Genomic DNA, 115,343 nt, shown 5'->3' with positions numbered 1-115,343 from the left:
GCAACCCGCTCGGCGCGTCCGGCGGCACCGGCGGCGCCGGTACCGCCCACGCCGCCCGCACCACCTTCGAACACGGCCGTGCCGAACGCCGCTACGACATCCGCGGCGACGGCCAGGTCTTCGAGGACAACACCTTCATCAACCAGTTCTGGGTCGACTCCGGGCCGCCCGCCGTCCAGGGCGCCGTGCCGGGCGAGACCCTGGAGCGGCTCGCCGACGTCTACTGCGAGACCACCGGCTACCAGCGCATGAAGCACCTCCTGCGCTCCTGCGGGCTGCTCGTCCTCACCGGCGAACCCGGCAGCGGTCGCACCGCCACCGCGCTCGCCCTCCTCTCCGAACTCACCGACGACCACGTCACCCGCCTCGACCCCGCCACCGCCGTCCACACGATCGGCGACGACGCCCTCCAGCCCGGCCACGGCTACCTCCTGGAATTCCCGCCCGAGGACGGCACCGGCGCCGACCCCGAGCCCGGCGACGGCGACCGCACCCCCCGCCCCCGCCGCCTCACCGAACTCCACCTCGACCGCCTCAGCGGCCAGCTCCGCGCCAAGGGGTCGTACGGCGTGATCCTCGTCGAGAGCGGCGACCTCGCCGACCGGCTCCTCCAGGGCCGGTACGGCGCGTACTGCCCGCCCCCGCCGCCCGCCGAGGTCCTCCACCGCCACCTGCGCACCCTGCTGCGCGGCGAACCCGACGGCGCCCTCGACGAGGCCCGCGCCCTCGCCGCCCACGAGGACGTCACCCGGGCCCTCGGCCTCGACGAACTGCGCCCCCGCGAGGCCGCCCGGCTCGCCCACCACCTCGCCCGGCACCAGAAGGGCGAACTCACCCGCACCCAGCTCCTCGACGACTGCGGCGCCTTCGTCCGCGCCCAGGCCCGCGCCTGGTTCGCCGGCGCCGACCGGCCCGGCACGCTCCCCGAAGCGCTGCCCGCGCTGAACGCCGCCGCGTTCCGCGTCGCCGTCGCCGTCTTCAACGGCTCCGCGTACAGCCTCACCGCCGAGGCCGCCGAGCTGCTCGCCTGGGAACTGGCCGTCACCCTCGACCCCGGGCACCCCGCCGGGCGCCGCCTGTTCGGCACCCACGCCGACAACCGGCCCGTCGTCGCCCGCTCCGTCGTCGAGGACGGCGAACTCGACCTCGGCGCCGCCCGCGTCCCCGCCCGCGTCATCCGCTTCCAGGGCGACGCCCTCGCCACCGCCGTCCTCCGCGAGGTGTGGAACGGCCACCACAACGTCCGCGGTCCCGTCGCCCGCTGGCTGCGCGGCCTGTGCGACGACCCCCGCCCCGAGGTGTGGGTCCGCGCGTCCGTCGCCGCCGGCGTCCTGTGCTCCTGGGACTGGGTGTACGGCTTCGGCGAACTCGTCCGCCCCCTCGCCGCCCTCGACGGCCGCGTCCCCCGCATGGCCGCCGCCACCGCCCTCGCCGAGGCCGCCCGCGACCCGCGCGTCCAGCCGGCCGTCGCCGCCGTCCTGCGCGAATGGGCCAGGAGCGGCGACTCCGCGCTCGTCGACACCGCCGTCCTCGCCCACGGCTACGCCCTGCCCACCGGTTCCGTCCGCTCCGCCCTCGACGCGCTCGGCGCCGTCGTGCGCTCCGAGGGCGGCGACGACGCCGACGTCCTGGGCACCGCCTCCTTCAGCGTCATGCGCCTCCTCGCCTCCACCGATCCCGAGGCCGTCGTCCACCGCCTCGGCCACTGGCTCGGCGACGGCCGGCGCTCCCTCGCCGACCTCGTGCTGCTCACCGCGATCGGCACGCTCACCATGCGCACCACCCACCTCTGGGGCCTCACCGAGGTCCCGCACCTCGAACCGTACGGCGCCCGGCCCCTGCTGCTCGCGCTGCTCGCCACCCGCCCCGGCCTCACGCCGCCGCTGGCCGCGCTCGTCCGGGCGGCCCTGGGCACCCCGCGCTCCGGGGAGCCCGCCCTGGACGGCCTCGCCTCCCTGCTGCGGCGCGCCGCCCGGGACCCCGAGACCCTGCGGCTGGTCTGCGGCCTGCTGCCGCTGCTCGCCACCACCCCCCGGGACCGCGACCGGTTGCGCGGCCTGCTCACGGGGCTCGTACGCGACCGGGACAAGCCCCTGGACAAGACCGCGGCCGGCCGCATGTGGGACGCCGTGGCGGAAGGAGCGGAGCGATGACTCCCGGGCCCACCCCGCACGACCCCCGGAACGACACGGGGTCCCGCGCCCGCGGGCCCCTCCTGCGCGAGTGCCCGCCGCCCTACCGGCGCACCAGCGGCCGCCTCGCCGCCGTCCTCCTCTACCGCAACGGCGGCCACCGCGTGATGTGGCCCGACCGCAAGGAGGACCACGGCACGCCCCTCTTCGGCGGCCCCTACACCGTCTTCGAGGTGCTCCTGGGCCTCAACGTCACCGAGTTCGACCTCGAACTGCCCGCCGCGGGCGACGGGGTGTCCTTCCGCGCCAAGGCGAGCGTCCAGTGGGAGGTCGACGACCCGCACCTCGTCGTCACCCGCCAGGTGTGGGACGTCGCGGAACTCCTCCGCGACGACCTCCTCGACGGACTGCGCGCCGTCTCCCGCCGCTTCGGGATCACCGAGGCCCAGCGCGCCGACGAGGCCGTACGGGACGAACTGGCCGCCGGGCGGCTCCAACTCGGCCGCGACCTCGGACTGCGCACCCGCGTCCTCGTCTTCTTCGACCTCGACAGCGACGTGAAGGGGCAGCTCGCCGAGGCGGACCGCACCCTCGTCGGCATGGGCGTCGACCGGCGCGTCGCCGAACGGGAGCGGCGCAAGGACGCCTACGACCGGCGGCTCCTCGCCGAGCGGGCGCGGGAGATCCAGGCCATGCTCCAGCAGGGCGAGTTCGCGCAGATCGCCCACCACATGGCGGCCAACCCCGACAAGCAGTGGGAGATCCGCCGGCAACTGCTCGCCGAGGAGCGGGAGGGCAAGGCCGACTTCCTCGCCGTCCTCCACCGGCTCATCGACACGGGCGTCATCGAGCGCCACGACCTGGACCAGATGACCTACCAGGTCCTGGAGCACCTGCGCAGCAGCAGCGGCGGCGTCCTCGGCGGCGTCGCGGACCACGTGCTGGACCTGCGCCCCCGCCCCCGCGCCCTCCCCGAGGGCGGCCCGTCCGCCGAACCGGTCCGCCCGCCCTGGGACGACGAGCCCGCCGACCGCCGTCCCGCGGGCCCGGACGACGGCGATCCGCACCGCGTCCACGAACCGACCAGCGTCCAGTCCGCCCGCGAACGCGACCGCGCACGCGACCGCGAACGACCCCGCGACCGCGGCCCCGACGCGTCCGACTGGCGGGACACCCCCCGCCGCGCCGACGACCGGTACGGCGACGGGCGGTACGGCGACGGGCGGTACGGTGACGACCGGTACGCCGACGACCCGCCGTACGCCCCGCCCGCACGCCCCAGCGCCGACTTCGACGACTGGGACGACGAATGACCGGTACGAACGGCGCCCCGGCCCCCTCCGACGAGGTCCGCGCCCTCGCGGAGAGCCTGCTGAGCACCGTCCGCGAGGACATAGGCCGCGCCGACACCAAGGCGGCGATCCTCCTGTCCGGCGCGCTCGCCTTCCTCGCCGTCGTCTTCGCCCGCGACCCCGGGCAGCTCGCGGCACACGGCGCCGCCGCCGTCCTCGTCGCCCTCGCCGGCACCCTGTGGGGCGCCGGGATGCTCATGCTCGTCGCGGTCGTCCTGCCCCGCACCCGCGTCGGCGCCGACCGCACCCTCCTGCGCGACCTCGCCGCCGGCGCCCCCGCCGCCGCGCTGCTCGACCGGCTCGCCGAGGCCGGCGCCGACACGACCTCCTGGCTCCTGGACCAGGCCAGCGTCCACGGACAGGTCCTGGCCGCCAAGTACCGCTGGCTGCGCGCGGGCGTCCTCTGCCTGGCCCTCGGCGCGGCGCTGGCCCTCCTGAGTGAACTGTGGTGACAGAGACATGCGACTGACCAGCACCGGACGGGCCGCGAGAGCCGCCGCCCTGACCCTGGCCCTGGGCCTCGCGGCCCTGACCCCCGCCCCGCCGCCGGCGCCCGCCGCGGCGGTGGGCGCCGCCCTGCGGAGCGCCACCGCCGAGGGCGCCGACCCGGTCGACTTCGCCATCGTCGTCGACCAGTCCGACAGCCTGTCCGACGAGGACCTCGGCCGCGAGGTCGAGGCCGCGGCGCTCCTCGCCCAGGGGGAGATCTCCGAACGCTCCCGCGCCACCGTCATCGGCTTCGGCAGCTCCGAGAAGCCCGGCCAGTCCCCCGTACGGGAGGTGTGCCCGCTCACCGTCGCCGACTCCGCCGGACGGCAGCGCCTCAGCGACTGCGTGCAGCGGCTGGCGCACCGCGACCCGGCCCGCGTCGGCCCCGGCACGGACTTCCCGGCCGCCATCCGCCAGGCCGTCGACCGCCTCACGGAGAAGGGCACGCCCACCACCCCCAAGGTCGTCTTCCTCCTCACCGACGGTCGCCTCGACGTGGACGACAGCCCCGAGTACGGCGCCGACCGGGACAGCCGGAAGGCCAACGGCCTGAAGCGGCTCGCCGACGAACTGGCCCGCGCCCGCCGCGAGAAGGTCCAGATCTGGCCGCTCGGCTTCGGCCGGGCCATCGACCGGGCCACGCTCACCGACATGGCCGAGGGCGGCTACCGGGGCGGCTGCGCCGACCTGCCCTCCGCCACCCCCCGCATGCGGGTCGTCGCCGACTCGACCGGCATCGACAAGGCGTTCCAGGAGGTCTTCGCCGCCGCCCGCTGCGCCGGCGTCATCCCCGGCGACTCCAAGCGCCCGCCCGCCGACCTGTACGTGACCATCCCGCCGATCGCCACCGACGGCTCCATCACCGTCAGCAAGCACGACCCGAAGGTCACCGTCACCTACTACGACCCGCGCGGCCGCAAGGTGCCCACGAGCGGCCGCTTCGACGGCTCCACCTTCGAACTCAGCGGCCAGGACGGCCCGGTGGAGGCGCTGCGCGTCAACGACCCGCTGCCCGGCCGCTGGCGCGCCCGCGTCGAGGCCCCCGAGGGCCACCGGGACCGCGAGGTCGCCGTCCGCGCCATCTGGCAGGGCAGACTCCGCTCCGCCGTCACCCTCGACCCCGCGGCGCCCCGCCCCGGCGAGAAGGCCGTCGTCGAGGTCCGCATGCAGACCCGCCGCGGCGTCGTCATCACCGACCCCGCGCAGCTCACCGGCATCAAGGTCACCGCCCAGCTCGCCGGGGACGGCTTCGCGCCCGTCGACGTCGCCCTCGCCGACGACGGCCGCGCCCCGGACCGCACGGCCTCCGACGTGCGGTTCACCGGCACCGTCACCGTTCCGGCGGGCGCCACCGGGGCGCTGCGGCTCACCACCCGCATGGCCGCGCCCGGCGTCACCTCCGACCTGCGCCCGCTGCACACCCAGCGCGGCGAGGACACCCCTGCCGTCGTGGCCGGGCTCACCGTCGACCGGACGACCGTCCACCCCGGCGGCACCGTCCGCGGCACCCTGTCCGTCACCAACAACGACAGCGCGCCCCACACCCTGCGGCTCGCCCTCGCCGACCAGGCGGCCGGCACCGAACTCCGCGTCGACCCGGCCACCGTCACCGTCGCGCCGGGCAGCCGCCGCGACACGCCCTTCACCCTCGAAGTCGGCCCCGGCACCCCGCTCGGCGACATCGGCGGGCAGATCACCGCCGTCGACACCGCCGACCGCGACCGGCTCCTCGACAGCACGTTCCTCGACGTCCGCGTCGAGGCCCCGCCGACCTGGACGGAACGCTGGTGGCCGCTCCTCGCCGGCGGCGCCGCCGCCGTGCTGCTCCTCGGGACGTTCCTCGCCGTCCGGTTCACCGCCCGCCGCCGCAGGCGCGACCTGACCGGCACCGTACTGGAACTCCTCCGCGACGGCCGCACCCTGGACCGGCTCACCGTACGGGCCGGACAGGGCCAGAACGGCACGTTCCCCTTCACGGTCGAGCAGCCCCGCGGTGCCGCCCCCACCCTCCAGCGCGCCCGCCCCGGCGCCGCCGGCACCCACCAGTTGCACCGCACCGGCGGCGGCGAACTGCGGCTGCGCCCGTACGGCGGCCGTGAGCAGCCCGTACGGCCCGGCCACGCCACCGGCCTCGACGACGGCCTCGACCTGGCCGTCCACAGCCCCTCCGGGACCCGCCCGGACACCCCCACCGCCCCCCGCCGCCCCACCGGCGACGGCGCCCCGACCGGCGGCACCTGGCGCGACCGGCTGCCCTTCGGGCGCCGCCCCGCACCCGCCCGCCGCGACGGCGGCACCGATGACGCACCCGCCTGGACGCGCCCGGACGGCGGGGACGGCGGCCGCGACGACCGCAGGGCCGACGCCGGCACCTGGAACGAGCACTTCTGACGCAGGACCGCACGACGGGGCGCCCGCGTCCCGAGGGGAGACGTAATGAAGATCTACCAGCCCATGCTCTTCGTCGGCCTGGGCGGCACCGGCGGACGGATCGGCTCCGAACTCGAACGGAGCCTGCGCCGCGAACTGTGCGGTCCCGACGGCACCCGACTCGTCGACGGCGGCCGCCGCGCCCCGTACCAACTGCCCGACTGCCTGCAGTTCGTGTACGCCGACTTCAGCGAGGGGGAACTGCAGCGGCAGCAGCAGTTCAGCGCGAAGGGCACCGAGGCCGCCGCCTACGCGCGCACCTCCCGCGTCGTCCGCGACCTGCTGCCCGGCGAGTTCGAGAGCTCACCCGACGTGACCCGGATGCTCCGCGTCGCCCTGCACGAGGAGACCCGCGACTGGCTGCCCCCCGACGTCCGCCAGCCCCGCGTCGCCCCCCTCCACAGCGGGGCCGGGCAACTGCCCACCGTCGGCCGCGCCGCCCTGTTCGCCACCCTCCGCAGCGGCCTCGAACCCGTCCTGCGCCCGCTGCGCGCCGCGATCGGGGCCATCGGCACCAGCGCGGGCGACCTCCAGCGGCTCGGCGGCGGTCGCATCCGCGGCTGTGACGTCTTCGTCGCGTTCTCCGTCGCGGGCGGCACCGGGGCCGGCATCTACTACGACTTCCTCCACCTCGTCGGGCACGAGTTCCGCAACGCCAAGGTGCCCGGCGTGAAGATCTACCCGCTCGTCGTCATGCCGTCCGCGTTCCCGCCCGAGGGGGGCGGCGGTCGCGAGGCCGAACTCAACGGCGCCCGCGCCCTCGTCGACCTCTCCCGGCTCGTCGACGACCAGAACATGCCCAACGCCGACGCCGACGTGGGGGACGTCGAGCACCGCTCCCGGATCAGCATCCGCTACCCCGGCGACACGACCGTACGGCTGCGCGCCTCCACCGTGCAGACCGCGTTCCTGTTCAGCAAGCCCGCCGTCATCCGCAACGAGGACCTGCGCCGCTCCGTCACCGCCCTCGTGATGTCCCTCATCGGCACGGAACTGCCCGACCAGACCGGCGGGGGCCGCGCCCAGGACGACTACCAGTCGTTCGCCGAGAGCTTCATCAACAAGGCCGTCGAGCGGTCCAAGACGGCCCGTTCCGGCATCGGCTACCGGGGCATGTCCACCACGCTCGCCGCGTCCCTCACCGTCCCCGTCGACGACCTCGCCGAGATCGTCGCCGCCCGCCTCCTCGCCCAGGCCGTGCGGGGGATGGAGGAACGCGCCAAGCAGCCCGTCAAGGACGGCACCGCGCGGGTCCGGGAGATGTTCGAGCACTCCCGCATCGACGACCTGTGGACCCGGCGGGCGCCCGACATCCCGGAGCCCGAGCTGCCGCCCCGCGGCAGCCGCGCCGTGACGCTGGCCCTCCACCACCGCCGCGGCGACATGGAGGACGCCCTCGTGCGCCTCGAACGCGACCTCGCCCGCGACATGCCCCGGCTCGTCGAGGACTTCCGGCCCGGCAGCGCCGTCCGCGCCCTCCTCGGCACGTACGGGCCCTTCGGGGTCAGGGCCGTCGCCGAAGGGCTGCGCGGCCACCCCGAGCGGGTCGCGGAGGTCGGCTTCACCGGCATGCTCGACAACCGCCGCAGCGAACCCCACCGCCCCGCCCACGTCCAGCAGGCCGCGCCGCAGGTCCCGAGGATCAAGGGCGGCGCCGCCGGCCTGGTACCGGCCCGCTGGAGCGATCCCGACGTCCGGGAGGCCCTCACCGAACAGGACGACTGGTACCGCTGGCGCGCCCACGCCCTGTGGCACCGCGCCTGGCAGGAGAGCGAGTCGCAGTGGCGTCCGGTGCTCAACCGCGCCGTCAAGGAGCTCGACGAACTCGTCCGGGCCCTGCGCGGGCACGCGGAGGGCGAGGGCAAGCTGTTCTCCGACCGCCGCCGCGAGCTCTACCGGGACGACCGCAAGGGCGTCTCCTACCTGCTGCCCCCGCAGAACAGCCTCCGCGTGTTCTACGACGACGTCGTCCAGCGCCTCGGCCGCAGCCTCCGCCTCCCCGACGAGAACACCGACGCCGCCGGGATCCTCGCCGCCCTCGTGGAGCCCGCGGACTGGCTGCGCGCCCTGGAGGCCGTGCGCCGCTCCCACGGCGCCGCCGTCAAGGAGGTCAAGCAGGTCCTGGAACGCCGCGTCAAGCAGCTCTTCGGCGAGAACGGGGAGACGCTCAACGAGCGTCCCCTCCTGCCGTCGATGGCGCTGCTCCTGCGGGCGGCGGCCGGCGACGAGGCGGCGGAGGCCGCCGTCGACAGCCGCTGGCTGGAGCAGTTCCGCGCCCAGGTCGCCGGACTCCTGCCCGTCGGGTTCACCCCCGACGGCAGCGGCCCCCTCAAGGTGCTCATCACCTACCCGAAGAGCGAGTGGGACAGCCGCACCGCCGACTACCTGAGGAAGGCGCTCTACCTGCCCCCGCACGCCGACGTCGAACCCCACGCCGTCGACTCCGAGTCCATCACCGTCGTGCTGTTCCGCAGCGGGATGAGCCTCACCGACATCTCCGAGGTCCGGGAGCTCCTCAAGCTCTGGTCGGAGGCGCGGGAGGCCGGCCGCGCCGACGACTTCCTGGCCTGGCGGCAGCGGCTCGGCTACCGGGACGACTGGCTCGTCAGCACCGAGGAGGACCGGCAGCGCATCCTGCACCGCATCCTGTGCGCCATGTGGAACGGCCTCGTCCGCTGCGAGGGCGACGACGCCTCGCCGGACCTCGTGCGCATCCACCTCCAGCGCGGCGAGTCCGCGACGATGGCGCTCCGCGTGGAGCCGTTCGACGGTCAACTGTCCAGTTGGGCGGGGCTGCTGCGGGCGTACGAACGCACCGCGCTCCTGGAGGAGGAGTCGATCATCGGGGTGTTCTGCGACCGGCTCATGGACATGCAGCCGGCCGGCCTCACCACCACGCCGGTGGAGCCGTCACCGCTGTTCCTGGCCCTCGTCGAGGAGATCGCGCCGCGCGAGCTGGCCCGGATCGACGCCCTCACCGCCCGCTGGGGCGACGAGGAGTGGCTGGCGCCCCTGCGGCACTTCTGGTCCGAGACCCTGCCCGGCGCCCTCGACCTGGCCTTCGAGACCCAGGGCCACCCCACCCGCTCCTCGCTGCGCGACCTGCACGAGCGGTACCGCCGCGACCGGGACGAAGGACCGCCCCCCACCGCGCCCGAACCCCCGGCGCCACCCGGCCACGACGGTCAGGGCGCCCACGGCGGCCACGGTGGCCACGGTGACCAGGGCGGCTACGGTGACCAGGGCGGTCACGGCGGCTACGGCAGCCACGGTGATCGGGGCGGTCAGGGCGGCTACGGTGACCACGGCGGCCAGGGCGGCTACGGCGGTCACGGCGGCCAGGGCGGCTACGGTGACCAGGGCAGCCACGGTGATCGGGGCGGTCAGGGCGGCTACGGAGACCACGGCGGTCAGGGGGACTACGGCGGCCAGAGCGGCTACGGTGACCACGGCGGTCAGGGCGGTCAGGGCGGCTACGGCGGTCACGGCGGCCAGGGCGGCTACGGTGACCAGGGCGGTCACGGTGATCGGGGCGGTCAGGGCGGCTACGGAGACCACGGCGGTCAGGGGAGGGGCCCCCGTCATGGGGCCGCCTCCGGACCGCGCCGCGCGCCGCGGCCCGGAACCGGCCCGGAACCCGACACCGCCCCCGCGGACCCGCCTCCCGGCCCCCGCTCCGCGTCGGCGTACCCGTGGGACCTGGACGGTGACGGCGAGTGAACCTCCGCGAGACCCCCGGCACCTCCCCGGCCCACCGGCCGCCCGGCCACGCGGTCCCCCTCGACCTGCGCGGCGCGACCGGCGGGACCGGCGCGGACGCCGTGCGCGCCGCGCTCGACACCCCGCAGCCCGGCGGCGACGAGCGGCGGTTCCTCGTCGTCGACGACGCCGCCCGGCTCGTCGCCCACCAGTTCCTGTACGAGCGGCTCTACTCGTACGGCCCCGCCCGGGTCGTCTGCCTCGCCGTCGGCGCCCCCGAGGAGGGGAACCCCCCTGCCCGGGCGGGGGCGGGGGCGGGGGCCGGGGGGAGCGCCCTGCGCCGCCCCCTGACCCTGCGGCCGCCCACCGCGGGCGTCCTGTGGGTGCTCGACCCACACACCGCCGACGACCCGGACGGCCTGCGCCCGCTCGTCGAACTCCTCCTCCAGCCGGAGGTGTTCGACGCCGTCCTGCACGCCCTCGCCGGGGTCGTCCACGGCGTCGCCGTCCCGTCCGTGCGCGTCGTGGAGCACGACCTGAGCGACGAGGCCCGCACGCGCGTGTGGAAGGAGGCCCTCGGCGCCCTCACCGGGCAGGAGGCGTCCGGCGGCGGACCCGGCGACGCCGTACCGGCCGAACTCGCCGTCCTCCTCGACGACTCCCTCCCCGAGGCCGTCGCCGGCCACCGGTGGCTGGAGCCCTCGCGCCCCGCCGCCGCCCGCCGCCGCGCCTGCGACGACGCGCTGGAGGAGGCCCGCGCCGGGCACCGGCTCGCGCGCGGCCCCGCCGGGCTGTTCGGGGCCGGCGCGCGCCGCGCCGACCTGCCCGGCCGGCTCGTCGGCCTCGGCCGCGCCCTGGAGGCGTACCGGGACACGGTGGCCGGAGCGTTCACCGACGCGGACGGCGTGCGGCTCACCCAGGAGCAGCGGGCCCGGCTCCTGGAGCGCGGCATCGTCCTGCCCGACCTGCCCGCCGCGTCCCGCACCCGGGTCGTGCCCGCCCTGCGGGACCTCACCGAGCACCTGCTGGACCAGCCCCTGCCGCTGCGGTCCGCCGCCGCGCGGCTCGCCGCCCTCTCCGACCGCTCCGCCCCGGCGGGCAGCGCGGCGCGGCTGGCCCGCCTCGACGAGCTGTGCGACCCGGCGTACCTGCGCCACCTCGCCGGCCCGCCGCCGTTCCGGGCGGGCGGCACCTCCGCGGCGGCGGCGCTGCTCGCGCTCGTACCGGCGTTCGTGGCCGGGCTGTGGCCGGGGCCGGGCTGGTTCCTCGGCCCCGCGACCGGGGCCGCGGCGGCGGCGCTGGCCGCCCTGATGTGGCGTCACCGGCCGAACCGCTCCCCGGACGGCCGGTACGACGGCGGGGGCACCACCCGGATCGCCGCCCGGCTCCTCGGCGGCCTCGCCGGCGGCACCGCGGGGGCCGTGGCGGGTTCGCTCTCGGCCCTGCCCGCCTGGGCGGGGGCCGCCGCGGCGGCCCTGGCCCTCGTCGGGGCCGTGGTCCTCGCCGTGCGGGACTGGAAGCGTTCCGTCGACGCGTGGTGGCGCGGCACCGACGCCGAGTACGCCGCGCGGGTCGTCACGGGCGTCGACCGGCTCCTCGCCGAGACCGCCGTGCACGACTGGCTGCTCGCCGACGCGCGACGCCACTGCGCGGACGGCGCCCGCGCGACCGCCCTGCTGCTGCGCGCCCTCGCCACGACCGCCGACGCGTACGGGGGCGGGGGCGGGGGCGATGGGGCCGCCTCCGTCCCCGGCCCGCGCGGCGCCCGGCCGGAGCCCGCGCCCCGGCAGGCGCCCCCGGCCGACGCGAACGGCGGCGGCGAGCTGTGGACGTGGGACGCCTGGAGCGACAGCGCCGCCGACGACGGCTGGTACGACGCGGCCCCGGCAACCCCGTTCGGGCCTCCGGATCCCGCGCCCGCGGGCTCCGACGCGTACGCCGGCGACCCGGCCGGCCCGTACGGCGACCGGGACGGCGGCTCCGGGGACCGGTACGGCGAGTACGGCGACCCGGACGGCGGCTTCGGCGGCCCGTACGAGACGGACGGCGGCCCGTACGACACGGCCGCCCCCGACACCCCGTACGACGTCCCGGCCGGTCCGGCCCACCCGTACGACTTCGCGGGCCCCGCCCGCCCCTACGACCGGTCCGGCCCGCCGCGGCACATCGGACCCGCCTACGAGGCCGTCCCCGACCCCTCGCACGACCCGCTCGACGGGTTCGACGACGACTGGTCGCCGTTCGGACCCGCCGAGGACCCGCCGTGGCTGGAGCGGGAGCGCGGCGACGGCGGGCCGGACCTGGTCGACACGCTCGTCGCCGACCTCGCCTCCGGCACCCGCCGCATCCTCGCCCCCTGCTGGGCGCGGATCGAACGCGACCCCGCCCGTGCCGGGCGCACCCCGCTCGACGGGCCCATGCGCGACCTGCTCGACGAGGTCCACGGCCGCCTCCTGCGCGACGCGGCGACCTCCCCGCCCCCGCACGACCCGAACCCCGGGCGGCGCCCCGACGCCACCCGGATGACCGGGGTCGCCTCCGACCGGGTCACCGAACTCCTCGCCCCCGGCGGCGGCGACGCCGAACCGGCCGTCCCGCTGTGCGGACCGCAGCACCGGCGGCTGCTGTCGGCCGACCCGCTGACCGTGCACCAGGTCCGCTTCGCCCCCGAGGCGTTCCGGCGCGGCGCGGCGGAACCGGACGGCGGGCCCTGGCAGGACCGGCCGCACGCCGTGCGCGCCGAGTACGCCGACGACGTCGTGTGGACGCCCACGGGCCGCCACGCCGGCGTGCTGGGCCTCGTACCGCTGCGCGCCGACACCGTCCGCACGGTCCGCGAGGAGACCCCCGAAGAGGAGGACGACCCGTCGTGACCCACCCCCACCACCCCGGCGACGCGCTGTCGTTCCTCACCCACAAGGGCAACCCGGTGCGCTTCGCGGCCCGCTTCGGCCCCGACCACGAGCCGCCCGGCCGCCCCGGACGACTGGCCCGCAGGGTCACCCTCGGCGTCGACTGGACCGTCCTGCAGTACCGCATCGCCCCCGGCGACCCGCACGCGCACGGCGCCCTCGAACGGGAGGCCGCCGCGGCCGTCGCCCTGGAACGCCGGTACGGACACGAGCGGTTCGGGGAGGTCTTCACCCGCGTCGTCGGCTACGACCTCGACGCGCCCGAGCCGTTCATCCTGTACCGGATCGCGGACGGCGAGCCGCTCGCCTCGTACGGCGGCGCCCTCGGCGTCGGGGAGCAGCAGCAGGTCACCGCCCAGTTGACCCTCGCCGTACGCCTGCTGGAGGCGGCCGGCCTGGTGCACCGCGCGATCGACCCGAACACCGTCCGCTGGGACGGGCAGCACGTGCGGCTGGCGGAGCCGTACGCCGCCCTGCGGGCCGGGGAGCCGCGCGAGGCGTTCGGCGCGGCCCCCTGGGCGTCGCCCGAGCAGCGGCGGGGCACCGGGGCCGCCGACCCGCGCGACGACCTGTGGTCCGTCGCGCAGCTCGCGTACTTCCTCGTCGCCGGGCGCCCCGACCGGGGCGCGGGCCCACCCGCCGACCTGGCCGGTTTCCGGGGGCTCACCGCGCTGGACCGGGGCGGCGCCTTCGCCCCGCTGGCCGCCGGGCGCCCCGCCCCGGCCGAGCTGATGCGGCTGCTGAACGTCCCCGACCCGCTCGCCCTGTCCGCCGGCGGCCCCGACCCGCTGAGCCGCGGCCGCGCCGAGTACGACGCCCAGATCGCCCGCAAACGCGCCGACCTGGGCCTCGACCGGCCCCCGCCGCCGGAGGAGCCGGAGGAGCCGGAGCCGCAGGGCCCCCGGCGCTGGTGGCCCAGGCGGACCCCCGCCCGGCGGCCCGTGGCGGCCGGGACGGCCCCGGTGGCGCTGTCGCCGCCCGCCGCGGACACCACGTCGGTGGAGCGGCTGTGCCCGCACTGCCTGCTGCCCGTCGCCTACGACGAGTCGCGCCTCGTCACCATCGACCCGAAGGGCGACCGCATCCCCCTCGACCTGAGCGGCGACCTGCCGCCCGCCCACCGCGAGGACCTGCTCAGGACGGCGTACCAGCTGTGCCCGTACGCCGACGAGGACACCCTGCACGAGCTGCCCGTGCCGTACCTGACCAACGGGCGGCCCCTGACCATCGCCCTCGTCGGCAGCTCCGGCGTCGGCAAGACCCACCTCCTCGCCGCGATGCTCGGCGAGGTCGAGCAGGGCGGCCTCGAACCGTACGGCCTCAAGTGCCTGCCGCTGAACCCGGACACGCACCGCACGTTCCTGCGGGAGCGGGTGCAGAGCCTCCTGCAGGGCAGGGAGCTGGGCCGCACCGGGCAGCAGACGTTCGCCCGGTTCGCGGACGGGCTGCTGGTCACCGGGCGCGGCCCGACCCGGCCCGTCGTCTTCTTCGACCTCGCGGGCGAGGACCTCGCGCAGGACGGCGAGGTGGCGCGGTTCCTGACGGGCGTCGACGCGTTCGTCTTCGTCCTCGACCCGCTGCGGGCCCTGCGCCTGACCTCCCTGGACCCGGTGCGGGCGCTGAACGGGCTGCGGCGGCGGGACCTGGGCGACGAGGCGTTCACCGCCGTCCTCAACCGCGTCCCGCGCACTTGGGGGCCCTACATCGCCGCGCCCGCGGCGATCGCCGTCAACAAGAGCGACCTCGTCCGCGTCGAACCGGCCGTCGACCAGTGGCTCGGCCGCGCCCTGCCGCCGGTGTACCGGGCGGACGAGGTGCGCGCCGAGAGCCGCGACGTCCACGCGTTCGTCGCCCGGCACGCGACCCCCGCGTGGCTGCGGCCGTTCGACGACTGCGCCCGCTGCACGCTGCACTTCGTGGCGGCGACCGGCGGGCAGGCGCGCGACGACCGCTTCCCGCACGGCGTCCGGCCCCGCCGGGTCCTGGCGCCCCTGTTGTCGATCTTCGCCATGTGCGGGCTCCTGCCGGGAGTGGACCACGGAGAGGCAGGGATCTGATGTCCCCCCACGACAGGCTGGTCGACCAGATCGTCTTCCGCTGGGACACCGACAACCTCTCGGGCACGACCGGGTTCGGCCCGGTCGCCTGGTCGTGCGCGCCCGAGCTGGCCGACGCGGTGTTCCGGATGACCGCGCCGCTGCTGCGGGCCACCGGGGAGGCGACGGCGCCCGCGCTGCTGCGCCTGGAGAGCGGCGACCAGGTCCTGCTGGTGCACCGGGCGCCGTGGCGGGACGCGGGCGGTCGCGCCAGCACCGTGTGCCACGCCCTGATGGGCCCGGCCCCCGTCCTCGACCCCGCGACCTGCCTGGGCCTGCACCCCTGGTCGTGGGAGGGCGGCGACCTGCCGCTGGCCGAGGTGCGGGGCGCGCTGCCGCCGGTCCCGGAGGGCGCGCTGCTGCCCGCCGCCGACGCCGGGCAGCGGCTCCTCGCCGGCGGCCTCGCCCGGGTGCGGCGCGAACTGGTCGGCGCCGTCGCCGAGTTCCTGCGCCACCCGAACGCCGGGTTCACCCTCCTCGACCCGTCCGGCGGGGCGGCGCACCGGGTGCTGTGGGGGCTGTACGGCATCTTCGGCGGCCAGATCACGCGGCGGTGGACGTTCGCCACGCACGACACCGCCGAGTCGGACGGGCTGCGGTTCGTGTTCGTCAGCCGCTGGACCGGCGAGGCGTCCGGCAGCACCGCCCGGCGGCGCACCGACCCCGCCGAGCGGTGCGGCGACCGCGCCGAGGCCGTCGCGGAGCGGCTGGTCCGCCACCAGTTGCGCGAGGAGTACGCGGTGGGGGCGGCCCTGCAGCGGGCGGCGGACCACCACCGGGCGACCCGCGGTGGCCCCACGACGCTGCTGGCCCTCGCCGAGGCGGCGCTGTCGGGCCTGCCGCCCCTGGACCCGCCCCCGCGCCGCCCCGCCGCCCCGCCGCCGCGCAAGGCCCCGGCGGCCGGGCCCCGGCCGAGCCCGCCGGTCCCGGTCGTGGCGCCCGAGTGGCCGGTGCCGTCCGAGGACCGGCCGCGGGTGCGCAGGTGGCTGGGCGGTTCGCCGCACCGGCGCGGACCCGCCGACGACGAACTGCTCGGCGCCCTGCGGACGGGCACCGGGTACGAGACGCTGACGGCCCTGGTGACGGAGGCGGCCGACCGGTGGCCGTCCTGGAACCGGGAGCAGCGGGCGGCCCTGTGCGCCGTGCTCCTGGACCGGGAGCTGTTCGTCACGGACCGGGCGGGCACGGCCCGGCCGGCCGACGACGTGCGGGCGGCGAACGCCGCGTCGCTCTACCGCTGGGCGGTGCGCCCGCTGCTGGACGACCCGGACCTGTCGGCCCGCGTCACGGACCTCCTCCCGCGCCTGAGCACGGGCCCGCACCGCGCGGCGCGCGCGGCGGTCCAGCAGATCACCCAGGGCCCGGCCCCCGGCCTCCCGGAACCCGCCTGGCAGGCGCTGCTGCGGGCCGCCACCACCCCCCTGCCCCGCCCGGTGGCGGACGGACCCTCCGACTCGACCGGGGAGCGACGCGAGGCCGTGGCCGCGAACCGGCCGGCGACCGGGGCCGACCGGTGGGAGGACGACGGTGCGACGGAGGCCCGCCCGGGAAGGCGGCCGGGGGCCGACGGTCCCCGTGGGACCGCCGAACGCTCCTGGGACGGTCCGGTGGACCGTTCCGGTGGGCGGGTGGGTGAGGGGGGTTCGCCGGGTCCGGGTGCGCGTGGGGGTGCTGTCCGGCCCGGGGGCGGTGACCGCGGGTGGGAGGGTGCTGCCTCTCCGTGTGGCGGTGCCGAACGCTCCTGGGACGGTCCGGTGGATCGTTCCGGAGGGTGGGCGGACGGCGGACGTCCACCCGGCTCCGCCCCGCGCGGGGACGCCGCCCCGCTTCCGCGGCCGGACGGGGCGGACCGGCCCGTGACGCGGGGGGCCGCCGAAGAGGCCTTCGGCGCGGACCTGCGCGGGGAGGCCACCCGGGCCCGGGAGGGCCGTCCACCGGGCGGCGGCCCCGGACGCGCGCCGGACCCGTCCGGGCGCGGGGCCGTCGGCGGCTCCCCGCAGGACCGCGGCACGGGGCCGGCCGACGGGTGGCGCTCCTGGGACGCGGACCCGCGCGGGGAGACCGGCCGGACGGCACACGCGGACGGCGGCGGCCGTGCACCGGACGCGTACCCCTACGAGGACGCCCCCCGCCCCGCGCGGGAGGACCGCTCCCGGGACGACCGCTCTTGGGAGGACCGTTCCCGGGACGACCGCTCCTGGGGGGACCGTTCCCGGGACGACCGCTCCTGGGAGGACCGCTCCCGGGAGGGTGGCGGCCCGGGGAGTCCCGCCGGGGCCGACCGCCGGGGCGCCGGCGGCACGGCGGCGCGTGCCGGGTCGGCGGGCGGCGAGCGCGACGCCGGACGCGCCGCTCCCGACCGGTCCGCGGGGGAGGGCGACCCCCCCGACGGCGGGGAACCACCGGAGCGGCGGCCCGTGGTGGGCGGACGCGGCGCAGGGGAGGCCCCGCGCGGGCACCGGGCGGAGCCGATCGCACCCCCCGCCGCCCCGCCACCGCCCGCACGCCCGCCCCGCCCGGTGGAGGAGGGGCGTTCGCGGGGCGGCGGCGACGCGCGACCCCCGGGGGACCGGCGCCCGCCGACCGCGGGGCCGGCCGCACGCGGGGGCACCGACCCGCCGGACGGCGCGGACAGGCGGCCGTTCGTCGTGGTCGGTGTCGGTACCGGGGTGATCCTCGCCCTCCTCGGCACCCTCATCGCCCTGACCCTGCGCGCCTGCGCGTGACCATGACGGTGTGTCGAGCGCCCGGCTCGGTCAGGATGGGGGAATGGGATTCCACGTCGATTCCGAGACCGGGCGCCTGCGGCGCGTCATCCTGCACCGCCCGGACCTGGAGCTGAAGCGCCTCACCCCCAGCAACAAGGACGCCCTCCTCTTCGACGACGTGCTGTGGGTGCGCCGCGCGCGTCACGAGCACGACGGGTTCGCCGACGTCCTGGCGGACCGCGGCGTGGAGGTGCACCTCTTCGGCGACCTCCTCCGCGAGACCCTCGAACTGCCCGCCGCCCGCCAGCTCGTCCTCGACCGGGTCTTCGACGAGAAGGAGTACGGCCCCCTCGCGACCGATCGCCTCCGCTCCGCCTTCGACGCGATGGAGACGCCGCAGCTCGTCGAGGCCCTGGTCGGCGGGATGACGAAACGCGAGTACCTGGCCGGGCACGCCGAGCCGACGTCCGTCCGCCTCCACGTCATGGACCTGGACGACTTCCTCCTCCCGCCCCTCCCCAACCACCTCTTCACCCGCGACACGTCGACGTGGATCTACGACGGCGTGTCCATCAACCCGATGCGCTGGCCGGCCCGGCAGCGGGAGACGGTCCACTTCGAGGCGATCTACCGGCACCACCCCCTCTTCACGGGGCCGGAGGCGGGCCCGTTCCACCACTGGTCGGAGGGGCAGGACGACTACCCGTCCACCATCGAGGGCGGCGACGTGCTGGTCCTCGGCAACGGCGCCGTCCTCATCGGCATGAGCGAACGCACGACCCCGCAGGCCGTCGAGATGCTCGCGCGCGGGCTGTTCGCCGCCGGTTCGGCACACACGATCGTGGCGCTGGACATGCCCAAGAGCAGGGCGTTCATGCACCTGGACACGGTCATGACGATGGTCGCGCCCGACACGTTCACCAAGTACGCGGGTCTCGGCATGCTCCGCTCGTACACGATCGAGCCGGGCGAGGGCGGGCAGGTCCTCAAGGTCACCGACCACCCGCCCGAGCACATGCACCGCGCCATAGCGGAAGCGATCGGCCTGCCGTCGATCCGCGTCCTGACGGCCACGCAGGACGTGCACGCGGCGGAGCGGGAACAGTGGGACGACGGCTGCAACGTCCTCGCCGTCGAGCCGGGCGTCGTCGTCGCGTACGAGCGGAACGTCACCACCAACACCCACCTGCGCCGGGAGGGCATCGAGGTGATCGAGATCCCCGGCAGCGAACTCGGCCGGGGCCGCGGCGGCCCGCGCTGCATGAGCTGCCCCATCGAACGCGACGCCGCCTGACCCCTTCCTCCCCGCCCACCCCGCCCGTCTCCGTGTCCCGCCCGGCCCCGCCCGGCCCCGCGCTCGTCCGGCCCCCGCCCGTCTCCGTGTCCCGCCCGGCCCCCGTCCGGCTGCCCCGTGCCGCCGGCGACGCCCGCAGCGCGGCAGGCCCCTCACCCCGCCTGAATAAGAATGCCAGCTATCGTATAGACTTCCATCTTCATTCGTCCTACACCTGCCCGCAGATCCAGGAGCGTCCATGGCCCCCGACCTCACCGGCCGCCACTTCCTCAAGGAGCTGGACTTCACCGCCGAGGAATTCCGCGGTCTCGTCGACCTGGCCGCCCGCCTCAAGGCGGCCAAGAAGGCCGGCACCGAGGTCCAGACGCTGCGCGGCAGGAACATCGCGCTGGTCTTCGAGAAGACCTCCACCCGCACCCGCTGCGCCTTCGAGATCGCCGCCGCCGACCAGGGCGCCTCCACCACGTACCTCGACCCGTCGGGCTCGCAGATCGGTCACAAGGAGTCCGTGAAGGACACCGCGCGCGTACTGGGCCGGATGTTCGACGCCATCCAGTACCGCGGCGACAGTCAGGAGACCGTCGAGGAACTGGCGCGGTACGCGGGCGTCCCCGTCTACAACGGGCTCACCGACGACTGGCACCCCACCCAGATGCTCGCCGACGTGCTCACCGTCACCGAGCACACCGACAAGCCCCTGGACCGGGTCGCCTTCGCCTACCTCGGTGACGCCCGCTACAACATGGGCAACTCCTACCTCGTCACCGGCGCCCTCCTCGGCATGGACGTCCGCGTCGCCGCCCCCCGCGCGTACTGGCCGACGGAGGACGTCGTCGCCCACGCCCACAAGCTCGCGGGGGAGAGCGGCGCCCGCGTCACGCTCACCGAGGACGTCGCGGAGGGCGTCGCGGGCGCGGACTTCGTCGCCACCGACGTGTGGGTGTCCATGGGCGAGCCCAAGGGCGTCTGGGACGAGCGGATCGCCGCCCTCCGCCCGTACGCCGTGACGATGGACGTCCTGCGCGCCACCGGCAACCCGGGGGTGAAGTTCCTGCACTGCCTGCCCGCCTTCCACGACCTGGGCACCGCGGTCGGCCGCGAGATCCACGAACGGCACGGCCTGACGGAGCTGGAAGTCACCGACGAGGTCTTCGAGTCGGCCCACTCGGTCGTCTTCGACGAGGCGGAGAACCGCCTCCACACCATCAAGGCCCTCATGGTCGCCACCCTCGCCGGCCCGGACCTCCCGAAGCCCTGACCCCGGGCGCGCCCGCGCTCCCCGCGCCTGCCCGGGCCGTTCGCGACAGCGGCGACCGGTTCAACGCCCTCCACTGCGCTGCCCGGGCCGTTCGGGCCCGCCCGTGCTGACCGCACCTCGACGGTCTGGCCCCCCGTACCCCAGTGGTCTGGACGGCCGCGCCCCGGCGGTCGGGATGTCCGGGCTCCGGCGGTCCGGCCTCCCGCGCTTCGACGCTCTGGACGGCCGTGGTCCCGGTCTAGGGCCCCGTACGGTCCGGCCGGGCCGCCACCGCGCCACGGCTTCGGGGGCCCTGCCCGGGCGGGCGGAGGGCGACCTCCGGAACCGAGCGGGATACCGTGATGCGGACTTTGCATTCCGCATGACGGATTGACCGTAGGAGGCATGGTGCAAGAGCGAGACATCCTGATCCCCGTGGCCGAGTCGACCCGCCGCTTCGTCGCCACCGTCAGGTCCCTGAACGACCGGCAGGTGGCCGGGGAGACGCTGGTGCCCCCGTGGACGCGCGGCCACGTCATCACCCATGTCGCACGTGCCACCGACAGCCTGTGCCGGTTGCTGACCTGGTCCCGCACGGGTGTGGAGACGCCGCAGTACGCGAGCATGGCGGCGAGGGCGGCGGAGATCGAGGCGGGAGCCGGCCGGCCGGTCGACGAACTCGTCGCCGACGTCCTCGACAGCGCCGCCCGCTTCGAGCGGGAGGTACGGTCCCTCCCGGCGGCGGCCTGGCACGCCGAGGTCCGCATGCGCACCGGTGAGCTCCGCACACCGGCCACCCTGATCCCCACGCGCCTGCGCGAGCTGGAGGTCCACCACGCCGACCTGGCCGCCGGCTACGCCTTCGCCGACATCCCGCCCGACACCGCGCGCTGGATCATCGACGACCTCGTCGAGGCACTGCGCCGCCGCCCCGACACCCCGGCCCTGCGCGTCGAGGCCACCGACACGGACCTCGCCCACAGCCTGGGTTCCGGCACCGGCCCCACGGTCACCGGCCGGCAGTCCGACCTGCTCGCCTGGCTGACGGGCCGCTCCCCGGGCACCGGCCTCTCGGCCTCCGGCACCGAGGGGGTGCCGGCCGCCCCCTTCTGGATCTGACGGCGGCGGCACCCGCGCACCCGCGCACCTGTGATCCCGCGCCCCCGGGTACCCGTGGACGGCTTCCTCCCCGTCGGGGAGCTACTGACGCGCGTCCCCGCGTCCCCAGGGTCTCGCGGTCCCGCGTTCCCGCGCACCCGCACCCGCGCGGGGCGACAGGTCCGCGGCTGCGGCTTCCAGGTCGACGACCACCGGCGCGTACCCGCCCCGCGCCCGCACACCTCCGCACCCGCGCATCCCCGCATCCGCACCCGCGATCTCCGCGCCCGCGCACCTCTGCACCCGTTCCCGCGATCCCCGCCCCCGCGATCCCCGCCCTCGCCCCGCGATCTCCGCACCCGCCCCCGCGATCCCCACCCCGCGCCCCGCCCCCCGCGTGGCGAGCCGGTGCCGGGAGGGCCGCCTCACCCGCCCGGCGCACTCCACATGGTGGGTGTCCGGCCCCGTACCGGAGAGTCGGAACCACACACGGAGCGGCGCGGCTTCGCGCGCCACCGGGCGGAGAGGAGGCGCGTGAGGGCACGGCCGCCGGACAGCGCACCGGGCGCCCCGCCGCCGGCCCCACCGGAATCCGGCGGGGGAGACCGCCCGGCGCACCGGAGTCCCCCCTCCCCGCACCACACGGCCGTGCCGTGCCGCGGCCTTCGTACCCCGACCCCTCCGAGGTGCCATGGGTGTCATCAAGGACCATCCCGAGCTGGCGCTCTTCCTCTGCCTGGCCGCCGGCTACCTCCTCGGCAAGGTGCGCGTCGGCCCGATCGCGCTGGGAGGGATCGCCGGCACGCTGATCGTCGCGCTGCTGCTGGGCGCGTGGACGGGGGCCGAGGTCGCCGACGACGTGAAGACGGTCTTCTTCGCCGTCTTCATCTTCTCCCTCGGCTACATGGCCGGGCCGCAGTTCTTCGCCAACCTCAACCGCAAGGGCCTGCGGTTCGGCGTGCTGTGCCTGATCGAGCTGGTCTGCGTGGTCTCGATCGCGTACGGGCTGGCGAAGGCGTTCGACCTGGACGTCGGCACCGCCTCCGGCATCCTGGCCGGCGCCGCCACCGAGTCCGCGGTGGTCGGCACGGCGACCGAGTCGATCGGCAAGCTCACCGGCCCGACGGCCGAGCAGATCGCCCACTACCAGGGCAACGTGGCCACCGCCTACACGGTCTGCTACCTCTTCGGCCTGATCACGATCGTGCTGTACAGCAGCCAGATCATGCCGATGATGATGCGCATCGACCTCCAGGAGGCGTCCCGGGAGCTGTGGCGGAGGATGCGCGGCGGCAGGGAGACGCTGGAGAGCGACGAGTTGCCCGGCCTGCCCGGCATGGTCGGCCGCACCTACCTGGTGACCGCGGGCGACGGCATGACGGTGGGCGAGCTCGGGTCCCGGGACGGCGGCCTCGTCACGGTCGAGGCGGTCAAACGGGGCAGCAGGACGCTCACCGTCGAGCCGGACCTGCGGCTGTCCCTCTCCGACCTGGTCCTCGTCGTCGGCCGCCGCGCCGCCGTGATCGACGCGGGCAGGCGCATCGGCCCCGAGACGCCGGGGATCCCCGGCCTGGAGACCCCGCTGGCCACCAAGCAGGTGGCCGTCACGGAGAAGGCCACGGCGGGCCTGACCATCGACGAGGTGCGCGCGCGGCACCCGGAGTTCGGCGACTCGGGGGTCTACGTCACCGAGGTCGTCCGCAACGAGCAGCACATGCCGGCCTCGGGGGAGACGGTGCTGCAACGCGGTGACGTGCTCACGCTGGTGGGCGCCCGGTCGGCCCTGGACCGGCTGGTGAAGAGGATCGGCGCGGTGGTCAAGAACGACGCCGCCGACTTCATCTACATCGGATTCGGCATCGTCGCCGGTTCGCTGCTCGGCCAGATCGTCGTCCGCGCCGGGGACGTGCCGCTGTCCCTCGGCACCGGTGGCGGTTGCCTGATCTCCGGTCTGGTCTTCGGGTGGTTCCGCTCCCTGAAGCAGACCTTCGGGGCCTTCCCCGTCCAGGCCGCGACGACGCTGAAGGACATGGGCCTGGCGGTCTTCATCGCCTGCACCGGCCTGACTTCCGGCCCGCAGGCGTGGCCGCTGCTGAAGCAGTACGGCGTGCTGCTGCCGTTCGCCGGCGTCGCCATGGTGCTGATCCCGGCGACCCTCTCCCTGGTCGTCGGCCTGAAACTCCTGAAGATCGAGAAACCGCTGCTGATCGGTGCGATCGCGGGCCAGCAGTGTTCGACCCCGGCGATCACGGCGATCAGCCAGGTCGCCCGGTCGACGGTGCCCCTGCTCGGCTACACGATCACCTACACCCTCTCCAACTTCCTCCTGCCGCTGACCGGCCCGGTCCTCGTCGGCATCCTCGGCCACTGAGAGGAGCCGCCCCGAATGATCGACTTCCTCGGCCGCAACGTCTTCCACCCCCACCCCGAGCTGCTGGTCTTCCTCACCGTCGCGCTCGGCTTCCTCGTCGGCAGGCTGCGCTACCGGGCGATCGCCCTCGGCTCGGTGACGGGCTGCCTGATCGTGGGCCTCTTCCTCGGCGCCCGGTTCGAGGTGGAGATCGCCGACACGGTCAAGAGCCTGTTCTTCATCGTGTTCCTGTTCGCCCTCGGCTACCGGGTCGGCCCGCAGTTCTTCCACGGGCTGAGGAAGGACGGCCTGCCGCAGGTCCTCAACGCCGTGGTGGTGTGCGTGACCGGCCTGCTCGTCTCCTGGGCCTTCGCCGCGATGCTCGGGTACGGCCCCGGCCTCTCCGCCGGCCTGCTCGGCGGCGCGCTGACCCGGTCCGCGGTCATCGTCATCCTCCAGCACTGAAGGAGCAAGGAGCCCCCATGCCGAAGACCACGTTCTCCCGCGAGGAGATCCGGGCGCTCGCCCGGCTCTCCCCGTTCGAGCTGAAGGACACCTTCATCCGGATCGCCGGGGAGTTCCAGGCGCACCAACCGGGCCAGAAGGACAAGTCGAGCGTGCAGATGCTCAACGCGGGCCGGGGCAACCCCAACTGGGTGGCGACCGGGCCCCGCGAGGCGTTCCACGCGCTCGGTTACTTCGCCCTGTCGGAGTCGCGCAGGGTCTGGACGGCCGACAACCTCGGTGGCATGCCCGAGCGGAAGGGCGCGGGCGACCGCTTCGACGCCTTCGTGCGGCAGCACCCCGAGCTGCCCGGCATCGACCTGCTGGACAGGTGCGTCTCCTACGCCCTGGACCGCTTCGGCTTCGACGAGGACGCCTTCGTCCACGAGCTCGCGGACTCCGTCACCGCCGACAACTACCCCGTCCCCGACCGCATCCTGCCGCACACGGAGGAGGTCGTCCGCGCCTACCTCGCGGACGAGGTGTTCGCCGGGCGCCCGCCGGAGGGCAACCGCCTGAGCCTGTTCGCCACCGAGGGCGGCACGGCGGCGATGTGCTACGTCTTCGACTCCCTCGTGCAGAACGGGCTGTTGCGGCGGGGCGACCGGATCGCGCTGATGGTCCCGGTCTTCACGCCGTACATCGAGATCCCCCGGCTCGACGCGTACGCGTTCGACGTGGTCCTGGTCAACGCGAGCAGCATGGCCGGGACCGGGGTGCGGGAGTGGCGCTACCCGGCCGAGGAGGTCGCCAAGCTGGAGGACCCGAGCATCAAGCTGGTCTGCCTCGTCAACCCCTCCAACCCGCCCTCCCTGGCCCTGAGCGAACGCGTCACGAACCAGCTCAAGGAGATCGTCGCGACGAAGAACCCCCACCTGCTCGTCGTCACCGACGACGTCTACGGCACCTTCGTCGAGGGGTTCCGCTCGATCGCCGCCGACCTGCCGCGCAACACGCTGCTCGTGTACTCGTACTCCAAGCACTACGGCGCCACGGGCTGGCGGCTCGGCGTGATCGGCCTGCACGACGACAACGTCGTCGACGAGATGATCGCGGCCCTCCCGCAGTCCGAGAAGGACCGCCTGAACGAGCGGTACGGCTCCCTCAGCCTGGAACCCGAGAAGATCGGGTTCATCGACCGGCTCGTCGCCGACTCCCGCCAGGTCGCCCTCAACCACACCGCGGGCCTGTCGCTCCCGCAGCAGGTGATGATGGTGCTGTTCTCCCTCTTCGGCCTGCTGGACGAGGGGCAGGCGTACAAGCGCAAGGTCCGCTCCATCGTCCGCCAGCGCCTCGACCTGCTCCTCGAAGGCGCCCACATGAAGATCGCCGACGACCCCCGGCGGGCCGGCTACTACATCGAACTCGACCTCCTCGCCGAGGCCGAGCGCGTCCACGGCGAGGAGTTCGCCGCCTACCTGCGGGAGAACCACGAGCCGATCGACCCGCTGTTCCGGCTGGCCGGGCAGACCGGGGTCGTCCTCCTCAACGGCGGGGGCTTCGACGGCCCCGAGTGGTCGGTGCGCGTCTCCCTCGCCAACCTCGACGACCTCGACTACCTGAAGATCGGCCACCACCTGCGCGACATCTTCGCCGACTACGCGGCCGAGTGGCGGGCGTCCACGTCCTGATCCGCTCCCGCCGTGCGCCGCGCGACCCCCGCACGGTCCGGTACCGGCCGGCAGGGCCGCCCCGGGCCGCCCCGGGCGGCGGGGCGGCCCGGGGCGCGTGCCCGTGGTTCGCCCCGTGCGGCGCGGAACCGCGCACCGGCCGTGTGCGGCCACCCCGGCGGGTGAACCGCGCGGCCTCCCGATCGGCGCGGTGACCGGGCACGACCAGCCGTCCCCGGAGCCGTCGGAAGAAGCGGGGAAAGAGGGGCTCCTGGTGATCAACCGGCGTGGTATACACGGCGGACCAATGTCCTGTCCGCCAGCAGGAAGGTCGTCCGATGTCCTCAACACCCGCGACACGGCGCCACTTACTCACCCGTGCCGGGGCGCTCGGAGCCGGCATCGCCCTCTCCGGAGCCGTCTCCGAACTGTTCGCCGCGGCGCCCGCCGCCGCGCTCCCCCCGACCGACGCGGGGTACGGGCCCCTGGTGCCCGACCCGGACGGGCTGCTCGACCTGCCGGAAGGCTTCTCCTACCGGGTGCTCTCCCGGGAGGGCCGACCACTGCGCTCCGGCGAGGGCCCGGTCCCGTCCCACCACGACGGCATGGCCGCGCTGGCCGGCCGGCGCGGGCGCGTCCACCTCGCCCGCAACCACGAGAACGGCACCGTCGCCTCCCACGGCGTGCCCAAGGTGGAGGGACTCACCTACGACCCGGCGGCCGAGGGCGGCTGCACCGTGCTGACCCTCGACGGGCCGGACGGCGAAGTCCTCTCCGAGCGCGTCGGGATCGCCGGTACCGCGGCCAACTGCTCCGGCGGGCCCACCCCGTGGGGCACCTGGCTGACCTGCGAGGAGAACGAGTCCAAGGCGGGAACGGCCGGTTACGCCAAGGACCACGGCTTCGTCTTCGAGGTCGACCCGGAGAACCCGCGCCGCAGCGGCGCCGAACCGCTGACCGCGATGGGCCGCTTCCAGCACGAGGCGGTCGCCGTCGACCCCGTGCGCGGCGTCGTCTACGAGACCGAGGACGCCTTCGTTGCCCCGTTCGGCCTCTTCTACCGCTTCCTGCCGGCCAGGCCGAGGGGCGGCCCCGGGTCGCTGCGGGCGGGCGGGCGGCTGCAGGCCATGCGTGTGCCGGGCCTCCCCGACCTGTCCACGGTGCGGGAGCCCGGCGCCTCGTTCGGCGGCGTCGAGTGGGTGGACGTACCCGATCCGCTCGCCGTCGCCACGCCGACCCGGATGCAGGACTACGGCCCGCGCGGCATCACCCGGGGCCAGAAGCTGGAGGGCTGCTACTGGGGCGGCCGGTCCGTCTGCTTCGTGTCCTCCTACGCCCGCACCCGGGAGGGTTCGGGCGCCGACCACCACGGCCAGGTCTGGCGCTACGACCCGGCCGCCCGCCGCCTCACCCTGGTGATCGTCTTCGGCCCGGACTCGGACGTGCGACTGCCCGGCGAGTCCCCCGACAACATCTGCCTCGCGCCCGGCGGCTCGATCATGGTCTGCGAGGACGGCCGCGGCGCGCAGCACGTCTACGGGGTGACCCGGCGCGGCGAGGTCTACGCGCTGGCCCGCGGGCGGCAGAACATCGGCACGCCCGAGGCGCCGGAGTGGGGCGAGTTCGCCGGCGTCTCCTTCTCCCCCGACGGCGGCACCCTGTACGTCAACTGCTACGAGCCGGGCACCACCTTCGCGGTGACCGGTCCCTGGCGCAGGTAGCCGGGGCGCGGCCCGGGCCGGGGGCGAGGGCCACCAACGCCCCGCCCCCGCCCGCGTACGGCCCCGGACCGGGGGACCGGGCGCACCGCGCACGGACGCCGCCGACGACGCGCGCGGGCCCCGGACACGGCGGGGACCTCCGGGCGGCGGGCCGGGACCGCGCCCCGTTCACCGGCCCCCGGGGGAGGGGACATCGCGCGTGGTAGGGTCCTCCGCCGGGCGACGGCAGTGACACGGCGGAGACCTGGAAGGATTCCGGCATGCCCGCATCCCCGAGCACCGCACGAGCCATCAACGACCGGCTCGCCCTGCGGCTGCTCCAGCGTGAGGGCCCGCTCACGGCGAGCCAGCTGAAGGCGTTGACCGGCCTCTCCCGGCCGACCGTGGCCGACCTGGTGGAGCGGCTGCAGGAGTCCGGTCTCGTCCGCGTCGTCGGCGAGGCGGGCGAGCAGCGCCGCGGCCCGAACGCGCGGCTGTACGGGATCGCCGCCGACCGCGCTCACCTCGCGGCCCTCGACGTGCGCACCAAGGGCATATCCGTCGTCGTCGCCGACCTGCTGGGTGCCACGCTCGCCGAGGCCGCCCTTCCCATCGGGAGCGACACCGGCACCGAACCGGCCGTCGAACAGGCCGTGGCCCTGCTGGAGCGCACGGCGCGCGGAGCCGGCGTGGACCGGTTGCACAGCGTCGGCGTCGGGGCGCCGGGGCTGATCGACCCCGGCACGGGCGAGCTGCGGGACTCCGTGAAGCTGCCCGCCTGGCACCGCAGGCTCGTCGTGGCCCTCCAGGAACGCCTTTCGGCGGCCGTGCTCGTGGAGAACGAGACGAACCTGGCCGCCGTCGCCGAGCAGCGCCTCGGCGCCGCGCGCGACCTGGACGACTTCGTCCTGCTGTGGCTCGGACAGGGCGTGGGCGCCGCGGTCGTCCTGGGCGGCGCGCTGCGCCGAGGCGCGTCGGGCGGCGCGGGCGAGATCGGCTTCCTGCCGGTTCCCGGCACCGGCGGTCTGCCGTCGGCCACCGGCTGCGGCGCCGGCTTCCACACGCTCGCCGGCGCGGCCGCGATCCGCGAACTCGCCCGGGTCCACGGCATCGACGGCGACGCCGAGCAGGCGGTGCGCGCCGCGGCCTCGGACGAGTGCGACGGCGGACCCGCGGACGCCTTCCTGGACGCGCTCGCCGAGCGGCTGGCCGTGGGGGTCGCGGCCGTGGCCGCCGTGCTCGACCCCGGATGCGTGGTCCTCGGCGGCGAGGTCGGCCACGCGGGCGGTACGCGCCTGGCCTCCCGCGTCGAGGCGCGTCTGGGCGCGCTCTCTCCGGTGCGCACGCGGGTCCGCCCGGCGGAGCTGGGCGGCCAGGCGGTCCTGCGGGGCGCCGTCCTCACCGCCCGGGACGCGGCTCAGGCCGAGCTCTTCGCCCCGGCCCCCTGAGAGCCGCGCGCCCGGAGAAGCACGTCGGCCGCGTGCGCTCCCCGAGGAGCGCACGCGGCCGTGGAACAACCCGGCGGGTCGGCTACTTGAGGTAGACGAGGCCGTCGGTGGTGACGGTCGGCCGGCCGGAGGTGCCGACGACGACGATCTTGACGGTGTGCTTGCCGCTGGTGGCCCAGGTCTTGGTCCAGATGGCGTCGCGGTACTTGGTGGTGGCGGACTTCAGGTCGACGGTCGCCGCCTTGACGCCGTCGACGTACACGTACGCCTGGCCGGAGGTGGCGGCGCGGGAGACGACCCAAGCGGCCGAGCGGCCGGTGAAGGTCCAGGTCAGGCTGGCGTTCTTGGTGGAGCTGGAGAAGGACTTGCCGCCCAGGTAGCTGCTGGAGGACTTGGCCGCCCACGTGCCGTACTTGGCGGCGGAGGTCTCCTGGAGGATCACCGGGGTGCCGGCGACGGAGGCGGTGGAGGTGTTGCCCGCCCGGTCGTGGGCGGTCATGCTCCAGGTGGTGGCGGCGCCGGACTTGGCCGTGTGGGCGGCGGAGTACACCGTCGGGCCGTACGTCTTCGCCACGGGACTGGTCAGGCGCACTTCCTTCAGGGAGGTGCTGTCGGTCGCCTTCCAGCTCAGCGTGAGGGGCACGGCGGCGGTGTTGACGGTGCCGGTGCGCAGGGCGAGCGCGGGCTTGGTGGTGAAGGTGGGGGCGGTGGTCTCGGCGACGACGGTCACGGCGGCGGTCGTGGCGGTCTTGCCCGACTGGTGGACGGCGCGGACCTGGACCTTGTGGGTGCCGGGGGTCAGCGTCACCTTGCCGGAGGTCGCGGTGGCGGCGGCGGTGGCGGCCACCTTGCCGTCGACGAGCAGGTCGTACTGCTTGACCAGGGCGGCCGGGGTGGTCGCCGCCCAGTTCACGGTGACGGACGACTTCGTGTAGTACGTCGTGCCCGACGCGCCCGCGCCGGTGACCGACTTGACCGCCAGCCCGGCCACCGGCCCGGCGGCCCAGGAGCGCAAGGTGGGCAGCGAGCCGTAGAAGGCGTCACCGGGGCACTGGGTGTTGTAGCCGTCGCGGTGGCCGTGGATCGTGGGGAAGGAGAGCTGAGCGCCCTTCGCCCACGTCTTTCCGGAGTAGCTGCGCCCGGCGTCACCGGCGGTCAGGGTGGTGGTGCCGGCCGGGTCGACGCCGTACTGGCCCAGCTTCCACGCGGCGATGCGGGCGACGGAGGTCAGCGCCGCCTGCGAGGGCGCGGCGTCGGTGTAGGTGCCCAGGACGGAGATGCCGGTCGTCTCGGAGTTGAAGCCGTAGGCGTGCGCGCCCATCACGGGCAGGTCCACCCCGCCCTTGCGGCCCTCGTAGACGGTGCCGCACTTGTCGACGAGGAAGTTGTACCCGATGTCCTTCCAGCCCAGTTGCTTCACGTGGTACGCGTAGATGCCGCGCACCACCGCGGGCGCCTCGGCGCACGTGTACGCGTTGGACTCGGCGGTGTGGTGGACCACCACCGCCTTGACCTTGCCGTCCGGCAGGTACCCGGGGGCCTCGGGGCTGATCGACTCGTCCGCGCCCCAGCCCGCCCGGGAGGTGATCGGCGGACGCGGCACGGTCGACGGCGGCGGGGACGGCGCGGTCGCCGTGGGGCTGGGGCTCGCCGGAGGCGTGGACGGCACGGACGGCGCGGAGGACGTCGGCGTCGGCGCGGCGCTCGTGGTGGGCTGCTCGGTCGGCGGCTCGCTCACCGGCGGGGTCGTGACCGGCTCCTGCGGGGACGTCACCGTCGGGACCGGGACCGGGTCCGGCGCGGGCTCCACCGGCCCGGGCGTCGTCCCGGTCGGGGTGGGCGTCGCGGTCTCCTCCAGGGCGAACGCCGCCGGCGCCATCCCCGACACGGTGCCCGTCTTGGGGTCCACCATGTCCAGCCGCAGCCCGGCGGGCAGCGCCTTGGACGTCGTCCCGCCCGCCCGCAGGCGCACCTCGACCCCGTCCGACGGGCCGACCCACGCCGGTTCCGTGCCCCCGCGGGCGGCGCCGCTCTCGCCCTGGCCGCTGTCCCCGTCCAGCCGCAGCCACGACGACCACTGCCCCGACCCGACGGCGCGGGTGCGGACCTCGACCGTCCCGGTGACCCGCGCGGCGGGCTCGGTCCACGTCACGCCGAGCATGCTGAAGGGCTTGGTCCCCTCCTCCTTCAAGACCGCCGAACGGCCGTCGGGGCTCGCCGCGATCGGCTTCGTCCGCGCCTCGGCCGCGACGGGGCGGGGCTTGCCGTCCCCCGGCCCCGCGGCCGGTTCGGTGCCCGTGGCACCCTGCAGGACGACCACACCGGTGACACCCGCCACGGCGACAGCCGCCGCCATCACTATTCGACGCCGCTTCACGCAGCCCCCACCCCTAGATCCTGATGCGCGAGGAACCCCGTACGACCCATACGCCTCGCGTCCCTGTGCGTACGCAGGCTACACACACGTGAGTGGCACCCCCACTCCCGCCTCTATTGACATGCGCATGGAACGGGGCAGTCCGGGTATATGCCCGCGGACGTGTGCCCGGAAGGGGTTCGAAGCACCGCTCAGCCTCCGGGGCCCCGTCGGACGTGCAGCGACATGCCGCGATGATCCGCTTTCCCGCTCGGTGTCTTCCCCCGCGCGTTCACGCGTGCGACGTGCAACGTCACAGAGGGCCAGGACGGCACGGCGCCCCCGCCCACGCGAACTCCCGGAGGGCCCCGGACGCCGCCCCACCCGCCGGCGCCCCCGTCCCGGCGGACCGGCCGGGACACGGCGGCGCCCTTCCGCTCGGGTGCCGCGGAAACGGCCGGAGGGTCCCCCTCGTCCCGGCGGTGACGCCGGGCGTGACGGAGGGGGAGTGCGCGGTGCCGGTGGGCGGGCCGGCGCCGCCGGTGCGCCGGTCCCGTGCGGCCACGGCCCGTCCCGTGCGGCCACGGCCGGGGCCCGCGGGCCACCCGGACCGCGTCGTCAACACTGCAATTGGCACATGTTCTTGGCGCATACCCCCCAAGCGATTGGCATTACCGTGATCCTCTGGGCGGCTATAAAGTTGAGACCACAACGCGCTCTGCGTGTTTGCGCGGACCTGTGCAGAGCGTTCAGTGAACCTCCGGCCGGCTGATGTATCGCCTTCGCGGGAGGCTCGCACGAGACCCTACGAGAGGAGCAAGGCAGCAATGCCCGTTTCCACCCCCGAGGGCCTGCACGACATGCAGAAGCTGCTTGTCGACTGGGTGCGCGAATTCCTCGAAACCCCGGACGCGTCCCTGGACGACAATTTCCTGGACCTGGGAGGCCACTCACTCCTCGCCATGAACCTCAACGCGCGTGTCCAGCAGTATTTTGGTCAGGAACTCGACGTGAAGACCCTGTTCGAGCAGTCGCTCGGCGAGGCCATCGCGGAACTGCATGCGCGGACGACCGCGCAGCAGGCGGCGTGACCCGTTCACCAAGCCCACCCCCACCAGAAGCTGGAGTAGCCGTGAGTGACAAGACGTCGGATTTTCGGCTGACCCCCGAAGAACTCGCCAAGTTCGAGGAGCAGGGCTTCATCGGACCGATCAAGGTCTACGAGCCCGAGGAGATGGAGAGGCGCTGGAGGGAGATACGCCGCGCCATTCCCGACCGGTCGCGGGCGATCTACCCGGAGGACTCGCTGGGCGCCGTCACCAACCTCTCCAACTACGACCGGCACCTCGACATCGACCTGCTCAGCGAGCACATCATGCAGCGGGCCATCGTCGAGCGGGTGGCCTCCATCCTCGGCCCGAACCTGCTCTGCTGGCGCACCGAGTTCTTCCCGAAGTACCAGGGTGACGAGGGCACGGACTGGCACCAGGCGGCGACGTTCGCCCACTCCAGCGGCCGTCCCCAGATCCAGTGGCCCGCGCAGAACGACGCGCCCGCCTTCGGCGGCACGATCACCGCCTGGACGGCGTTCACCCACTCCACGAAGGAGAACGGCTGCCTCCAGCTCATGCCGGGCACGCACCGGGTGATGAACTACGACGAATCCCTCGGCATGTCCTACAACCCGGACACGATCAACAAGCGGGAGAAGGAAAACGTCAGGCGCGGTTTCTTCGGCTACGACTACCGCGAGCTCCAGAAGGACCCGAACTGGCGCCCCGACGAGTCGAAGGCGTTCTCCCTCGTCATGCAGCCCGGTGAGTGCGTCATCTTCTGGTCGACCCTGATGCACGGTTCGCTTCCGCACACCGGCAGCAAGAAGGACTACCGCATGGGGTTCGCGACCCGGTACGTGCCGACCCAGGTCAAGATCTACCCGGACCTCGACGACGTGTCCGAATACGGCGGCACGATTCCGCTGGAAAACTACGCCGCCGTTCTCGTCGCCGGCAAGGACGAATACGGCATCAACAAGCTGACCGACCGGAGCCGGCGCGGTCACAAGTTCGTCCCGTGGGATTTCCGGCAGCCCGTCGGAAACTGACGCCCCACCGGAACGTACCGACACGAGCCCGGCTGCCACGGCCATGAGCATGCGGCCGGGGCCGATCAACGGCGCGTCAACCGCGACGCCCGTCCGGGCGAGGCGGCGGGGCAGCCAGTCGCTTCGCCACCGAATTCACCGCACCGCCCGCCAGACCGAGGAAATCGTCACCGGTCCACGCCGCCGATGCGGCCCCCGGCCATGAGAAAGCCGGGAAAAGGACCGCGGCGACCCGGACCGGCGGCGTCCGGTCGCGGCGCACGCGCGCCCCGCCCCGGAACGGCGTGACCGGCGACCCCCCTCACCGGCCACGCCGCTCCGGGCCCCCTCCCCCTCCCGGAAGGCGCACCGATGGCCGTGCTCGCCCTGTTCCACCACGCCGGCGGTTCGGCGGCCGTGTTCCGCCGGCTGACCCGGCTGCTGCCCGACCACATCACGCCCCTGGTGGCCGAACTCCCCGGCCGGGGCCGCCGCTGGCGTGAGCCCACCCTCCACACCGCCGAAGAGGCGGTCCGAGACCTGACGGACCTGCTGGTCCGTCAGGTCGGTACCGACGACGAACTGTCGATCTTCGGCCACAGCATGGGCGCCTACCTCGGGCTCGGCGTGGCGGCGGCCCTGGAGCGGCGCGGCGGACCGCGGTGCCAGGTGCTCTTCGCCTCCGCCAACCTCGCCCCGCAGCGCGCCGTGCCGCTGTTCGCCGACGGCGCCCCTCCCGCATCCGACGAAGAGGTGCTGGAACGCGCCGCGCGGTACGGCGCGCTGGACACCGCACTGCTCCGCGATCCGCACATCGCCGCCCGCGCCGTCTCCCTGCTGCGGGCCGACTTCGACATCTGCGACTCGTTCGTCCGCACCATGTCCTGGACCGTGACCGAAAGCCGCATCGTCGTCTGCCGGGGGCGGGAGGACGCGTTCGGCGACGAGCACACCGACCAGTGGCAGTGGAGCAGCGTCCAGCCGCTCACCACCCACACGTTCCCCGGCGGCCACCTCTACCTGGAGTCGGCCGGGGCCGAACCGCTCGCGGCGACGATCGAGTCGGTCATGACCGAACCGGCGCAGTCCCCCACCTGATCCGGCCTGGGAGCAACCATTGACTAGCGTACGGAATTCCCCCGGAAGGACCTTGCTCGCGCACGAGCTGTTCGAAGCCCGGCGCGACCTCCACCCCGACCTGCCCGCCATGGTTTGGGGCGACAGGACCCTCACCTACGAGGAGCTGGGGCGCGACTCGGACCGGCTGGCCCTCGCGCTGCGCTCGGCGGGCGTCACGGGACAACCGGTCGGCGTCTTCTTCGAGCGCGGGTTCGCCATCGCCGTCGCGGTGCTCGGCGTGCTCAAGGCGGGCTGCGCCTACGTGCCGCTCGACCCGGCCTACCCCGACGAACGGCTCGCCGCCATGGTGCGCGACAGCGGCGCGAGGATCCTGCTGTCCGACAAGGCGATCCTCGACCGGATCCCGGTGCCGGACGGCACCCGCGCCACCGCGCTGGAGGACCTCCTCTCCGCCGTCGAGGACACGCCCCGGACGACGGCACCGGTGATCGGACCGGACTCGCTCGCCTACGTCATCTACACGTCCGGATCCACCGGGGTGCCCAAGGGCGTGGCCATGCCCCACGGCCCGCTGGCCAACCTCATCGACTGGCAGTGCGCGCACTCGTCGTGCGGCACCGGGGACCGGACCCTCCAGTTCTCCGCGCTGAGCTTCGACGTGTCCTTCCAGGAGCTGTTCAGCACCTGGGCCTCCGGCGGGACGCTGGTGGTGGTCGACGACGCGACGCGCCGGAGCTGCCAGGCCCTGATCGAACTGATGAACCGCGCCTCGGTGCGCCGCATGTTCCTGCCGTTCGTCGCGTTGCAGGCGATAGCGGAGCACGCCAGCACGGTCGGCGCGTGGCCGGTCTCCCTCCGCGAGGTCATCACCGCCGGCGAACAGCTCCAGGTGAGCCCCGCGGTGCGCGCCCTGTTCCAGCACCTGGACGGGGCCGTGCTGGTGAACCAGTACGGCCCGTCGGAGACCCACGTGGTGACCTCGCTCGAACTCGACGGCGATCCGCTGACGTGGCCGGACCAGCCCAGCATCGGCCGGCCCATCACCAACGCCGAGGCGTACGTCCTCGACGAGCACCTGCGCCCGCAGCGGCCCGGCGTGCCCGGGGAGCTGTGCATCGGCGGCCCGGTGCTCGCGCAGGGCTACCTGGGCATGCCCGACGTGACCGCCACGCGGTTCCGGAGCGTGCCGGGCGTGGCCGGCGGGGGGCGGATCTACCGGACGGGCGATCTGGTCGAGCTCCTGCCGGACGGCACCATCCGGTTCCTGGGACGGCTGGACGACCAGGTGAAGATCCGGGGCCACCGCGTGGAGATCGGCGAGGTCGAGGCGCGCCTGCGGGCGCTGCCGGAGGTGGCCGACGCGGCCGTCGTGGTGCGGGAGACCGCGGCGGGCGGCAAGCAACTGGTGGCGTTCTGCGTACCGGCGCACGGCGCCCGGGTGGTCGCGTCCGCGATCCGGCGGAGCCTGGCGGTGCACCTGCCCGGCCACATGATCCCGTCGTCGATACGGGACCTCCCGTCGTTCCCGCTGACCCCGAGCGGCAAGGTCGACCGCAAGGCGCTGGCACGGCGGCTCTGACCGCGGGGCGGCCGGTCCGGTACCGGCCGCCTCCCCCGGACGGCTCCGGCCGTCCCCGTCCCGGATCCGGCCGCTCCACTCCCGGATCCGGCCGTTTCGGTCCCCGAGAAGGCAGGAGTGAGGAGTGTCGACGCACGGTCCGGCCTTGAGCGCGGGGGAGAGCGGCAGCGTAGCCGGGGTCGTCCTGGTGGACCTGGCCCTGGTGCTGCTCGCCGCCTTCCTGTTCGCCGCCTTGGCCAAGCGGGTGCGACAGCCCGCAGTGATGGGCGAGATCGTCGCCGGGATAGCGCTGGGGCCGAGCCTGCTCGGGCTGCTGCCCGGCGACCTGCCCCGGCTGCTCTTCCCCCCGGAGGTCCGCCCGTACCTCGAAACGCTCGCTCAACTCGGCCTGGTGCTGTTCATGTTCGGCGTCGGCTACCAGTTGAGCCTTTCGCACGTCAGAGGTGTCGGGAGGCACATCGCGCTCGTGTCGTTCAGTTCGGTGGCCCTGCCGTTCGCCCTGGGCGCCGGGCTCGCGCTGCTGCTGTACCCGTGGCTCGACCAGACCCAACTGAGGACGCAGGGGGTGCTCGGCCCGGCCCTCTTCCTCGGGGCGGCGATGTCCATCACCGCCTTCCCGGTCCTCGCCCGGATCATCACCGAACGGGGCCTGCAGAAGCAGCGGGTGGGCACGGTGGCCCTGGTCAGCGCCGCGATCCAGGACGTGATCGCCTGGAGCGTACTCGCCGCGGTCGTCACGATGGTGAGCGTCAGCGGCCTCTGGTCGTTCGGGCGCACCGTCGGGGGCGCGGTCCTCTTCGTGCTCGTGCTGCTCTTCGCGGTACGGCCGGCCCTGTCCTGGCTGCTGGCCCCGGAACGGCGATGGGCGGGCAGCGGCACGACCGTCCACGTCGTGCTCTGCTCCGGCCTGCTGACCAGCGCGTGGATCACCGACGAGATCGGGCTGCACGCGGTGTTCGGCGCGTTCCTGTTCGGCGCCGTCGCGCCCCGCCACCACATCGACGCGACCGCGCCCGAGGTGCCGGAACGCATCGACCAGACCAGCCTGCTGCTCCTCCCGGTCTTCTTCACCGTGACCGGCCTCTCGGTGGACCTCGCGGGCCTCGGCGCGCAGGGGCTCGTCATGGTCCTTGCGATCGTCGCGGTGGCCTGCGCGGGCAAGTTCCTCGGCGCGGCGGGCGCGGCGCGGCTCACCGGGGCCACCGGACGCGAATCCGCGGTCCTGGGCATCCTGCTCAACGCGCGCGGACTGACCGAACTGGTCGTCCTCAACGTGGGGCTGAGCCTGGGCGCCCTCGACACCCGGTTGTTCACCGCCATGGTCGTGATGGCGCTGGTCACCACGGTGATGACCGGACCGCTGCTGACTCGGTACCAGGCCGACGGCGCGTCGGGTCCGGCGACAGCGCGGCAGCCGAGGAAACACACGGGGGAGGGCGCGGTCCGATGACGACGATCACGACGAGACGGATTCCGTCCCCGTCCACCGCGCCCTCCCCGTCCGTGCCGTCCCCCTCCACCGCGCCGTCTCCGCTCCGGCTGCCGCTGCGGGGCCGCGAGGACGAGATGGCGCGCGCCCTGCGGGCACTGGAGTTCGGCGCCGACGGCGGCTGCGCCCTGGTGGCGGTCGAGGGGCCGCCCGGCTCCGGGAAGACCCGGTTCCTGGACGAGTGCGTGACCACGGCGGAACGGCTCGGCTTCGTGACCGGACACCGGTTCCCCCTCGCCGGCCCGGCCGGTCCGGTGGGCACCGGCACCACCGACCGGCCCCGGCTGATCGTCCTGGACGACGCGCACTGGCTGGGAGAGGAGGCGAGCGACGCGCTGCTCGCCCAGCGGTACGCCCGGTACGGCAGCAGGGCGGTGGTCTGGCTGGTCGCGCGCCGCCGCGGGACGGGGGCGAGGAGCCTCGACGCGCTGGTCGCCAGCTCCATCGGGCACACCGAGCGGATCACCCTCGACGCGCTCCGCGCCCCCGCGGCGCTCCAGGTGGCCGTCGACGTCCTGGGCGTCCCCCCGTCCGCCCCGCTCGCCCGGGTGCTGCACGGCGCGGGCGGACACCCCAGGCTGCTCGTGGAACTGCTGGAGGGAATGCGCGAGGAACACCTGATCCGGGTGGGGCCCCACGAGGCGCAGCTCGTCGAGGAGCGCATCCCGCAGCGGCTGCGGGCGCTCCTCCAGAGCATGCTCCTGGAGTACCCGGACGAATGCCGCCAGCTCCTGCGGGTGGCGGCGGTCCTCGGCCGGGAGAGCACGGTCGACGACCTCCTGCCCCTCCTGCGCGTGCCGCCGTCCGCCCTGCTGCTCACCCTGGACCGGACGATCACCACCGGGGTGCTGGCCGTCGGCAACACCCGTGTCCGCTTCCCCAACGAGTTGCTGTGGCAGCTCATCGTCGACTCGGTGCCGGCCACGCTGCGGCACGCGTTGCGCCGGCAGGTGGCCGACGCCCGGCCGGCGCCCGACCCCGAGGCCCGGACGCCGGTGCCCGGGGCCCGGACGCCGGCGCCCGCCGGGCCGCCGGACCTCAACGGCCAGGAGCACAGGATCGTCCAGATGGTCGCCGAAGGGCTGACCAACAAGCAGATCGCCCGGCGCCTCGAAATCTCCCCCCACACCGTCAACTACCACCTGAAGAAACTCTTCCGGAAGGCCGGGGTGAACTCCCGCATCGCCTTGCTGCGCGAGACCGGCTGGAACGACCGCCCCGACGACTCACCCGAGCCGGGGCCGCGCGTCGGCCCACGGACGGGCGCGTTCGAAGGCGGCGGCCAGACCTAGGAGGCGGTCTTCGGCCCCGGGCGCGCCGACCAACTGGATGCCGACCGGCAGGTTCCCCGCGGCCCGCCCCGCGGGGAGCGAGATCGCGGGTTGCCCGGTGATGTTGAACGGGTACGTGAAGGCCAGCCAGTCGGCGTACTCCCGCCACCGCTCCTGGAACCCCGAGCCCTCCGGAGCCGCCCCAAGCGGAGGCGGGAGCACGGTGAGCGTGGGGGTGAGCAGGACGTCGTAGCGCGTCCAGAAGCGCAGGACGTCCGCCGCCCGGCTCTGGGCGGCCGCGATGGCCGCGCAGTAGTCGACGGCGCCCAGCCGCTCGCCGTACAGGGCGATGTCGAGGGTCGTCGACTCCAGTTCAGCCAGGTGCTCCGGCGGCACGCCGCGGACCATGGCGGCCACGTTCGCCGCGATGACCGTCAGCAGGGGGTCCAGGAGCCCGCCGAGGTCGGGCGCGGCCTCGACCACCTCGACCCCCAGGGCCTCGAAGGCCGACACCGCCTGCTCGAACACCTCCCGCACCTCGGGGGCGACCGCGCCGTGCGGCGGCGTGCCGGTGTACGCCACGCGCAGCCGCTCCGGCGGCCGGTCACAGGCGGCCAGGAACGAACCGGACGGCTCGGGCAGCCCGTAGGGCTCCCCGACGACCGGGCCCGCCATCACGTCGAGCATCAGGGCGGCGTCGCGGACGGTGCGGGCCACCGGGCCGTTGATGACGTATCCCGCCCACTGCTCCTGGGAGGCCGGCGCCCACGAGGTGCGTCCGCGGGTGGGCTTGAGCCCCACGACCCCGCAGGCGGAGGCGGGCGCCCGCACGGAGCCGGCGCCGTCGGCCGCCAGGGCGAGCGGTCCGATGCCGGCGGCCACGGCGGCCGCGGCGCCGCCGCTGGAGCCCGCCGGGCCGTGCTCGGTGTTCCACGGGTTGCGGGTGGCCGGGAAGGCCCGGTTGTCCGTCGTGATCCGCAGCCCGAACTCCGGCATGTTGGTACTGCCGACGAGGATGCCGCCCGCCCGCCGGAGCCGGGCGACCGACTCGCTGTCGAAGCCCGGCTCGTAGCCGGTGAACGGCAGCGACCCGTAGGCGACGGGCAGGTCCGCCGACTCGTTGGCGTCCTTGATGGTGAACGGGACCCCGTGCAGCGGGCCGCGTTCCTCCGGCGGCAGCGCGTCCGCGGCGCGCGCGTCCGCGAGGGCGCCTTCCGCCCGCACGGCGACCACCGCGTTCAGCAGCGGGTTCACCTCTTCCAGGTGGGCGAGGACCGCTTCGGTGACCTCGACGGCGGACAGTTCCTTGTTCCGGATCAGGTCGCGGAGCTCGGTCGCGGGCGTGAAGACCGGCGGCCCCGCGGGCGTGAGGCCCGGTGCGTTCATCTACGGTGCTCCCATGCGGGTCGGGGCCGGGCGTCAGCCGGCCGCTCGTAAGAGGGCGAGGACGATCTCCACGCACCTGTCGGCGAGCCTCGCCGCGCGCTCGTCCGAGACCAGTCCCTCGGCGTAGGTGAAGTTCCAGGCGAGCTGGTGGTGGCTGGAGTTGACGGTGGCGACGAACGTGCCCACCACCGACAGCGAGGCGACGAACTGCGCGCCCGACGCACGCCACGGGCCGATCGCGTCCGGGAACGGGAACCGGCCGATGTTGGAGATGCAGAAGTTGATCGGGCCCTTCTCGTCCAGGTGCCGCACGAAGGGCATGCTGTCGGCCAGGCTCTGCGGCCCCGAGCTGCCGATCAGGCGGATCATGGAGAACTGTTCGCCCCGCGCCTTGCGCGCCTTGAGGTCCGCGCTGATCTCCCGGGCCGTCTCCCACAGCGGACGGGCCGCCACGTGCTCGACGAGGGAGGGGATGGTCGCCACGTAGCTGCCCACGTCGTCCGGGGCCACCGACGGTTCGAGGTCGCCGCGGAAGTCGACCGGGGAGCCTATCGAGTACCACGTCGCGTCGGCGGCCCCGGCGTCCGTGGCGACCGCGCGCACCATCGCGGCGGTGAGCACGCCGTGGACGGTGACCCCGCGGGCACGGCACGCCAGGGCGAGGCGGTCCAGCGTCGCGGCGTCCAGCGACCGGTGGAGGAACCGGGTGCGGCGCCGCTCGAAGGGGACGGCCAGGTCGGCGTCGACGCGGCGCGGACGCAGCCGCCGGAGGTCGTCCTCGTCCCGTTCGGCCTTCGCCTTCGCCCGTGCCTCTCCCGCCGCGCCGCGGTGCCCGGCCGGGAAGAGCTCCTCGGCCGCGGGCAGGACGGCACGCGGTTCGACCGGGTGGCCCGCCGCGAGTTCGGCCCACTGCCGCAGCAGGGAGATGACCGTGGTCCCGTCCGCGATGACGTGCAGCAGGCTCAGGATCAGGTCGTGCACCTCGCCGTCGGGCCCCGGGCCGGTGAGCACGGTGGCCGTGGCGAGCGGCCCGGCGCGCCAGTCGACGCGGCCGTTGACGAGTTCCCGGTCGATGACCCGCGTCCAGCCGTTCTCGACGGCGTCCGGCGAGTCGAGGACGCGGTGGTCGAGGGGGATCGGGCGGCCGTCCACCGGAGCGAACCGGGGTTCCCGCCCGGTCGCTCCGGCCTCGATCGCCACGCGCAGCAGCGGGTGGCGGTCCTGGAGCGCGGTCAGCGCCGAGCGCCACCGCGCCGCGGGGACCGGGCCGTGCACGCGGACCCGCCCGATGACGTTCAGGGGTGATATCTGGTCGGCGATCCAGTACCAGCGCTCCAGCGGGCTGAGTTCCCGCCGCACCGCCTGGACGGCCGTGGAGGTCGTGGACACGTGTGCTCCCCGGCGGTCAGTCGACGGGTGACGCGGAGAGCGGCCGGAACATGGCGGCGCTCGCCCGGGTCTCCGGGGTGGTCTGCCACGGCGGGTTGGTGCCGAAGGCGAGCAGGACCTCCTCCCCGTCGGCCCGGAACGTGACCGGGTCGCCCTTCTCCACCCACACCATCTCGTGCGGGCCGGCGGTCACCGAACCGCCCTCGAAGTCCACGGCGAACCGCCCGGACAGGACGACGATGAACTCGTCGTAGCTGGGCACCCACTCCATGACGTCGCCGGGGTGCAGGCAGGCGTATCCGGCGCCCATCGACTTCGGGACCCCGTCGTCGGCCAGGTCACCGATGTAGATGCGGGTGTCGGCGAACTGCTGCCAGTTCGCCCGCTTCGTGTCGTACGCGTGCGCGGCCATGGCCGTCTCCTCTCTGTGGTCTCCGCGTCACACGAGCGGAGAGATCTGCTCCTCGACGCCCAGCAGGGCCTTGCCGTACATTTCCTCGATCATCTGGGGCTGGAGGATGGCGTGCCGGGCGCCCACGGCCGAGTCCCGCCAGATCCGCTGGAGCGGGTTGGCGTCGGCGAAGCTGCCCGCGCCGTGCGCGGTCAGCAGGAGGTCGATCGCCTCGGTGACGTGCCCGACCGCGCCGCTGAGGTCCGCCCGCGCCCGGAGCCGGCTCAGCGGGTCCAGGGCCTCGCCGCGCGCCGCCGCCGCGTCGATGTCGTCGGCCGCGCGCCGGACGTGCAGGTGCGCGCTGTCGATCTTCTGTGTCGCCTTCGCGAGCTGGAGCTGGAAGGCCGCCGAATCGCGCTGCTTCTCGAAGAAGGTGAACGTGATGGCCTTGGCGGCGGACCTGGTCTTGACCAGTTCCAGCGCCGCGCGGCCCAGACCCAGCTGCGGAGCCACCAGCGGGGCCCCGGTGAGGAACTGCGCGATGGCCGCGCGGGGCAGGCTGCCGCCGGACCGCTGGGGCGGGTATTCGCCCGCCATCGCCTTCGGCACCGACAGGACCCGGTGCTCCGGTACGAAGATGTCCTCGGCCACCAGACAGTTGCTGCCGGTGGCGCGCATGCCCGCGACGAACCAGCTCTCCTCCACCGTGTAGTCGGTGGCGGGCACCAGCGCCATGCCCTGGTCGACGATCTGTCCGGTGGAGTCCGGGACGGGGAAGCCGATGAGGGCCCAGTCGGCGTGCCAGGCACCGGAGGCGTAGTGCCACCGGCCCGAGACCCGGAAGCCGCCCTCGACGCGGTGGGCGGTGGCGCTCGGCGTGAGCACACCGGACACCTTCGCCTCCGGGTCGGCCTTGAACACCTCGTCCTGGGCCTGCTCGGGGAAGAGGCTGACGACCCACGCCACCGAGTTGCAGACCGAGACCACCCACGAACTGCTGCCGTCCCCCTCGGCGAGGACCGCGGACACGTCGATCAGGGTGCGCAGGGACGCCTCGTAGCCGCCGTACCGCTTGGGCACGGCCAGCTTGAACATGCCGGCGCCCACGAGGGACTTCATGGTTTCCTCGGAAAGCCTGCGGTCGCGCTCCGCCTGTTCGGCGTTGCGGGCGAGGAGCGGAACCAGTTCGCGCGCGCTGCAGAGCAGGTCGGACGACGCCGGAGAAACAGGGGTCTTTTCTTCTGGGGTGACGGTCATGGAATTCTCCATATCAGCGGGCGAACGCCGCTATCTGGTCGGTGATGGAAGTGTTCTGCCGGTCCGCGAAGGCGGAGTGCGTCCCGAACATCCGGCGGCCGTAGACGAGGGGCGCGGCGGCCCGCGCGCCGGAGACGCGGGCCACCAGACTGAGTAACAGCAGATGGTCCCCGCCGGTGACGAACCGCTTCGGGAGGCACACGAGCCAGCCCGGCGCGTCCCGCAGCCGCGGCAGCCCCTCGTCCATGTACCACTCGACTTCGGCGAACCGGTCGGCGACCGGGGAGGCGAACGCTCCCGCGACGGCGGCCTGCCCGGCACCGAGCAGGTTCACGCCGAACCGGCCGGTCCGCCGGATCTTCGGCAGCAGGGCGGAGCGGTGGTCCAGTGCGATGGTCACCATGGGCGGACGCAGGGACAGCGAGGCGAGCGAACCGACCGTCGTGCCGTGGGGCCGACCGTCCGCCATCGCCGTGACCACCGCCACCGGGGTGCAGACATCGGCCATGAAATCCTTGAACTCTCGCTCCGTGACCATTCCTTCTTCCCTGGGTGTGAAGGGGGCAGGTGTTCTTCGCGGAATTTCCGGCGGGAGGAGCTTTGTCGGCGGGGTTTCAGCCGTGAATTATTCGATCGACGTTTCTTCGTGAACTCGACGCTGCGTACGCTATCCAGGGGGCCGGGGCGCGTCCAGCGAATCCATTCGGTACTACTCGAATGCGCAGTCCGCCCCGGCCGGGCGGCTACCCCTGCCGCCGGTCCACCGGGTCGGGCGCTCCCACGGAAGCGGTGATCCCGCTGAACCGGCGGTCCAGCAGGGCGTCGGGGAGCAGCCGCGCCCAGCGGCCCATGTTGCGCGCGTCCGCGCCGACCCAGTACCGGGTGCGGGGGCGTACGTCGGTCAGGGCGCGGACGACCGCGCGGGCGAAGTCCTCGGGCGTGGTCCTGCTCGCCAGGGCCTGCTGCCCGTTGCCCTCCATGAACGCCCCGAAGGCGGACCGGTAGAGCTCGGCCACCGCGGGGGGCGCGTCGCTCAGCACCCGGTCGCCCGCCTCGGACACCTTGTTCCAGATCGGCGTGAGGATGGCGCCCGGCGCCACGATCGACACGCGCACGCCGGTGGGCGCCAGTTCGCGCCGGAGGGCGTCGCTCAGCGCCTCCTTGGCGAACTGCGCCGCGGAGTAGGCGCCGAGGAACGGGACGGCGGCCTTGCCGAGGCCGGAGGTGACGTTGACGACCCGCCCCCGCGACTGGCGCAGCAGCGGCAGGTGGGCGCGGACCATCCCGAGGTGCCCGACCACGTTGACGTCGAGCTGCCGGCGGAACTGGTCGCTGTCCACGCACTCCAGGGGGCCGGGGACGCAGATGCCCGCGTTGTTCACCAGGCCCCGCAGCCCGCCGTACTCGCGTGCGGCGAGCTCGGCCGAGGCCCGCACCGACGCGTCGTCGGTGATGTCGATGGGGACGGGGCGGAGCCGGCCGTACAGCGACTCGGCGAGCAGTTTCTCCCCGTCCTCGCTCCGCCGGACCCCCGCGAGGACGTGGAAGCCGCGGCTCTCCAACTCGAGGGCGCACTCCCGGCCCAGCCCCGACGAGGCGCCGGTGACGACGACCGCTCCGTGTGCCGGGAGGCGCCTCCTCGCCGGAAGGCCCCCGCGCACCGTCCGTCCCGTCATCGGTTCGTCCCTTCGTCCACGTCGGGGAGGAGGCCCGCGCCCGGGAAGGTCAGGGCGGGTTCGAGCTTGCCGACCAGGTTCCGGTGCGACATCCACCGGAAGTACCCGTCGCGGACCCGCCGGCGCACGGGTCCCTGCGACTGCTCGAAGTCGCTGATCGACCGGGTGGCTTCCACGATCATCCGGGTGCGGTCGTACCGCGCGGCCTCGTAGCCGCGCAGCCCGCTCGGCACGTCCGGGGCGTGCTGCAGGTGCTGCGCCAAGACGGCGGCGTCCTCCATCGCCATGGCCGAGCCCTGGCCGAGGCTGGTGAGCATCGGGTGGGCGGCGTCCCCGAGCAGGGTCACCGGGCCGGTGCCCCAGGGCTGGAGGAACGGGCGGTCCTTGGTGTTCAGCGTCAGCAGGTCCTCGGGCGGCGTCACCCGGATCGCCTCCCGGACCTCGTCGGGCCAGCCGGAGTAGGCGGCGAGCACCCCGGCCTTGCCCCCGCTCCAGGTGCTGGACTCCTCGAACGGCATGTTCTTCGTGCCCCACCAGTAGAGGCGCCCCCGGCCGATGTCGACCAGGCCGAACCGCATCCCGTCGCCCCACAGGTGCACCACGGAGCCGGGCGCGAACCGCGGGTGGCTGTACTCGGTGATGCCCAGCCAGGCGATGTACCCGCTGTCGCGGACGGGCTCGTTCGGCCCGGTGAGCTGCCGGCGGATGGCCGAGTTGAACCCGTCGGCGCCGACCAGGAGGTCGGCCTCGGCCCACTGCCCGTCAGTGAAACGCACCCGTGCCCGGTCACCGGCCACCTCGAACCGCTCCGCGGCGGCGTTCAGCCTGATGGGCACGTCCGCCGCCTCGTCGAGGAGCGCGGCCAGCAGGTCGGCCCGGCTGATGCACACGCAGGGGACGCCGATGCGCCGGGTGATCTCGGGGAAGGGGAACTCCCGGATCAGCCTGCCCTTCCAGTCCTTGACGTGGTACGTCTCCATCACCCGGCCGCGCTTCTCCAGGCCGAGGTCGATGTCGAGGGTGGCGAGCGCCGCCGTGGCGTTGCTCATCACGGAGAGGCCGAACCCGGCGGCCCTGAGCTCGGGGGCCCGTTCGAACACCTCCACGTCGAAGCCCACGCGCCGCAGCGCGATGGCCGTGGTCAGTCCGCCGATGCCCGCACCGACGACGATGGCCGTCCTTGTCCCATTCATGTCAGCGCTGCCCGCTTTCGCTCGTCTGGAGTCGGATGGTCCCGAGCACCGTGCCGACGATGTCGGACACGCGCGGTTCCTCCATGATCGTGAGGTGGTCGCCCTCGACCTCGACCACCGAGAGGCGGCCGGCGGTCCGCTCCCGCCATCCGTTGGTCGGGTCGGCGTGCATGCTGTCGATGGCGGTGTGCATCTCCAGCAGGACGCCGGGCAGCGGATCGCGGGCCCGGATGAGCACCATGTCGTAGTCCACGACGCCGGGCCGGTAGGCGAAGGCCGCGCGCCAGTTCGCCTCGTAGACCCGGAACAGCCGGCGTACGACGGCGTCGCCGCTGCCCGCGGGCAGCACGCCCTCGTCGATGGCCAGCTTGGTCATGAACGCGAACTTCTCGTCCAGCGTGGTCAGGCCGGGCGGCAGGAGGTCCCCGGCCGTGGCGCTGCCGTGCTGGAGCCAGAGCAGCTCCCAGAAGAACCAGCCGAGCAGGGCCTCGTCGTCGGTCCACGGCCGCCGCCCCGGGTTGAGCGCCGTCGTGTCCAGCAGGATCAGCGACCCGACGCTCTCTCCGGCGGCGTGGAGCTGGCGGGCCATCTCGAAGGCGACGAACCCGCCGAAGGACCAGCCGCCGATGTGGTACGGCCCGGTCGGCTGGACCCGGCGCATCGCCTCGATGTAGTTGGCCGCGAGCCGCTCGATGCCGCGCACCGGTTCCGTGCCGACGTCCGCCCCGGCCGCCTGGAAGGCGTAGAAGGGCTGGTCCTCCGGCAGGTGCTTGGCGAACGGCATGTAGCACAGCACGTTGCCGCCCATGGGGTGCGCGAAGAACAGCGGGGGCCGGGTGCCCTGCGGCCGGATCGCCACCAGCGGGTCGAACCCGGTCGTCGCGGTGCCCGCCGAGCGGAGCCGTTCGGCCAGCTCGGCCACGGTCGGCGCCACGATGAAGTCCGACAGCGGGACCACGGTGCCGAACCGTTCCTCCATGAGGACGACGAGGCGCATCGCCGTGATCGAGGTGGCGCCGAGGTCGAACAGGTTGTCGTGCACGCCCACCTCGGGGATCTGGAGCAGGTCGGCCAGCATCTCCGCGAGGGCCCGCTCGTGGGCGTCCCGCGGGGCGACGCGGCCGGTCCGCTCCTCGTGGGCCAGCGGCATCTCGCGCAGCGCGGCCTCGTCGCGCTTGCCGTTCGGCGTGAGCGGGATGGCGGGCAGCCAGGCGAAGTGCGTGGGCACCATGTACTCCGGCAGCTTCGCGCGCAGGTGCCGCCGCAGCCCGTCCAGGTCCGCGCGCTCGGCGTCGCCGACCAGGAAGGCCGCGAGGAAGGCGTCGCCGGCCGCGTTGCGCCGGGCGACCACGGCGATGTCGGTGATCGCGTCGGGGTCGCCCGCCGCGGCCTCGGCGGCGACCAGCTCGACCTCCGCCGGTTCGACCCGGTAGCCGCGGATCTTGACCTGCCGGTCGGCGCGGCCGAGGCACGCGACGTTCCCGTCGGGCAGCACCATGCCGACGTCACCGGTTCGGTAGAGCAGCCCGTCCCCGGCCGGGTCGGGCACGAACCGTTCTTCCGTCAGGTCCGGCCGCCCGGCGTAGCCGCTGGCCAGACCGGCTCCGCCGATGTAGATCTCGCCCCGGCACCCGACCGGGACCGGGCGCATCCCCGTGTCCAGGACCAGCAGCCGGGCCCCGTGGATGGGCTGCCCGACCGGAGGCAGCGCGGGGAAGGTCCCCGGCTCGCCGGTCATCTCGTAGAACGCCGCGGCGTGGGTCTCGGTGGGGCCGTAGTGGTTGTCGAGCACGAGGTCCTTCAGGGAGGCGCAGAAGCGGCGGATCTCGTCCGTCATCCGGAACTGCTCGCCCGAGGAGCACAGCACGCGCAGGCTCCGCGGCACCAGGCCGAGGGCGTTGGACGCCTCCGCCAGTTGCTGGAGGGCCACGTAGGGCAGGTGCATGCGCTCCACGCGCTCCCGGTCCATCAGCCGCAGCAGTCCGGGCATGTCCCGCCGCAGCTCCTCCTCGATGACGACCAGCGTGCCGCCGCCGCACAGCGTGGAGTACAGCTCCTGGAACGAGACGTCGAAGCTGAGCGGGGCGTACTGCAGGGTCCGGCCGCCCTCGGCGGTGCTGGGGATCCCGTTCTGCCAGGCCACCAGGTTGGACATCGAGCGGTGCGGTGCCGACACGCCCTTCGGCCGTCCCGTGGAGCCCGAGGTGAACAGCAGGTACACCTCGTCGTCCTCGGATATCTCCGGCAGCTCGGCCGTGCGGTCGGTGTCGGCCAGCGAGTCGTAGGAGACCATCCGGACCGTGGGCTCCAGGAGGTCCCGGTGCTCGGCGTCGACGACGACGCAGGCCGGCCCGCCCTGCTCGATCATGGCCCGCAGCCGGTCCACCGGATAGGCGGTGTCCAGCGGCATGGTCGAGCACCCGGCCTTCGCGGTGCCCAGCATCGCGGCGACGGTCTGCGGCGACCGCCCCATGGCGATGCCCACGCGGTCGCCGGGGCGCACACCGGCGTCCAGCAGGCCGGCGGCGACCCGGGTGGCGATCCGGTCCAGCTCCGCGTAGGTCCACGTCAGGCCGTCGGAGACGACCGCCTCCGCCTGCGGCGAGCGGCGCGCCTGGGCCTCGAAGGCGCGCACCACGTTCGTGCGGGGCCGCTCGGTCCGCGGGGCCCGGGGGGCGGGGGCGAGGAAACCGAACTCGACGGCGTCGTCCGGGTGCTCGGCGATCTCGCGCAGGATCCGGACGTACGCGTCGGTGTACAGCCGCCCCTGCGCGGGGGTGAACGTCCGGCCGGAGAAGTCCAGGCGGAGCCGGATGCCCTCGTCCACCGGGTCGACCATGGCGTTGACGACCAGGGAGAAGTTGGTCTCCTCCCAGACCGCGAAGCCGCGGTCGTCGATCCCCGGCGTCCGGAAGACCTCACCGAGCTGACGGAAGTGGATGAAGTTGAACAAGGTGTCGACCAGTGACGGACGGCCGAGATCGTCCTGGATGACCGCGAGCGGCACCCGCCGGTGCGGGTAGCTCTCCCGTTCCCGGTCCACCACGTGCCGCACGACGTCGAACCACGCGTCCGCCTCCGCGGTGAGCCGCAGGGGCAGGGTGTTGAGGAAGAGGCCGCAGGTGCGCTCGGCGCCGTCGACGTCCGGCCTGCCGTGGGTCACCAGACCGGTGGTGACGTCCGTCTGCCCGGAGAAGGCGCGCAGCAGCAGGACGTGCGCGGCGAACAGGACCGCCTTCACCGGAACCCGCCGGTCGCGGGCGGTGGCGCGCACGGCCCCGGCGAGGTCGGCGGGCAACCGCAGGTCGTACTCCGTCCGCTCGTCCGTCCCGGGCGCCTCGTGGGGGCGGAAGCTCTCCAGGTGCGGCTGCGTCGCGCCGGCGAGCTCGGCCCGCCAGTAGGCCCGGCTCGCCTCCGCGTCGATGGCCGCGCGCTCCTCGGCGACGTGCAGCGCGGCCGAGGGCGGCACGACGTCCGGTACCGGCTCCAGGTCCAGCCCCAGCAGGTGCCCGTAGTCCCGCAGGAGCTCGGACACGAGGTTGGCGACGCTGCCGCCGTCGAGGATGGCGTGGTGGAAGCTGAAGACCAGCTCGACCGTGTCGGGCAGGACGAACGCGCGGAAGTGGTACAGCGGCGCCCGGTCGAACCGGTAGTCGTACCGGCGCCGCTGCGCGACGTGCTCGCCGATGGCGGCCTCGGCCCCCTCGGCGGACGCGCCCCGCAGGTCGTCGACGTCCAGCCCGCCCTCGACGGTGGAGTGGACGATCTGGAGCGGCTCGGAGTACCCGGCGAGGGCGAACGACGACCGCAGCACCGGATGGCGCCGGACGAGGCGGTCGAAGGCCGTCCGGAACGCCGGCTCCTCCCACGGCATGGCCAGGCTGTACCGGAAGACGTCCTTGTACGTCGCGGAGTCCTGCTTCTCGCGGCTGTGGAACAGCAGGCCGAGCTGGAGCCGGGTGACCGGGTAGGCGTCCTCGTACGTCTCCAGGCGGGCCCGGTCCACGTGGGAGACCAGGCCGAAGGGGCGCAGCGCGGCGGAGGCGGTCCGGTCGTCGGGCCCCGCGGCCGCCGAGATCTCGGCGCACTCCGCCAGGGCCGCCACGGTGGGGTTGCGGACGAAGTCGTCCATCGTGAACCGGATGCCGGCCTTCTCCGCCAGCGCCCGCACCCGGAGCATGCTGATCGAGTCGCCGCCGATCACGAAGTAGTCCGTGTGGACGCCGACCCGGTCGGTGCCGAGCACCTGCGCCCAGATGTCGGCGAGCACGGCCTCGTGGGTGTTGCGCGGCGCGTCGTCCCCGTCGTCGGGCGCGCCGATCGACGGGGCGGGCAGCGCCTTGCGGTCGACCTTGCCGTTGGGGGTGAGGGGGAGGCGGTCGAGCCGTTCGAAGTACGACGGGATCATGTAGCCGGGCAGCACGTCGCCGAGGGCCGACCGCAGGCGGCCCGGGTCGAGGTCGCCGTCGGCCGTGCAGTAGGCGACGAGGACCGGGCCCCGCCCGCCGCCGGGCCGGTGGTCGACGACCACGGCGTCGCGGATGCCGTCCAGGGCGACCAGCGCGTTCTGCACCTCGCCCAGTTCGACCCGGTTGCCGCGGATCTTCACCTGGTCGTCGGACCGGCCCAGGTACTCGATGGTGCCGTCGGCGAGCAGGCGGGCCAGGTCCCCGGTGCGGTAGAGGCGGCCACCGGGGCTGAAGGGGTCCTCGACGAAGCGCTCGGCGGTGAGTTCGGGGCGGTTGAGGTAACCGCGGGCGACCTGGACACCGCCGATGTGCAGCTCGCCCGGAACGCCGACGGGCTGGAGGCGGCCGTGCCGGTCGAGCACGTAGAGCGTGGTGTTCTCCACCGGGCGGCCGATGGGCACGCGGGTGACCGGCCCGTGGGACGCGGGCGGGCAGTCGAAGTAGGTCACGTCGACCGCGGCTTCGGTGGGGCCGTAGAGGTTGACCAGGCGGGGCGCGTCGCCGTCACCGAAGATCCGGTTGAACTGGGCGACCCGCTCCGGCGGCAGCGCTTCGCCGCTGCAGAAGACGGAGCGCAGCGAGCCGGCGTCGCCGAGGCGGTCCGGGCCGTCCTCCAGCAGGTCGAGGAACGGGCCGAGCATCGAGGGCACGAAGTGGATCACGCTCACCCGGTGTTCGCGTATGACGCGCGCGAGCTGCTCGGGGTCCTTCTCCCCGCCGGGCGGCAGCAGCACCACCCGGGCGCCCTGGACGGCCCACCACAGCAGCTCCCACACGGAGACGTCGAACGAGATGGGCGTCTTCTGGAGCAGCGTGTCGCCCGGACCGATCGGGTAGCGGCGCTGCATCCACATCAGCCGGTTGCCCACGGCGTGGTGCTCGACCATGACGCCCTTGGGGCGGCCGGTGGAACCGGAGGTGTAGATGACGTAGGCGACGTCGTCGGAGCGCGAGGTCCGGCCGAGCGGCTCGGCGGAACCGCGGTACAGGTCGGAGATCCGGAGCACCGGGGCGTCGGTGGGCGGCTCCTCGCCGCCGCTCCCGCCGCGCAGGACCAGCTTCGCCCGGCAGTCCTCCAGGAGCAGCCGGATCCGCGCGGACGGGTAGCCGGGGTCGACGGGCACGTAGGCGCCGCCCGCCTTGAGGATGCCGAGGAGGCCGGGGAGCAGCTCCGGGCCGCGCTCCGCGAGGATGGCGACGCGTTCGCCGGGGCCGACCCCCCGCTCGCGCAGGGCCCGCGCCACCTGGTTGGACAGCCGGTCGAGCTCGGCGAAGGTCAGCGTGGTGCCGGAGGCGTCGTCGACCACGGCCGTCAGGTCCGGGGTGCGCGCCGCCTGCTCGGCGAAGAGCTGGTGCAGCGTCTTCTCCCGCGGGTAGGGCACCAGGGCGCCCTGGCGGTGCCGCACGATGTCCTCGTACTCGTCGTCGGTCAGCATGGGGAGCTCCGCGACCGACAGGTCCCGCAGGTCGAGGCCGCGGCGCAGGAGCTGCTCGACGTGCCCGGCCAGCGCCTCCGCGGTGAGGTGCCCGTCGAACACGTCGTCGGCGTAGTCCAGGTCGACGCGCAGACCGGGCTCGTCCTCGAACGCCTGCACCATGACGGACAGGGCGTTGGCGGCGTGGACCGGGGCCATGACGGTGGTGGTCCGGGCCACTCCCGGGATCTCCGCGGGCCGGGGGAAGCGCAGGTAGGAGACGGTGACGTCGAACAGCCGGCGGCTGTCGGCACCCCGCGCGGGCGCCTCCCGGAGGATCTCGCCGAACGGGAGCCGCTCGTGCTCCTTGAGCTCGTCGACCAGCGCGCGGACGCGTTCGGCGAGGTCGACCAGGGACGGGTCGCCCTCCACCGGGATGCGCAGCGGCAGGTTGTTGGCGAACTGGCCGACGGTCGCGCGCTCCTCGTCGGTCCGGCGGTTCAGGAAGGGCACGCCGAGCACGACCTCGTTCTCCTGGTGGATCCGCCCGAGGCACACCGCGAACGCCGAGAGCAGGTAGGCGAAGGGGGAGGCCCCGGCGTCGAGGATGCGCCCGACGAGCGCCTCGTCGACGGAGAAGGAGTACCGGCCGCGGCCGGGCGGCGTCGTTCCGGAACGCGAGAAGAGCGCGGGCGCGACCCCCGCCAGGTATTTCCGGTAGAAGGCGCGGTCGTTTTCGCTGTCCGCGTCGTCGGACGGCGCGTTGAACTCCTGAATGGATTTCCAGTACGAAGGCGAATCGGCCTGCCGCGCCGGAGCCGCCGCGTTTTCCCGGTCGGCCGGAGCGTCATTTCGCCCCGCCGCGCGGGCACGGTAGTCGGAAAGGATCCGCAAGGTCATCGTGTTCAGCGCCCAGGCGTCGGTCACGATGTGGTGCGAGGTCAGGACGAGGTGGACGGCGGCCGGCCCCTCGATGAGCACAGCGGCCCGGAACAACGTCCCGCCCCGGACGTCCAGCGGCCGGCCCAGCTCCTGTTCGCACCAGATCCGCACGGCGTCGGCGGGATCCGGCTCACCGGAGAGGTCGACGCTCTCGTACGACGGCGTCCACTCCTCCGGCGCGTCGGAGGCGGGCCAGACACGGGGGACCCCCTCGCCGTCCTCGCCGAACCGCAACCGGAAGGCGTCGTGCTCGCGCACCGCACGGACCAGGCACGCGCCGAGCAGTTCCCGGTCCACGGCGCCCTCCAGCCGCTCGTGGACCAGTACGTTGAATTGGCAATTCCCTGGTGTGCGCGCTTCGGCCGCCCAGATGTCGCGCTGGTAGCCGGTCAATTCGAGGGCCTTGGATTCAGCTGCCATCCCCACTGAATTCCGCTCCTTCGCCTGTCATTCGTACGCGAATAAACAACGGCTCCGGTCAGGCTAGATGAGAGGTGTTTCATGCGGCTACTACGTGATCGAGTAGGGCATTCAGGTGAATGCGTAGGGGCCCGGCCGCCGTGCCGCGCGAGGATCGGGACCGCGTCCCGCGCGGTGCGGGCCGGTGCGGTCGGGGTCCGTCCGCGTGCGGGCGCCGGGGCGTGGAGCGCCGGCCGCGGGAGCACGGCTCCGTACGGGTGGGGTGGACCGGCCGGCCGGCGCCCCGCCGCCGGCCGCGGACGCGACGGCCGCGCCGGTGGGGACACGACGGTCGTGCGGGCGGGGACGCGACGGTCGGGCCGGTGAGGACACGAAGGCCGCTCGGCGGGGTCACGAGGGCCGCGTCAGCGTGATCACGACGGCCGCGCGCCGGTCGCGGGGCCCGCCGGGCCCGGCGGGCCCCCGCCACCCGTCCCGGTGGAGGGACAGCGCACGGGCCCGGTCAGGCCCGGGCGACGAGGTCCAGCTCCGCCAGCGCGGCCGCGGCGTCGGCGGCGTGGCCCGAGGAGTGGCTCTTGGCCAGCGCCCGGTTCAGGTGGCGCCTGGCGGCCCCCCGGTCGCCGCGGAGACGTGCGGCGAGCCCCAGGCCGATCTCGGCACGGACCTCGCCCCGGCTGTAGGCCCGTTCGGCCGACACGGACAGCGCCCGCTCGTACAGTTCCGTCGCCCGCCGGGCGTGGCCGCCCGCCAGGGCGGTCTTGCCGAGCCAGGTCAGCGCCTCGACGACCTCGGTCCACAGCCCGAGTTCCTCGGCCACCACGAGGCCCTCCCGGTGCAGCCGCTCCGTCCGCGCGTGGTCGCCGTCGCGTTCGGCCGTGAGCGCCAGGGCCCGGGTGGCCCGGAGCTGGCCCCAGCGGTCGCCGACCTCGTGGAACAGCGCGGCCCCCAGCTCCGCGTGGGACTCGCCCCGGACCGGGGCGTGGCCCGCCAGCTCGACCAGCGCCGCGGCCTCGCCCCAGCGGTCCCCGGCGGCGCGCGCGCCGGCCAGGCTCGCCTCCACCAGCCGCCGCCCCTCGCGGTGGTGCCCGTGGCCGGTCAGACCGGTGCCGACGAACCACTGCAACCGGGCCCGCAGCACGGGCTGGTCGACGCCGGCCGTCGGGTCCTCACCCGCCGGGACCGGTGTTGTGCCGGTCGACGACGTGCGCAGCTCGATGCCGGTCAGCCAGGCCCGCGCCGCCAGGCGCGCGGCCGGGGCGGCCCCGCCGTCGGCGGCCAGCGCGGCCTGGAGCGACCTGCGGGCCTCGGTGAGCCGCCCGCGCAGGAACCAGTACCACGTCAGCGCGTTCACCAGCCGTACCGCGCATCCGGCGGCGTCCCCGGCGACCGCGAGGTCGAGGGCGCGGCGCAGGTTGACCGTTTCCGCGTCCAGGCGCTCCAGGCAGCGCCGCTGGTCCGGGCCGCGCAGCCGCTCGCTCTCCCGCTCGGCCAACTCGGTGTAGCACCGTACGAACCGCGCCCGGACGGCAGTCTCCTCGCCCGACTCCGCCAGCCGTTCGGCGCAGTACGCGGCCACCGACTCCAGCAACCGGAACCGGTTCGCCTCACGGACCACCAGCGAGCGGTCCACCAGCCGGGACAGCAGGTCGGGCACCCGCTCGGCGCTCAGGTCCCGGTCGGCGCAGACCGCCTCGGCGGACGGCAGGGTGCAGCCGTCCGCGTGCACGGCGAGGCGCCGCAGCACGGTCCGCTCGTCCGCGGTCAACAGCTGCCAGCTCCAGTCGAGCATGCTCCGCAGCGTCTGCTGCCGGGCCGGGAGCCCCCGCACCCGGACGTCGGGCGGGGTGAACCGGTCGTCCAGGGAGGCGGCGAGCTCGGCCGGGCTCAGCGCGCGCAATCGGGGCGCCACGAGTTCCAGGGCGAGCGGGATGCCGTCGAGGCGGCGGCAGATGGCGGAGACGGCGGCCGCGTTGTCCGCGTCGAGGGCGAAGCCGGGCGCCGCCGCCGCCGCCCGCGCCACGAACAGCTCGACGGCGCTGGACCGGGCGACCACCTCCGGGTCGGTGTGCTCCGGCAGCGCCAGCGGGGGCACCGGATGCACCACCTCGCCGGGGATGTCGAGGGCTTCCTGACTGGTGACCAGCAGGTGCCCCGCGGGCACCGCCGACAGGACGGCACCGGCGAGCACGGCGACCGGCTCGACGAGGTGCTCGCAGTTGTCCAGCAGGATCAGCAGGTGCTTGTCGGCCACCGCCTGGCACAGCCAGCCCACCAGGTCGTCGAGGTCCGGCTCGGTCGCCGCGGTGTCGCACAGGCCCAGCGTCGTGATGACCCGCTCGGCGATGTCGTCCGGGGTGGACGCGGCTCCCAGACCGGCCAGTTCGACCAGCCACACGCCGTCGGTGAACCGTTCGGCCATGTCGCGCGCCGCGGCGATCGCCAGCCGCGTCTTGCCCACTCCGCCCAGACCGGTGAGCGTGACGAGGCGGGTGTCCGCACCCGGGCCCAGCCGCGCCCGCACCTGGTCGACCGCCTTCCGCCGGCCGATCAGCGGGGTCAGCGGCGCGGGCAGGTTGGTACGGCACGACAGCGGCGCGACGGCGGGCGCGGCCAGCCGCGGCTCCTGGCGCAGGATCGCCTCGTGCAGCGCGGAGATCGCCGGACCGGGCGACGCCCCCAGCTCCTCCGCCAGCTGGCGCCGCAGTTCCTGGAAGCTCTGCAGCGCGTCGCCCTGCCGCCCGGCCCGGTACAGGGCGCGCATGTGGACCATGCGCAGTCGTTCGCGCAGCGGATGCCGCGATACGAGTTCTCCCAGCTCCGCCGCCAGCGACGTGTGCTCGCCCAGCGTCAGCCGCACCTCGGCCTGGTCCTCGACGACGGAGAGGCGCAGTTCCTCCAGTCGGGCGATCTCACCGCGGGCGAACAGGGACTCGGCCACATCGGCGTAGGCCGGGCCCCGCCACAACGCGAGCGCGTCGGCGAACAGGTCCCCCTTCACCGCCGGCTCCTCCTGGGCGCGGGCGCGCTCGGCCAGTTCCTGGAACCGCAGCGCGTCCACCACGCCGTCCGCGAGCAGCAGCCGGTAGCCGGCGGGCTCGCGGACCACCTGGTCCCGCCCGAGCACGCGGCGGAGCTGGGAGACCTTGGTCTGCAACGTGTTGGCCGACCCGCCCGGCGGGTTGCCCGCCCACAGGTCGTCGATCAGGCGGTCCGCCGGGACCGGTCCGCCCCCGTGGATCAGCAGGTTCGCCAGCAGGGCGCGCACTTTCGCTTCGGGGACCTTGATCGGCCGCCCCTCGGCGTCCCAGACGGCCAGCGGGCCGAGCACCCCGTAACGCATGGTCGCAGTGTATAGCCGAGCGACCGTCAGGAAATCGTGCGTGACGACCGGCATGGTGGCGGGGCACGTTCTCGAACTCGAAACGCAGGGGAGTGCCATGAGCACAACGACCGTACGCAGGGCCGGTGCGCGGGAGTGGGGAGGCCTGGCCGTCCTCTCGCTGCCCACCGTGCTGCTGGGCCTCGACGTCACCGTGCTGTACCTCACCCTCCCGTCGCTGGCGGAGGACCTGCGCCCGAGCGGTACCGAAGAGCTGTGGATCATGGACGCCTACGGCTTCCTGATCGCCGGCTTCCTGATCACCATGGGCACGCTGGGCGACCGGATCGGCCGCCGCAAGCTGCTGATGCTCGGTGCCGCCGCCTTCGGGGCCGTCTCCGTGCTGGCCGCCTACTCCACCAGCGCCGAGATGCTCATCGCCGCGCGCGCCGCGCTGGGCATCGCCGGTGCCACGCTGATGCCGTCCACCCTGGCGCTGATCAGCAACATGTTCACCGACCAGCGCCAGCGCTCACTGGCCATCGGCGTCTGGGCGACGAGCTTCGCGCTCGGCATGGCGCTCGGGCCGGTGGTCGGTGGCGTGATGCTGGACCACTTCTGGTGGGGTTCGGCGTTCCTCCTCGCCGTCCCGGTCGCGGTCGTGCTGCTGGTGGCCGCGCCGGTCCTGATCCCCGAGTACCGGGCGCCGCACAGCGGCCGGTTCGACCTGCTCAGCGTCGCGCTGTCGCTGATCGCGATCCTGCCGGTGATCTACGCGGTGAAGCGGTTCGCCAAGGACGGCTTCGACGTTCCCACGATCGCCGCCACGGTGATCGGCCTGGTCTTCGGGGTGCTGTTCGTGCGGCGTCAGGGCCGGCTGGCGAGCCCGCTGCTCGACGTGCGCCTCTTCACCAACCGCACGTTCAGCGCCGCGCTGAGCGTCCTGCTCGTCGGTCTCGTGGGCGTCGGCGGCTCGATGCTGCTGATCACCCAGCAGCTCCAGCTCGTGGAGGAGCTGCCCCCCGTCGAGGCGGGCCTGTGGATGGGGCCGCCCGCGCTGCTGATGTTCCTGGCCGCGATCGGGGCGCCGCTGGTCGCGCGCCGTGTGCCGCCGGGGATCGTGGTGGCCGCCACCCTGGCGCTGTCCATGGTCGGGTACGTGCTGCTCACCCTGGTCGACGCCTCGGGCGGCATCGCCCTGATGGTGATCGGTTTCGGCCTCGTCTACCTCGGGCTGGGGGCGATCGCGGCCCTGGGCACGGACCTGGTGGTCGGGGCCGCGCCGCCGGAGAAGGCCGGTTCGGCCTCGGCGATGTCGGAGACCGTGCAGGAGCTCGGCCTCGCCCTGGGCGTGGCGATCCTGGGCAGCCTGGCCACCGCGGTCTACCGCAACCGGATCGACGACCAGATCCCCGCCGGTACGCCGTCCGAGGTGGCCGACGTGGCGGGCGACAGCCTCGCCGGCGCGGCCTCGTCGGCACACCGGATGCCCGAGGGCTGGCTCGACCAGGCCAAGGAGGCGGCCACCTCCGGGCTGAACACCGCGATGCTCGTCGCCGCGGTGTGCACCCTGGTGCTGTCGTTCCTCTCCGCCGTCGTGCTGCGACACGTCGGCATCATCGGGGGCGACGAGCCCGGGGCCGACGCGGCCGTACCGGTGGAGCCCTCCGAGTCGGAGCTCTCCAAGTCGGAGGTCTGACCGCGGCGGACCCGGCACCCGCCGCCCGTCGGCGGGCGGGGACGCCGGGGCCGGTGGGCGGCGCGGGGCCCCGGCCCCGGTTACTCGGTGACCTCCGCCACCACGTTCCGCGCCAGCCGGATGAAGGAGCGCAGCGCCGGATGCTGATTGTTGGACGCCCAGACCAGGTAGACCGGCACGGGTGGGGCGTCGCGAATGGGGAGGTATCTGATCTCCGCGTGCGGGTGCATCCAGGCGGTGGAGGCCGGGGTCACGCCGATCCCGACACCGGCGGCGATGTAGGTCTGCCAGTCGTCGATGGTGTCCACCTCCACCGCCACCACGGGTTGCCTGCCGTCCTGCCACAGGTCGAGGTTGGTGGTGCCCGAGAACGAGTTGATCACCAGCGGGTAGTCGGCGAGGTCCGGCAGCCGGATCTCGTCCCTCTCGGTGAGCGGGTTGTCCACCGACACGGCGACGACCCGGGGCTCCCTCACGAGGAGTTCCTCGTGGAGGCTCCGGCGCCGGGCGTGGGTGCGCATGATGGCCACGTCCGACAGGCCGCTGGTGAGCCCGCCCGCGGGGTCGTCGACCCGCTTCAGTCGCACCAGCACGTCCGGGTTCATCTCCTGCCACCGGCGCAGTATCTCGCTGGTGTACACACCGGCGGCGGACCAGGCGTACCCGACGCGCAGGGCGCGCACCTGGTGCAGGTCCGAGCACATGGCGTCGTCGAACGCGGTGACGGCGGCGTCGGCCTTGGCGCAGAACATCTTCCCGGCCACCGTGGGCTGCACCCCTTCCGCGGAGCGCTCCAGCAGGGGTTGCTTCACGTGGCGTTCCAGCTCCGCGAGCCTGCGGGACACCGCGGACTGGGCCATGTGCAACCGGGTGGCGGCCTTCGAGATGCTGCCCTCGTCGATCGCCATGAGGAACGTTCTCAAGTGGTGAATGCCAACAGACATGACGCTGGTCCCTTTCACGAAGGAAGTCGGGGGAGTGCGTGGAAGCCGTCCTGGTGTGAATTCGGTGGGGGTGGGGATCGGTGGTGCGAAATGGCGGGGCCCGGAGATCCGGGTCCGCTGGGGGGAGGGGCGCACCGGCGGTCAGGAGGGCGTTCCGTCAGAGGGCGGCGGGGCCGCCCGGCGGTGGCGCCCACCGTCCGCCGGGCACCCCGCGGACCGCGCACGGCATTGCCGGTCTCCCCATCCGGAAAAGGGGGGAAATCCCCTGTCTCCGGCAAGCATTCGGCGTGTCGATTCCCCCGGCTCGGTGCGTTGAAATGACAACCTTGTTCACATTGCCCTTCCAGGTCGCAGGAGGAGATCCGATCCGCGGATGACGGTCGGCGGATATCGGCGCGCCCGGCGCGGGACCCGCCGGTTCCGACCCTTCCCGGCCGCCGTCTTCGCGGCGCCTTTCCCGAAGCCGTTCACGGGCCCGCGGCGCGTCCGGGGGGCGCGGTGCCGCGCGCCCGCACCGGGTGGAGGCCGCCCGTGCCGCCGGGCCGGCCGGGCGCACCGCGCACGCCGACCCCGGCCGTGGGCGACGGACACGGCCGGGGCGCACCCGCTTCGGCGGGGCCGTACGGTGCGGCGCGCGGGCTCCCCCTCCGCGTTACGGAGCCGATCACGTGCCGTGCCTCCCCGTACGCGCCGGCCTGTGCACTGCTCGTCAGCACGGCCACCACGCCTCACCGGCCCTCGGGACCGCGCCGCCACCGCTTCCGCGCGGGTGCCGGCCGCCGCGGCGGCCTCGCGGGGGTGCGCAGGGGGGCCCGCCCGGGCGATCGCCCGGACGGGCAGGGAGCGGCCAGGCGGGGAGGGGACGGGCGGGGAGCGGCGTCGGGGCGCGACGTGGAACCTCTGGAAAGGGGCCGTGCCCGTGCCCGGAGAAGGACCCGGTGAACGGGGTCTCCCCGGGCGGTGCTTTCCGGGAAATCCTGCCGGGTCCGACGTGGTGCCGGGAATGCGCGGGCGCGCGTCCCGTGGCCGGGAATCCGTCCCCCACGGCCGGGGGTGGGTCGTTTTCTCTGCGGGTCCGTGAGACGGCCGCCGCGCACTGGTCATCGCAAAAAAACGGCCGTGAGGCTTTGGCCGAATTATGTCTTTCCAGGCACGCAGGCCGCATGAGACTTCCCGTAATGGGTGCAGAGTGGACAATGATTATCAGGAAATAGCAGGTGACGGAGTCTCCTTGCCGTTGCCAAATGCCCATGGCGACCACAGTCATCAGTGTGACCGGTGATTTTTCCGGGTTCAACAGCACATCATCGAAGGGCTGATACGTATCTGGCTGAGAGGGTGCGGGCGGGAGCGCGGAGGAATGCGTCAAGTAAGGGGTTTCCCGCAGGTGGAGTACCGGACGCGAGGGCGAAACGGAATGTTTCCCCCGATGGACCGTGCTGTTCCGAGTGGCGGGAAGTGAGCGGCCTCCCCAGGAGACCCTCCCGTGGTCGTCCGGCCGGGGACCACGGGGGACGCCTTCGGTCCCGTCCCGGCCAGAACCGCCTCTGACCTGCGGATACATCGTAGTGAAGGTCCCGCGCCGGGTGACCGGCGAGGAATGCGCCGCCCCCGGCGGGCCCAGGGCGCCCGGAGCGCCCGGAACCGCGCGGGCCGCCCGGAAAACGGCGGCGGTGGGGCGCCGAGGACGACCGGGCAGGTACTCGAGGGTCCGCCCGGCGCGGTGGCCGGCGGGCCACGGCCACGGGTGCGGGCGCGCACGGCCGTGGCCGGGAACGCACCACGGCCACCACGACTACGGGGAGCCGGCTCGTACGGTGGCCGCGCGTCCTGTCCGGTGCGCCCGGCGAACGGCGGCGCCCCCGGCCCGGCGGGCGGCCCGGCCCGTCAGCAGGGCTCGCGCCAGGCGTCCAGCTCCGGCTTCTTGAGCATCGACGACAGCCGCAGCTTCCGGGCCAGGGGACAGAAGTCGGCGGTGGACCGCGCGTACTCCACGTGGAAGACCGCCTTGCCCGCCGCGACGAACGGTTCGAGCAGGGCGCACTCGCCGTACTGCGCGCACTCCTCGTTGACCGCGAAGTCGAAGTCGTCCACCAGGTCCGGGATCTGGGGCAGGTCGTTCTTGAGGCCCACGGCCAGGCCGCGCTCGTGCGCGATCTCCGCGATCATGCGGTTGTAGCGGATCTGGTCGCGGGCCGTGAGGGGGAAGCCCGTGTCGTGGGCGTAGCCCTCGACCAGGTCCGGTTCCACCGCGTCGAACCCCTTGTCCCGGCACATGTCGAACCGGCGTTCCATGACGGGACGCAGGGCCTCCGTCCGGCGGATGTCCAGCCAGCGCTCGCCCCGCCAGCCGTTGGGCCCGCCCAGCACCGAGCGGGGGAAGGCGTCCCGGTCGGGGCGGAAGTCCTCCCAGGCGCCGACGTTGACGTAGCAGATCACCTTGCGTCCGTCCCGGTGCAGGCGGTCGACGTCCGAGGCGCTGTTCTCGAAGCCGTCGATGTCGTAGACGGGCACGTCGACGGACGGGTCGACCCCGCCGTCGAGCTGCCACTGCCAGGCCAGCCCGGGACGGGGCCGCCACCACGTGCCCCCGGCGCCGAAGTCCCCACCGTCGGGATCCCCGCCGCCGGAGCACGCGGCGAGGGCCGCCACCAGGGACAGGGCGACCCCCGCGGCCGCGAGCCGCCTCACCGCTCCGCCCCGGCCAGCGCGGGGGTCAGCCGGGACCAGGGGTTGGGCGGTTCGCCCGTCACCGGACCGCACACGGCCGCGCCCCGCTCGCGCGCGGTGCGCACGGCGAGCGGCACGAGCGGCTCGGGCACCCCGTAGACCAGGTGGCACAGCCCCTCGGGGGGATGCCGGGCGGTCCACGCCGGGCGGCTGAACGCCGACACGTACTGGGACCAGTGGCCCTCGAAGGTGACGGTCAGGTCGGCGAGCCGCGCGTAGCCGGGAGCGGGGTGGACCCCCGGGTTGAGGACGACGGGCGAGGCACCGAGGCGGCGCACGGACCGCACCAGGCGGCGGCAGGCCGGCAGCCCGTCCGGCGCGGCGGTCACCCGGTCCAGGAAGCAGCCGTCCACGCCGTACCACTCCCGGTGCCTGCGCAGGTCGTCGGTGATCCCGGCCGGGTCCCGCGCGCCGTAGTCCGTGTCGACGTAACCGAGCAGCCGGGCCCCCGCCGCGCGCAGCGCCCCGGCGGCGGCGGCGAACGCCGGATCCGGGCTGTCGCCGGGCCCGCTGGCGGGGTTGAGCACGACGGCGTGGGTGCGCGCGGCACGGCTGATCAGCCGGTGCCACGCGGCGGGGTCCTCGGCCGGATGGACGTACAGCGGAATCAGCAGGTTCACCGTGCCGCTGCCCCCCCGACGCTGCGGGACCGTGCGCCGGAGGCCGCCCACAGGGCCTCCAGCGACGACTCCAGGGAGCGCGACGGCCGCCAGCCGAGGGCGTCGCGGGCGGCGGTGATGTCCGAGCACTGCCACGAGACGTCGGCGGACCGCGTGGAGCCGCCCGCGCCCTCCTCCACGATCCGGCCCCGGAACCCGGCCGTGTCCGCCAGCGTCCGCACCACCTCCCGGACCGGGACCGCGCCACCGCCCCCGACGTTGAGGACCGGCGGGAGCGGCCCCGGCGCGGTGACCGCCAGTGCCACCGCCTCCGCCACGTCGCGTACGTCCACGAAGTCGCGGTACGCGGACAGGTCCCCGAGCCGCAGCGTCGCCCCCGGGTCGCGCCCGGCCTTTGCGAGCAGCGCGGCGACCCGGCCGGGCAGCCCCGTGGACGGGGCCCCGGGACCCACCGGATTGCCCACCCTCAGCACCACCGCGTCCAGTCCCGACGCGGTCACCGCCACCGTGCCCGCCAACTTGGTCGCACCGTACGGGCCGGCCGGACCGGTCGCCCCGGACTCGGTCACCGGCCGGCCGGGGGTGCCGGGCCCGTACTCGGCGGCCGAGCCCAGGTGCACCAGGCGGACCCGGGGCGCGGCCTCCCGCAGCGCCGCGCACAGCACGGCGGGCCCGCGGGCGTTCACCTCCGCCAGGGTGACGGCGTCGCCGCCGGTCGCGCCCGCGCAGTTGACGACGGCGTCGGGCGCGACCCGGGCCAGCGCGGCCGCGAGCTCCCGTGGGCGCCCGGAGGCGAGGTCGGCGGTGACGTCGGCGGCGGGGGAGCGGCCGCCGAGCAGCACCCGCGCGCCCGGCAGGGCCCGCAGCCGCTCGACGACGTGGCCGCCCAGGTAACCGGTGGCACCGAGGACGAGGATGTGCATGGAAGGTCAGGCTCCCTTGAGCAGAAGCGCCTTGCGGCTGGTGAACTCCGCGTTGGCCCGGTCGTAGTCGTCGGGACGGCCGATGTCCAGCCAGTATCCGTCGAACTCGTAGGCGTGCGGCGGTCGCTGGGCGGCGAGCAGGTCGAGCACCAGCTCGTCGAAGCCCAGCGGCAGCCCGGGCGTGTAGCCGTCGAGGGTGGAGCGGGAGACGCCGTAGACCCCCATGGACACCCGGTAGTCGATGCTGGGCTTCTCCGTGAAGGCGACGACCCGGCTCTGGTCGGTGGTCAGCACCCCGAAGTCGATGTGCACCTTGCGGGCGTAGGTCGCGATGGTCAGCGGCGCGCCCGACGCCTCGTGCCGGCGCAGCACGTCGGCGTAGTCCAGGTCGGTGAGCACGTCGCCGTTCATCACGAGGAAGTGCTCCGGCAGGCGCTCGCGCAGGGTGAGCAGCGGGCCCATGGTGCCCAGCGGGTTCTCCTCGGTGGCGTAGTCGATGTTCATGCCCCACTGGGAGCCGTCGCCGACGTAGGCGCGGATGATCTCGCCGAGGTGGCCGATGGCGATGGTGCAGCGGGTGAAGCCGGCCGTGGAAAGCTGCCGCAGCACGATCTCCAGGATGGCGTGCTGATCGCCGATGGGCACCAGCGGCTTGGGCAGCGCGGTGGTGTACGGCCGCAGCCGGACGCCTTTTCCTCCGGCAAGGATGACTGCGTGCATGGCTTACCTCCTGGGTGCGTGCCGGTCGGGTCAGATGTTGTAGATGCCGGTCTTGTAGCGGGCGAGGTTGGCCGGTTCGCCGAACCACTCCACGGTCCGCGCGAGCCCCTCCTCCAACGTGTGGCCCGGACGCCAGCCGGTCGCCGCGGTCAGCCGGGTGGCGTCGGCGACGAGCCGCATCACCTCGGAGTTGGCGGGCCGCAGGCGCGCGGGGTCCTCGCGGACGTCGAGGGGCGCGTCCATCACCTTGCCGATCAGCGCGACGAGGTCGCCGACGGAGATCTCCCCGCCCGTCCCGGCGTTGAAGGTGCGGCCCACCACCCGCTCCGCCGGTGCCGTGCCCACCGCCAGGAACGCCTGCGCGGTGTCCGCCACGAAGGTGAAGTCCCGGGTGGGGCGCAGGTCGCCGAGGGTGATGGTGCGCTGCCCGGCCGCCACCTGCCCGATGACGGTGGGGATCACCGCGCGCATCGACTGCCGGGGCCCGAAGGTGTTGAACGGCCGCAGCGTCACCACGGGCGTGTCGAAGCTGGCGTGGTAGCTGTCGGCCAGCCGGTCGCCGCCGGCCTTCGAAGCGGCGTACGGCGACTGGGTGTTGATGGGGTGGTCCTCGGTGATCGGCACGGTCTGCGCGGTGCCGTACGTCTCGCTGGTGGAGGTGTGCACCAGGCGCGGGGTGCCCAGCGCGCGCACCGCCTCCAGCACGTTGAGCGTGCCGGTGACGTTGGTGTCCACGTAGCTGTGCGGGGCCTGGTAGGAGTACGGGATCGCGATGAGCGCGGCGAGGTGGTAGGCGCAGTCGGCGCCGTCGAGCAGGCCGCGCACCGAGCCGGGGTCGCGGACGTCGCCGAGGACGATCTCCACCTGGTCCAGGACGTCGGCGGGCAGCGTCTCCAGCCAGCCGTAGGAGGAGAACGAGTTGTACTGGGCCATGGCCCGGACGCGGTGGCCGGAGGCGACGAGCGCCTCGGTGAGGTGGGAGCCGATGAACCCTTCGGCTCCGGTGACGGCGGCGAGTGGTGCGGAGGTCACCTCTGGGTTTCCTTTCGTCGGGTGGTGCGGCGGGCAGGACGCGGGGCTCCGGGGAGCCGGCGGTGGGTGTCCGGTGGTCAGGAGTGCGGGGAGGGCCTGCCGAGCAGGTGGACCGCGCAGGCCGCGAGGCAGACCGCGGTCACCCCGCAGATCGCCGGCAGCGCGGCCGGGCCGGGCGGCAGGTCCAGCCGGGTGGCCGCCCCGGCCCCGGCGGCGGCCAGGAGGCAGAGCACGGCCGGCGGCCAGGCCGCCCCGAACGCCTGGAGCAGCAGGGCGGTCCACAGGGCGGCCGCCAGCGGCAGGAGCGCGGCCGGGCCGGAGCCGACGAGCAGGGCCGGGGGCAGCAACAGCAGGAGGTACCCGGACAGGCACAGCCCGAGGACCGCGGCCGAACGGAGCAGGAAGCCCCGGGGCGTCGCGCTGGCCCGCAGCGCGGCGACCGACCAGCCGCGGTAGCGGTACAGCAGCCACTCGGCCGGGCCCATGCTCACGGTCAGGGCGATCACCGCGTACGGCTCGCGCCGGCCCTCCAGCGCCACGAGGACCGCCGCGGCCAGCCCGAACAGGCCGTAGGGGAGCGAGGAGAGCAGGCGCGGCCGGGGCCCGTCGGACGCGGCCGGGACGGCGAGGCCCGCCCACAGGACGCGTCCGGCGGCGGCGAGCGCGGCCAGCAGCGCCAGCAGCGGCAGCCCCGCCCGCAGCGCCGGGCCGGGCTCCCACCACGGCAGCACCACGGCACCGGCGATCAGCGGGCTGAGCGCGGCCAGCAGCAACCGCTCCCGCCCCAGGACCAGCAGCACCCCCGCCGCCGCCAGGTACAGCGACTGGGCCGCCCCCACCGCGGTGACGGGACCGCCCCCGGCGAGCAGCGCGGCGAGGCCCGTCGCCACCGCCGCGCCGAGCAGGGACCCGGTCAGCAGGGTGCGGGCCGCCTCCCGGCGTCCCACCACCAGCCGCAGGTGCGCCCGGTGGCCGAGCGCCTGCCCCCACGCCCAGGAGGCGATGCCCGCGACGATCAGGACGGCGGCGTGCCGGTCGACCCGCCACAGCGGGGCGGTGAGCAGGTAGGCCAGGGCGGGCAGCGCGAACAGCACCCCGCGCAGCAGGCAGCGCACCGTGTCGGGCCGCCACGGGTCGGCTGCGGGCGGCGGCTCGGGAAACGTCCGGGGCACCCTCGCGTACAGCGCGGAGGCCAGCGAGAACAGGTTCGGATGACCGTAGCGCTCCTTGATCACGGAGGCGGTCATGCCCTCCGACTCCAGCAGCGCGGCCACCTCGTACGGATGGACGGCGGGGCCGATGCGGTCGGCCAGGTCGGCGGCGAGCTCGCTGACGGCCTCTTCGTCGGGCCCCTGCCGGGGCAGCCGCAGCGTGAGGGTGGTGTCGTCCAGGGCCCAGCGGGGCCGGCGGCGGGGCCGGGGCGGCCGGGCCAGCCGCAGCGCCAGCGTGTCCTGCTCGGCACTGTGGGGTTCCAGGGACATCGGCCCGCTCATCCGGTGAGGCTCCCCAGGCCGGTGACCGCCGGAGCGGGCAGGACGATCCGGGCGGGCGTCCCCTCCGCCCGCGCGGACAGTTCGTGGTAGATGGAGCGGAAGGTGTCGATGGTCTGGCGCAGGGTGAACTGCTCGATGACCCGCAGCCGGGCCGCCTCGCCCATGGCCCGGCGCCGGGCGGGGTCGCGCAGCAGCTCCAGCGCGGCGGCGGCCATCGCGTCCGGGTCGCGCGGCGGCACCACGAGGCCCGTGTCGCCCACGGCCTCCCGCACTCCGCCCACGTCCGTGGAGACGGTGGCCCGCCCGCACGACATCGCCTCGATCAGCGTGAAGGGGAAGCCCTCGCTGATGCTGGAGAGCATCACGACGTTCCCGGCGGCGTAGGCGTCCTTGATGTCGTCGACGCGCCCCTCGAACGTCACGGCGTCGGCGTGCCCCAACTCGGCGGCCAGGGCCTCGCAGCGCTCCCGGTAGCCCTCCCCGCCCCGGGGCGTCCCGCCGAACAGCCGCAGCCGCACCTCGGGCAGGTGGGTCCGGACGAGGGCGAGGGCGCGGATCAGGGTCTCCAGGTCCTTGATCGGGTCGACCCGCCCGGCCCAGCTCAGGGTGGGGCTCTCCGGCTCGGGCCCCGCCGGGGGGAACGCGGCGGGGTCGACGCCGTTGTAGACCGTGCGGATCGATGCCGGGTCGGCCCCGCCCTGCTCCTCCCACAGCCGGTTGTAGCGGTTGCCGGGGGTGATGAGCGCCGCCCGGCGGTAGGTCTCCTCCGCCAGCAGCCGGAAGAAGCCCAGGATCACCGCCTTGACCGGCCAGCGGTACGGGGCGGTCCGGTAGCCGAGATAGCGTTCGCGCAGGTAGACGCCGTGCTCGGTGAGCAGCAGCGGAACCCCGTGCCGTTCGAGCGCCGCCAGCCCCGGCAGCACGGCGACACCGCCGCTGACCGCGTGCGCCACTTCCCCCGCGGGCGGCGGGGCGGCGAGGGGGCGCAGGGCGTGTTCCAGCAGGGCGGTCGCGGTCAGCGCGTCGTGCAGCGTCGGCCCCGCCTCCCGCACCACCAGTCCCGGCCGCGTCCACACCCCGGTCAGGATCGTGACCGCCGTGTCGTCCCGCAGGAAGGGGCCGAGCAGGCCGTCCGCCGCCGCCCCGGCCAGCACGTACAGGGCGGGCGCGAAACCGGCCTCGGCGCACGGGTCGACCAGCGCGGTCAGGAACCGCTCGTAGGCGTCGGCGAGCCGGCGGCGGGCACGGCCGCGGGGCGGGCGGCCCGGGGGAGCGGCGCCCCACATCGGCACGGACACGACGCGCGACACGTGCCCGGGAAGGTCCCACACGATCGGCTCGCGCCCGGTGCCGGTGACGGCGATGACGTCGAAGTCGAGGTCGGGCATGCCGGTGACGAGCTGGTCGCACCAGACGCTCACACCGCCGTGGCTGTGCGGGTAGGTGCCTTCGGTGAGCAGGGTGACGCGCGGTGCGCCGGAGCGCCGCGCGCCGTGGTGAACGTGCATGGTTGAGCTCCACGGCCGGGGTGTGGGTGGTCGTGCGGGCCCCCGCCGCCGGTGGGCGGCCGGGGCCCGGTGCCGTACGCCGGTCAGCCCGGCGTGCCGGGGAGGACCGGCTCGGCCACGCCCCGGGGCACCCGGGTGGCCGGGGCCGGGGCCGTGACCGGCGCGGAGCCGTCGGCGTCGGTGGCCGTGGAGGGGGACGCGGACGCCGGCAGGGTGAGGACGAGCGGCACGATGCCCGGGCCGGTCCAGCCGGACCGCTCGCCGGCGTACGCCTCGCCGAAGGCCGTGCCGGCGCGTGTGGTGCCCTGCGGCATGGTCGCGGGGACCGCCGCGCCGCCCAGGCCGTCGACGGTGACGGTGACGGTGCCGCCGATGCGGTAGGCCGTGACCCGCCCGTCCTGCACGGCCGCCCGCCACGCGGCGCGCCGCTGGAGTTCCTTCCCGATCTCCTCCATCCGCAGGTTGACCACCGGGGTGTTCGCCGCGAACAGCGTGTCGTAGGTGGTCAGCACGCCGTCCAGGACCGGGTAGGCGATGCGGTCCTCGGCCAGGTTCGACTGGTGGATGAAGTGCGGCTTGGGGTCGTTGGCCAGGACGTGGCCCAGCGCGATCCGCCGCTCCAGGGGCACGATGTGCCCGGTGTAGCCGGTGGCCAGGTCGAGCGGGGCGGGCAGGCAGGTGGTGGTGGCCGGGTTGTCCTCGCAGATGCCGCTGCCGCCCTGGGCGCGGCTGGTGTAGATCCAGTTGTACTCGTCGACCTGCTCGGCGGCCCGCCCGGCGTTGTAGAAGATGTTCATCGGGTGGCGGGGGACCGTGGTGGCGGGGCCGACCTGCCGCTGCTGTGGTTCGCGGGAGTTGTCCGAGGCCAGCGAGGTGACGCCGTTGTCGGCCAGGGCGAGCGCCAGGTTGGGGTTGTCGGCGGGCTGCTGGGGCAGCACCCGCAGTCCGGAGTGCTCACCGGTGACCAACTCGTCGTGGTCCAGGGGGAGTCCGGCGAGCAGTCCCCAGACGCGGTTGTGGGCGATCTCGTCGGCGACCTCGAACCGGCTGACCCACTTGGTGCTTCCGTCGGCGTGGGTGGCGCACCGCCAGGGCACCACCGTCGTGTCCTGCACGCAGCCGAGGAAGGCGTGCGTGTACGTGTGGTTGATCCAGCGGAACTCGTTCCGCTGGGCGATGAGCCTGTCGGCCAGCGGGTCGGCGCCGTTGTTGTCCTCGCGGTGGTCGACGCTGCCGGCGCCGTTGTAGGCGAAGTCCAGGGTGAAGTCGTGCTCCCGCTGCCAGGCGACGGCGTGGTCGACGTCCGCGGGTGACATGCGGATCGGGTCCGGGACGGCGTTCGGGTCCGTGCAGTCCACGTCACCGGGCGTGCAGTTGAGGGTGGAGTTCCAGCGGTCGTCCGCCGCGAACACGTCGTCGACGTGGACGGCGAAGTAGTTGCGGGAGGCGCCCAGGTGCACGCCGCCGGTCATCCACCGCACGATGCCGCGGGCCAGCAGCCGGAACTGCTGCTGGTACCGGTTGTAGACGAAGGTGACGACCAGTTCGCGCCGCCCGTCGTGCCGGTACTCGCCGACCAGGGAGCCGCGCTTCGTCGTGCCCGGGATCGGCGCCTGGACGTACGGGGTGAAGTCGGCACCGGCCACCGGCGTCGACAGGTAGGCGTAACTCTCGCCCACGGTCGGTGAGTTGTCCTCGAACGGCACCGGCCCTTCGAGGTAGCCGAACGGGCCCGCGCGGCCGGCGTCCGTCACCTCGGCCCGCACCCCGTCGACGCTGCCGGAGTAACCGCCGTAGATCGGGTACTGGAGCCCGGCCTCGGGGCGGGCGTAGGTGTACGCGTCGACCTGCGGGATGCCGTGGGCCTTCTCGTAGGCCACGAGCGCGGCCATCTCCGCGGAGTTCGCGGGGAACGGGTTGTCGTTGGGCAGGACGACGGCCTGGAACTTCGCGCGGTCCCGTCCGTCGACGGTGTCCGCGAGGTAGCCGGCGTCGATCCGCGGCCGGTCGGACCGGGTGAGGTCGACCTCGGTGTACGGCGTTCCGGCGGCGTCCAGTTCGGCCGCGATGGCCTCGGTGGCCGGGCCGCCGTCGCTCACGATCAGCACCCGCAGATCGACGCGGGGCGCCGGAGTGGCAGCGGGTGCCGCCGTGGCCGGTATGCCGAGGACGGCTATGAGTGCGCCCGCTGTGAGCAGGGCGATGCGTATGGTCCGCTTCATGCGGTGATGTCCCCTCCCAGGGCAGGGGTGGGCATCGCTCCGCGGAGCGGACGCACCCCCTCGCGTGACGCCGGCTTCCCCCTCAGAGGCCGGTCGTCCACGCGTCCGTCGCGTCACATGGTGAGGTCTCTGTGGATGTTTTGTGGCCCTGCTGCGAAACCTGGCGGAAAAGCGTGGGGGCGCGGCAGGCGGCGTTCCCGGGGCCGGAGCGGGTCCGGTGGCCTGCCGTGCGGGCCGGTCCTGCCCCGCGCCGGGGTTGCCGTGCAGGTGGGGGAGTGCGGCTCACCGGCGGGCCGGTGGCCCGCCGGTGGAGAGACCGTTGCTGGAGTCCGCACGGTACCGGAAGGCGTTGGCCGATTTCCGGCCAACGCCTCGCCCGGCATGTGCGTCAGGCGCAGAGAACGCGCGTCTCGGGCGTGTAGACCGGGCCGCCGCTGTGGCTCGTGCTGTCGCTGAACTCGGCGTAGAAGTACGAGTAGAAGCCGATGTTCCCGTTGCAGCCGGAGTCGGGGGCGATCTGCAGCGTCAGGGTCACCGTCCGGCTCTGGCCGGGCGGGATGGGGGCGCCGTAGTTGGTGCCGAGGTCGGAGGGGCCGGTGCCGGAACAGGGGGTGCTGCCGTTGGCGGTGGCGAGGCTGCACCCGGTGAACTGGTACTTCAGGTCGGGGCGCTGCGTGGTCAGCCAGGTGGGGTGGATCGACTGGTAGACGAACCAGAGGTCGTAGGTCTTGTTGTTGGTCAGGGTCATCGTCAGGTTCACCGAGCCGCCCGGAGTGGTGGTGGCGGCGTTGGTGGTGAACTTCAGGTCGGCGGGGCTCGGGTCGGCCGCGCTCGCGGTGGGGGCCAGGCCGAACACGGCGAGGGCGAGGGCGAGGACGGCGCTGAGACCGAAGCGTCTCATCAAGGGTGATCGCATGGCCCGGGAGGCTAGACACGGGGCGGGCGCGCCGTCTGCCCCCGCGCCGGCGCCTCCGGGCGAAGGCGGCCGAAAGCGGGCGTTCCGTCGAGCAGTTGTGAAAGAAGTGTGCGATTGAGTGTGGGATACATATGTGCAAGGTGGAGACGGTGTGACCGACGGAGCCGGTGACGGGACCGGGCCCGGCGCCCCGGGAGGACGGTGACGGCGGTATTGGCGGGTACTCGTCGTACCGCCCCCTGCCCGGAAGGACCACGCCCGGCCGGACCGCGTGCTTCCGGCCGGTGGACCGGCAGCCCGGCACCCCGCCGGGCCGGGCCCCGGCGCCCCGCAGGATCGGCAGTCCGACACCCCGCCGAGTCGGGCCGGCACCCGCACTCCCGCGCCGGGCCGGGCGGCCACGGCCTCCCGCGGCCGGCCGGAAGTCGCCGGTGGCCGCTTCCTCCCCGTTGAAGTGACGGCCCGCCACCGCTTCGATGACCCCTGCCGGAGCGCTTTGCCACCGGCACCGCGACACGTGGGGGTGGGGAACCGTGCGTCACTTCGAAGGGGCCAGGGCCCGCAGGGGCAACCGCAGACGGCGGCTGGGCGGCATGGCGGGTGCGGCGGCGCTGACGGGCGTCGCCGCACTCGCCGTTTCGGCGGTGCCCGCGGGCGGCGCCACCGCTGCGGGGGCGCCACCGCCCGGCCCGGGACAGGTGGTACCCGGAGAGGGGACCGGGACACCGGCCCTGGTCCGGGGCATCCGGGAGCCCGCCCCCGACTCGGGCAGCGCGGCGGGCGCGGCCCGGGCGTACCTGGAAGCGGAGGAGGGGCGGTACCGCATCGCGCACGCCCGGCGCGACCTCGTGCCCGCCGGGACGACCACCTCGGGGACCCGGGAGACCGTACGGCTCCAGCAGCGGCACGGAGGCGTGCCCGTCCTGGGCGGCCAGTACGTCGTCCGCATGGAGAACAGGGGCGGCGAGCGGATCGTCACCGGCACCTCCGGCAAGTACTTCACCGGGCTGACCACCGGGACGACGGCCGAGGTCGGGAAGGAACTCGCCGTCGAGCGGGCCGTGGACCGCGTCCTCGACGAGCTGGGTGCCGAGAACTTCGCGACGGCGCCGCGCGAGGGCGAGGAGGAGCTGCCCCCGTTGCAGGGCACCGCCCGCGGCCTGGTCGTCCTGCCCAGGGGAACGGGCGTCCTCACCCAGCACGTCACCGTGCGCGGCGTCGACCCCGCCGACGGCGAGCCCGTGCTGCGGGAGGTGTACGTCGACGCCCACGCCGGTTACCCGGTCCTCGGCTACAGCGGCATCAAGACGTTCCGGGCGCCGGAGGCGGCCGGGCGGCCCGCGCCGGAGGCGGCCGGGCGGCGCTCCACCGCCGCGTGGGAGACGGGCGGCGGCGTCCGCCTCGACGGCACGGCCGTCGGCCTGGACGTCTCCCACGACGAGGAACGCGGCCTGTACGTGCTGCGGGACCGCACCCGCATACCGGACGACGACTACGATCAGCGCGCCCTGACGACCTGGGACGCCCGCGGCACGAACGTTGGCGACGTGAGCGGGCGGTGGCCCGAGGGGATCCGGGAGTTCGCCTCGCCCACCCCGCAGTTCGGCGACGAGGCCACCGGGGCGGGCGCCGTCGACGCGCACTGGGCCGCCGCGCGGGTCCACGACTACTACCGCGACGAACACGGCCGCAACAGCCTCGACGGCCGCGGCATGAACATCGACTCCCTGGTAGGGGTCACCGAGTTCGGCGAACCGTACGTCAACGCCTTCTGGGACGGGCGGAAGACGGTGTACGGCACCGGCGACGCGGAGTACCGGCCGCTGTCCGCGGCCCTGGACGTCGTCGGCCACGAGATGACGCACGGCGTGATCGAGCACTCGGCGAACCTCGTCTACGCGGGCCAGTCCGGCGCCCTGAACGAGGCCATCGCCGACTACTTCGGCAACGCCGTCGAGACGGACGTGCTGGGCGTCCCGGCGACGGACCCCGACTCCGGCCTCCTCGGCGAGCGGCTCTGCCGCACGAAGACCCCCCGCGCGTGCGCCCTGCGCGACCTGAACGACGGGCGGACCACCACCGGGTCCTTCCTCGGCCTGGACTTCCTCAACGACAACGGCGGAGTCCACCTGAACTCCACCATCTTCGGCGGCGCGCTGTGGGACGCCCGCGAGGAACTGGGCGCGGACCTCGCCGACGAGGTCGTCTACAGGGCGCTGACCGAATACCTCACCCCCCTGGACGGCTTCACCGAGGGACGGGCCGCCGTACTCGCCGCCGCCCAGGACCTCTCGGTCACGGGGGACCGGCTGAGGGCGCTGCGCCGCGCCTTCACCGCCCACGGCATCGTGCCCGGCTGGGAGTCGGCCCTCGGCATCGACTCCGACCCGCTCCTGGACCGGATCAACACGACCGGCACGGGCCCGGGAGCGGGCGGCGGCTGGTGGGCGGCGTCGAAGTCGAACGAGGACGGCTCGGAGCCGTACTCCGTGTGGGCCGGCCGCGCCGACGGCAAGGGGCAGCTCAAGCTGATGAGCCCCAACGACGGCCGCTACCACGTCAACCCCGCCACCGACGGCACGACGGTGGTGTGGCAGGCGTACAGCCCGGGCGCCGTTGAGATCCTGGCCCGGCCGCTCGCGGGCGGCCCCGTGAAGAAGCTCTGGGCCGGCCGCAGCGGGGGGAGCGTGACGGACGTCGACGGCGACGTCGTCACCTTCAGCTACGCGAACGTCGGCGGGCGCTCGGGCGTGGCCTACCTGAGCCTGAAGGACCCGGCGGACGTCAGGACCGCCGGCGGAGGCACCTACCGCCGGGCGTACTCCCCCTCGGTCAGCGACGGCAGGATCGCCTACCAGGAGTGGCGGAGGGTGGCGCTGGCGACCCGCGCCGCGTACGAGTGGCGGACGCTCGTGGTCGATGCGGCCACCGGTGCGACCACGGTGGTCCACGAGGCTCCGAGCACCATCGGTCACGGCCCGACCGCCCTCAACGGCACCCATGTCTTCTGGCTCGCCGAGCAGGACGCGGCCCAGGGCGGGACCGCCTTGTTCCGTGCCCCGCTCGACGGTTCCGGCGCGGTGGAGCTCGGCCCGGAGGCCGGGTGGGGCGCGCTGCGCGTCCACGACCTGACCGCGTCCGAGGACAGCGTGACGGTCGCGGCCTACGCCCCCGACGCCCCCCTCGGCAACGAGGCGACCCCCAAGCTGCACCAGTTCGCCGCCGCCGGCACCCCCGGCGGGCAGGGCACCTACAAGGGCCGCGTCTCCTGCAACCGCGGCAGCCAGACGCACCCCGCGGCCGTCGACGGCAGCCGGGTGGTGTGGCTGGACGCGACGACGGGCACCACCGACGTGGTCACCCGCGCCCGGCCGACGGGCAGGTGCGGCTGACCCCGCCCGGCCGGGTGCGGGAAGCCTCCCAGCGGGCGCCCCGCACCCGGCCGGACGGCGCGACGGGCCGGTGCGGGCGGTGTCCGCCCGTCCCGCGTTCCCGCGCGGCGGGGCACTCGCGCCACCGTGGTCGGCGGGGCCGTCACGTGCCTCCCGGAGGGGCGTCCGCCTGCCGCCGGGCGCCGGCTGCGCGCACGGGCCCTGTGGCCTTCACCCGCCGTACGGCGGACGTCCCCTTGCCCGGGCGCCGCGCGATTCACGCGATTCCGGCCTCCGCGACCGCCAGGGCGGTGCGCAGGGTCGCCGCGAGGTCGGCCCGGGCGGCCGCGGGGCCGGTGCTCGGCCCGGCCGTTCGGTGGGCGTGGTGTTCGACCGCCGCGCGCAGGGCGGCGTTGAGCATGGCGGCCCAGACGGCCGGTCGGACGTCGTCGGGGGGCAGGCCGGCCCGCTCGGCGAGGGCGCGGGCGAAGGCGGGTTCGGCCTCGTCGTGGGTCTGCAGCCAGACCGCGCGCAGGCCCGGTTCGGTCCGGGTCAGCCGCACCAGGGCGCCGACGTCCGGTCCGGGCAGGGCCGCGTCGGTGGTCCACAGGTGGTCGAAGGCTTCCTGGAGGGGCCGACCGGGCCGCCACTGCCGCAGCGCGGTGGCGATCGATTCGATGCCGGACGAGAACAGCGGACGTACGCAGCTCTCTTTGGTGGGGAAGTAGCGCCACACGGTCCGTGCCGAGACGCCGGCGGCCTGCCCGATCTGCTCGCCCGTGGTGCCGGCGACGCCCTGGGCGATGAACAGGTCGACCGCGGCGCGGGCGATCTCCAGCCGGATGGCGGCCTTGCGTTCTTCGGTCAGCGGTGGCCGCCCCGTCCGTCCGCGAGGTGCGGTCATCTGTCCCTCCAGCGCCCGTGGTCGATGCCGCGACCATTGTCCACCAGGACTTTATGTCACTCAGAGACATAAAGGGGGTAGGGTGCTGGCGCGGTGCGACACGGGTTCACCGCGTCGGCACTTCTTGAACGGAGCACTTCATGACCGGCGACCTGAACGGACGCAGCGTGATCGTCACCGGAGCGGGATCGGGCATAGGGCGCGCCGCCGCGCTCGCCTTCGCCGCACAGGGCGACCGCGTCGTCGTGGCGGACCTCAACGCCGAGGCCGCCGACGCGGTCGTGGAGGAGATCGGGCAGGCGGGCGGCACCGCTGTGGCCGTCACGGGGGACCTGGGCGAACAGGCCGTCGTGGACCGGGTGGCGGCGACGGCGGTGGAGCGCTTCGGCGGCGTGGACGTCCTGGTGAACAACGCCGGGATCATGGACAGCATGTCGGCCCTGGCCGACGTGGGCGACGCCGAGTGGGAGCGCGTCATCCGGGTCAACCTCACCGCGCCGTTCCTGCTCACCCGCGCCGTGCTGCCGCACATGCTGGCCGCGGGCCGCGGCGCCATCGTCAACACCGCCTCCGAGGCCGCTCTGCGCGGCAGCGCGGCGGGCGCCGCGTACACGGCCTCCAAGCACGGTGTGGTGGGCCTGACGAAGTCGCTGGCCGTGATGTACCGCAAGAACGGCATCCGTGCCAACGCCATCTGCCCGGGCGGTACCGCGACCGCCATCGCGGTGGAAGCGGACCGGACCGCGCACGGACCCGCGGCGATCGCCCCGCACTTCGTCAACCTCGGCCGCGTGTCGCAGCCGGAGGAGCAGGCGGCGGTGATCCTGTTCCTCGCCTCGGAGGCCGCGAGCAACATCAACGGTGCGATCCTCCCCGTCGACGACGGCTGGTCCGCCGTCTGACACGACGTCCGGGCGCGCCCGCCCCGCCACGGGCGGGCGCGGCACCTCCGTTCCCCGTACTGCGCCCGGTGGGGGGAAGCGCCCTCGCCGGGCCGGACCCGTCGGGTGACGACGTACCGGCGCCGACGGCACGTGGGGGCGGCACCGGGAGGTGGCGGCGCCCGGCCGGACACGGTCGGGGCGCGGGCCTGCTGGTCCGCCGCGAGGGGGGACGGGTGGCCAGGGGCTCGGGAGCGGCCCGGGGCCCGGCCCGCCGCGCCCGGGCTCCGAGACGCCCCCGGGCCAAGGCCCCCCGGCGCTCGTCCCGCCGCCCTACGGCTGCGCGGGTGTCCTGGCCCGGAGCACGTCGTCCATGGACTCTTCGCGCCAGCGCTTCAGGAGCTCGTGGAAGGTGGACGCGCCGTGGGGGTAGGCGATCGGAGCGTTCGGCCGGCCGCGTCCCTCGGCGTTGTAGTAGCCGGGGGTGCACTCGGCGTGGAACCACGCGTGGTCGGGGGCGTCCTCGGCCAGGACCGCGAGCCAGGCGTCCTCCGCCTCGGGGGACGGCTCGATGACGGCGCCCTCGGCCTCGGCGGACGCGATGAGGGCCGCGGCGTGCACGGCGTGCTCGTCGAGCACGTGGGTGTAGTTGACGCTGCTGGCGCTCTGCGCGGCCCCCAGGTGGATCAGGTTCGGGAAGCCGTTGCTGGTGAAGCCGTGCAGGGTCCGCGGCCCCCGCTCCTGCAACGCGCGCAGCAGCGGGATGCCGCCGCGGCCGTGCACGGGGAGCTTGCCGGAGTGGACGCCGGAGACCCCGACGGAGAACCCGGTGGCGAAGATCAGGCAGTCGAGTGCGTACTCGGTGCCGCCGACCACGACGCCGCGTTCGGTCATCCGCTCGATGCCATGGGTGTCCGCGGTGTCGACCAGCGTGACGTTGTCCCGGTTGAACGCCTGGAGGTAGGTGTCGGAGAACGTGGGGCGCTTGCAGGCGTACCGGTACCAGGGCTTGAGCTTCTCCACGGTCTCCGGGTCGGTGACGATCCGCTCGACGCGGGCGCGGATCTCGTTCATCTTGGCGGCGTCCGCGACCTCGTACGCCGCTTCAAAGGCCTTCCGGTCGCCCCGGCGGTGGAAGCTCGGAAGCAGTTTCTCCAGGAGGCCGGCCGACGCCGTCCACTGGTCCGCCACGAGGTCCTCTTCGACGGTCTCACCGGACACGATGCGCAGGAAGTTGTCGCGGCGCTCGCGTGCCCAGCCGTCGTGGTCGGCGCCGACGTCCTGGGCGGTGGTACGGCGGTTGGCGCGCACGTCCACGCTGGAAGGGGTGCGCTGGAAGACGTAGAGGTGTCCGGCGTCCTCGGCCAGCTTCGGGACGACCTGGACGCCGGTGGCGCCCGTTCCCACGACGCCGACGCGCTTGTCCGAGAGGCCGGTGAGGCCGCCGTCCGGCGTGCCGCCCGTGTAGGCGTAGTCCCAGCGCGAGGTGTGGAAGGTGTGGCCCTTGAACGTCTCGATGCCGGGGATGCCGGGCAGCTTCAGCTCGGACAGGGTGCCGGTGGCCGTGACGACGTAGGTGGCCCGGAACTCGTCACCCCGGTCGGTCGTGACGATCCACGCCTGCGAGGACTCCTCCCAGGTCAAGGACGTGACCGAGGTGGAGAACAGGGCGTCCGCGTAGAGGTCGAACTTCTCCGCGATCCGCACCGCGTGACGGCGGATCTCCTCGCCGGGAGCGTACTTCCACTCCGGCACGTAACCGGTCTCGTCGAGCAGGGGCAGGTACACGTGCGACTCGACGTCGCAGTGGATGCCGGGGTACCGGTTCCAGTACCAGGTCCCCCCGAAGTCGCCTCCCCTCTCGATGACGCGGACCCGCTCGACGCCCCGCTGACGCAACCGCGCGCCCGCGAGGATGCCGCCGAACCCACCGCCGACGACCGCGACGTCCACCCCGTCCCGCAGCGGCTCGCGTTCAACGGTCCCTCCCGCGTACGGATCGGCGGCGTAGTAGCCGAACTCGGCGTCGGCGGCGAGGTACTGCCGGGTGCCGTCGGGCCTGACGCGCCGCTCCCGTTCGAGGCGGTAGCGCCGCCTCAGCTCGGCGAGCGCCTCGGAGGACAACGCTTCGGAGTTCGTCATGCGGGGGACCTCGATCCTTCCGGTTCGCCGCCGGGAAGGCGGTGTCCGTCAACCGGCTTCGAAGACAGCGGACTTGAGTAGGCGTGCACTACCGTAGCAAGTACCGGACAGTGTTGTCCGGTTGAGGCGGAGACAGCATCCGTACATCTCGGACAGGAAGAGTGACCCCATGCAACGACTCCCGATCCGACCCCTCGCCGGGCTCGCCGCGATCGGCCTGCTGGCCCTCACCGGGTGCGGCACCGACACGGGCGCCGCCGCGCACCGGGCGGTCCCCGGCGGCGCGGACACGACCATCCGCGCCCACGAGGTCATGCAGCTCACGAAGGTGCACGAGGCGACCGGAATGACCCTGTTGGAAGGTCCGACCTTCGACGCGGACGGAAACCTGCTCGTCGTCGACGTGACCGCGCCTCCCGGCGAGCCGAAGGTCCTGCGCGTCGACGTCAGGAGGAAGACGTCGCGCCAGGTCCACACCGACGACCGCGGCGCCTACACCTCGGCCCAGTTCAGCCCGTACGACGGGCGCATCTACCTGACCGACTTCTCCCACGGCGACATCGTGAGCCTGGCCCCGGACGGCAGCGATCCGCGGACGTTCTTCTCCGGGGAGGTCGAGGGAGCGCGGATGAACCCCGACGACCTCGCCTTCGACCGGGAGGGTAACCTGTACGTCAGCGACTCGCGCGGCATGTCCGAGGGCGAGGCGACCGGGCGTGTCGTGCGGATCGACCGCGAGGGGAAGGAGGCGACCGTCCTGGCGGACGGACTGGAGGCACCGAACGGAATCTCGTTCGACACCGAGTACCGCGGTCTGTGGATCAGCGAGCTCACGCAGAACCGCGTCTCCTACCTCCGCCTCGGCGGCAAGGCCGGGGTGGCTCCCCTGCACAGCGCCATCCGGGTCGACGGAGGGATCGCCCAGACGGACTCGATCGCCGTGGACGCGGACGGCAACCTCTACCAGGCCCTGCACGGCCGACCGGCGATGGTGGTCTACGACCAAAACGGCGAACGTCTGGCGACCGTCGAGGTCCCCGCCCGCGCCGCGGAGGGACTCGAATCCGCCACCAACGTCGCCATCACACCCGGCGGCACCAAGGCATACATGACCGTCAGCGGGCCCGCCGGTGGCTACCTGTACGCCTTCGACGCGCTGGCGGAAGGCGTCCGGCAGTCCAACGGCGGCTGACGGCGTCCTTCACCCCTCGAAGGGCCGCACCGGCCCCACCTCGACGCCGAGCAGCCGCCATGCCGCCCGTGCCCGGTTCTCCCGCTCCTCGCGGGTGGGGCCGGTGACGGCACCGGAGACCATGGCGACGGCGACCATGAGGTCGTCCGGCGCCGCGGCCAGCCGGTGGCCGTCCGGCAGGTGCTCCCGCAGGGCCCGCTCGACCCGCCCGGACAGCGCGGAAGCGTACGAGGGGCCCCCGGAGCGGCTGGCCGCCCCGTCCGCGTGCAGGATTCCGATGAAGGCCGCCGAATCCGTCAGGTGCCAGGTCAGGACACCGAGGACCTGCGCCATGTCCGCGCCCCGCGCCGCCGCCGCCTGTTCCACCTGCCGGACGTTCTCCTCCAGGATCGCGGTCGCCACGGCGGCCCGGTCGGGAAAGTGCCGGTACAGGACGCCCTGGCCCACTCCGGCTCGACGCGCGATCGCGGAGAGCGGTGCCTCCAGGCCGTACTCCGCGTAGACCTCCCGGGCGGCGGCGAGGAGAGCGGCACGGTTGCGGGCGGCGGCCTTGCGCCCGTCGTTCGCGGGCCGCCGTCCGTCGGGCGGGGGGTGTTGCGTCACGCCGAGAGGGTACCGGGCCGCGGCCCGGCCCCTGCCGCGGGCCGGACCCCTGGCGTACCGCTGCCCGGCCCGGACCCGGCGAGCCGGACCCGCACGGGTCCTCGTGCCGGCTGCGCGGACCTCAACCGATTTCGATCTTCCCGTTGGAGCCGGGAGCGGTCTTGGCCGCGGGGTGGGCGGCCCCGTCCCGTTGGGTGATGCCCTTCAGCAGCTCCGCGAGGTCCACCCCGGTGGTGGAGCTGAGCAGCTCCATGCCCTGGGCGACGTTGTCGGCGACGGTGCGCGACAGCCGGCTCGCCCCGTCCGTCGAGATGACGGTCATCTTGTCGACGGCGCTCAGCGGTTCGGACGCCTTGGCGACGACCTGCGGCAGCACCTCGATGAGCATCTGCAGCACGGCCGCGTCACCGTACCGCTCGAAGGCGTCGGCCTTCTTCTGCATCGCCGCGGCCTCGGCCGCGCCCTTGGCGCTGATCGCGGCGGCTTCGGCGTCACCCTCCAGCCGGACCGCCTCGGCGATGGCCCCGCGCCGGGACCGCTCGGCCTCACCCTGCTTGAGACCCTCGATGGCCTCCGCCTCGGCCAATGCGGACCGACGCTGCTTCTCGCCCTCGCCCGTGAGCCGGGACCGCTCGGCCTCCGCCTGGGCGGCGGCGATCTCCGCCAACCGCTCCGCCTCGGCTTGCTTGACCCGGGCGACCCGCTTCGCCTCGGCCTCCTGTTCGGCCGCGTACCGCTGCGCGTCGGCGGGCTTGCGCACCTTGGTGTCCAGCTCCCGGTCGGTCAGCGCGGCCTGCCGCTCGGCGACCTTCTCCTGCTCGGCGAGGATCTCCTGCTGCCGCGCGGCCTCCGCCAGCGGACCGGCGGCGGCCGCACGGGCTGCGGCCTCGTCGGTCTCGGCCTTGATCTCCGCCTGCTTCAGGGCGAAGGTCCGCTGGGCGACGGCGATCTCCTCCTCCGCCTTCAGCCGGGCCTGCTCCGCGGCACGACGCGCCTCGGCTTCGGCGATGTCGGCCTCCTGCTTGGCGCGGGCGGCCTCCGGGCGGCCGAGGTCCTCCAGGTAGGAGCCCTCGGTGGTGATGTCCTGGATCTGGAAGGCGTCCAGCACCAGGCCCTGGCCGGACAGGCTCGCCTCGGCCTCCTCGGCGACCTGTCCGGCGAACGCGGCCCGGTCGCGGATGATGTCCTCGACGGACATGCGGCCGACGATGGCGCGCAGGGCGCCGGACAGCACTTCCTGCGTGAAGCCCACGATGCCGTCCTGCTGCATCAGGAACCGCTGGGCGGCGGCGCGGATGGAGTCCTCGGTTCCGCCGACCTTGACGATGGCCACGCCTTCCAGGTTGGCCTTCACACCGCGCAGGGTGACCGCGCCGCGCACCGCGACGGGGATGTGCCGCGAGGACAGGTCCAGGGTGAACTTCTGCTGCACGAACGGCACGACGAACACGCCACCGCCGACGACGACCTTCTGCCCGCTGTTGTCGGTGAAGACACGGCCGGTTTCCGGGTCGGTGGCCTTCTTGCCGCGCCGTCCGGTGACGATGAACGCCTCACTCGGGCCGGCCACTTTGTACCGGCTGACGACGACCAGCGCGATCAGCACGAGGAGTACGACGACTCCCCCCACTGCGATGACGACAGAACTCATGGTTTGTCCCCCCTGCCCTCCCCTGGGACGGCATCAGGCAAGCGTGTGAATGTAGGAGACCGTGGAAACGGTGCGAAGGAACCGGCGGAACCGGTGGGTCGGAAGGGTTCAGCGCTCGACCGGCCGTACGGACACCGCCGACTGCGACAGTGCCTGCTCGACCCAGACCTCGGCGCCGCGGGCCAGCGGGGCCGGACTCTTCGCCGAAAGCTTCACCGGCTGCCCGGCGAGGCGCACCAGCACCTCGCCGTAACCGTCGGCGGGAATCGGGGTGACCACCGAGCCCGGCAGGCCGATCAGGTCGACATCGCGTGGAGCGGCCCCGGAGGAGTCGCGCACCAGTGCCCGGCCGAGGCGATAGGCGAACCAGCCGGTGGCGACACCGGCCGGCACCCCGATCAGTGTCGCCCCCACCGTGCCCAGCTCGGAGGTCTCCAGGACGACCGCCCCGGAGAAACCCAGCATGGACAGGAACCCGGCGATCACCGGAAGCGACAGCAGACCGTCCAGGACGGCGACCCCGTCGAACAACCCCTCCATCACACCGTCCAAGAGGAACGACAGGGCGAGGAGGACGACCCCCGTGATGCCGAGACCCAGGAACCACGTCACCCGCACGCACCGCCTCTCCTCGCCCACCCCTCGTCGGGATGCGCATCGTCACACGTCGACGGGTACCGGAACACTGCCTGCTTCCGGCAATCTTCGCGTCTCGTCGATGCCGCGCCCGCCACAGTCGGCCGAAGGCGCCCCGCTACCCGTGCGCGCCCGGATGAGCACCGCGACCGCGCCCGGCCGGCCCTCGACGCACGACTGCTCCCGCTCGGCCCGCGAGCGCCTCACGAGCGGACCGCCATGACCTGGAAGGTGGCCGTGCTGTCGCCAGGGCCGACTCCGGCCGCCGTTCCGTCCGAGGTGCCGCACCGGCCGTCCAGCCGTCGCACCGTCGCCCCGGGTGTCGCACCGGGAGCCGCCTGACCGCGGTCGGCAGATCAGCGGATCCGACGTTCCGCCCTCCAGGGACCACGAACCTCAGGACGGCACGTCGTCCGTACCCGGCCCCGGCCGGTCCGCGCCGGCGAGGACGGCACGGCCGAGGACATCGCCGTCGACCCGCCGGCCCCACGTGCTCTCGGCGCCGGTGACCGGCCCGCGCTGCTCACGTGACACGCTTGGTCCACGCGCCGGGAAGGCGTCGCCGGCGCGTCGTGAACGGGGAGGGGCCATGGCGGAACGGGACACGATCGGGGAGTACCTGGAGGGGTACGCCCGGATTCTGGCCGGTGCCTGCGCCACCGGCAGGAGGCTGTCCCGGGACGAGCTCGGAGCGCTGCGGGCCCAGGGAGAGCGGGCCGCGGAAGCCGGCATCGGACTGCGTCTGATGGTCCGCGCCCACCTCGCCGCCGCTCAGGACGTACACGCGGAGCTGCGCGGCCCGGCCGCCGGCCACTTGCTCGCGGCGGTGGAACAGGCCGTGGACGCCTTCGCGGAAGGCCACGAACGGGCGCAGCGGCTCGCGATCCGACAGCAGGAGGCGGCCCGCCGTGAGTTCATCGACGACCTGCTCCACGGCCGCAGCGACCCCGGGCGCCTGGCCGAGCGGGCGGAGCGCTTCGGACTGTTGCTGTCCCACGCGCACGCGGTCGCCGTCGCCGAGGGCCCGGAACCGTACGACGACGGCTATCCGGTCACCCGCGGCGTCGAGTCGTCCCTCGCGGTGCGCTTCGGCGACCGCCGGATCCTGCTGACCACGAAGAACGGCCGGCTGATCTGCATCGCGCCCGGAGACCAGAGCGACGTCCTGTCCTTCTTCGCCAAACAGGCGTACGCCGCTACCGATGGCGGCCGGGTGGCGATCGGCCGCCCTCACCCGGGCGTCGGCGGGGTCGTCCACTCCTACGAGGAAGCGCTCAACGCCCTGGACCTGGCCGCCCGCATGCAACTGGAGGACCCGGTGCTGCATGCCTCGGACCTCCTGGTGTACCCGGTGCTCACCCGCGACCGGCAGGCCATGGCCGACCTCGTACACACGGTCCTCGGGCCGCTCCAGCAGGCCCGCGGCGGCGCGCGGACGCTCCTCGACACCCTCACGGCCTACTTCGACACCGGCTGCGTCGCCGCCGAGGCCGCCCGCCGGCTGTCCCTCAGCGTGCGGGCGGTGACCTACCGGCTGGAGCGGATCCACCGACTGACCGGTGCCGACCCGGCTGATCCCGTCGACCGCTACACCCTCCAGACGGCGGTCATCGGCGCCCGTCTGCTCGACTGGCCCGAACAGGAGCTCTGACGACGCCCGGCCCCTGGGAAGCGTCCGAACGGAAACCAGCGGTGGCCGGCGGGCGCTCCGAGCGGAAGGGCGATGTGGCCCCGCGACAGCAGGGGCTCCACCGGCGCCGTACACGGGCCCGGGAGTTCGTCGGCAGGGCGCGTGCGCGGGCGTGCACGCGTTGACCGAGCGGCATGCGGAGCAGCGTGGCGCGACGGACTACTGGGACGACTCCTTCATCGGGGGCACCTTCGTCACGCCGGGAGCAGGAGGCGATCGGGCGCTCGTCCTGCAGTTCGACGGCGGCAACTCCGCCATCGCCACGGTCTTCGCTCCGCCGTAGCCCCGGGCGGCCAGGAGCAATCCGATCCCGGCCCGAACCCCCAAAGATGCCGCCGCATCCCCCCTGACCCGCTGAAGAGCGGGTCAGGGGGGGATGCGGCGGCGGTCCGCCGGTCAGATGTCGCGGAAGGTCTCGATCTGGGCGCCCACCGAGTTGAGGCGTTCGGCGAGGTCTTCGTAGCCGCGGTTGATGACGTACACGTTGCGCAGGACGGACGTGCCCTCGGCGGCCATCATGGCCAGGAGGACCACCACCGCGGGGCGCAGGGCCGGGGGGCACATCATCTCGGCGGCGCGCCAGCGGGTGGGGCCCTCGACGAGGACGCGGTGCGGGTCGAGGAGCTGGAGGCGTCCGCCGAGCCGGTTGAGGTCGGTCAGGTAGATGGCGCGGTTGTCGTAGACCCAGTCGTGGATGAGGGTCTGGCCCTGCGCGGACGCGGCGATGGCCGCGAAGAACGGCACGTTGTCGATGTTCAGGCCGGGGAACGGCATGGGGTGGATCTTGTCGATGGGGGCCTCCAGCTTGGAGGGCCGCACGGTCAGGTCCACCAGCCGCGTACGGCCGTTGTCCGCGGTGTACTCGGTGGAGCGGTCGTGATCGAGGCCCATCTCCTCCAGGACCGCCAGCTCGATCTCCAGGAACTCGATCGGCACGCGGCGGATCGTCAGCTCCGACTCGGTGACGACCGCGGCGGCCAGCAGGCTCATCGCCTCGACCGGGTCCTCGGAGGGCGAGTAGTCGACGTCCGTGTCGATGTGCGGGACGCCGTGCACGGTGAGGGTCGTCGTGCCGATGCCCTCCACCTGGACGCCGAGGGCCTCCAGGAAGAAGCACAGGTCCTGGACCATGTAGTTGGAGGAGGCGTTGCGGATGACGGTGGTGCCGTCGTGGCGCGCGGCGGCCAGGAGCGCGTTCTCCGTGACCGTGTCGCCGCGCTCGGTCAGGACGATCGGGCGGTCCGGCGAGACCGCCGGGTCGACCTCGGCGTGGTACAGGCCCTCGGTGGCGGTGATGTCGAGGCCGAAGCGGCGCAGGGCGATCATGTGCGGCTCGATGGTGCGCGTACCGAGGTCGCAGCCGCCGGCGTAGGGCAGCTTGAAGGAGCGCATGCGGTGCAGCAGCGGCCCCAGGAACATGATGATCGAGCGGGTGCGGCGGGCCGCGTCCGCGTCGATGGCCTCCATGTTCAGCTCGGCGGGCGGCACGATCTCCAGGTCCGTGCCGTCGTTGATCCAGCGGGCGCGGACGCCGATGGAGCTGAGGACCTCCAGCAGCCGGTAGACCTCCTCGATCCGCGCGACCCGGCGCAGGACCGTGCGGCCCTTGTTCAGCAGCGAGGCGCAGAGCAGCGCCACGCACGCGTTCTTGCTCGTCTTCACGTCGATGGCGCCGGACAGGCGACGGCCGCCGACCACCCGGAGGTGCATGGGGCCCGCGTAGCCCAGTGAGACGATCTCACTGTCGAGCGCCTCACCGATGCGGGCGATCATCTCAAGGCTGATGTTCTGGTTCCCGCGCTCGATGCGGTTCACGGCGCTCTGGCTCGTGGCCAGCGCCTCGGCGAGCTGCGCCTGAGTCCAGCCGCGGTGCTGCCGGGCGTCACGGATGAGCCTGCCGATGCGTACGAGGTAGTCGTCTGCCATAGCGAAAGGCTATCTCAGATATGAGATGTGCTTCTCGTTGGGCTGCGCCGTGCGGGTGATGTCCCGCTCCCCGTGCGGCGGTTGGCGTCCGCAGTGGGTGAGCTCACGTCACTTCTCCACGAATACCCCGTATTCAGATCATTTCCCGTTAATCGCTCAGATTGCCTGAATTGGACTACGTGGGCGTCGTCCGCCGGAAGCCCCGGCCCGGTGTCCGGGTGCCCCGGACTCCGGGTTCGACGCCGCCCCGATGGGAAGGGTTCCGTCGCTCCCGGACGGGCGGATGGCCGGAAAGGCGCGCGGACCGGTTCACGGGGGCGTGCAAGAGGGGGGAGGGGTTCCGCCTCGCCGGAGAGGGGTGCGAAGCCCCGTCAGGGGTGCCGCCAGACGAGGGTGTACCGCCAGAACAGCCGCCGCCGCAGCCGCGCCCCGGGCAGGATCCGCCGCGCCTCGCGGACGATGTCGTCGAAGCACATCTCCGCCGGCCGGGTCCGGGCCGCCGGTGCGACGGGCCGGGGCGCGGCACGGCCCTTGTTCCTCGACCAGCCGACGGCGGCGTTGAGCGGGACGGCGAGGGCGCCGAGCAGGTGGTCGGTGAGGGTCCGAGCCCGGAACAGCCCGACGACGACGAGGGTCCCGCCGGGCGCGAGGCGCCGCCGGAAAGCGGTGAGCGCCTCGGTGAACGGCAGGTGGTGGAGGGAGGCGACGCAGGTGATGACGTCGTACGCGTCGTGGGGCGGCCCGGTGAGCGCGTCGGCGACGTGGAAGGTCACCGGTGCGCCGGAGGGCGTCAGCTCCCTCGCCCGGGCGACGATCCGGGGGTCGGTGTCGACGCCGTCCACGTGCCGGGCGCGCCCGGCCAACAGGCGGGCCAGGTCCCCGCTTCCGCACCCGGCGTCGAGCGCCGTCCCGGCCCGCCGGGGCAGTTGCCGCAGGATCCAGGGGTGGTAGTGGGCGTTGTGGTCCCAGGGGTGGGCGTCGTTGAACCGCTGCAGCCCCCGCAGCACGCGCTCGCCCAGCACGCCCGTCCTCCCCTCCCCATTCGTCGGCCCCCGGCTTCCCGGATCCTTGGCTTCCTGGCTTCCCGGATGCCTGGGGCCCCGGTCCCTGGCCCCGGCTCCCCGGCCCCGGCCGCGTGGCGCGTGTCGGCCGCCTCCGCGTCGAGCGACGCCGAGGGTCGGCCGTCCGCCGTTCCGCCGGTGCCGGTCGGCCGCACCAAGCGTGCCACGGCCTACGGGAAGCGCGAAGCGGTCCACGGGAGCACCGGCCTCTCCCGGCCGCCGCGCACCCCGCTCCCGCGCGCCGCCCTCGTACCCGTGCCGCACCCCGCTCCCGCGCGCCGCCCCCGCCCCCGTACCCGTGCCGGTGCCCGTGCCCGCGCCCGCGGGAAAACGGGCCGGGCCCCACCGACGAGGAGGTGAGGACCGGCCCGCTCCCGCCCCGCGCCCGCGGGGAAACGGACGCGCGCCCGGCCTCCCCGGGGAAGCGGACGCGCGCCCCGCGGACGCGCGCCCCGCGCCCGCGGGGAAACGGGTCCGGTCCGGCACGCGGGGGAATGGGTGCCGGACCGGAGCTTTCGGGGTGGTGGCGCGTCAGCCGCCCACCGTCATTCCATGCCGGGCCGCTTGGCCGGGAAGCCGTGCGACCTGGCGCCGACCACCACGAGCAGCACGGGCACCAGCAGCGCCAGGACGCTCCACGGGAAGGACGTCGGGCCGAGGAAGCCGAGCAGGATGCCGCCGACCGCGCCGCCGGCCGCCATGAAGGAGTTCCACGTGGTGACGAGCAGGGCCTGCGCGCGGTCACCGCCCGCGTCGGTGACCGCGGTCTGCAGCAGCGTCGCCACGCCGCCCCAGCCGAGGCCCCACAGCACCATCGCCACGTAGACCACGGCGGCGCTGTCGGCCAGCACCGCGAGCATGCCGGACGCCACCAGGAACAGGACGGTGCTGGCGATGGTGAGGGTGCGCAGGCGGCGGTCGACCAGCGCCCCGGTGATGAAGATGCTCACCATGGAGGCGATGCCGAAGACCAGCAGCACGACGTCGCGGGCCTCGCCCATGCCGTTGTCGTCGAGGAACGTGGCGATGTACGTGTAGAGGATGTTGTGCGCCAGCACGTACGCGGCGACCACGAACAGCACCGCGACCACGCCGGGCAGCTTGATGGCGTGCAGGATCGGCTCCCGGTTCTCCGGCCGCTGCCCCGGGTAGTCCGGGACCGAGGCGAGGATCCACACGACCAGCAGGACGGAGACGATCGTCACCAGGCCGAAGGTCAGGCGCCAGCCGAACAGCCCGCCGAGGAACGTGCCGACGGGGATGCCCAGGGAGAGGGCCAGCGGGATGCCGGCCATGGTGATCGCGATGGCCCGGCCCTGGAGGTGCGGGGGCGCCAACCGGCGGGCGTAGCCGACGAGTTCGGCCCACACCACGGCCGCCGCCACGCCGGCGACGAGACGGAAGGCCATGGTCAGGGCGTAGCTGGACGAGACGGCGGTGACCGCGTTGGCGACGGCGAAGGTCACCACGGCGAGCAGCAGGAGCTGCTTGCGCCGCCAGCCGGCCGTCGCCACGGAGACGGGGATGGCCGAGAGGCCCGTGGCGATCGCGTAGATCGTCAGCGTCTGTCCCGCCGCGGACTCGCTCACGGAGAGATCGCGAGCCATCTCGGGCAGGACGCCGGCGGGCAGGGCCTCGGTGAGAATTCCCATGAAGGCCGCCGTGGCCAGGGCCAGCAGCGGCGAGAGGGGCAGTTTCCGCTGTTCGGTTGCCGACGGGGAGTCGGTCGGCAACTCTGTGTGAGACGTTGACATGCTTGTTATCCTCTAACCCTCACATTGATGTGAATGTCAAGTCGATTGGCTGCGAGGTGGGTCACATGCGGATCGGTGAGCTGTCCGAGCGCACGGGGACGCCCCGTCGGATGCTGCGCTACTACGAGGAGCAGGGGCTGTTGGTGCCGGGCCGCTCGGCGAACGGCTACCGGGAGTACGACGAGCGCTGCGTGGACCGGGTCCTGCAGATCAGGGGACTGCTCGACTCGGGTCTTCCGACCCGGGTCATCAAGCAGGTCCTCCCGTGCCTGAACCAGCCCCGCGCCATCCACGTCGCCGGCGCCACGCCGGAGACGATCGCCCTGCTGGAGCGCGAACGGGACCGCATGACCCAGCGGATCGAGTGCCTGGTCCGCAGCCGGGACGCCATCTCCGGCTACGTCGAGGCCGTCCGGCGGGCCGGCGGGCCGGGCACCGGGGAGGCGGCCGGCACGTCCGCGCTCCACGCGCCGGTCGCGGTCCACGCGCCGCCCGCGGTCCCGGAGCCCGCACCCGCCTACGACCTGGCCGTGTCGGCCTGACCGTAGCGGACGGGGTTCGCCAGCACGACGCCGTGGCTGGACACGTCGATGACCATCCGGTCGCCGTCCTCGATCCGGAACCCGTCGTGGTAGCTGGCCTTGTCCGCGCCCAGCAGCAGGTAGTTGACGAGCCCGGGGCGCCGCAGCGCCGGGTACGAGAACAGGTACTGCGTCATGTCCTCGACGCGGTGGTACAGGGAGTCGGCGCCGCACGAGAAGCCGCCCTCCCAGGCCGTCGCGCCGTCGCGTTCGATGACCACGCGCCCCGTCACGGTCCGCGGCGGCCGGTCCAGGAACAGCCACGGCGTGAGGGAGGTCTCGCACAGCTTCGCGTACGGGGTCCACGCCCACGGGTTCTTCAGGTGCAGGCCGATGTCGTTCAGGTCGTTGCCGAAGGTGTAGCCCGCGTAGTGCGGGACGCCGTCGTCGTCGTTGACGTAGACCAGCGCGACCTCCGGCTCCTCCAGGAGCCACACCGGGTCGGCGGGCGTGGTCAGCGGCTCGTCCGGCATACGCAGCCAGGACCCGAAGCCCTTGATGTAGTAGTTCGGCGGCGTGAACTCCTCGTCGGGCTCGGGGTCGCGGTCGAACTTGGTCCGGTGGGTGCCCATGAAGCCGTTGATCAGCGCGTTGTTGGAGGCCGTCGGCAGCAGCGGCGGCAGGAAGCGCACCTCCGGGTCGCCGGCGGCCACCTGGACCGTCTCGGTCCCCTCGGCCACCGCGGCGCGCAGGGCCTTTGGCCCGCCCCCCGCGACGAGGGCCGCGCGCAACTGCCCGTCGGCCACCCGGTACAGGGTGTGGGGCTCTCCCGGGGCGGGCAGGCCGAGGCCGGCGTACCGCTGCCCCCGGTACTCGCATTCGAAGAGGATGGGCGTGTCGGTCACGGTTTCTCCTTGTGGAGTGGAAGGGACGGGTCTGCGGGGGAGGGGGTCGGCCTGCCGGGGCCGGTCACCGCACGAGGTCGTCGAGCACCTCGGTGACGCGGTCCACCGACGCCCGGATCCACGGGAGTCCCAGCGGATCGGCGGCGGCGAGGGCGGCGGTGCGCTCGGCGTCGGTCTCGCCGTACAGCCGGCTGGTGGCGGCCCGGACGCGCAGCGAGCGCGCGGCCTCCCCGAACGCGCTGCCCGGCAGCAGGCCCACGCCGTACCGCTTTGCCAGCAGCGCGGCCAACTCGGCCCCGCTCCCGACGCCGTGGGTCTCGACCAGGTGCTTCCGGAGCGGCTCGAAGTCGGGGTACAGGTAGCAGGTCGCCCGTACGGGGGCCAGCTCGGCGCCCGCGGCGGCGAACCGCCCGGCCACCTCGCGGACCACCGTCTCGTGCAGCCGCCGGGCGGCGGCGACGTGCGCGACCACCTCGGGCGGCTCCTCGAAGGCGTACGCGGCGGCGGCCTGCACGGGGGCCGCGGTGCTCGACCAGACCTGGCTGGCGACGGCGACCAGCCGGCCGTGCACCCCGCGGCCGAGCGGTCCGTCGGGGAGCCGGGCGACCCCCGTCCGCCAGCCGCCGAGCGCCAGGTTCTTGGTCAGGCCGGTGGTGACCACCGTCCGCTCGGGCGCGACGACGGCCGGGGAGACGGCCCGGTCCTCGGGGGAGAAGACCAGGTCGCAGTAGATCTCGTCGGACACGATGACGAGGTCCAGGTCCCGCGCCGCCTCCGCGAGGCGCCGGACGGTGCCGGGTGACGCGATGGTGCCCGTGGGGTTGTCGGGCAGGGTGACCACCACGCACCGCGGGTCCCGCCCGGCGGCGCGGGCGGCTGCCACCGCCTCGCGCAGCGCCTCCGGGTCGGGCACCCCGCCCTCGCCGGGCGGGGTGGGGACGGGGAGCGGCCGGGCACCGGCCAGCCTCGCCTGCGCCGCGTAGCTGACCCAGCTCGGCACGGGCACCACCACGTCGCCGCCGACCGCCAGCACCAGCGCGAACAGCAGCGGCTTGCTCCCCGGCCCGCACACCGTCAGGTCGGGGTCCGCGGCCACCCCCCGCCGCTGCCAGTACCCGGCGGCGGCGGTGCGCAGCGCCCGGCTCCCCGCCACGGGCCCGTAGGCGTTCTGGCCCGCCGCCGCGGCGAGCCGCTCCCGCAGCTCCGGGAGGACCGGGAGGCCGATCTCCCCGCTCGCCAGGGACAGGACCTGCTCCCCGGCGTCGCGCCGGCGGGCCAGCGCCTCGTCGGCGGCGAGGGTCGCCGACATGGTCACCGGCGCGGGTTCGGACATGGTGTTCCTCCAGGGGATCGGGGCGGCGGGGAGCGGGGGGACGCGGCGGTCAGGCGCCGTAGCGCTGGCGGAGCTCGACCTTGCGGACCTTGCCGGTCAGGGTCTTGGGCAGCGCGTCGACGACCTCCAGGCGCTCCGGCAGGAAGCGGGCGTCCTGCCGGTGGGCGCGCAGGTGCTCCCGGATCTCGTCGAGCGTGGGCGGTACGTTGCCGCGGGGCACGGCCACCGCCAGGATCGGGTCGTCCACGTGCCCGGTCGGACCGACGAGGGCGGCCTCGGTCACCTTCGGGTGGCGGGAGATGATCGCCTCCAGCTCGGCCATCGGGACGACGATCCCGTCGCGCAGGATGGTGTCCTTGGCGCGGCCCAGGATGCGGATGCCGCCGCGGCCGTCCTCGCGCGCCACGTCACCGGTGTCGAACCAGCCGTCCGCGGTCAGTTCGGAGTCGAAGGCGTCCTGCTGCTTGTAGTAGCCGAGCGCCTGGGACGCCCCGCGAGCCCGCAGGCGGCCCACCGAGGCCCGCTTGGACGGGTCGTGGCACAGGTCGATGCGGATCTCCATGGAGTCGATCGGCCGCCCGTGGCTGTGCGCCGCCCAGTCCTGGTTGTAGTCGAGGCGGCTGATGGTGACGGGGCCGAACTCGGACATGCCCCACACCGAGTACGTACGGGCGCCGAACGTCTCGCGCAGCTCGTCCACCAGCTCCTGCAGCACGGGCGCCGCGCCGGTGACCGTGTGGCGCAGGCTGGACACGTCGTGCGGGTCCGCCTGCTGCGCGGCGGCGATGCCGGAGAGCGTCGGCGGCGGCCCGTACAGCAGGGTCGCGCCGTACCGCTCGACCAGGTCCAGCAGGCCCCCGTAGTCCTGGCCGTCCTGGAAGGCGATCGTCCCGCCCAGCATCACCCCGGCGAGCACGCCCTGGCCGAAGCCGGAGTAGTGCACCAGCGGGGTGGTGACCGCGGCCACCAGGTCGTCGTGGAGCAGGAAGGTGTCCACGTAGCCGCGCACACCGGAGTGGACGGTGTTCTGGCTGTGCACCACGCCCTTGGAGAAACCGGTCGTCCCCGACGTGAACAGCACCACGAACGGCTCGTCGGGCCTGAGCTGGCGGCCCTCCAGGTCGCCCATGAGCTGCTTCTCCCAGTGCGGGGTGACGAAGTGGTCGTGGAAGTCCACCGCCCCCTCGGGGCCGTGGCCGCCGACCACCACCAGGTGCTCCAGCGGCAGCTCGGAGCGGAGCGCGCCGACGGTCTCGGCCAGCGGGTAGCCGTCCCACTCCGGCACGGTGACGCACACCCGGGCCTCGGTGAGCGCGAGGCGGTGGCGCAGCTCCTCCTCCTGGCAGACCGGGGCGATGGGGCAGATGACCGCGCCGGTCGCCATGCAGGCGAACATCAGCGGCACCATCTCCCACCGGTTGGGGAGCTGGACGGCGACGACGTCGCCCCGCTCCACGCCCAGTTCGAGCAGCGCGCCGGCGAACCGGTCGGTCAGTCGGGACAGTTCGGCGTAGTCGAGGGTGTCCGTACGGGCCTCGTCCAGGCGGCGCCCGGCGATGGCCAGCTTGCGGGGCTGCTCGCGGGCCTGGCGGCGCAGGTCGTCGAGGAACGTCTCGTCCCGCCACCAGCCGCGGCGCCGGTACTCGGCCATGCGGTCCGCGGCCGATGCGGTGGCCAGGAGGGCCGTCGTCGTCGGCGTCATCGCAGGAGGTCCTTGCGGCGGGCCGCGAGCAGCTCCGGCAGCGGGTCGCCCGCCCGTCCGGCGGCGATCTCCAGCAGGTCCCGGGTGTTGTGCCGCACCCGGTTGCCGACCCAGTCGAAGACCCACGCCTTGCGGCGCTCCGAGGGCAGGTCGAAGGGGACGACCCGGGTGACGGCCAGGGCGGCCGACGCGGCGCCGCCGATGTTCGCGATGACGCCGGGGACCAGGACGCCGCCCGAGGCCGCCACCTTCTCCTTCGCCTCGGCGCTGGACGCCAGGTTGGCGCCCTCGACGACCAGGCCGGCGCGCAGGCGGTGCGCGTTGTCGGCGGTGAGCGCGTACTTCTGCGCGGCGAGGACGAGTACGTCCGCGTCGACGTCGAGCCAGGCGTCCGGCTCGGACGACAGGGTCACGTGCTGCGGCAGGCGCGAGCGGTCGATCCGCCCGAACTCGTCGGTGACGGCGATCAGGTCGGCGACGGGCAGCCGCTCCGCGCTGATGGTGCCCTGGACGTCGGCGACGCCCACGACGACGTGCCCGTTGTCCTCCAGGAACCGGGCGACCGCCCGGCCCACCGCGCCGAACCCCTGCACCACGACCCTGGCCGGGTCCGTGCGACCGCTCGCCTCCAGGGCGGTGAGCGCGGCCACGGCGACGCCGTGCCCGGTGCAGTCGATCAGCGGCTCGTAGTACGTGCGCCAGTCGATCGGCATGTCGGGGGCGCCGAGCCGGTACCGCGGGTCGTAGCCGGCCTCGGCGAAGAAGACGGCCCGGTCGGCGGGGGTGACGCCCATGTCGATGCCGAGGTGGATGCCGCCGTGCAGCAGCGGCTTGACGGTGCGGCCGAAGGTGCGGAAGGTCTCCTCGCGGTCGCTGCCGTCGGAGACGATGCCGGCCTTGGCGCCGCCGATGCGCAGCCCCGCGAGCGTGAACTTGTCGGTCATGTCGCGTGCCAGGCCGGCCACCTCCTCCTCGGTGACCCCGGTGGTCATGCGGGTGCCGCCCATCGCCAGGCCGTCGACGAGCGAGTCGACGACCACCCAGCCCTTGACGGACCCGCCGCTGCCGTTCAGGTGCACGGTGAAGGCGGGCGGCCGGGTGCTTTCCACGACGCTCATGGTCGAGTCCTCCAGTACGTAAGGGGGTTCGGGTAGGTGCCGTAGGGGCGCGCGGACGCGGTGGGGACGCGCAGGCGCGAAGCGCCGGGTACCGCCGTCCTCACGACGTCCGCTCGCGGCGCCCCGGGGGCGGGAGCGAGAGGGTGCGTCCGGGTGCGGCGGCCGTCACCGGTAGAGCTGGGCGAAGCCGCGCAGGATCTCCAGTCCGTCGCTGCGGAACTCCAGGTGTGCCTGCGATCCGAAGATCCGCCCGTCGTCGGAGCGCAGGAACTCCACGGGGGCGTGCTCGGAGCGGCCGATCGAGCGGAAGCCCTCCGGGGCCTCCTGGAGGTAGAGGGTGTGGCGGTGGAAGACGGTCACGGTCGGTTTCACGTAGGTGAAGAGGGCCTCTTCCTTGTCGACCTGCACCTCGTAGCCGCCGACGCGCTGCGGCCCTTCCTCCAGGCGCCCGCCCGCGGCCACGGCGAGGAGCTGCATGCCCCCGCAGATCGCGAAGACGGGGACGTCCGCCCCCCTGACGAGGTCGACGAGCGGCTGGTAGAAGGCGGTGTCGTAGGCCCGGACCTTGGTGCCGCTCAGCACGATCGCCTGGTAGCGACCGCCGAGGTCGGTGGGCGCGGAGGCCACGTCGACGGCGTCGGTGTCCGAGCCGAGCTGTTCGAAGCGCGCGCGGAGCTGTTTCAGGGAGAGCGTGCCGTTGTTGACGACGAGCACTCGGGGTCGCGCCATGCGGGGACTCCTCACGTGGGGGTGATGGTGGTTCCGGTACGGCCGGCGAGCAGGTCGGAGACCGGGGCGCTGCCGATGACGACCCGGCCCACCCCGCCGTCCAGGGCCTCGCCGGCGGCGCGCAGCTTCTTGCGCATGCCGCCGGTGGCGCCCTTGTCGCGGAACGCGGCCGCGGCCCGCGCGGTGATCCGGGACACGGGTTCCCCGTCGATCAGCAGGTGGGCGACGTCGGTGACCAGGACGAGGTCGGCGGCGCCGGTGGCGGCGGCGACGGCGGCCGCGGCCCGGTCGGCGTCGCTGTTGACCTCGCGGCCCTCGGCGTTGCGGGCCAGGGGGGTGACCAGGTAGGCGTGACCGGGCTGGAGGTTCTTCAGCCGGGACGGGTCCGCCCCGGTGATCGGGCCGACCAGGTTCTCCAGTTCGAGGAGCTGCTTGCCCCGCCACCACCAGCGTTCGGCCTCGCCCGCGTCGAGCAGGCCGTCGCTGCCGACCACCCGCTCGGCGGTGATGCCGCGCCGCTCCAGGCGGCCGAGGACCTCCTCGCCGAGGCGGGCGCTGACGGTCTTGATGTCCTCGATGACCTCGGGCGTGGTCCAGCGGCTCTGGTTGCCGTACCGGTCGCGGAGGATCGCGGACGGCTCGCGGTAGCGCGGGTCGAGCTCCTTCAGCGGCCTGGACCAGCCGTGCACGAGGACGAGGGGCGTGTCCCGGCCGTGCCGGGCCAGGTCGTCCCACCACGCGCCGTCGAGGTCGTCGAGGCAGCTTCCGCCGAGCTTGACGACGGTGGGGACCGCCGGGGAGCCGCTCATGCCGGCATCACCGGCTGCATCGTCAGCCCCGCGTCCTCGGCCAGCCCGAACCGCAGGTTCGTGGCCTGCACGGCCTGGCCGGCGGCGCCCTTGACCAGGTTGTCGAGGGCGGACAGGACGACGATCCGGCCCCCCTCCTCGTCGTGCAGGACGGTCACGTCGCAGAAGTTGGAGCCGAGCACCGCCTGCGGGTCGGGCACCGGGATGAGGGTCTCGGCGTGGCGCCGCACCCGCACGAACCGGTGTTCCTTGTAGAAGCGCACGTACGCCCGCTGCAGCTCCCGCTGGTCGACGGCCCCGTCGGTGAAGACGTACGAGCTGGCGAGCAGCCCGCGCACGTGCGAGACGCCGTACGCCGACATCGACAGGTGCCCGATCGTGCCGGGCTTGCTCCGCTCCAGGAAGTCGCTCACCTCGGCGGCGTGCCGGTGCCCGGTCGGGGCGTACGGGGCGATGGCGCCGTTGCGCAGCGGGTGCAGGTCGGCGGTGCGCAGTTGCAGGCCGCCGCCGCTGGAACCGCTCTTGCCGTCCACCACCACGGTCTTCAGGTCCAGGCCCAGGCCCAGGGTGAGCGGCGCGAGCCCCAGGGTGATCGCGGTGGCGTAGCAGCCGGGCAGGGAGATCAGCGCGGCGTCGGCGAGCTGGTCGCCGATCAGTTCGGGCACGCCGTACACGAAGCGGTCGGCGAGGTCGGCGCGCCGCCGCACCTTCGGGTACCAGCGGTCGTGCAGCTCCGGCGTGCGGATGCGGAAGGCGCCGCTGAGGTCCACGACGGCCGGGACGCGGTCCGCGAGCAGACCGGCCAGCTCCGCCGAGACGGGCGCCGGGGTGGCGAGGTAGACGACGTCGACGAGGTCGGCGACCTCCTCGGTGACGGGCTGCACGGTCAGGCCGAGGTCGAGGCGGAGCCCCGGGTGCAGCTCGGCGGGGCGGCGGCCGATGTGGGAGGAGCCGCCGAGGAAGGTCAGCTCCAGGTCGGGGTGCTGGGTGACCAGCCTGATCAGTTCGCCGCCGGCGAGCCCGGAGGCCCCGACGACTCCTACCCGGATCACGTGAGTACCTCCTGCAGGTGGCGGATGATGGCCAGCGGGACGTCGGTCCCGGTCGCCTCGGCGACGGCCTTGAAGGCGGGGGCGTGGTTGACCTCGTTGACGACGTATCCGTCCGGGGTCTGGAACAGGTCGATGCCGTAGATCCCCTCGCCCAGCGCGTCCACCACCCCGTCGACGACCTTGGTGATGTCGGGGTCGTGGTCGAGGGCCCGGCTCTGGTTGCCGAGCGCCGCGTTGCTGCGCCAGTCCTCGCCGGCGCTCGCGAACTCGGCGGCGGCGACGAGGTCCCGGCCGACGACGAAGCACCGGACGGAGGTGCCGCCGTCGAGGTACGGCTCCACCAGCGACGCCTGCTCGAAGCCGTGCCCGAGGTCCTCGACGTAGTCGTAGACGGACTGCGCCGTGTCGGCGTGGCGGATCAGCGTGACGCGTTTGCCCATGCCGCCGAAGACGGGCTTGAGCACGAGGGGCGGGGGCACGTCCTGCAGGGCGCGTGCGAAGTCCCGGCGGGACAGGACGAGCCGGAAGTCCCCGGCGGGGACGCCGACCCGGCGCAGGACGGTCCGCAGCTCCAGCTTGTTCTCGCAGGCGCGGATGGCCGCGGCCGTGTTGAGGGTGCGCACCCGGGAGGCCTCGGCCAGGGTGGCTATCAGCCCGCCGCGGGTGTAGCTGCGGCTGCGGATCAGGACGGCGTCGTACCGGGTGAGGGACGGCGCGTCCGCGTGCCCCAGGCACAGGGACTCGTCGTTCACCCACTCGATGGTCAGGCCGGCCTCGGGGGCGGCCGCGATCAGCCGGCGTTCTTCCCAGCCGATGCGGTCCGCGACGATGGCGACGGTGGCGCCCATGGGCGGTCTCCTCGTCGCTCTCTCGCTCACTGGCCCCAGTCCCGGAGCTGGACTTCGACCATCTCCAGGGCGAGCGTGCCGTCCCGCACGTCTTCGACGCGGAGGGTGAGCATGCACTCGGGGCAGGAGAGGGTCTCGCCCTGGACCATCGGGGGCACGGTCAGGTCGGTCTCGCACTCGGGGCAGACGCCGGTGAGGGTGGCGGTGGACATGGTGGCTCCCTGGGTGATGAGGGGTGTGGTCGGCGGACGGGGGCCCGGTGGGCCGGGTCGCGTGACCCGGGGTCCCGGGCGGGGCGGTGCGGGTCAGGCGGCCTGGAAGTCGATGGCGGCCTTGCGGATCGCGTCCCGGTCGAGGAGCGGGCGGCCGTCGCGCTCCTGGCGCTCGGCCAGCCACGGCACGAACGCGTCGACGTCGACGAAGACGCCGGACTCGTCGAGCGCCCACGTGACGAGGGCGGGGGTGAGGCGGGTGCGGACGCGCAGTTCGCGCGTGTTGCCGACGAGTTCGGCGGGGAGCGTCTCGTACGCCTCGGGGTGGGTGAGCTGGCCGGGCAGTTCGTACGCGAAGGCGTGGGGGGTGGTGGGCCCCGACTGGAACGCCTCGCCGAGGCCGGCCCCCTTGAGGGCGACGCGCGACAGTTCGGTGAGGTGGCTCAGGTCGAAGCGGGTGTCCCCGTGGATGACGCGCAGGGCGGTGAGGAGCTCCGCCAGCGGGGCGTTGCCGCCGCGTTCGCCGATGCCGCCGACGGTGGCGGAGATCCACCGGGCGCCGGCGCGGACGGCGGCGAGGGAGTTGGCGACGGCCATGCCCAGCATGTTGTGGGAGTGGATCTCGATCTCGGAGCCGTCGATCGCGGTGAGGTCCCCGATCACCTCCTCCATCTGCCAGGGCGAGAGGTAGGCGACGGTCTCCGCCAGGCGGAACCGGTCGGCCCCCGCCTCGAAGCCGGCGGTGACGTAGGGGACGAGGCGCTCCCGCGGGGTGCGGGCGCCGTCCTCGCCGCTGAAGGTGACGTGGAAGCCGCGCTCCTTGGCCTGCGTGATCGCCGAACGGGCCAGCGCGTTCAGGAACTTGGGGCTGGGCGAGCCGAGCTTGAGCTTGGCGTGCTGCTCGGAGGTGGGGATGGAGTACATGATGTGGCGCACGCCCAGGCGTTCGGCCTCGTCGAGCGCCGTCGCGACCTGCTGCCGGTCCCGTACGACGACGAGGGTCATGCTGCGTTCCGGGCCGATCGCCTCGTGCGTGGCGAGGACGAGGTCGGCGTCCTTGGAGCCCGGGCCGGACACCATGCCGACCTCGACCAGGTCGACCCCGGTCCTGACCAGCAGGCGGGCGATGACCGCGGCGTCCTCGGGGCCGAACTCGACGCCCGCCATGTGGGCCGAGTCCCGCAAGGTCGCGTCCGACAGATGGGGCAGTCCCTGCGGTAATCCGTTCTCGTGCTGCGTCCTTCCCATGTGCGTTCCCTCCTCTTCCGTTCCAGAGCGAAAGTGATGCGAGCCGCATCGGGAAACATCTTGGGCGGCACCCCCGTCAAGGAACAACGCTCCTTGTGTCAGAGGTTTGTCAAGCACTGTGTCGGAACGTCAGGACAGGAAAGTTGAGCGAAATCTCTGCGATCTCGCGGGAAAGTCCACGGTCGACTCCTCGGTGCGGCGCAGATCCTCGCTAGGGTGGCGGCACCTGTTTTTTCCGATCGAACAGGGGTGGCATGTCGACCGAAAACACCTTTGAGTACTCCGACACCCATGCGAACCTCCTGCGCCGCCGAATACCGGTGGCCTGAGAGCAGACCCCCGAAAAAGGGGAGGGAAGGAATCCGATGGCGTTTCCGCATTCCCCCGCCGAGCCCGGCGCCGAACCGTCGCTGGCCGAACAGGCCCGCGAACTCGCCGACCGCGTCGCACGGCCGTCCGCCGCCGACCGCGACCGGGACCGCAGGTGGGACCCGGCGCTCTTCGCCGAACTGACCGGCGCCCGCCCCGGGCTCGCCGGACCCCTGGTCCCGCGCGGGCTGGGCGGCGGCGGCCTGTCCGCCACCCAGACCTGCGCCCTGCTGCAGGGCCTCGGCGAAGGGGCCCGCGACCCGGGCCTGGCCCTCGCGACCACGGTGCACGCGGTGCTCGCCACCGTGCCGATACGGGTCTTCGGCCGCCGCTGGCAGCAGGAGCACTACCTGCCCCGCATGGCGTCCGGCCAGTGGCTGGGCGCCCTGTCCCTGCACCAGACGCAGGGCGCCGCCCTCGCCACCGCCGTCACCGTCCGGCCCTGCGAGGACGCCTGGCTGCTCGACGGCGAGCTGGACCTGGTGGCGGGCGCCCCCGTCGCCCACCACTTCCTCGTCGTCGCGGCACACCGCGACGGCGGCGGCCGGACCGCGTTCCTGGTGGACCGCGACACGCCCGGCCTGCGCGTCGAGGAGACCGGCCCGGCGGCGATGCCCACGTGCCCCTGGGGACGGCTGGTCCTCGACGACTGCCCGGTCCCGTACGACGCCGTGCTCGGCACCCCGCACGAGGCCGCCACCGAGGTGGAGCCGCTCCTCGCGGCGCTGGACTGGGTGTTCTCCAGCGCGCCCTGGCTCGGCCTGATGCGCGCCCTGACCCGGGAGGCGGTCGGGGCGGCCCGCGAGCGCCGGCTGTTCGGCCGGCCGCTGTCCCACGCCCAGTCGGCCCGGCTGACCCTGGCCGACCTGGCGACCCGGTGCGAACTGGCCGGCGGGCTGCTGTACCGGGCCGCGGAGCAGTTCGACTCCGGCGGCCGGCCCTCGCACCAGGACGCGGCCGCGGCCCGCCTGTTCACGGCCGAGGCCGTGCGGGCCGTGGTCGACGGGGCGGCACGGCTGTCCGGCCCCCTCGTCCACACGGGCGACCACCTGATCGAACGGACCCACCGCGACGCGCTGTTCTTCGCCGGGACCGGCGGGGGCGGCGACGTGCTGCGGCCGGTCATCGCGGCGTCCCTGCTGGGACTCGGCTGAACTCGGAGGAAGGGCTCCCGACATGAACGTCAACCGGAACGGCACCGGCACCACCCCGAGCTTCCCCGGCATCGCCCGACGGGCGGCCGAGACCGACGCGACGGGGCGCATCCCCGCACAGAACTGGAAGGAGATCGCCGACAGCGGCTACCTGCGCCTCTTCCACCCGCCGGAGATCGGAGGCACCGGCGCCGACGGACCCGAGCAGACCGCGGCCATGGAGGCGCTGGCCCGGGCCTGTCCCAGCACCTACTGGTCGGCCACGGTGTCCGCGCTCCTGTGCGCCAAGCTGATCTCCACGTACGGGGACCACGACACCCACGAACGGCTGCTGAACGGCCTGTTGAGCGGCCGGCAACTGGCCGCGTTCGCCGTGGTGGAGACGACCGCGGGCAGCGACGCGGGCACCTACCGGACCACGGTGCGCCCCGCCGGCTCCGGCGGCGGCTTCGTCGTCAACGGCGAGAAGTCCCGGATCACCAACGCGCCCGACGCGGACCTCGCCGTCACCCTCGCCCGGCGGGAGAAGGCGGCCGGTGACGACGGCCCCGACTGGTGCCTGGCCTTCGTGGACCTGCGGCAGCCGGGCATCCACCGCTACGAGATCCCGCGGATGGGGCTGCGGGGCATGCCCTGGGGAGGCATCGTCTTCACCGACGCCCGCGTCGCGGAGGCCGACGTCATCCCCGTACCCCTGGAGGAGCTCTCCGAGGGGATGGCGTGGGGGTGGCTGCTGGTCTCCGTCTCCGCCATCGCGACGGCCGAGTCCGCGCTGGCCGCGTCGGTCCGGCACGCCCGGGAACGCGTCGCCTTCGGACGCCCCCTGGCCCACATGGAGGGCGTCCAGGCGCAGCTCGCCGATTCGCGCGCCCAGATCGACGCGGCCCGCCTGCTGGCCCGCCGGGCGGCGGCGGAGCGCGCCGCGGGCCGGTCGGCCAGGGACCTGATCGCCATGCTCAAGATCTACGCCACGGAGATGGCCGTCGAGGTGGCCGCGCGCGCCGTGCAGATCCACGGATCGGCCGGCCTGACACCGGGCCACGAGGTGGAGCGCCACTACCGGGACGCCCAGATGAACGTCATCGGCGCCTTCGCCTCCAACCGGCTGCGCGAACAGGTCTCGGAGGGCCTGGGCCTGGGGCCGGCGGTCTACCGGCCGTTCGACTGGGTCAGGCCGGCCGGCCTGGGCCAGGACGCGGTGGGCCTGAGCGGCCTCCTGGAGGCCCCGAAGGCCGCCTGACCGCGGCCCCGGCGCCGCGGTGGCCCGGCCCCGGTCGTCCCCCGTCCGCTTCCGGCGGGGGACGACCGGGGCCCTTCGGCGTCCTCCAGCGCCTTCCGCCGCTTTCCGGCCCCTCCCCGCACCACCGACCGCCGGGCGCGTACGACCGCCGGGCGTACGACTGCCAGGCATACGGCCGCGGGGCATACGGCCTCCGGGCATACGACCGCGGGGCCCGTCGGAAAGCGAAGGGCCCCGAATGCGGCTCCCTTTTCACCCCCGGAGCCCCCTACCGCAGGAATGTCACCGTCCACCGGCGTGCGAGGCGCCCGTCAGCCGCGCCCGATGCGATAACCCACGCCCCGGACCGTGATGATCCAGGTTTTGGCTCCCAGCTTCGCCCGTAAGCTGCGCACGTGGGTGTCGATGGTGCGACTGGAATCCGCCCAGTCGGTCCCCCAGACGCGAGCCATCAATTCCTTCCGGGAAACGACGCTTTCCGCATTCGCGACCAGGACGTGCAGCAGCTCGAATTCCTTGGCGGTCGTACTCACCGGATTCCCGTGCAGACGGACCTCGCGGGTCCTGCCGTCGATGCACAGGGGGCCGAGGGAGAGGATCCGGGTCGGCTCCGTCCGGGGGTGGACCCTGCGCAGCACGGCCTCGATGCGCGCGTGGATCTCCCGGGAGCCGCACGAGGTGACGACGCAGTCGTCCGCCCCCGCCTGCAGGGCCAGGACCCGGTCGAGTTCGGTGTCGCGCGCGGTGACGGAGATGATCGGCTTGTCACCGATCTCCCGTATCGACCGGCAGACCTCCAGCCCGTCGATGTCGGGGAGGTCGAGGTCGAGCAGGACCAGATCGGCCTGCTGATGGATGCTCAGTGCCGCCGCCCCCGTGTCGACACTGCTCGCGGCATATCCCTGGCGCCTGAGCTCCCGCACCCGCGCGTCGGCCGCCTCGGCGTCGTCCTCGACCACCAGTACCCGGATCACGCCAGACTTGGCGATGGGCTTGCCTCGCGGAGTCATCCTTCTCATGAGCCGCTGTACGGGCTCCGCCGGAGCCGGCTGCGCGGCGTGCGCCACCATCGTGCCCCCTCTCCCCTTCTCTCCCTCCCTAAAAAGAAACACACGTCCTGTTATTTGTACAGCCGAGTATCCGCACTAAAAACGCATTAAGCATGCCAAGTCGGACAGAAGAAAGTCGCTCTACGATCAGGAAAAATCAGGCAAGCAGGACATTAATTGTTTATTCGGGCACTAGAAAACCGAACGGGGCGCCAGTAGGATCCCGCACCGGGACGACCCGCTCACCCCGGACGGTGGCTTGGTTCACTTACGGCCACTTCTGTGGGAGGAGCGGACCAGGGGGCGCATCCCGGCCACGCCAGAGAGCGGAGGTACGCATATGCAATACGCCGCGGAACGAGGAGGGGCGCGGCACTGGCGCCGGGAACGCATCTGGGCCCCGAGCGGCCTACCCGCTCGGAGCCCAGGGGACGGATCCGGGGTTCAGACCCCGGCCGTGGCCTCGCTCTCGTCGGCCCGCAGCAGCCGCTCGCCCCGCTCGGGGGACAGGTCGATCCTGGCGAGCACGGCGGGGCTGACGACGCTGGGCAGCATCAACTGGTACATCCTCGCGATCTCCTCGGAGAGGTCGAAGGTGTCCCCGAGCGTCTCCGACACGAGCTGCACTCCGGTCCAGGCGCCGACCACCATCCGCGAGATGGCGTCGGGGTCGGTGTGCGGAAGCAGTTCGCCGCGGTCCTGCGCCTCGGTGAGCAGGTCACGGCCGACCGCGGCCCAGTCGGGCCACCGGGTGCCGAACAGCCTGCGGGCCTTGGGGTCGACGGACAGCCGTATCGCGGCGCGCAGCACCGGTTCCCGCGGCACGCGGTAGGCCAGCAGGAGCCCCAGGTCCACCCACTCCTGGACTTTGAAGGTCTGCGGACGCAACCCGTCCCGGGTCACGGCCTCGTCGAGCACGGCGCGCGCCATGTCCTCCTTCGAGGCGAAGTGGAAGTACAGGGCACCACGAGTCAGCCCTGTTCGCTCGACCAGCGCGGCAATGGTGGCGGCGTCGTAACCGACCTCGTTGAAAAGGCTCGCCATGGCCTCAAGGATGGTATTGCGAGTGCGAATCGCACGGTCCTGCCTCACCACGCCAAGCCTCCGAGTCCCCTCTTCGCGTCCTGCCAATCCCACTCAGCGACCCTCGCGAGTAACCGAATGATCAGTACTTTATCAGCGCGGACCGCTCGCGCAGCTACCCCACATCACGGAGTATCTCGTTCCGGGAGGATCCTTGCCCATGTCCGCTGAAGCCGTAGAGGCCACCTTGTTCCGCGACTTCGGTCCCCGTCCGACCGACAGGCTGGGCGAATACACCCACCTGAGACACAGTTCGGCGATCCTCATAGAGGACTGGCACAGACGGGGCCCGGACTCCTTCGGGGTCCTGGTCCGCTGGCCCGCCGGAGGCGCGGCCGGAGAGTACGACCCGCGCCTGCTGGCCCAGACGATCCGGCAGAGCGGTCTCCTCGTCGCGCACGCCGAGTACGGGGTGCCCACGGGGCACCAGACGTTGCTGAACACCCTGAACATCACGGTGCGGCCGGGCTTCCGGGCGCGCGAGGGCGCCGCGTTCGAGGTGCGCGTGACGGTGACGCGGGAGGCCGGACCGTCCGCGCTGGGCATGGAGTTCGAGATCCGCCGGCCCGGCGGCGCGCCCGTGTGCCTGGCCAACACGAGGTTCGGCTGGGTGTCCCCGGCGGCCTACCGCCGCGTCCGCGGCCGGCACCTCGCCGTCGACTGGGGCCGGTGGCCGCTCCCCGAGGCCCTGCCGCCCCGCCGGGTCGGCCGGACGCGCGACAACGACGTGCTCCTGGCGGCCGGCGGCGACGGCCACCGCTGGCAGTTGCGCAACGACGTCTCCCAGACCCTGCTCTTCGACCACCCCGTCGACCACGTGCCGGGCCTGGTCCTCCTGGAGGCCGCCCAGCAGGCCGCGTACGCCGCCACCTGGCCGTGGCTCGTCGACTTCACCGACGTGTGCGTCTCCTACGCGCAGTACGTGGAGTTCGACGAGCCCTGCTGGATCGAGGCCGGCCCGCTGACGACGCTGCTGCCCGGGCGGTTCGCCATCGAGGTCAGGGGCCACCAGGGCGGACGGACCGCCTTCGAGGCGCGGATGAGGGGCCGCCGGCTCAGGAAGCCGTAGGGAGCCGTGGGGAAGCGCCGCGAGCGCGACGCGGCACCCCACGACGCGCGGGAACGCCGACCGTGCCGCCCGTCGCCCCCGCCCCCGCCCGGCCCGCCGCCGGCCGGGGGAGCGGCGGCGGGCGGCACGCATCCCGTCAGTGGTTGACGAAGCCGCCGTCCACGGGCACCACCGCGCCGGTCAGGAAGGGGCAGCGGTCGCTGAGCAGCCATGCCGCGGCGGCCGCGACCTCCTCCGGCGCGGCGGTCCGCCCCTGCGGGGTCATGGAGCACGCCAGCTCCTCCATGCCGGGGTTGCGCGCGAACCAGTCGGCGGTGATCTCGCTGCGGGTGGTCCCCGGGGCGAGGGCGTTCACCCGGATGCCCTGCTGGGCGTACTCGTCGGCCGCCGCCCGCGTGAGGCCGACGACCGCGTGCTTCGAGGCGACGTACGGCGCGGCGGCGGGTATGGCCACCAGGCCGGCGACGCTGCTGTTGTTGACGATCGCGCCGCCCCCGTGGGCCAGCATCGCGGCTATCTCGTGGCGCAGGCAGTTCCAGACGCCCCGCACGTTGACGTCCATGATGGTGTCGTAGACGTCGTCCGCCATCAGGTGCAGCGGGGTGCGGTCCCCTCCGACGCCGGCGTTGTTGAAGGCCGCGTCCAGCCGTCCGTACGCGGCGACCGCGGCGTCCACCGCGCGGGCCGCGTCCGCGGCCGAGGACACGTCGCCCACCACGTAGGACGCCTCCGCCCCGGCGCCGCGGAGCCCGTCCACGAGGGCGGCCAGCCGGTCCTCCCGGCGGGCGGTCAGCACCACGGTCGCGCCCTCCTCGCTGAAGACCTTCGCCGCCGCGGCTCCGATGCCGCTGCTCGCTCCGGTGATGAGGACCACTTTGTCGGCAAGAAGCTCACGGCTCATGGCTCGCATTCTCCCCGGGCGGGCCGCCCGCGCGGGCCTTTCGCCCAAACTCGCCCGCATGGCCCCGGCGCCGGGGGCGCCGGCGCATGACCGGACGGCGGGGATGTACTAGAGTTATCTCGACATCGAGATATCTGCTGACGACGCACCGCGGTCGCCCGCACAGGTAAGGCAAGCCTAACTAAGTCTTACCTTAGCGGATCGGCGAGATGCCGTGGCGGCAGGATGCGGTTGAACGCGCACATTGATGAAGGAGACTGTCGTGTCGGCGAACAGCTTCGACGCCCGCAGCACGCTGCGCGTGGGCGACGAGTCGTACGAGATCTTCCGGCTGGACAAGGTTGAGGGCTCGGCCCGCCTTCCGTACAGCCTCAAGGTCCTGCTGGAGAACCTGCTCCGCACCGAGGACGGCGCGAACATCACCGCCGACCACATCCGGGCCCTCGGCGAGTGGGACTCCCAGGCCCAGCCGAGCCAGGAGATCCAGTTCACCCCGGCCCGCGTGATCATGCAGGACTTCACCGGTGTGCCGTGTGTCGTGGACCTCGCCACCATGCGCGAGGCCGTCAAGGAGCTCGGCGGCGACCCGTCGAAGATCAACCCCCTCGCCCCGGCCGAGCTGGTCATCGACCACTCCGTCATCGCCGACAAGTTCGGCACCAAGGAGGCCTTCGGCCAGAACGTCGAGCTGGAGTACGGCCGCAACAAGGAGCGCTACCAGTTCCTGCGCTGGGGCCAGACCGCCTTCGACGAGTTCAAGGTCGTCCCGCCCGGCACCGGCATCGTCCACCAGGTGAACATCGAGCACCTGGCCCGCACGGTCATGGTGCGGGGCGGCCAGGCCTACCCCGACACCCTCGTCGGCACCGACTCGCACACCACCATGGTCAACGGCCTCGGCGTCCTCGGCTGGGGCGTCGGCGGCATCGAGGCCGAGGCCGCCATGCTCGGCCAGCCGGTCTCCATGCTCATCCCGCGCGTCGTCGGCTTCAAGCTGACCGGCGAGCTGCCCACCGGCACCACCGCCACCGACCTGGTGCTCACCATCACCGAGATGCTGCGCAAGCACGGTGTCGTCGGCAAGTTCGTCGAGTTCTACGGCGAGGGCGTCGCCGCCACCTCGCTCGCCAACCGCGCCACCATCGGCAACATGTCGCCCGAGTTCGGCTCCACCGCCGCGATCTTCCCGATCGACGACGAGACGCTGAACTACCTCAAGCTCACCGGCCGCTCCGAGCAGCAGGTCGCGCTCGTCGAGGCGTACGCCAAGGAGCAGGGCCTCTGGCTGGACCCGTCCGCCGAGCCGGACTTCTCCGAGAAGCTCGAACTGGACCTCTCCACCGTCGTCCCGTCGATCGCCGGCCCGAAGCGCCCGCAGGACCGCATCGTCCTGGCCGAGGCCGCCCAGCAGTTCGCCAAGGACGTCCTCAACTACGTCGATGCCCCCGTCGCCCAGACCTCGGAGGCCGCCGCCTCCCCGGTCGACGAGGCCAGCGCCGAGTCCTTCCCGGCCTCCGACGCCCCCGCCTACGGCCGCGAGGAGAACGGCGCGGGCGCCCCGCAGCACGGCCAGGGCACCGGTGCCGTCCCGTCCAACCCGGTCACCGTGACCGCCCCCGACGGCTCGACGTACGAGATCGACCACGGCGCCGTCACCGTCGCCGCGATCACCTCCTGCACCAACACCTCCAACCCGTACGTGATGGTCGCCGCCGCGCTCGTCGCGAAGAAGGCCGTCGAGAAGGGCCTGACCCGCAAGCCGTGGGTCAAGACCACCCTCGCCCCGGGCTCCAAGGTCGTCACCGACTACTTCGACAAGGCGGGCCTCACCCCGTACCTCGACAAGGTCGGCTTCAACCTCGTCGGCTACGGTTGCACCACCTGCATCGGCAACTCCGGCCCGCTGCCGGAGGAGGTCTCCAAGGCGGTCAACGACCACGACCTCGCCGTCACCTCGGTCCTCTCCGGCAACCGCAACTTCGAGGGCCGGATCAACCCGGACGTCAAGATGAACTACCTGGCGTCCCCGCCGCTGGTCGTCGCGTACGCCATCGCGGGCTCCATGAAGGTGGACATCACCAAGGACGCCCTCGGCACGGACCAGGACGGCAACCCGGTCTACCTGAAGGACATCTGGCCGACCGAGGCCGAGGTCAACGAGGTCGTCGCCAGCGCCATCGGCGAGGACATGTTCTCCAAGTCCTACCAGGACGTCTTCGCGGGCGACGCCCAGTGGCAGGCCCTGCCGATCCCCACCGGCAACACCTTCGAGTGGGACCCGGAGTCCACCTACGTCCGCAAGCCCCCGTACTTCGAGGGCATGACGATGGAGACGACCCCGGTCACCGACATCACCGGCGCCCGCGTCCTCGCCAAGCTGGGCGACTCGGTCACCACCGACCACATCTCCCCGGCCGGCGCCATCAAGGCCGACACCCCGGCCGGCAAGTACCTCACGGAGCACGGCGTCGAGCGCCGCGACTTCAACAGCTACGGCTCGCGCCGCGGCAACCACGAGGTCATGATCCGCGGTACGTTCGCCAACATCCGCCTGCGCAACCAGATCGCGCCGGGCACCGAGGGCGGCTACACGCGTGACTTCACGCAGGAGGGCGGCCCGGTCTCCTTCATCTACGACGCCTCGCAGAACTACCAGGCCGCCGGCATCCCGCTGGTCGTCCTGGCCGGCAAGGAGTACGGCTCCGGCTCGTCCCGCGACTGGGCCGCCAAGGGCACCGCGCTGCTCGGCGTCAAGGCCGTCATCGCCGAGTCGTACGAGCGCATCCACCGCTCCAACCTCATCGGCATGGGCGTCCTGCCGCTCCAGTTCCCGGAGGGCGCGTCCGCCCAGTCGCTGGGCCTGACGGGCGAGGAGACCTTCTCCATCACGGGCGTCACCGAGCTGAACGAGGGCACCACGCCGCGCACGGTCAAGGTCACCACCGACACGGGCGTCGAGTTCGACGCGGTCGTCCGCATCGACACCCCCGGTGAGGCCGACTACTACCGCAACGGCGGCATCATGCAGTACGTGCTGCGCAACCTGATCCGCGGCTGAGTCCCCGGCAGGTGAGCGGCGGAGGGCCGCACCCCGTTTCCACACGGGGTGCGGCCCTCCCGCCGTTCCCGGACGCCCCGCGGGTGCGGGCCCTCCCGCCGTTCCTGGGCGCCTTGCGGGTGCGACCCTCCCGCCGTTCCCGGGTTCCCCACGCTTCCCCGCCGTTTCCGGGTTCCCCGCGCTTCCCCTCCGTTCCTGGGTTCCCCGCGTCTCTTCGCCGTTCCCGGGTCCCCCGCCCCTCTGCCGGCCGCGCGGAGAGCGGCCCTCCCCGGTTCGGAGGCGGCGGTCCCCGGGGTGCCGTACGGCCCGGCGCGCCGTACGGCACGGTGCGGTCCGGGAGCCGGCCACCCGGATGCCGGGAGGGGCCGGCGCGCTCGCGCGGGTGTCGCCCTGCCCCGCACCCACCGACCGAGATCGATGGCAGGTCGGCCCATTGGGGGCGGGGCACGACGCCACCCCGTGACGGCAGTGCCTTTAACGGGCCGGCCGGCGATCGCCGAACCACCGGCCCGCCGACCCCCCGGACCGTCGAACGCCCCGGACCGGCGCGCTCCGAGACCGATCGCGGGGCGGCCCGTCACCGGGCCAACCGCAGGTGCCAGCCGCTCCGGCTGCGGCCGAGGACGGCGGCGTACGACTCCGGGCCCGGCCTTCCGGCGTCCTCCCACGCGCGGAGCCAGCCGCGCAGGACGGCGAGGGACGGCGAGTCGGGGTGGTCGGCGAGGAGGGTGCCGTCCTGCTGGAGGACGGCGGCCGTCGTCGGGGTGGAGTGGCCGATGGCCCACAGGTCCGGCCGGAGTCCGGCCGAGGTGAGCCGCGGGTGGGCCTGGGCGGCGACGAACGTCCGCCAGGAGTGCCAGTCGACCTCCGCCCCCTCGTACGGCTCGGTGTGAGCGTCCTTCAGCAGCCGGTCCAGGGCGGTGCGGGCGCCGGTGTGCCAGTGGTCGTCCGCCTCGCGCCAGGCGATGGAGATCCACGAGGGGCCGGGGACGCGGTTCTCCCAGTCCACCCACCGTCCGGGCAGGTCCAGGTCGGTCTGCGGGGAGGCGGTCGCCTCGACGTACCAGCCGGTGAACACCTGCTCCACCGCCGGTTCGCCGCCCTGGATGCGGATTTTGGCGACGACGGTGATGTTGGGCACGGGGGCGATCGGCAGCGGGGCGATGATCAGCCCGCCGTCGACGACCTGGTCCACCCACGCCTCGGGCAGCAGGGGCGGGGTGCACCAGGCCACCATCCGGTCGTACGGGCCCTTCGCGGGGAAGCCGGCGGTGCCGTCGGCGACGTGGCAGCGGATGTTGTGCACGCCGCGCTCCTGGTGGATCAGGTTCGCCCAGCGGACGAGGTAGGGGTCGACGTCCAGGCTGGTGACGTGGCCGAAGTCGCCGACGAGCCGGGCGAGCAGGGCGCCGGAGTAGCCGGAGCCGGTACCGATCTCGATGACGTTCATGCCGTCGTGGACGTCGAGGGTGGTGAGCTCGCGGTGGATCACCTTGGGGTTGGAACGGTTCGGTGTGGCGCCGCGGCCGTCGTGGTGGGTGTAGTGGCGTTCGGGGACGGATGCGGCGACGTCGGCGACGGCGATGGGCACGGGCCACTCCTTCGAGGGATGCGGGGCACTCGTATGCGACAACTGGCCCGGACGGGTGAAGGTCACGGGCTCGGCGGGCGGGTCAGATGGTGCAGTCCCGCGATGGCCGGGCAGGCAGGTGGCGCAACCTGCGGGTCTCCGTTCGGGCCGTCCCTCCGAGTAGCGCGGTCAAGGCTGTACGAGTGTCCGGGGGCGGTGTCCGCCCCGCACAGCACCACGAGGACAGTCCCGTCCTGGACGCTGGAACGCCTCGGTCCGTGCCGGTATCACGGGTTTCCCGCGGCCCTCTACCAGCCGTGCACGGAGAACGGCTCTCCCTTGAGGTAGTGCGCGATCCCCAGGGCGTTGTACGGCACGGTGTTGTCCGGGAGCCGGTCGCTCGGGTGCCAGGACAGGCCGGCGCACTTGTGGGGCTCCATGTTGTGCGGCTCGCCCTCCCAGTGCCGGGCGGTGAGGAACCATCCGACCCTGGGCTCTCCTTCCGGGTTGCGGAAGTGCATGGCGTGGACGATCCGCAGGGCGTCCCGTTCGATGGTGACGTCGATCTCCTCGTGCGCTTCGCGGATCACCGCGTCGTACACGCTCTCCCCCGGCTCGACCTTCCCGGAAGGGAGGTTCAGCATCCCGTCCGCGTAACCGGTGCCCCGCCGTTCGGCGAGGCACACGGCTCCGTCGCGCTCCAGGATGAGCATCACGTCGTTCACGGGCTGCTGGGGCACGGTGCTCCGTCCTTTGACCGGTGGGGCGTCTTGCCGGTAGGGGACTCTAGCGGGGTTCACACGGCGATCAGCCCCAGCGCGTCGACGCGCTCGGCGACCGTCAGGCCCATCTGCATCATCAGGAGCCGCACACCGCCGGCCCGGCACGCCTCGTAGATCGCGTCGTCTGCCTCGTCCTGGAAGTCGAGGACCGAGAGGACGGCCACGGCGAGGTGGCGGACGTGCCCGATCGCGTCCGCAGGGGGCGGCTGTTCGGTGCTGGTGTCGATCAGGTGCGCCATCGCGTCGGCCGGGTACGGCGAGACCAGGTGCGGCACCGTCTCGACGAGCGCCGTGACCGTCGCCCGGAGCCACGCCGAGCTGGTGAGTGTCTGGGCCGGTGGGGGCCGTGGGTGCTCGTCGAGGACGTCGTCCGGGTCCCCGTACACCCGGCCGTCGACCACCGAGGCGACCGGAGTGTGACGCCGGTCCGCTTCGGCGGCCCGTCCCCCGGTGGCCAGGGCGCGGCGCGGACCGGCCAGGGTGCGGTGCGCGGTGTCCTCGTCGTCCGAGAACCGGCTCGGCGGTTGCAGGATGTCGCCGGGTGCGGCGCCCATCACGACGGCCCGGCGGGGAGGGCGAGGGCGCACCAGGTGACCGTGCCGTCGTCGCTGACGCCCCACTCCCGTGCGACGGCGGCGACGAGCCACAGACCTCGGCCGCTCTCGTCGGTCTCCTCGGCGGTCCGCAGGCGGGCCGGGGCGGTGCTGCCGTCGCTGACCTCGATGCGCAGCTCGACGGCGGAGTACGTCACCGTCAGCCCGACGTTCCCGCGGCCGTGCCGGACGGCGTTGGTGACGAGTTCGGAGACGACGAGCACGGCCGGGTCGAGCACTGCGCCGAGGCCCCGGTGGCGCAGGAGCGCGGCGGTGATCCGGCGCATCTGGCCGACCCGGTACTCGGCCGGTTCGAAGGAGACGGCGAAGAGGAGCCCGGCCCGCTGGACCGCGGGGGGCGGGAGCGGTGGGAGCGGTGGCGTGTCGGGCCGGGCGGGGGAGTGGGCCGTCACCGCCGCCTCCCCGCCACCTCGACCTCGGGCACCACCAGGGCGAGGAACCCGAAGCCCTCCTGGAGCCTCTTGAGCTGCTGCCCGTAGACACCGGGGTCCGGGCTGATGGCGACGTGGGCGACCGCCACGGCCCCGTCCGCGTAACCGGCACGGATGTGGTGGCGCACCGAGGTCCACCCCGGCCGCCGCTCGGGGTCGGTCTCACCGGAATCGTCCGTGTAGCGCCCGGTGACCCTCCAGTACTGCCGGGCGGCGAAGTCGTGTGCGAGGTTCAGGGAGTGCGTCGGCTCCCGGCCGCCCACGGTCGGCGCGTACAGGCACACCCGCGGCACGCGCCCCGCGGCCAGCAGCCGCTTGACCGTCCGGTCGAGGTGTTCGCGGCGCGCGGTGAGGAGCCGGGGGTACGGATCGGGCTCGGCGAACACCCGGCCGGTACGCACGGAACTGCCGAGCCGGCGCTCGCGGTCCGTCCGACCGTGACCGCGAGCGGGAGCGGGGGTGGGGGAGTTGCTCTGGCACATGATGCCTCGGCTCCGTCGGGGAAAGAGGGGGAGGGGGTCAGACGTGCTTCTGGGCCATCGCGGTGATCGCCTCGTCCAGCCGCCGCAGGCTCTCGTCGGGGGGCAGCGCGGCCTGCTCGTACCGGTCCATGCACGCGCGCAGCGCGGGCGCGTGCGGGCCGACCCGGTAGAGGACCGCGATGTTGTCCTCGTCGGCGTAGAGCGTCCCTTCGGGGCGTTCGATCTCGTACAGCGGGCCGCCGGGGGCGGGAACAGGGGCGTGGCCCGGCAAGACGAGGACCCGCGCGGTGCCTTGTTCCGCCAAGTGGTGGAGGTACCGGAGCTGCCGCGCCATGAGGGTGTGGCCGCCCACCGGCCGCACCAGGACGTACTCGTCCAGGAAGAGCGTCATGGCCGCGGGCTCGGGCTCGGGCCACCAGACCGGCGGCAGCACGGTCGTCTCGGCCTCGGCCTCGGCCTCCGCGACCATCTGCTGGTAGGCGTACGTCTGGAACGGCACGGGGATCACCAGCGCGGTGAACACGCGCACCCTGTTCGCGCCGCTCATGCACGCCCGGAGCCGGTCCCGCCGGTGGCGGCCGGCATCCCGCAGACGATGCCGCCGATCGTCGTCCTCCACCTCCGTCCGCATGACGGTCTCCTCGTCGTCCGGTGCCCGTAGCAGGCCGCCGAACTCCTCGAACAGGTCGTCCGCCTTCAGCAGCGCCCCGGTGGGGAGCGCCGCCAGGTGCAGGCCGATCAGGTGGTCGGCGAGGGAGGACGGCGCGGGGCCGGGCGACGAGTGCATGGAAGTCCTCATGAGCGTACGGAGCGGAATGCGGCAAGGGGCGGTGACCGGCCGTCCCCTGGAGGAACCGGGGACGGCCGGGGCCCGCGCCTCCGGCAGCCCGGCGGCACGGCGGCACGGGCGTCCTGGAGGGGGCCGGCCCTGCCCGAGGGCCCTTCGCGCGTCGTGACGGGGGCACGAGGGACCGGTGCGTACTCGGGAGGGCCCGTCTGTACCGGCTGCCGCGGGGGACGCGGCGACCGGTGCTTCAGTGTCGTGCGTACCAGTGGCCCAGGATGTCCGCGTCGCGCGGGGAGGGCGCCGGCTGGTACTCCATCAGCGTCTTCCCCAGCGGGGCCGGGTCGACGGAGTGGTGCTTCGGTGCCCGCGGCCGGTACCGGCCGGGTCCCGTACACGGTCACGCGGGGGTATGCCGAAGGTGGCACCGCCGCTCGGGCACAGGGCGTGCGGACGGTTACCCCAACGGCACGAGGCGCCCGGAAGGACCGGCCACCGCAGCCGCCGCCCGGCGCCGACGACCGCCCCGCACCCGCCCGCCTGCCGCCGATCCAGCGCGACGGCGGCGGCCAACGCGACGGCAGAGGCAGAGGTGACCACCAGGTCGCACACCTCCGGGCCCAACCTGATCGTCCCGCCCTCACCCTTCAGCCATCCGTCGCGCCGCGGGTCGAGCGCCGTACAGGGGGATCGCATCTGGTCAGCACCAGGTCGCGGTCGTCGCCCGGACAAGAACCGCACGGAGTCGAGACGTGTAGAGCCGCTGTCCCACGTACTGCCGTCGATCGCTGGCCTAAGGGTTGTCCCGTAACTGCTCGTCAGTGAGCCGAGTGTCGCGGCAGACTCATGGTCATGGTGCACCTGCGGATTCTCACGACGAGCGACTGG

Annotated in this window: 80 protein-coding genes and 1 pseudogene (1 of these 81 running past the window's edge); 33 read left to right on the top strand and 48 right to left on the bottom strand. The window is 73.9% G+C overall.

What is annotated here, in order from left to right; genetic code table 11:
• The 16 genes and pseudogenes from AC07D6_RS10875 to AC07D6_RS10800 form a co-directional block, all read left to right on the top strand.
• Positions 1-2,153 carry the 3' portion of an nSTAND3 domain-containing NTPase gene (locus tag AC07D6_RS10875; RefSeq protein ID WP_479043369.1) on the top strand. 226 nt of this gene lie to the left of the window's left edge, so only the last 2,153 of its 2,379 coding nucleotides appear in the window; its start codon lies off the left edge, out of view; the stop codon is at positions 2,151-2,153.
• A complete protein-coding gene (locus AC07D6_RS10870; protein ID WP_479043368.1) occupies positions 2,150-3,445 on the top strand; it encodes a hypothetical protein in 1,296 nt (431 codons plus the stop codon). Before AC07D6_RS10875 ends, AC07D6_RS10870 begins: the two co-directional genes overlap by 4 nt.
• Entirely contained in the window at positions 3,442-3,936 is a 495-nt protein-coding gene (locus AC07D6_RS10865; RefSeq protein ID WP_315879252.1) for a Pycsar system effector family protein, read from the top strand. Before AC07D6_RS10870 ends, AC07D6_RS10865 begins: the two co-directional genes overlap by 4 nt.
• A gap of 7 nt (positions 3,937-3,943) precedes the next feature.
• On the top strand, positions 3,944-6,364 hold the full coding sequence (locus tag AC07D6_RS10860; protein ID WP_479043367.1) for a VWA domain-containing protein: 2,421 nt from the start codon (positions 3,944-3,946) through the stop codon (positions 6,362-6,364).
• Positions 6,365-6,409: 45 nt separating this feature from the next.
• Entirely contained in the window at positions 6,410-10,123 is a 3,714-nt protein-coding gene (locus tag AC07D6_RS10855) for a tubulin-like doman-containing protein (protein ID WP_479043365.1), read from the top strand.
• Positions 10,120-12,975, top strand: a complete 2,856-nt coding sequence (locus AC07D6_RS10850) for a hypothetical protein (protein WP_479043364.1) — start codon at positions 10,120-10,122, stop codon at positions 12,973-12,975. The genes AC07D6_RS10855 and AC07D6_RS10850 overlap by 4 nt, the downstream gene beginning before the upstream one ends.
• On the top strand, positions 12,972-15,071 hold the full coding sequence (locus tag AC07D6_RS10845; RefSeq protein WP_479043362.1) for a hypothetical protein: 2,100 nt from the start codon (positions 12,972-12,974) through the stop codon (positions 15,069-15,071). The genes AC07D6_RS10850 and AC07D6_RS10845 overlap by 4 nt, the downstream gene beginning before the upstream one ends.
• Positions 15,071-17,836 carry a hypothetical protein gene (locus AC07D6_RS10840; RefSeq protein ID WP_479043361.1) on the top strand — a complete coding sequence of 922 codons (2,766 nt, stop codon included), beginning with the start codon at positions 15,071-15,073 and terminating at the stop codon, positions 17,834-17,836. The genes AC07D6_RS10845 and AC07D6_RS10840 overlap by 1 nt, the downstream gene beginning before the upstream one ends.
• A 43-nt stretch (positions 17,837-17,879) precedes the next feature.
• Positions 17,880-19,112, top strand: a complete 1,233-nt coding sequence (locus tag AC07D6_RS10835) for an arginine deiminase (protein ID WP_479043360.1) — start codon at positions 17,880-17,882, stop codon at positions 19,110-19,112.
• A gap of 238 nt (positions 19,113-19,350) precedes the next feature.
• Complete coding sequence (gene argF, locus AC07D6_RS10830) at positions 19,351-20,370, top strand: ornithine carbamoyltransferase (RefSeq protein WP_479043358.1); 1,020 nt, start codon at positions 19,351-19,353, stop codon at positions 20,368-20,370.
• A gap of 384 nt (positions 20,371-20,754) precedes the next feature.
• Positions 20,755-21,468: a maleylpyruvate isomerase family mycothiol-dependent enzyme gene (locus AC07D6_RS10825; protein ID WP_479043357.1), complete on the top strand. Its 714-nt coding sequence runs from the start codon at positions 20,755-20,757 to the stop codon at positions 21,466-21,468.
• 670 nt (positions 21,469-22,138) lie between these two features.
• Complete coding sequence (aspT, locus tag AC07D6_RS10820; RefSeq protein ID WP_479043356.1) at positions 22,139-23,818, top strand: aspartate-alanine antiporter; 1,680 nt, start codon at positions 22,139-22,141, stop codon at positions 23,816-23,818.
• Between the two features lie 15 nt (positions 23,819-23,833).
• Positions 23,834-24,256 (top strand): annotated as a pseudogene (locus AC07D6_RS10815) (aspartate-alanine antiporter-like transporter); the annotation flags it as partial.
• Positions 24,257-24,279: 23 nt separating this feature from the next.
• Positions 24,280-25,932: a bifunctional aspartate transaminase/aspartate 4-decarboxylase gene (locus AC07D6_RS10810; RefSeq protein WP_479043355.1), complete on the top strand. Its 1,653-nt coding sequence runs from the start codon at positions 24,280-24,282 to the stop codon at positions 25,930-25,932.
• 317 nt (positions 25,933-26,249) lie between these two features.
• A complete protein-coding gene (locus AC07D6_RS10805; protein WP_479043353.1) occupies positions 26,250-27,632 on the top strand; it encodes an alkaline phosphatase PhoX in 1,383 nt (460 codons plus the stop codon).
• A gap of 260 nt (positions 27,633-27,892) precedes the next feature.
• Positions 27,893-29,059: an ROK family transcriptional regulator gene (locus tag AC07D6_RS10800; protein WP_391653745.1), complete on the top strand. Its 1,167-nt coding sequence runs from the start codon at positions 27,893-27,895 to the stop codon at positions 29,057-29,059.
• 82 nt (positions 29,060-29,141) lie between these two features.
• Here AC07D6_RS10800 and AC07D6_RS10795 read toward each other — a convergent pair whose 3' ends face one another.
• Positions 29,142-31,415, bottom strand: a complete 2,274-nt coding sequence (locus tag AC07D6_RS10795) for a peptidoglycan recognition protein family protein (RefSeq protein ID WP_479043561.1) — start codon at positions 31,413-31,415, stop codon at positions 29,142-29,144.
• An 827-nt stretch (positions 31,416-32,242) separates the two neighbouring features.
• Between AC07D6_RS10795 and AC07D6_RS10790 the strand changes: the two genes are divergently transcribed.
• The 6 genes from AC07D6_RS10790 to AC07D6_RS10765 all read left to right on the top strand — a co-directional run bounded on the left by AC07D6_RS10790 (position 32,243) and on the right by AC07D6_RS10765 (position 38,938).
• On the top strand, positions 32,243-32,506 hold the full coding sequence (locus tag AC07D6_RS10790; RefSeq protein WP_479043351.1) for a phosphopantetheine-binding protein: 264 nt from the start codon (positions 32,243-32,245) through the stop codon (positions 32,504-32,506).
• A 41-nt stretch (positions 32,507-32,547) separates the two neighbouring features.
• Positions 32,548-33,519 carry a chlorinating enzyme gene (locus tag AC07D6_RS10785; RefSeq protein ID WP_479043350.1) on the top strand — a complete coding sequence of 324 codons (972 nt, stop codon included), beginning with the start codon at positions 32,548-32,550 and terminating at the stop codon, positions 33,517-33,519.
• Between the two features lie 351 nt (positions 33,520-33,870).
• On the top strand, positions 33,871-34,596 hold the full coding sequence (locus AC07D6_RS10780) for a thioesterase II family protein (protein ID WP_315877406.1): 726 nt from the start codon (positions 33,871-33,873) through the stop codon (positions 34,594-34,596).
• A gap of 52 nt (positions 34,597-34,648) precedes the next feature.
• Positions 34,649-36,157, top strand: coding sequence for an amino acid adenylation domain-containing protein (locus tag AC07D6_RS10775; RefSeq protein ID WP_479043348.1), 1,509 nt, complete (start codon positions 34,649-34,651; stop codon positions 36,155-36,157).
• A 145-nt stretch (positions 36,158-36,302) separates the two neighbouring features.
• Positions 36,303-37,607: a cation:proton antiporter gene (locus AC07D6_RS10770; RefSeq protein ID WP_479043346.1), complete on the top strand. Its 1,305-nt coding sequence runs from the start codon at positions 36,303-36,305 to the stop codon at positions 37,605-37,607.
• Positions 37,604-38,938 (top strand): LuxR family transcriptional regulator, encoded by a 1,335-nt coding sequence (locus AC07D6_RS10765; RefSeq protein ID WP_479043345.1) that lies wholly within the window; start codon positions 37,604-37,606, stop codon positions 38,936-38,938. The genes AC07D6_RS10770 and AC07D6_RS10765 overlap by 4 nt, the downstream gene beginning before the upstream one ends.
• On the opposite strand, the gene AC07D6_RS10760 is transcribed toward AC07D6_RS10765, so the two are convergent.
• From AC07D6_RS10760 to AC07D6_RS10720, 9 genes are all read right to left on the bottom strand, one after another.
• Positions 38,873-40,303, bottom strand: coding sequence for an amidase (locus AC07D6_RS10760; RefSeq protein ID WP_479043344.1), 1,431 nt, complete (start codon positions 40,301-40,303; stop codon positions 38,873-38,875). The two genes, AC07D6_RS10765 and AC07D6_RS10760, sit on opposite strands and share 66 nt — an antisense overlap.
• A gap of 33 nt (positions 40,304-40,336) precedes the next feature.
• Complete coding sequence (locus AC07D6_RS10755) at positions 40,337-41,692, bottom strand: phthiocerol/phthiodiolone dimycocerosyl transferase family protein (protein WP_479043343.1); 1,356 nt, start codon at positions 41,690-41,692, stop codon at positions 40,337-40,339.
• Between the two features lie 16 nt (positions 41,693-41,708).
• Positions 41,709-42,104 carry a hypothetical protein gene (locus AC07D6_RS10750; RefSeq protein WP_315877400.1) on the bottom strand — a complete coding sequence of 132 codons (396 nt, stop codon included), beginning with the start codon at positions 42,102-42,104 and terminating at the stop codon, positions 41,709-41,711.
• 27 nt (positions 42,105-42,131) lie between these two features.
• The gene (locus AC07D6_RS10745) at positions 42,132-43,340 is read right to left on the bottom strand and encodes an acyl-CoA dehydrogenase family protein (protein ID WP_479043342.1); all 1,209 of its coding nucleotides are present in this window, start codon (positions 43,338-43,340) and stop codon (positions 42,132-42,134) included.
• Between the two features lie 13 nt (positions 43,341-43,353).
• On the bottom strand, positions 43,354-43,878 hold the full coding sequence (locus tag AC07D6_RS10740) for a flavin reductase family protein (protein WP_479043341.1): 525 nt from the start codon (positions 43,876-43,878) through the stop codon (positions 43,354-43,356).
• Positions 43,879-44,083: 205 nt separating this feature from the next.
• Positions 44,084-45,016: an SDR family oxidoreductase gene (locus AC07D6_RS10735; RefSeq protein ID WP_479043340.1), complete on the bottom strand. Its 933-nt coding sequence runs from the start codon at positions 45,014-45,016 to the stop codon at positions 44,084-44,086.
• Positions 45,013-46,209, bottom strand: coding sequence for an FAD-dependent monooxygenase (locus tag AC07D6_RS10730; protein WP_315877396.1), 1,197 nt, complete (start codon positions 46,207-46,209; stop codon positions 45,013-45,015). Before AC07D6_RS10730 ends, AC07D6_RS10735 begins: the two co-directional genes overlap by 4 nt.
• A gap of 1 nt (position 46,210) precedes the next feature.
• Positions 46,211-53,455 (bottom strand): amino acid adenylation domain-containing protein, encoded by a 7,245-nt coding sequence (locus tag AC07D6_RS10725; RefSeq protein ID WP_479043339.1) that lies wholly within the window; start codon positions 53,453-53,455, stop codon positions 46,211-46,213.
• A 502-nt stretch (positions 53,456-53,957) separates the two neighbouring features.
• Positions 53,958-56,795, bottom strand: coding sequence for an AfsR/SARP family transcriptional regulator (locus AC07D6_RS10720; protein ID WP_479043338.1), 2,838 nt, complete (start codon positions 56,793-56,795; stop codon positions 53,958-53,960).
• A 97-nt stretch (positions 56,796-56,892) separates the two neighbouring features.
• Here AC07D6_RS10720 and AC07D6_RS10715 point away from each other — a divergent pair, with 97 nt between their 5' ends.
• The gene (locus AC07D6_RS10715) at positions 56,893-58,473 is read left to right on the top strand and encodes an MFS transporter (RefSeq protein ID WP_315877393.1); all 1,581 of its coding nucleotides are present in this window, start codon (positions 56,893-56,895) and stop codon (positions 58,471-58,473) included.
• An 80-nt stretch (positions 58,474-58,553) separates the two neighbouring features.
• Here the strand turns inward: AC07D6_RS10715 and AC07D6_RS10710 are convergent, their stop codons facing one another.
• From AC07D6_RS10710 to AC07D6_RS10665, 10 genes are all read right to left on the bottom strand, one after another.
• On the bottom strand, positions 58,554-59,417 hold the full coding sequence (locus AC07D6_RS10710; RefSeq protein WP_315877392.1) for a LysR family transcriptional regulator: 864 nt from the start codon (positions 59,415-59,417) through the stop codon (positions 58,554-58,556).
• A 1,887-nt stretch (positions 59,418-61,304) separates the two neighbouring features.
• The gene (locus AC07D6_RS10705) at positions 61,305-62,108 is read right to left on the bottom strand and encodes an endo alpha-1,4 polygalactosaminidase (RefSeq protein ID WP_479043337.1); all 804 of its coding nucleotides are present in this window, start codon (positions 62,106-62,108) and stop codon (positions 61,305-61,307) included.
• Complete coding sequence (locus AC07D6_RS10700; RefSeq protein WP_479043335.1) at positions 62,105-62,767, bottom strand: spherulation-specific family 4 protein; 663 nt, start codon at positions 62,765-62,767, stop codon at positions 62,105-62,107. The genes AC07D6_RS10705 and AC07D6_RS10700 overlap by 4 nt, the downstream gene beginning before the upstream one ends.
• Positions 62,764-63,690 (bottom strand): NAD-dependent epimerase/dehydratase family protein, encoded by a 927-nt coding sequence (locus tag AC07D6_RS10695; RefSeq protein WP_479043333.1) that lies wholly within the window; start codon positions 63,688-63,690, stop codon positions 62,764-62,766. The genes AC07D6_RS10700 and AC07D6_RS10695 overlap by 4 nt, the downstream gene beginning before the upstream one ends.
• 6 nt (positions 63,691-63,696) lie before the next feature.
• The gene (locus tag AC07D6_RS10690) at positions 63,697-64,410 is read right to left on the bottom strand and encodes a nucleotidyltransferase family protein (RefSeq protein WP_315877388.1); all 714 of its coding nucleotides are present in this window, start codon (positions 64,408-64,410) and stop codon (positions 63,697-63,699) included.
• 30 nt (positions 64,411-64,440) lie between these two features.
• Positions 64,441-65,442 carry a GDP-mannose 4,6-dehydratase gene (locus AC07D6_RS10685; protein ID WP_479043331.1) on the bottom strand — a complete coding sequence of 334 codons (1,002 nt, stop codon included), beginning with the start codon at positions 65,440-65,442 and terminating at the stop codon, positions 64,441-64,443.
• A 77-nt stretch (positions 65,443-65,519) separates the two neighbouring features.
• Positions 65,520-66,935 (bottom strand): hypothetical protein, encoded by a 1,416-nt coding sequence (locus tag AC07D6_RS10680; RefSeq protein ID WP_479043329.1) that lies wholly within the window; start codon positions 66,933-66,935, stop codon positions 65,520-65,522.
• A complete protein-coding gene (gene pelF, locus AC07D6_RS10675; RefSeq protein WP_479043328.1) occupies positions 66,932-68,443 on the bottom strand; it encodes a GT4 family glycosyltransferase PelF in 1,512 nt (503 codons plus the stop codon). The genes AC07D6_RS10680 and pelF overlap by 4 nt, the downstream gene beginning before the upstream one ends.
• Positions 68,444-68,526: 83 nt before the next feature.
• Positions 68,527-70,665 (bottom strand): hypothetical protein, encoded by a 2,139-nt coding sequence (locus AC07D6_RS10670; RefSeq protein ID WP_479043327.1) that lies wholly within the window; start codon positions 70,663-70,665, stop codon positions 68,527-68,529.
• Positions 70,666-71,053: 388 nt separating this feature from the next.
• Complete coding sequence (locus AC07D6_RS10665) at positions 71,054-71,581, bottom strand: hypothetical protein (protein WP_315877383.1); 528 nt, start codon at positions 71,579-71,581, stop codon at positions 71,054-71,056.
• A 593-nt stretch (positions 71,582-72,174) separates the two neighbouring features.
• Between AC07D6_RS10665 and AC07D6_RS10660 the strand changes: the two genes are divergently transcribed.
• Complete coding sequence (locus AC07D6_RS10660) at positions 72,175-74,973, top strand: M4 family metallopeptidase (RefSeq protein WP_479043560.1); 2,799 nt, start codon at positions 72,175-72,177, stop codon at positions 74,971-74,973.
• A gap of 256 nt (positions 74,974-75,229) precedes the next feature.
• On the opposite strand, the gene AC07D6_RS10655 is transcribed toward AC07D6_RS10660, so the two are convergent.
• A complete protein-coding gene (locus AC07D6_RS10655) occupies positions 75,230-75,856 on the bottom strand; it encodes a TetR/AcrR family transcriptional regulator (protein WP_315877382.1) in 627 nt (208 codons plus the stop codon).
• A 140-nt stretch (positions 75,857-75,996) separates the two neighbouring features.
• Between AC07D6_RS10655 and AC07D6_RS10650 the strand changes: the two genes are divergently transcribed.
• Positions 75,997-76,758: an SDR family NAD(P)-dependent oxidoreductase gene (locus AC07D6_RS10650; RefSeq protein ID WP_315877381.1), complete on the top strand. Its 762-nt coding sequence runs from the start codon at positions 75,997-75,999 to the stop codon at positions 76,756-76,758.
• Between the two features lie 312 nt (positions 76,759-77,070).
• Here the strand turns inward: AC07D6_RS10650 and AC07D6_RS10645 are convergent, their stop codons facing one another.
• Positions 77,071-78,879: a flavin-containing monooxygenase gene (locus tag AC07D6_RS10645; protein WP_479043325.1), complete on the bottom strand. Its 1,809-nt coding sequence runs from the start codon at positions 78,877-78,879 to the stop codon at positions 77,071-77,073.
• Between the two features lie 169 nt (positions 78,880-79,048).
• Between AC07D6_RS10645 and AC07D6_RS10640 the strand changes: the two genes are divergently transcribed.
• Entirely contained in the window at positions 79,049-80,071 is a 1,023-nt protein-coding gene (locus tag AC07D6_RS10640) for an SMP-30/gluconolactonase/LRE family protein (protein WP_479043324.1), read from the top strand.
• A gap of 9 nt (positions 80,072-80,080) precedes the next feature.
• On the opposite strand, the gene AC07D6_RS10635 is transcribed toward AC07D6_RS10640, so the two are convergent.
• The 4 genes from AC07D6_RS10635 to AC07D6_RS10620 all read right to left on the bottom strand — a co-directional run bounded on the left by AC07D6_RS10635 (position 80,081) and on the right by AC07D6_RS10620 (position 83,495).
• Positions 80,081-80,674 carry a TetR/AcrR family transcriptional regulator gene (locus tag AC07D6_RS10635; RefSeq protein WP_479043323.1) on the bottom strand — a complete coding sequence of 198 codons (594 nt, stop codon included), beginning with the start codon at positions 80,672-80,674 and terminating at the stop codon, positions 80,081-80,083.
• 121 nt (positions 80,675-80,795) lie between these two features.
• A complete protein-coding gene (locus AC07D6_RS10630) occupies positions 80,796-82,325 on the bottom strand; it encodes a flotillin family protein (protein ID WP_315877377.1) in 1,530 nt (509 codons plus the stop codon).
• A 108-nt stretch (positions 82,326-82,433) separates the two neighbouring features.
• Entirely contained in the window at positions 82,434-82,937 is a 504-nt protein-coding gene (locus AC07D6_RS10625; protein ID WP_315877414.1) for a hypothetical protein, read from the bottom strand.
• 420 nt (positions 82,938-83,357) lie between these two features.
• On the bottom strand, positions 83,358-83,495 hold the full coding sequence (locus AC07D6_RS10620) for a hypothetical protein (protein WP_479043321.1): 138 nt from the start codon (positions 83,493-83,495) through the stop codon (positions 83,358-83,360).
• Between the two features lie 55 nt (positions 83,496-83,550).
• On the opposite strand from AC07D6_RS10620, the gene AC07D6_RS10615 reads away from it, so the two are divergent.
• Entirely contained in the window at positions 83,551-84,612 is a 1,062-nt protein-coding gene (locus AC07D6_RS10615) for a PucR family transcriptional regulator (RefSeq protein ID WP_479043320.1), read from the top strand.
• Positions 84,521-84,934, top strand: coding sequence for a DUF6461 domain-containing protein (locus tag AC07D6_RS10610; RefSeq protein WP_479043318.1), 414 nt, complete (start codon positions 84,521-84,523; stop codon positions 84,932-84,934). Before AC07D6_RS10615 ends, AC07D6_RS10610 begins: the two co-directional genes overlap by 92 nt.
• Before the next feature lie 113 nt (positions 84,935-85,047).
• Here AC07D6_RS10610 and AC07D6_RS10605 read toward each other — a convergent pair whose 3' ends face one another.
• From AC07D6_RS10605 to AC07D6_RS10595, 3 genes are all read right to left on the bottom strand, one after another.
• Positions 85,048-86,577, bottom strand: a complete 1,530-nt coding sequence (locus tag AC07D6_RS10605) for a UDP-N-acetylglucosamine 1-carboxyvinyltransferase (protein ID WP_315877368.1) — start codon at positions 86,575-86,577, stop codon at positions 85,048-85,050.
• Between the two features lie 371 nt (positions 86,578-86,948).
• Positions 86,949-87,599: a class I SAM-dependent methyltransferase gene (locus AC07D6_RS10600; protein WP_479043317.1), complete on the bottom strand. Its 651-nt coding sequence runs from the start codon at positions 87,597-87,599 to the stop codon at positions 86,949-86,951.
• 584 nt (positions 87,600-88,183) lie between these two features.
• Positions 88,184-89,392 carry an MFS transporter gene (locus AC07D6_RS10595; protein ID WP_479043316.1) on the bottom strand — a complete coding sequence of 403 codons (1,209 nt, stop codon included), beginning with the start codon at positions 89,390-89,392 and terminating at the stop codon, positions 88,184-88,186.
• 65 nt (positions 89,393-89,457) lie between these two features.
• On the opposite strand from AC07D6_RS10595, the gene AC07D6_RS10590 reads away from it, so the two are divergent.
• Positions 89,458-89,934 carry a MerR family transcriptional regulator gene (locus AC07D6_RS10590; protein ID WP_479043315.1) on the top strand — a complete coding sequence of 159 codons (477 nt, stop codon included), beginning with the start codon at positions 89,458-89,460 and terminating at the stop codon, positions 89,932-89,934.
• Here the strand turns inward: AC07D6_RS10590 and AC07D6_RS10585 are convergent.
• The 10 genes from AC07D6_RS10585 to AC07D6_RS10540 all read right to left on the bottom strand — a co-directional run bounded on the left by AC07D6_RS10585 (position 89,910) and on the right by AC07D6_RS10540 (position 99,869).
• Positions 89,910-90,818, bottom strand: coding sequence for a fumarylacetoacetate (FAA) hydrolase (locus AC07D6_RS10585; RefSeq protein WP_479043314.1), 909 nt, complete (start codon positions 90,816-90,818; stop codon positions 89,910-89,912). The two genes, AC07D6_RS10590 and AC07D6_RS10585, sit on opposite strands and share 25 nt — an antisense overlap.
• Before the next feature lie 64 nt (positions 90,819-90,882).
• On the bottom strand, positions 90,883-92,151 hold the full coding sequence (locus AC07D6_RS10580) for a pyridoxal phosphate-dependent aminotransferase (protein ID WP_479043313.1): 1,269 nt from the start codon (positions 92,149-92,151) through the stop codon (positions 90,883-90,885).
• A gap of 49 nt (positions 92,152-92,200) precedes the next feature.
• Positions 92,201-93,853 (bottom strand): AMP-binding protein, encoded by a 1,653-nt coding sequence (locus tag AC07D6_RS10575; protein ID WP_315877362.1) that lies wholly within the window; start codon positions 93,851-93,853, stop codon positions 92,201-92,203.
• A complete protein-coding gene (locus tag AC07D6_RS10570; protein ID WP_479043312.1) occupies positions 93,850-94,971 on the bottom strand; it encodes a Glu/Leu/Phe/Val dehydrogenase dimerization domain-containing protein in 1,122 nt (373 codons plus the stop codon). The genes AC07D6_RS10575 and AC07D6_RS10570 overlap by 4 nt, the downstream gene beginning before the upstream one ends.
• 165 nt (positions 94,972-95,136) lie before the next feature.
• Positions 95,137-95,700, bottom strand: a complete 564-nt coding sequence (locus AC07D6_RS10565) for a type 1 glutamine amidotransferase (RefSeq protein ID WP_479043311.1) — start codon at positions 95,698-95,700, stop codon at positions 95,137-95,139.
• A gap of 11 nt (positions 95,701-95,711) precedes the next feature.
• The gene (locus AC07D6_RS10560; RefSeq protein WP_479043310.1) at positions 95,712-96,509 is read right to left on the bottom strand and encodes an amino acid kinase family protein; all 798 of its coding nucleotides are present in this window, start codon (positions 96,507-96,509) and stop codon (positions 95,712-95,714) included.
• On the bottom strand, positions 96,506-97,561 hold the full coding sequence (gene argC / locus AC07D6_RS10555; protein ID WP_315877358.1) for an N-acetyl-gamma-glutamyl-phosphate reductase: 1,056 nt from the start codon (positions 97,559-97,561) through the stop codon (positions 96,506-96,508). The genes AC07D6_RS10560 and argC overlap by 4 nt, the downstream gene beginning before the upstream one ends.
• Entirely contained in the window at positions 97,558-98,409 is an 852-nt protein-coding gene (locus AC07D6_RS10550; RefSeq protein WP_315877357.1) for an ATP-grasp domain-containing protein, read from the bottom strand. Before AC07D6_RS10550 ends, argC begins: the two co-directional genes overlap by 4 nt.
• Before the next feature lie 26 nt (positions 98,410-98,435).
• Entirely contained in the window at positions 98,436-98,621 is a 186-nt protein-coding gene (locus tag AC07D6_RS10545; protein WP_315877356.1) for a lysine biosynthesis protein LysW, read from the bottom strand.
• Between the two features lie 93 nt (positions 98,622-98,714).
• Positions 98,715-99,869, bottom strand: coding sequence for an isopropylmalate synthase (locus tag AC07D6_RS10540; protein ID WP_479043308.1), 1,155 nt, complete (start codon positions 99,867-99,869; stop codon positions 98,715-98,717).
• Between the two features lie 365 nt (positions 99,870-100,234).
• Here AC07D6_RS10540 and AC07D6_RS10535 point away from each other — a divergent pair, with 365 nt between their 5' ends.
• Together AC07D6_RS10535 and AC07D6_RS10530 are read left to right on the top strand one after the other, a co-directional pair.
• On the top strand, positions 100,235-101,392 hold the full coding sequence (locus tag AC07D6_RS10535; protein ID WP_479043306.1) for an acyl-CoA dehydrogenase family protein: 1,158 nt from the start codon (positions 100,235-100,237) through the stop codon (positions 101,390-101,392).
• A gap of 22 nt (positions 101,393-101,414) precedes the next feature.
• Positions 101,415-102,632, top strand: a complete 1,218-nt coding sequence (locus tag AC07D6_RS10530) for an acyl-CoA dehydrogenase family protein (RefSeq protein WP_315877353.1) — start codon at positions 101,415-101,417, stop codon at positions 102,630-102,632.
• Between the two features lie 311 nt (positions 102,633-102,943).
• On the opposite strand, the gene AC07D6_RS10525 is transcribed toward AC07D6_RS10530, so the two are convergent.
• Positions 102,944-103,642, bottom strand: a complete 699-nt coding sequence (locus AC07D6_RS10525; protein ID WP_479043304.1) for a response regulator transcription factor — start codon at positions 103,640-103,642, stop codon at positions 102,944-102,946.
• Between the two features lie 483 nt (positions 103,643-104,125).
• Complete coding sequence (locus tag AC07D6_RS10520) at positions 104,126-104,773, bottom strand: ScbR family autoregulator-binding transcription factor (RefSeq protein WP_315877351.1); 648 nt, start codon at positions 104,771-104,773, stop codon at positions 104,126-104,128.
• Positions 104,774-104,924: 151 nt separating this feature from the next.
• On the opposite strand from AC07D6_RS10520, the gene AC07D6_RS10515 reads away from it, so the two are divergent.
• The gene (locus AC07D6_RS10515; RefSeq protein WP_479043302.1) at positions 104,925-105,833 is read left to right on the top strand and encodes a ScbA/BarX family gamma-butyrolactone biosynthesis protein; all 909 of its coding nucleotides are present in this window, start codon (positions 104,925-104,927) and stop codon (positions 105,831-105,833) included.
• A 136-nt stretch (positions 105,834-105,969) separates the two neighbouring features.
• On the opposite strand, the gene AC07D6_RS10510 is transcribed toward AC07D6_RS10515, so the two are convergent.
• Positions 105,970-106,734: a glucose 1-dehydrogenase gene (locus tag AC07D6_RS10510; protein ID WP_479043300.1), complete on the bottom strand. Its 765-nt coding sequence runs from the start codon at positions 106,732-106,734 to the stop codon at positions 105,970-105,972.
• Between the two features lie 262 nt (positions 106,735-106,996).
• On the opposite strand from AC07D6_RS10510, the gene AC07D6_RS10505 reads away from it, so the two are divergent.
• Entirely contained in the window at positions 106,997-109,792 is a 2,796-nt protein-coding gene (locus AC07D6_RS10505) for an aconitate hydratase (RefSeq protein ID WP_479043298.1), read from the top strand.
• 577 nt (positions 109,793-110,369) lie between these two features.
• Here the strand turns inward: AC07D6_RS10505 and AC07D6_RS10500 are convergent.
• The 6 genes from AC07D6_RS10500 to AC07D6_RS10475 form a co-directional block, all read right to left on the bottom strand.
• Positions 110,370-111,383, bottom strand: a complete 1,014-nt coding sequence (locus tag AC07D6_RS10500) for a methyltransferase domain-containing protein (RefSeq protein ID WP_479043297.1) — start codon at positions 111,381-111,383, stop codon at positions 110,370-110,372.
• A gap of 287 nt (positions 111,384-111,670) precedes the next feature.
• Entirely contained in the window at positions 111,671-112,102 is a 432-nt protein-coding gene (locus AC07D6_RS10495) for an NUDIX hydrolase (protein WP_479043296.1), read from the bottom strand.
• Between the two features lie 56 nt (positions 112,103-112,158).
• Complete coding sequence (locus tag AC07D6_RS10490; RefSeq protein WP_479043295.1) at positions 112,159-112,731, bottom strand: hypothetical protein; 573 nt, start codon at positions 112,729-112,731, stop codon at positions 112,159-112,161.
• A complete protein-coding gene (locus AC07D6_RS10485; RefSeq protein ID WP_479043294.1) occupies positions 112,698-113,150 on the bottom strand; it encodes an ATP-binding protein in 453 nt (150 codons plus the stop codon). The genes AC07D6_RS10490 and AC07D6_RS10485 overlap by 34 nt, the downstream gene beginning before the upstream one ends.
• On the bottom strand, positions 113,147-113,671 hold the full coding sequence (locus tag AC07D6_RS10480) for a hypothetical protein (RefSeq protein WP_479043293.1): 525 nt from the start codon (positions 113,669-113,671) through the stop codon (positions 113,147-113,149). Before AC07D6_RS10480 ends, AC07D6_RS10485 begins: the two co-directional genes overlap by 4 nt.
• 37 nt (positions 113,672-113,708) lie before the next feature.
• The gene (locus AC07D6_RS10475) at positions 113,709-114,458 is read right to left on the bottom strand and encodes a Scr1 family TA system antitoxin-like transcriptional regulator (RefSeq protein ID WP_479043292.1); all 750 of its coding nucleotides are present in this window, start codon (positions 114,456-114,458) and stop codon (positions 113,709-113,711) included.
• Positions 114,459-115,343 lie beyond the last annotated feature (885 nt).

The sequence above is a fragment of the Streptomyces sp. NPDC045287 genome, from assembly GCF_056432325.1.
This window is presented reverse-complemented; position numbering and strand designations above follow the sequence as displayed.

Bases quoted from the DNA above. Each gene is read 5' to 3' on its own strand.
- AC07D6_RS10665 (WP_315877383.1), bottom strand. From the start codon at position 71,581: ATGCGATCACCCTTGATGAGACGCTTCGGTCTCAGCGCCGTCCTCGCC.
- AC07D6_RS10810 (WP_479043355.1), top strand. From the start codon at position 24,280: ATGCCGAAGACCACGTTCTCCCGCGAGGAGATCCGGGCGCTCGCCCGG.
- AC07D6_RS10790 (WP_479043351.1), top strand. From the start codon at position 32,243: ATGCCCGTTTCCACCCCCGAGGGCCTGCACGACATGCAGAAGCTGCTT.
- AC07D6_RS10735 (WP_479043340.1), bottom strand. From the start codon at position 45,016: ATGACGGGACGGACGGTGCGCGGGGGCCTTCCGGCGAGGAGGCGCCTC.
- AC07D6_RS10615 (WP_479043320.1), top strand. From the start codon at position 83,551: ATGGCGGAACGGGACACGATCGGGGAGTACCTGGAGGGGTACGCCCGG.
- AC07D6_RS10745 (WP_479043342.1), bottom strand. From the start codon at position 43,340: ATGACCGTCACCCCAGAAGAAAAGACCCCTGTTTCTCCGGCGTCGTCC.
- AC07D6_RS10545 (WP_315877356.1), bottom strand. From the start codon at position 98,621: ATGTCCACCGCCACCCTCACCGGCGTCTGCCCCGAGTGCGAGACCGAC.
- pelF (WP_479043328.1), bottom strand. From the start codon at position 68,443: ATGCACGTTCACCACGGCGCGCGGCGCTCCGGCGCACCGCGCGTCACC.
- AC07D6_RS10765 (WP_479043345.1), top strand. From the start codon at position 37,604: ATGACGACGATCACGACGAGACGGATTCCGTCCCCGTCCACCGCGCCC.
- AC07D6_RS10670 (WP_479043327.1), bottom strand. From the start codon at position 70,665: ATGAAGCGGACCATACGCATCGCCCTGCTCACAGCGGGCGCACTCATA.
- AC07D6_RS10595 (WP_479043316.1), bottom strand. From the start codon at position 89,392: ATGTCAACGTCTCACACAGAGTTGCCGACCGACTCCCCGTCGGCAACC.
- AC07D6_RS10645 (WP_479043325.1), bottom strand. From the start codon at position 78,879: ATGACGAACTCCGAAGCGTTGTCCTCCGAGGCGCTCGCCGAGCTGAGG.
- AC07D6_RS10540 (WP_479043308.1), bottom strand. From the start codon at position 99,869: ATGGGAAGGACGCAGCACGAGAACGGATTACCGCAGGGACTGCCCCAT.
- AC07D6_RS10535 (WP_479043306.1), top strand. From the start codon at position 100,235: ATGGCGTTTCCGCATTCCCCCGCCGAGCCCGGCGCCGAACCGTCGCTG.
- AC07D6_RS10870 (WP_479043368.1), top strand. From the start codon at position 2,150: ATGACTCCCGGGCCCACCCCGCACGACCCCCGGAACGACACGGGGTCC.
- AC07D6_RS10840 (WP_479043361.1), top strand. From the start codon at position 15,071: ATGTCCCCCCACGACAGGCTGGTCGACCAGATCGTCTTCCGCTGGGAC.
- AC07D6_RS10730 (WP_315877396.1), bottom strand. From the start codon at position 46,209: ATGAATGGGACAAGGACGGCCATCGTCGTCGGTGCGGGCATCGGCGGA.
- AC07D6_RS10715 (WP_315877393.1), top strand. From the start codon at position 56,893: ATGAGCACAACGACCGTACGCAGGGCCGGTGCGCGGGAGTGGGGAGGC.
- AC07D6_RS10530 (WP_315877353.1), top strand. From the start codon at position 101,415: ATGAACGTCAACCGGAACGGCACCGGCACCACCCCGAGCTTCCCCGGC.
- AC07D6_RS10690 (WP_315877388.1), bottom strand. From the start codon at position 64,410: ATGCACGCAGTCATCCTTGCCGGAGGAAAAGGCGTCCGGCTGCGGCCG.
- aspT (WP_479043356.1), top strand. From the start codon at position 22,139: ATGGGTGTCATCAAGGACCATCCCGAGCTGGCGCTCTTCCTCTGCCTG.
- AC07D6_RS10720 (WP_479043338.1), bottom strand. From the start codon at position 56,795: ATGCGTTACGGGGTGCTCGGCCCGCTGGCCGTCTGGGACGCCGAGGGG.
- AC07D6_RS10860 (WP_479043367.1), top strand. From the start codon at position 3,944: ATGCGACTGACCAGCACCGGACGGGCCGCGAGAGCCGCCGCCCTGACC.
- AC07D6_RS10740 (WP_479043341.1), bottom strand. From the start codon at position 43,878: ATGGTCACGGAGCGAGAGTTCAAGGATTTCATGGCCGATGTCTGCACC.
- AC07D6_RS10695 (WP_479043333.1), bottom strand. From the start codon at position 63,690: ATGCACATCCTCGTCCTCGGTGCCACCGGTTACCTGGGCGGCCACGTC.
- AC07D6_RS10550 (WP_315877357.1), bottom strand. From the start codon at position 98,409: ATGGGCGCCACCGTCGCCATCGTCGCGGACCGCATCGGCTGGGAAGAA.
- AC07D6_RS10630 (WP_315877377.1), bottom strand. From the start codon at position 82,325: ATGAGTTCTGTCGTCATCGCAGTGGGGGGAGTCGTCGTACTCCTCGTG.
- AC07D6_RS10590 (WP_479043315.1), top strand. From the start codon at position 89,458: ATGCGGATCGGTGAGCTGTCCGAGCGCACGGGGACGCCCCGTCGGATG.
- AC07D6_RS10760 (WP_479043344.1), bottom strand. From the start codon at position 40,303: ATGAACGCACCGGGCCTCACGCCCGCGGGGCCGCCGGTCTTCACGCCC.
- AC07D6_RS10560 (WP_479043310.1), bottom strand. From the start codon at position 96,509: ATGAGCGGCTCCCCGGCGGTCCCCACCGTCGTCAAGCTCGGCGGAAGC.
- AC07D6_RS10805 (WP_479043353.1), top strand. From the start codon at position 26,250: ATGTCCTCAACACCCGCGACACGGCGCCACTTACTCACCCGTGCCGGG.
- argF (WP_479043358.1), top strand. From the start codon at position 19,351: ATGGCCCCCGACCTCACCGGCCGCCACTTCCTCAAGGAGCTGGACTTC.
- AC07D6_RS10510 (WP_479043300.1), bottom strand. From the start codon at position 106,734: ATGAGCCGTGAGCTTCTTGCCGACAAAGTGGTCCTCATCACCGGAGCG.
- AC07D6_RS10725 (WP_479043339.1), bottom strand. From the start codon at position 53,455: ATGGCAGCTGAATCCAAGGCCCTCGAATTGACCGGCTACCAGCGCGAC.
- AC07D6_RS10475 (WP_479043292.1), bottom strand. From the start codon at position 114,458: ATGCACTCGTCGCCCGGCCCCGCGCCGTCCTCCCTCGCCGACCACCTG.
- AC07D6_RS10575 (WP_315877362.1), bottom strand. From the start codon at position 93,853: ATGACGCCGACGACGACGGCCCTCCTGGCCACCGCATCGGCCGCGGAC.
- AC07D6_RS10855 (WP_479043365.1), top strand. From the start codon at position 6,410: ATGAAGATCTACCAGCCCATGCTCTTCGTCGGCCTGGGCGGCACCGGC.
- AC07D6_RS10515 (WP_479043302.1), top strand. From the start codon at position 104,925: ATGTCCGCTGAAGCCGTAGAGGCCACCTTGTTCCGCGACTTCGGTCCC.
- AC07D6_RS10580 (WP_479043313.1), bottom strand. From the start codon at position 92,151: ATGTCCGAACCCGCGCCGGTGACCATGTCGGCGACCCTCGCCGCCGAC.
- AC07D6_RS10750 (WP_315877400.1), bottom strand. From the start codon at position 42,104: ATGGCCGCGCACGCGTACGACACGAAGCGGGCGAACTGGCAGCAGTTC.
- AC07D6_RS10660 (WP_479043560.1), top strand. From the start codon at position 72,175: ATGGCGGGTGCGGCGGCGCTGACGGGCGTCGCCGCACTCGCCGTTTCG.
- AC07D6_RS10570 (WP_479043312.1), bottom strand. From the start codon at position 94,971: ATGAGCGTCGTGGAAAGCACCCGGCCGCCCGCCTTCACCGTGCACCTG.
- AC07D6_RS10640 (WP_479043324.1), top strand. From the start codon at position 79,049: ATGCAACGACTCCCGATCCGACCCCTCGCCGGGCTCGCCGCGATCGGC.
- AC07D6_RS10655 (WP_315877382.1), bottom strand. From the start codon at position 75,856: ATGACCGCACCTCGCGGACGGACGGGGCGGCCACCGCTGACCGAAGAA.
- AC07D6_RS10825 (WP_479043357.1), top strand. From the start codon at position 20,755: ATGGTGCAAGAGCGAGACATCCTGATCCCCGTGGCCGAGTCGACCCGC.
- AC07D6_RS10525 (WP_479043304.1), bottom strand. From the start codon at position 103,642: ATGACTCCGCGAGGCAAGCCCATCGCCAAGTCTGGCGTGATCCGGGTA.
- AC07D6_RS10605 (WP_315877368.1), bottom strand. From the start codon at position 86,577: ATGGCAGACGACTACCTCGTACGCATCGGCAGGCTCATCCGTGACGCC.
- AC07D6_RS10650 (WP_315877381.1), top strand. From the start codon at position 75,997: ATGACCGGCGACCTGAACGGACGCAGCGTGATCGTCACCGGAGCGGGA.
- AC07D6_RS10835 (WP_479043360.1), top strand. From the start codon at position 17,880: ATGGGATTCCACGTCGATTCCGAGACCGGGCGCCTGCGGCGCGTCATC.
- AC07D6_RS10865 (WP_315879252.1), top strand. From the start codon at position 3,442: ATGACCGGTACGAACGGCGCCCCGGCCCCCTCCGACGAGGTCCGCGCC.
- AC07D6_RS10680 (WP_479043329.1), bottom strand. From the start codon at position 66,935: ATGAGCGGGCCGATGTCCCTGGAACCCCACAGTGCCGAGCAGGACACG.
- AC07D6_RS10710 (WP_315877392.1), bottom strand. From the start codon at position 59,417: ATGTCTGTTGGCATTCACCACTTGAGAACGTTCCTCATGGCGATCGAC.
- AC07D6_RS10800 (WP_391653745.1), top strand. From the start codon at position 27,893: ATGCCCGCATCCCCGAGCACCGCACGAGCCATCAACGACCGGCTCGCC.
- AC07D6_RS10780 (WP_315877406.1), top strand. From the start codon at position 33,871: ATGGCCGTGCTCGCCCTGTTCCACCACGCCGGCGGTTCGGCGGCCGTG.
- AC07D6_RS10565 (WP_479043311.1), bottom strand. From the start codon at position 95,700: ATGGCGCGACCCCGAGTGCTCGTCGTCAACAACGGCACGCTCTCCCTG.
- AC07D6_RS10480 (WP_479043293.1), bottom strand. From the start codon at position 113,671: ATGTGCCAGAGCAACTCCCCCACCCCCGCTCCCGCTCGCGGTCACGGT.
- AC07D6_RS10795 (WP_479043561.1), bottom strand. From the start codon at position 31,415: ATGGCGGCGGCTGTCGCCGTGGCGGGTGTCACCGGTGTGGTCGTCCTG.